Consider the following 86,493-nt stretch of genomic DNA (forward strand, 5'->3'; position numbering starts at 1 on the left):
AAGCGCTGAAATCACCTCGTTCTATTTCGAGCCTGCGGACAAAGGCCCGATTCTCGCGGCTGAACCGGGTCAGTACATCGGCATGAAGCTGATCCTCGACGGCGAAGAAATCCGCCGCAACTATTCGTTGTCGGCGCTGGCGAACAACGGTCAATACCGGATCAGCGTCAAGCGCGAGCCGGGTGGTCGCGCATCGAATTACTTGCATGATCAACTGCACGTTGGAGACAACATCCAACTGTTCCCGCCATCGGGCGAATTCACCTTGGCGGCGAGTGACAAACCGCTGGTGCTGATCAGCGGTGGCGTCGGCATCACTCCGACTCTGGCGATGCTCGAAGCGGCGCTGGCAACCGAGCGCCCTGTGCACTTTATCCACTGCGCGCGTAACGGCAGCGTTCACGCGTTCCGTGATTGGGTCGACGGCCTGGCGGCGCGTCATCCACAGCTCAAGCGCTTTTATTGCTACGCCGAAGAGGATGGCGTCAGCCCGGCGGCGGACAAGGTCGGCCTGCTCAGCGAAGCCTTGCTCGGCGAGTGGCTGCCGGCGCAGCGTGATGTCGATGCGTACTTCCTTGGGCCGAAAGGGTTCATGGGCGCGATCAAGCGGCACCTGAAAGCGCTGGGCGTGCCGGAACAGCAAAGCCGTTACGAGTTCTTTGGGCCGGCTGCTGCTTTGGAGTGATCTGACACCGAGTTGTCTCGTTCGCGAGCAGGCTCGCTCCCACAGGATTTGTGTTCGACACAATCCAGTGTGGGAGCGAGCCTGCTCGCGAATCGTTTGTGCGACGCAAACTCATGCCTCCCGTTGGAGGTTAATCATTCCTTAACCGCTCTATCGTTTATTGCCCCGGTGTAGACTTGCGACAATTTCAGCCGCCGGCCGGCTGGACCATGGACTTACAAGGGAAAGGCGATGAGCGAGGAAACGATTCGATTGGGCCGTGAGCGGCGTTATCTGGTGTTGCTGGGGATCATTTGCCTCGCGCTGATCGGTGGCGCGCTGTACATGCAGATCGTGCTTGGCGAAGCGCCGTGCCCGCTGTGCATTCTGCAGCGTTATGCGTTGCTGCTGATCGCCGTGTTCGCGTTCATCGGCGCGGCGATGCGCAGCCGTCGCAGCATCACCGTGTTCGAAACGCTGGTGGTGATCTGCGCGATTGCCGGGGCCGGCGTCGCCGGGCATCACGTGTACACCCAGTTCTATCCGGCGGTCAGTTGCGGCATCGATGTGTTGCAGCCGATTGTTGATGATCTGCCGCTGGCGAAAGTCTTCCCGCTGGGTTTTCAGGTTGACGGTTTCTGCTCGACGCCGTACCCGCCGATCCTCGGCCTGTCGCTGGCGCAATGGGCGCTGGTAGCGTTTGTGCTGGTGGTGATTCTGGTGCCGCTGCTGACCTCGCGTAATCGAAAAGCGCTGCGCTGAGTCAACTTTTCAGCACGGGTGCCGATAAACAAAACGCCCCGATTCTCCGCGAGGAAAATCGAGGCGTTTTGCATTTCAGAGCGCTGGTGAAAACGCCGTGACGAACGGCAATGAAGTGTGCGGCAAGTGTGCGACATGTTGTCACACGCGAGCTGTCGCAGGGGCTGGCGAAGCGCTCGATTGCTCGCCTGTTACATAAAAACATTGGCCAGTTTCGACGTTTTCGGGCTTTAGGACGCATGTCCCGGATCAGGCAGTTTTAACAGCCTCGGGCAACAGGCCAAAACCCTTGGATCATCGGGCTTTGCGCCGATCATGCAGACGTAGCAGGGTTGCGGAGCTGTCTGATTTGAGGCGCTTACACCTACAAATTTTGACGTTTTTGTTGAGAAACGATTTCGATAACATGGGCGACTTTTGCAAAAATGACGAGGGATTGTTGCTCTGAGTGATAAAAATTATTTCGGGATAAGACATGGTGTATAGGGCGCTACCTATCTACAATCGCCCGCACTGAATTCCCGGCACTGTTCAGCCTTTATTAAGGAACTGATCAGGAGGTCGGGTGTCGAGCGAGCCGCGAGGCTTTCGAGGCACCCAGGTGTCGGTGCCTTCCAACTTTCCGCACCAAATGGAATTGGTCTGTAACAAGGCCTTTGACCACGAATTCGAATAAGAACTGAACGCTGTCCCAAGGTTTTGTCGAGCGTGTGACGCGCGACGGGCGGCCCTTATTCAATCCAAAGAAAATGCCAACCCTTGGCAGGGTGAAGTGTTGGCGATCAAAACCCAACTGCATTGCGCAAGCTGCTTTAGAGGTCGTGAGATGAGTAAAAACAGGTACCCCAGATTACTAGGCCTAGTGCCGCTGCTCGGCACGTTGCTGCTGGGAGGCTGCAACATGACCTTGCTCAATCCAACGGGCCAGGTCGGCCTGGAACAGCGCAACCTGATCATCACCGCCACGCTGCTGATGCTGTTGGTCGTCGTGCCGGTCATCGTCATGACCTTCCTGTTTGCCTGGAAGTACCGCGCTTCGAACAAGAACGCTGTCTACACGCCGAAGTGGTCGCACTCGACCAAAATCGAAGTGGCGGTATGGACCATCCCGGTGCTGATCATCATCGCCCTGGGTTACATCACTTACATCTCGACTCACGAGCTGGACCCGTATCGTCCGATCGAGTCTGACGTCAAGCCTGTGACCATCGAAGTTGTCGCGCTGGACTGGAAGTGGCTGTTCATCTACCCGGAACAAGGCATTGCCACGGTCAACAAGATCGTGTTCCCGGCGCACACGCCAATCAACTTCAAGATCACCTCTGACGCTGTGATGAACTCGTTCTTCATCCCGGGTCTGGGCGGCCAGATCTACGCGATGGCGGGCATGCAGACCAAGCTGCACCTGATCGCCGACCGCAACGCTGAAATGGACGGTATCTCCGCCAACTACAGCGGCGCCGGTTTCACCGGTATGAAATTCAAGGCTATCTCCACCACTCAGGAAGATTTCGACGCCTGGGTAAGTGAAGTCAAGAAGTCACCTAAACAGCTTGATCAAGCTGAATACGCGGCCCTTGCCAAACCGAGCCAGAACAACCCAGTCGAGCTCTACTCGTCGGTCACGCCGAACCAGTTCCAGATCATCGTCGACAAGTACGAAGGTATGAAGCCGGGCAAGCCGCTGAAGCACGAGAAGAAAGAGAAAGAAGTGGCGGCCACGGATATTGACGCGGGTTCGCATTCAGCTGCCGGGGCAGAGGAGTAAACGATGTTTGGTAAATTAAGTTGGGAAGCAGTCCCATTCCACGAGCCGATCGTGATGGTGACCATCGCCATGATCGCCCTCGGCGGTCTGGCGCTGTTCGCTGCGATCACTTATTTCAAGAAGTGGACGTACCTGTGGACCGAGTGGCTGACTTCGGTCGACCACAAGAAAATCGGCGTGATGTACATCATCGTCGCCATGGTCATGCTGCTGCGCGGCTTTGCCGACGCGATCATGATGCGTACCCAGTTGGCCATGGCCACCGAGGGTTCGCCTGGCTACCTGCCACCTGAACACTATGACCAGATCTTCACCGCTCACGGTGTGATCATGATCATCTTCATGGCGATGCCATTCTTCACCGGCCTGATGAACCTTGCAGTGCCGCTGCAGATCGGCGCGCGTGACGTTGCGTTCCCGTTCCTGAACTCCCTGAGCTTCTGGCTGCTGGTGTCCGGCGTTGTGCTGATCAACCTGTCCCTGGGCGTCGGCGAATTCGCCAAGACCGGTTGGGTTGCCTATCCGCCGCTGTCGGGTCTGCAATACAGCCCTGGCGTGGGCATGGACTACTACATCTGGGCGCTACAGCTATCCGGGTTGGGTACAACGCTGACGGGGGTCAACTTCCTCGCCACCGTGCTGAAAATGCGTACCCCTGGCATGAAGCTGATGGACATGCCGATCTTCACCTGGACCTGCACCTGGGCCAACGTTCTGATCGTGGCTTCGTTCCCGATCCTGACCGCGACCCTGGCACTGCTGACCCTTGACCGTTACATGGATTTCCACATTTTCACCAATGAACTTGGTGGCAATCCGATGATGTACGTCAACCTGTTCTGGGCGTGGGGCCACCCTGAGGTTTACATCCTGATCCTGCCGGCCTTCGGCATCTTCTCGGAAGTGATCTCGGCGTTCACCGGCAAGAAACTGTTCGGCCACCACTCGATGATCTACGCCTCGGGCGCAATCTCGGTGCTGGGCTTCATGGTATGGCTGCACCACTTCTTCACCATGGGTTCGGGTGCAAGCGTCAACGCCTTCTTCGGTCTGGCGACGATGCTGATTTCCATCCCGACGGGTGTGAAACTGTTCAACTGGCTCTTCACCATCTACCAGGGCCGTCTGCGTTTCACCAGCCAGGTGCTGTGGACCCTGGGCTTCATGGTGACCTTCGCCATCGGCGGCATGACCGGCGTACTGCTGGCCATCCCGGGTGCTGACTTCGTGCTGCACAACAGCCTGTTCGTGATCGCACACTTCCACAACGTGATCATCGGCGGTGCGGTATTCGGTTACATCGCAGGCTTTGCGTTCTACTTCCCGAAAGCGTTCGGCTTCAAGCTGCACGAAGGCTGGGGCAAAGCAGCGTTCTGGTTCTGGATCTCGGGCTTCTTCGTCGCGTTCATGCCGCTCTATGCACTGGGCTTCATGGGCATGACCCGTCGTCTGAACGCCACCACCAACCCTGAGTGGGTACCGTACCTGTACGTTGCCATGTTCGGTGCGGTGATGATCGCTGTCGGTATCGCCTGCCAACTGATCCAGCTGTACGTCAGTGTGCGTGACCGCAACAAGCCAGAGAACATGTGCGAACACGGCGACCCGTGGAATGCACACACCCTGGAATGGTCGACCTCGTCGCCACCACCGTTCTACAACTTCGCTGTGCTGCCTAAGGCCGACTGCATCGACCCGTTCACCGAAGCCAAGGAAAACGGTACCGCGTACCAGCGTCCGGCCAAGTACGAGCCGATCCACATGCCGAACAACACCGCCACAGGCGTGGTGATGGGCGCGCTGTTGACCGTCTTCGGTTTCGCGATGATCTGGCACATCTGGTGGCTGGCGATCGCGAGCCTGGTGGGCACCGTCGTTTACTTCGTGATCCACGCTGCACGTGACGACCAGGGCTATATGGTTCCGGTTGAAACGATCGAGCGTATCGAAGCCGAGCAGCACAAGCGTCTGGTCGCGGCAGGGAAAATCCCGGCCAATGCCACCCGTGTTGAAACCTCGTTGGAACAGGCTTAAACCATGTCGAACTTAGTGACCAATGTTGGACACGCCCATGGTGACCATGGGCACGATGACCATCACCACGACTCGGGCGAGATGACCGTATACGGTTTCTGGCTCTACCTGATGACCGACTGCATTCTGTTTGCGTCGATTTTCGCGGTGTACGCAGTACTGGTAAACAACGTTGCCGGTGGCCCGTCGGGCCACGACATCTTCGAACTGCCTTACGTGCTGGGCGAAACCGCTCTGCTGTTGTTCAGTTCGATCACCTACGGCTTCGCCATGCTGGCGTTGTACAAAGGCAAGAAGCAGGCGGTCCTGGGCTGGTTGTTCATGACCTTCCTGCTCGGCGCGGGCTTCATCGCCATGGAGATCAACGAGTTCCACCTGCTGATCTCCGAGGGCTTCGGTCCTAGCCGTTCGGGCTTCCTGTCGGCGTTCTTCACCCTGGTCGGTACTCACGGTCTGCACGTTTCGGCCGGTCTGATCTGGATGGGCGTCATGATGTACCAGGTCAACAAGCATGGCCTGACGGCGACCAACAAGACCCGTCTGAGCTGCCTGAGCCTGTTCTGGCACTTCCTGGACGTGGTGTGGATCTGCGTATTCACCGTTGTTTACCTGATGGGGACCCTGTAATGGCTAATGCACACTCCCATGACAGCCACGATGCTGGCCACGGCAGCGTAAAGTCGTACGCCATCGGCTTCATCCTGTCGGTGATCCTGACTGTGATCCCGTTCGGCCTGGTGATGTACCCGACCCTGCCGAAGTCCACCACGTTGGCGATCGTTCTGCTGTTCGCAGTGATCCAGGTGATCGTTCACCTGTATTACTTCCTGCACCTGGACCGTTCCATTGCTCAGCGTAACAACGTGATCGCGTTCGTCTTCACGGCGATTGTGATCGTGCTGCTGGTTGGCCTGTCGCTGTGGATCATGTTCAGCATCCACACGTACATGATGGCGAAGTGAGGTAGACCCGATGTCGCTCAAGCACTTTATCCAAATCACCAAACCGGGGATCATTTTCGGTAACGTGCTTTCTGTGGCAGGCGGGTTCTTCCTGGCCTCGAAAGGGCATGTCGATCTGGCGGTGTTTCTGGCCGCTATGATCGGTACTTCCCTGGTCGTGGCCTCCGGTTGCGTGTTCAACAACTGCATCGACCGCGACATCGACCTGAAGATGGAACGCACCAAGAACCGTGTGCTGGTCCAGGGCCTGATCTCCCTGAAACTGGCACTGGTTTACGCGACCATTCTGGGTGTTCTCGGCGTTGCGTTGTTGTACAAGGTGGCCAACCCGTTGGCCGCGCTGTTCGCAATCATCGGCTTCGTGATCTACGTCGGCTTCTACAGCCTGTACCTCAAGCGCAAGTCGGTTCACGGCACGCTGGTGGGCAGTCTGTCGGGCGCCATGCCGCCAGTGATCGGTTACGTCGCCGTGACCAACAGCTTCGACATGGCTGCACTGACGCTGCTGGTGATGTTCAGCCTGTGGCAGATGCCGCATTCCTACGCCATCGCGATTTTCCGCTTCAACGATTACCTGGCCGCATCGATTCCGGTGTTGCCAGTGAAGCGCGGCATTCAAGTGGCCAAGAAGCACATCCTGCTCTACATCCTGGCGTTCCTCGTGGCGACCTTGATGCTGACCTTCAGCGGCTACGCCGGCATGAGCTACCTCGCCGTCGCCGCGGCCATGGGCATGTACTGGCTGTACATGGCCTGGACCGGCTACAAGGCAGTGGATGACACAGTCTGGGCACGCAAGCTGTTCGTGTTCTCGATCTTCACCATCACTGCGTTGAGCGTCATGATGTCACTGGACTTCAAGGTGCCGGGCGAGCTGCTGCTGACGTACGCGCCGTAAGGTTGCAGGCTTCATGAAAAACCCCGCACATTGAGAGATGTGCGGGGTTTTTTGTTGGCTGGCTTTAGGACGTGCCGATTTGCTTGCTTCTTGGTCCAACAGCTTGTCGCGGTGGCTTGATGGGTGTGTAAGCTAATCCCACATTTATGCAGGTGGTGAGACAGTCACCCGCCTCATGAACTCATCAAACAGCGGAACGGTGAATGCTATGAGTGAATATTCCGGACTGTAGATCATGCCCTTTTTGATCAGGCTATCGCGTACCGGGCCCAGGCTCGTAGCGTTTCGCCCCAGCGCTTTAGCTACATCGGCAGAGCGTTGTGGTCCTTCTCCCAACTCGGCAAGACAACGCATGTATTCCCTTTCAGCCGGCGTGGTGCGATCAAAGCGGACCCTGAAAAAAGACTCGTCAAGTTTACGGATGCTTTCCTCTGTCGCTGCCTGCGCATCTGCCTCGGTTATGGACTGTTCTTTGGCAATGTTCCAAGCGGTATAGCCCCACTCCTGCAAAAAATAGGGATAGCCGTGGGTTTTTTCAAAAATCTCGCGCAATGCGCCGTCAGAGATGCTCGCGCCTTCTTCTTCAACAGGATCACGTAAGGCTTTCCAGGCATCTATCTCTAATAGAGCGCCCAGACGAGGAAACTCGAATAGTCGCTCAGCATAACTTTTGGCATCGCCCGCTTGCCCCGCAAGCTGCGGGAGACCCGCACCAAAAAGGATCAGAGGCAGAGCAGCCTGATTAACTGCGTGGATGCCGCGGATAAGCGCGCCCAGCTCGTCTTTGGAAAGATACTGTAATTCATCAATCAAAATGGCGACGGGTGTCCCTGCGTCCCTTGCCGCCTCCGCTGTTGCTATCAGGACGTCACGCAGATCATCTTCCAGATTGCCACTGTCGGCATAGCCAGCTTCGGAGTCTCCGCCAAGCGTAACTTCGGCCCCACCCGCTGCAATAGTGATATTGCCGATAAAGCTACGAAGTATGCGTATCCCTCTTTTGACCGCCTCGACCGTGCTCTGCACTCGGTCCAAACGCAATAGCACGCGGCGTAATACCGGAATCAGAAGCTGTTTCAACTCAGCTCCATCGTGAGCCTCCTGCATTTCGGCGAGATAACCCAATGCTAAAGCCCGGTCTTTGATCTGATTCAGGAGTACCGTTTTTCCGACACCGCGTAAGCCTAATATCATCAAGGATTTGGCGTGCTTGCCGCGCTTCGTGCGCGCCAATGCAGTATCTGCCGTTTCCAGTACTTCCGATCGCCCCGCTAACTCCGGTGGGGAAACACCTGCTCCGGGGTTGAAGGGGTTGGTATTCTTGTCCACAGCTTGATCTCATATGGAAATATTCATACTTATAGTGATAAATCGCTATAACTGCAAATAAGTAGCTAAAGTACTTAGCACCAAGGCTGATTGCTTGGTTCGTTTCCCTATGACACTAGGTTTGCTGTCGGATGGAGACAATCGTAGCGATGTGCCCGCTCGACTGGCTTTAGTGTGGCGGGAGAGCCGAAGTGTTTTAAAACCGGCCTCTGTATAGGCTGGTTGCTCAGTGCAGGTAAAAGACCTAAATTTGGATCCAGATATGTCATCTGCACGTCCGCGATCCTGATGCGGGCTACAACTGGCTAAACAATTGGCTTAACTCAAAAGGCTGGGCGCAATGACCGAACGGATGACCTGCGATGAGCGCTTTATCGCCCTGGCCGAAGAACTGAGCTACGACATCTATGGCGAGAACACCGTCGGTGGCAATTACGCGCCGCTGATTCGTCATCACGATGAGCTTTACATCAGCGGCATGGTGCCGCGGGTCAATGGCAAGATTCTGTACCCAGGCCGGGTAGGGCTAGAGTTGAGTCTCAAGGATGCGCAAGCCGCCGCAAGCATCAGCGCAATGCGTTGCCTGGCGCTTATCGTTGATGCGGTGGGTTCTCTGGACAAGATCCGTGCGTTGTTGCGGGTCACGGTGTATGTAAAGTCCACGGCTGATTTCGTTGACCTGAGCGAAGTGGCCAATGGTGCATCTGATGTGTTCAGCCATGTACTGGGGGACGCCGGGCGGCATACGCGCACGACCATTGGTGTGTATCAGTTGCCGAAGAATGCGGCGATTGAAGTGGACATGATTGCGGCGTTGCATCCATCGGCTTGAGGTCGTAGCGGCTCAAACAAAAAGCCCCGCCTGATCATTCAGTGCGGGGCTTTTCGTTAAGCGCTCGCCAGATTACTGCGCCGCGATGCTGTACCCCTCAAACGCGGTCTGCTGTTGCAGCGCGGTGATGATGTTCTTGCGGTTCACAGCCTGTTCCGTGCCGGCGTTATCGACGAAGGTTTCGCTTTCCAGCTCGGCTTCATCGCCTTCGCCCACGAAGGTGAAGCCCAGAAATTCCAGCGCCTCACGGTCGACGTTCAGACGCGAACGCGGGGTGCGCATTGGCAGGGTTACGCTGGCGCCGTCCTTGCTGATAGTGAAGATTTCGACTTCTTTCTTCTTTGCAGCCTTGCTCTTGCCGCCGCTCGGATTGCTGATCGCCTGATGGGTCTGATTCAGCACTTTCAGCGCCAGGCCATAAACGATTTCCTGAAACGCCGGATCGTCCTTGAAGCTGGACAGAATGCGCCCGATCGAGAATTTGCTGCTCAGATCCTCCAGCGCGGCGATGTCCGCTGCCTCTGCGTCTTTCAGACGCTTGAGTTCGCCCATCAGCTCGTACGCCTTATCGTCATCAAAGCTGTCATGCGCCTGACGGATCGCCGCACGCAACTCGCGGATCTGGTCGCTTTCGCGGGTCGACTGGAACGCGTCCAGGACCATCTCGCTGATGATTTTGGCTTGTGGCAGGTGTTGTGAAAGATTGATGGAGTTTTCGTATTCCGCTTTGGACGACTGGGTGACTACGGATTCAGCGGTGTTGAAATCGGACATTGAAATTTCACTACTTTTTAACTTGGGTTGAGACGAGAAAGCACGAGGTCTTTTTCAGGCCGACTAATTTAGGGGAGCGGGGCGGCGTTGTCACGGAGCAACGGTCTGGTGGTCGGGTTTTTTCAATGGCCCGGTCATTTCCCGTTCATGGCATCTTGCGGCTTGCCCCAAGTGCGCATCGCAAATTCGACAAACCGTCTCAGCTTCGGCAGTCGATAGCGATCCTGCGCATACAACAGGTGCATCGGCCGGCTCGGTGGCTGGTAATCGGCCATGACCTTGACCAGTTTGCCGTCGCGCAGATCCTGTTCCACCAGCGCATCGGGCAACATCATGATCCCCATGCCATTGCGCGCTGCCTGGTGCAAGCCGGCAGAGCTGTTGATCAGCATCGGCCCGCTCACGTCGACGAGCACTTCGCCTTCCGGGCCGCTGAGGCGCCAGCGTTTTTCCACCGATTGCCAATCGTCGCCGGCAGGGTAGGCGAAGGACAGGCAATCGTGTTGCTGCAGGTCCTGTGGCGTGTGCGGCATGCCGCGTCGCGCTATGTATTGCGGGGAGGCGCAGACCGTCAGGGTGTAGTCGATCAAGGGCCGGGCGATCAGGTTGGATTGGTCGAAATTGCCCAACCGGAACGCGACATCGAGGCCGTTCTCCAGCAGATCCGGGCGGCGGTTGGTCAACACCACGTCCAGTTTCACTTGCGGATACAGCAAGGCATATTCGCTGAGGGCCGGGGTCAGTCGTTCGACGCCAAAGGTCAGTGGCGCGGCAATACGCAGCAAGCCGCGCGGCTCGTCCAGCGCTTGTTCGGCAAGGCGTTCGGAGTCGGCCACCAAGCCAAGCACTTCCAGACAACGTTGATAATAGACGCTGCCGAATTCGGTCAGCCGCTGGCGGCGGGTGGTGCGTTGCAACAGTTGTACGCCGAGCCGTTGCTCCAGCGCGCGCAGGTGATTTCCGACCATCGTTGTCGACATTTCGCACTCCGAGGCGGCTGCCGTCATGCTCCCGGTTTCGACCACTTTGACGTAGACGCCCATCGACTGGAACAAATCCATTATCAAGCTCAGCTTTTAAATGATTGAAGTTTTCATGAGTTTATCCAGCTCAGGTGGCTAACCATACTGCAAACACACCGACCTGCACTGGAGTTTCGCGTCATGACCGCCGCCCTGATGAACACCTACCAACCCCTGGCCCTGAGTTTCACCAAAGGCCTGGGCACGCGCCTGTGGGATCAGGCGGGGCGTGAATATCTGGATGCGGTGGCCGGTGTTGCCGTGACCAACGTCGGCCACTCGCATCCGCGGATTGTTTCGGCGATCAGCGAGCAGGCGGGATTGCTGCTGCACACCTCCAATCTGTACAGCATCGACTGGCAGCAACAACTGGCCAAACGGCTGGCAGCGTTGTCGGGTATGCAGCGGGCGTTCTTCAACAACTCCGGCGCCGAAGCCAACGAGACAGCACTGAAACTGGCGCGACTGTACGGCTGGCGCAAAGGCATCGAGCAGCCGCTGGTGGTGGTCATGGCCAACGCTTTTCATGGCCGCACCCTCGGCACTTTATCCGCCAGCGATGGCCCGGCGGTGCGCCTGGGTTTCAACGAACTGCCGGGGGATTTCGTCAAAGTGCCGTTCGGCGATCTCGCTGCGCTGGAGCAAGTACAGCGCAAACACGGGGCGCGCATCGTGGCGATTCTGGTCGAACCGATCCAGGGCGAAAGCGGCGTACAAATCGCACCGCCCGGCTACCTCAAAGCCTTGCGTGAACTGTGCAATCGCCACGCGTGGCTGCTGATGCTCGACGAAATTCAGACCGGCATTGGCCGCACCGGGCGGTGGTTTGCCTTTCAACACGAAGGCATCATTCCCGATGTCATGACCCTGGCCAAAGGCCTGGGCAACGGCGTGCCGATCGGCGCCTGTCTGGCACGCGGCCACGCGGCGGATCTGTTCACTCCGGGCAGCCACGGCAGCACTTTCGGCGGTAATCCACTGGCTTGCCGGGTCGGCTGCACGGTGCTGGATATCATTGAAGAACAAGGTCTGCTGGAGAATGCGCGGGGGCAGGGCGAGCGGCTGTTGGAACGCCTGCGCGCGGAACTGGCGGACAATCCGAATGTGCTGGCGATTCGTGGGCAGGGATTGATGATCGGCGTCGAGCTGAAACAACCGGTGCGCGACCTGACGCTGATTGCGGCGCGGGATCATGGCTTGTTGATCAACGTGACTCGGGGCAAGACGATACGGTTGCTGCCACCGTTGACGATTGATGAGCGGGAGGTGGGGATGATTGTCAGAGGGGTTAGGCGTGCTCTGACGGCGCATTGATTGGTCTGCGCAAAACCCTGTGGGAGCGAGCCTGCTCGCGAAAGGGGTCTATATTCAAAGTAGGCATCGACTGAAATTGCGCCTTCGCGAGCAGGCTCGCTCCCACAGGTCAGTGCGTGGCATTAGTCTGGCGCATCCTTGGACTCCGGCGCCAACATCCTCGTCTTTATCGCCCCATTCGAGTTGTGCTGAACAATCTCGCTCGGCTGCCCCTGTTCATTGAAAAACACCTGTCCGATCCCCGCCGAATTCCACAGCCGTTCCCCGGCCTCGGCGTGTTCCGGGGTGTACGGCACGATGCGCATCAGCCGGCGCTTGGTGAACCAGTTCAACGGTGAACGCGGTGAGTAGAGCCAGCGGTTGAGGCGGTCGAACCATTCCAGCAGCGTCGGTGGAAACTCGTTCTTGATGCCGCTGCTGGTGATCTGCCAGATTCGCGGGCCGGCCTTGCGGTGTCGGATCAGTACCTCGTAGACGAAGGAATAATGCACATCGCCTGACAGCACCACGTAGTTCCCCGGGGTGCGCGAGTGTCGGAAAATGTTCAGGATCACCTGCGCGGCGCCGCGGTGGGCCATCCAGTTTTCCGCGTCGACCAGCAGTGGATAACCGCACCAGCTGAACACCTTTTGCACGGTTTCAATCAGCTTCACACCAAAGATCGGCGCCGGCGAAACGATGATCGCCGAAGGGTGATCAAGCAATTCCTGCTGCAATTCGCTCAAGGCTTCCCAGTCGAGCAGGCCCGACGGTTGCTTGAGGGCCATTTCGCTGCGCCAGCGCCGGGTGCGCGTGTCAATCACCACCAATGCCGGACTGCTCGGCAGCACGAAATGCCACTGCTGAAAACGCAGCAACTGATCAATCAGATCGTCCTGCACTGGCATGTCCAGATAGCAGTCGTCACCGCTGGCGCTCAGCTGCGCGGTCTGCGCCAATACATCCTTGAAAGCATCCGGGTTATTGCCCCAGCCCTGACACAACATATAAGCAATCAGCGCATTGCCGATGATGCGCTTGGAGAACGGATGGCCGTAGGCCGTTTCTTCCCACTGCGCGGATAGATTCCAGTCATCGGTGATGTCGTGATCGTCGAAAATCATCAGGCTCGGCAGATGTGCCAGCGCCCGCGCAACGTTGCCAAGGCCAGCCTTGAAAACATCGATGCGCGTCTGTTCAAGGGTGTAACGCTTGAGGCGTTCGGGTGTCAGCGCCGGCGCGGTCGGGTTGATTAGCGTCCAGGGTGTCGGCGACCAGACCAGCATGTACATCGCCATGACTTCGGCGAACGTCACCAAGTGGTTGTCGGCGCTGCTGCTGGTGAAAATTGGCTTACGCGCGCCGCCGAAAAATCGCTCGCGCAAAGTCTCGTTGCTTTCCAGCGCCGGTAACAAATCCGCACGGTGGTAGTAACTGGCCGGGTGTTCGTAGAGCTTGGCGCTGTCGCTGACCACGGCACCCTCGAGGTGCTCGTCGAACAGACCGAGCCGTTCGATCAGCGCATGAATTGCCCGCAACATCGGCCCGGCGACATCGTCGGCGTAGACCTGATCGCCGCTCATCATCAGCAGCGCCGGACGTTGTTGCGCGTCGGTTTCGTCGGCCAACAGTTGATCGACGCAGAGCAAACCATCGGTGGCCGGGTGATGCGGCTTGCGGCAGGAACCGTGCAGCAGTTGATCGATCCGCGAACGCACCACAAGGTTGGCTGAGGTGGCGCCGGCGTAAAGCAGATGCGGCGCCCATTCCGCGATGCCGTTGCTGCCGTCGATCAGCAGGTCGTAGTCGATAAGAGTGTCGCAGGGCAGGGCGCTTTCCAGTTGAACGTCAATCAGATGCACAAAGGCATGACGGCCTACGGGAATGACCGTGCATTTCCCCGCATTGAGGGGAATGTCTCCTACACCTTGCAGGCGCAAGGTCAGCGACAATTCACGCGTGCCCACCAGCCACAGCACCACGCGCGTCGGCTCCAGTCGCCGCAGCAGCGGGCCGGCGACAATGGCGGGCAATGGGGTCAAGTCATCAAGTGTTCGGGACATCCGCTTCAAGCTCTGGGCGCACAGCCGGCGATGATAACGCAGCCGGCGCCCGGAACGCTTAAGCGAGGCTTAAGTCGAGGTTTTCTGCAGATTCAACGCCAACAATCGCCACTCGCCTGACGACGCTTGCTCCTGCACCGAGCAGTCGAAACGGTAGGTGACATCGTCGCCATTCATGTTGCGCGCGGTCACGCTGTTGCTGAAGCTGTAGACCTGATCCTTGAAGCGCCTGGTAGTCAGCAACTGGCTGTCAGCGAAACGCGCCGAGGCCGGGAAGCGCAAAGTGCTGGTCACCAACGGGCTGCACATGACATAGGCGAGCATCGACTTGTCGCTGTCCGCATCGTGGCCGAGCTTTTTACTCAGTGCGGTAAGCGCTTTGCGACCCTCGGCATCACTTTGCTCCAGCACGGTTTGCTCCGCGATCGACTTCGGCGTACGGCTGGCGTAATTCGGTAGCAGGGCTGACTCGGGAGGCGACGGTTGATTACCAGGCTCGATAGGCGAAAAAGTCGGCGCGGCAGCAAGTTGAGCGGCGCTCGATTCGCTTTCAGGCAGCAGAGAAGTCGGCTCGACGTTTTGCGCCATAACGCGCTCGGGCAGCTCGTCTTTATAGGTGGAGGGAAACAGCGACAGCGTGATCGACAGCACCACCAGACCCACAATGAAACCACCTGCCGCGCCAACGATATTGCCGTAGAAAATATTCCAGCTACCGCGGTTCTTCACCACCCAGCGCCACATGAAACCCCAGACAGCGACGAACGCCAGAAAACGCAGAAACTCCATTTGATCCTTTCCTTACCTTTCAACAATCCAGGCGCGATGCTAGACGAACAATGAGCGCCGACGATGCGCGGCAAGATAGCAAAACGGACGCGTCGTCCGGTTACGGTTGCGGAAAATAATTCGCTGCCAGAAACATCAACGTGACCATGCCGGCGGCAAAACCAGAGGTCCCCGCGAGCAGTTGCCGGGCAACCGGATGCTCCGGCTGACGACGCTTGGCGATCCACAACCACACACCCGCCAGGACGCCCGCGCTGGTCATGAAGACCACCAGGCTGTTATGCAGTCCGGGCGCGGCCATCGTGGTACCGAACAGCCCGTCATAAATCAGCGTGAAAACGATGCCCATCACCACAGCGCTGCCAGCCCCGGCAACGTTGGCCAACGGCAGATTCCATTGCCCGCGCTGTCGCACCACCCAGAACCACATTGCAGCCATCGCCGCTAAACACAACACAGCATCCATCGGATTTCTTTCCTTGCCACAAGACAGAGGCGACAACTTGAGCGCCTGCAGAGAGTGGACGGCAAGATAGCAAAATAGTAGCGTCGCGCCATGCCTTCCCTGTAATGGACTACCCATGTTTTCCACAACCCGTTTGCTGCAACTGCTCGGCGCATTCACGCTTGTCGCCGTCACCACCCCGGCCTTCAGCTTCCCGAAAGAACATCCTCAAGTCAGCTGGGATTACTACCTCGCCAATTGCCAGCGGATGCAGGAAAAAATCGCCGACGTACAGAGCGGTCGCGTCTCCGCTGCCTATGAAGTGACGTCGGATCTGCAAAACAGCCTCGCCACCCAGAACGAACACCGCCCCAATCTGCTACCGCAACACCTCGGCTCCAGCGAGTACGCCCATTGCGAAAACGTTGCGGCCCATGCCGAGGCAACCCTCGCCCAAGGCGAAGCCGAGTACGCCGCGAAAAGGCAGCGCGACGCGCAAGAAGGCCGCGCCGCCCACGAAAACTCACCCGCCTACCGACGCGCCCGGTCCCTCGGTTACAGCGACGCCGGCGAGATCTCTTTTCTCAAACTTCACGAAGACACCGAAGGCGAAGCCCGCCTGAAAGCCATGCTGATCACCGTCGACGAAATCTGCGGCCAATACTTCCGCGCGACGCAGTATGTGAAGCCATACGTGATCTACGCCGTGCGACCATCGGATGGCGGCTGTGGCGAAGTGAAGCGTGTCGCGGTAGTTGGCGGCGGGTCGGTGGAGAAGGGCGACTACATTGATCAGAAGGGCGAGTTTCAATACCTGGGCTGGAAAAAACTGGTTGGCGCTGACGGCTTCCCAACAGATATTCGAGTGCTGAAAGCGCGTCGCTGATCAGAAAAAATACCGGGATGTTTTCTCAAGCAAGAGGATGGACAGATGATCGACTTCAACAACAAAGGCTTCTTCAAACTCAAGCAGAACGATGAGTACGCCGAGCGTGTAACCGCACTGCTACTGGAAGGAGAGCAAGTCATCGACGCCTACAAAGCCATGCGCGATGGCGTGGTGTTCACCAACAAACGCATCATCGCCGTCAACGTCCAGGGCATCACCGGCAGCAAGAAAGATTTCACCTCGCTGCCCTACAAGAACATCGTCGCCTACTCGGTAGAAACCTCAGGCACGTTCGATCTGGATTCGGAACTGGAAATCTACTTTTCGTCGCTGGGGAAAGTGAAATTCGAATTCACCGGCAAGACCTCAATGGTGGAAATCTCGAAGTACATTTCCAGCTATCTACTCTAAGAACCCACCGCGCGGCACTCAAAGAATGTCGCGCAAATACCCCTTCAGCGCGAGGATCGGCTGACCCAGTTGCTCCAGCGAGCGCGCCTGAGCAAACTCCGCCGACAACTTGTGCAGCTCCCGCCCCAACGGCTTCTCGACCCCGCCCAGCGCATCCAGCGCCAGGTTCAGGCATTCGTTCAGCTTGAACTGGATGGTCTGGACATCGCCGCGTTTGACCAACAACTCGAACACGTCCTTCTGGTAGTCGCCCATGGCCATGTCATCGCGCAGGATCGGGCTCAGCCCCTCTTCTTCATAGGCGAGTTTGAGCGAGAAAAGGGCGACGGTTTCCAGTGAGGTTTCCATGGGTGTCTTGTCGTATGAAGTGGAGGACTTGGAACCAATGCACTTACGGAAGACCGGTGGAGGTCTGCCGTGCGAGCGCGATTATACGGGCGGTGAATGCATTCAGGGCAACGAGCAATCGGTCAGCTTGCGTGGTTGTGGGATCCGCACTCACAGTCGCTGGCGCAGCATTGACATCCCCTTTGATACGGCGCTTTGATGACAAAGGCCTGAACATAAGTGGAGACCGCCATGGAATACGACAGGAAATTAATTGACGACACCGTCCTTGCCCTCTTGGCAGCTTGCAGCTCCGCCAGCGGCAATGCCTGGAAAGGGTATGACTTCGAAATCATGAACCGTTTGCACGAGCAGGGCTTGATCAGTGATCCGGTTAACAGGAACAAGTCGATCTGGCTGACGGAAGAAGGGCTGGAGCGGGGGCGGGAGATAGCTGAGCGGATGTTTGGAGCTAAGGCTGAGGTTGGGCATGTGTCCGATTCTGAGAGTTGAGTTCGTGTCGGGCTAACGAACGCGAGCGCGGCACGAACCACTTTCTTCCGGAGTCGCGAAGAAGGCAGGTTCGTTAATCGAGCGTATGCGTTGAATGGCCGAGAGCAGCTATCCAAGCCGAATATCGTGATAGGTTTGCCTTTCAAGGATTTTTTTGACAGGAGTCATCCATGGCTAATCCAGCCGCTCGTAAGAGCGATCCCTCCAGCTGTCCTGTTCCTGGGCACGGAACGAACCCCATCGCGACAGGCTCCCCTGACGTGTTTTTTGATGGTTTGTCCGCAGCTCGCCAAGGTGATACATGCACCTGCGGCAGTGCGCTCTCCTCGGGACTTTCCTCAACCGTTTTCATAAATGGCAAAAATGCTGCCACCCTCAATACGGGCGGTACGCACGGCAGCATCGTAATAGGTGGGTCGAACACAATCATCATTGGTGATACGCACATCCCTTGCGACTTTGTCCCGCCGGAACCTCTAATCGGACAAGCGAGATGGATTGGCTTCAAGATTCCCGCTGAGGAAAGCTATGAGGGATTGTCTTGTGTTGCGCACTTTGATGATGGTTCGTCACTAGCGGGCGTTTTCAACAAGGACAATGCGGTCAAATTTGCAAATCCAACCGGCAAGACGTGCTTGATGCTCAGGTTTGAAGAAGAACAGACGGCAGAAGGCTCATCTCTCACCGAAAGCCTTCTGAGCAAAATATTGGGATAAGGATTGTCCTATGACCGAGCCGTACATTGTGACAGGCAGCTACGTAGTCCAGCGCGAGCACGCCCTGCAAGACTCGCCACTCGACAGGGCGTTAGAGCTGATGGAGGGTTCTGCGCTTAGATTTTCACTGGATGCGATCTCTGATGAAAAGATCAGGGCGAGCTATACCAAGAACATCAAGCGTATGTCTCAGCAGGTCAGAGACGACGTGAAAGCGGGGAGGATTACGGCGCAAGAAGGTGTGAAGTTTAGTCATGAGATGCGAAACAAAATCATGATGGAACATCGTAAATTCACGTCAGCGCAGGGCTTGGCGATCGCTCAGAGGAAGAAGAAAGATGGGAAGGGACTGAAAACACTGTTGGATATCTACTCTGAAAACTTGTTTCAGAAGGGGTACGACAGTCTTTCAGACGTAGAGAAAAACAAAGTTCACTACGCCATCCTGGAGTCTTCCGGGCGTGATAATGCGAGATTTACGGCCGGCACCAAAAAAATGCTGGTCATGGGCAAACTTGGTGTTCTCGTTACGGCAGCCCTGGCAACCTATCAAATTTTGAAGGCTGACAACAAACCCAAAGAAGCCGCTCGCCAGGGCATCATTGTTGGTACGGGCGCGGTCGGCGGTGTTCTTGCCGGGATGGGCGTAAGCGCACTCTGCGGCCCAGGCGCGCCCATTTGTGCAATAGCGGTTGTCTTGGCAGGAACAATCGCCGGTGGTGTTGCAGGCGAAGCGGTAGCGAGTTCATTGGACGAAGAGTTAGAGGAGCTCACTCATTGGGACATCTTCTGACTGAGCCACTACTGACAAAAGTCAGAGCCGCGCTTTCCGAGCCATTCAATGATTTCCCCGTTGAATATGATTATTTGGCGAATAAGGTGAGAGGCGTCGACCCTGAAATCCTTTACTCAATTCTTTATTCAGAGGTCGCGCCGGTGTGCTTTACCAATCTCGTTGCAGCTGTGCCTCCGATATGGACGGGTTTCGACCCCGACATACTCAGAGAATCGATTGAGGAAAGGCTGGCAGCTAGAGAGCGAAACTGGTTTCGTCGCCAGTTCGATAAAGTGCTGGTTCGTTGGCTGAAGTACGAATACGCGTACATCTGGAAGGAAATCGCAAGCAGGCTTTGAACTCGAACTGTTATGGGAACGGGCGATGGTGACAGGGAGTTGGCCGTGGGAAAACCTGAGGCACGTAACGATCCGGCCAGTTCCCCAGCGTCAGGACATGGAGTCAAAGCCATTGCTCCTGGTTGACTGAGGTGTTTTTTGATGGGCTTCTTGCCCCTGGACGGTTGGGCATTTTGCTATCCGGTGGCCGCTGGCTCCGGCGCCGGAAGAGTGAGAAGCTGATTGCCCTGATTGTTTTGGAACAAAGGCAACGAACAGCCCTTCACTTTCCCCCAGACGAAAAAAAAGGCCCTGCTTTCGCAAGACCTTTTTCTCTGTGTTGGTGCCCGAGGGAGACTGTCGGGTTCCATGTATTACGTGGCTTGCAGGGGGATTATGCATTTAGGGATACAAGTGGGGATACAGCGTTATCAAGGCTGGTACCTTTGCTCCGATACGTTTCCATCGGGTTGCGTAAGTCTAGCGGTGCTCCCCGGCAGTTAGCTGATGATTGGGTCCAAAGTGCAGCACATGATCACAGCATTACCATCCGTGCCGTTGATAATGATGCTCAAGAGCTTCGCGACTGGGGCGGAGAGTGGGATCGCTCGGTAAGTGTGCTTTCTTTCCATGCCGGCTAGCTGTCATGTTTTTGTCGGCTGTTGAGTAGTGGCCGTCTGTCATATCTGGGTCGCAATATCGAATTAAACCGTCATGAGTGACAGTTATGAATCCGCAATCGAAAAGCCGATGATGCGATGTGCATAGCAGCATCCCATTCTGTGGATCGAGGCGTTGGCTTGGGGTCGCTAGGCTCCAAGGGATGATGTGTGCGGCATCGAGTGCTTGGTAGAAACTCAACCGACACATCGCGCACTGTTGTCCATACGCTAGTACTAATGCTCGCTTGAAGATTGTCTGCGCTATCCCACGAACTTTGACCTTCGCATAGATCTCCTCGCGTTTTTCGGGTTGCTCAATGAGAGATTGAGCTAATGAGTCCGGAGTATCGGAAACACCAAAGGCTTCATAAGGATTGGGAACTTGGCTCCAATCGTAGTCAAAAACAAGCTGGTGCGCCGTATCGATATCATCCAGTCCCCACCCTATGAATCCGGTACCAGGAAGGCCTGATTTTGCTCCCACAACGATGGATGAGAGCGGAGGTAGATCCGATTCGATGCAGTATCTCTGTATCGGGTCGAGTGCCCAACGCATTGATAGCGGATTGGTCTGCACCGAAGGCGACAGCTGTCCGTATGTGGGTGTCTCCCTTCTGGATGCGGCTTCAACAAGTAGAGGCCACAGAATGCCCGCAGCATGGAACCAGTTTCTTCCTTCCACATTTCTCTCCTATGAATATGAAGCTGTACGGTTGAACCGGCCGGCCAAGTTGTAAATGCAATTGATCCTATCAGCGTTTAGGTCAGCGAAAGAGGATAACCGGAATCACCACGCACCTACGTGCCTTGCTATCACGGGCTTGAGCAAACGTTGGCAAAGGTAGAATTTCGAGGCACGTGAGCTATTGCGTAAGACTCTGTGGAGAAAATCTGCTGGGGACCCTGGGCGATTCCATACGGTACGGGGTCGGAAACCCGCGGGATCTTGTTAGTAGGAGGTACTCCAGCTTACTGAAATTTCAACGTTGAAATTGAAAGGATCTTGAAGAAAAAAGGACATCGTTACCGTATTGGTAAAGGTGATCACAGACCGTTCATTTCGTAGGGCAAATGCACGGGTGAACAGGCAGTTGACTAAGCTGGTAGCTCTCCCGCTAACAAAGTCTGGCGGGTTGCCGACACCGTACTAGTGGTAAATCCGTAGGACCGACTCATCCTCATCCCCCTCGACCTGGCGGGGCTAAGTGGACTTCAGGTGATGTCTGTGCAGGTCTCGCGATCATGCATGATCCGCCGCTGATGGCTACCATGCTCATGGGTCTTAGGGGCGCATGATGCTTACCATGTCTAGCTATATGTAGGTGTTACTGGTGTTACGCGTGTGACAATTTTCTGTAACTATCTGATTTAATTGATTTTTAGTCGCGTTACATCTCGACGAAAGGTCAGGATGCTAGGGTGTTACTGCTGGAGTCTGTGTTACATCGAATGCCCATTTGGAGCTGCACCGTGGATTCTTACACACATAAGCGAACGTTGAGCTCCTCCGAAAAGAAGGCGTTCTTGGAAAGTGTATGGATTTAGGCGAGCTCCCCCCCCCATGTCCGGATGCTAACAGCGTGCTCGTGTGTGATAATCCGCTACCCTAAATGTTGGGGATAACCTCCCAAGGCAGCCCACTGAAGGTTCTGAAATTTCCTCTTTATGTCTACCAATACCCACGCAGCCCAAGACATCGGCGCCAAACTCTGGTCGCTCTGCCATGTTTTACGCGACGATGGTGTCACTTATCACCAATACCTAGGTGAGCTGACCTATCTCCTTTTCTTGAAAATGATGAAGGAGACTGGGCAAGAAGGGCAGCTCAGGGTTTGGAAGCGCCCGAAGAGAGGCGCTCCTATTGAGGAGATCGCTGGCGCCCGATGGGATGACCTCATTAGTGCCCTGCCGTCCGAACGCTTGGATATCTACAAAGAAATTTTGCTGGACTACAGCCTGCACGGGCGCGGCTCTGTGCAAAAAATCTACGCGAATGCTAATACTGTTATTACTAAGCCATCGACCCTAAGCAAGTTGGTGTTAGATATTGACGCACTGGACTGGTACAGCGTTCAGCGAGATGACTTAGGCGATTTATATGAGGATTTGTTAGAGCGGAATGCTACAGAAAAGAAAAGTGGCGCAGGTCAGTATTTTACTCCGCGTTGTCTAATTGACAGTATTGTGGCGGTAATGAAGCCTCAGCTCAACGACGTCATCCAGGATCCAGCCGCGGGAACATGTGGTTTTTTAATTGCCGCAAATAATTATTTACGGCAGAATTTCGATTTCGAGAGTTTGCACTCGGATGTGTTGCAGCGATATAGCAAAGAAACTTTCTATGGTATGGAGCTAGTGCAAGATACTCATCGTCTCGCCTTAATGAATATGCTTTTGCATGGCATTGATGGCGGAGTTGTATATGGCGATACACTTAGTGATGACTATATGCAGCTTCCACCGGCCACCCTGATTTTTTCTAATCCTCCCTTTGGCACGAAAAAGGGTGGGGGATTTCCAACAAGAAAGGATCTTGTCTATCCTACTAGTAATAAGCAGCTAGCATTTTTACAACATATTTATACCAATCTTAGGCCTGGTGGGCGAGCCGCAGTAGTATTGCCTGACAATGTGCTCTTTGAAAGTAATGTAGGTACGGATGTCCGTCGTGATTTGATGGATAAATGTAATCTGCACACCATACTGCGCCTGCCTACTGGTATTTTCTATGCGCATGGTGTAAAGACTAATGTGTTATTTTTTACGAAGGGGGAGAGCGAGAAAGGGAACACAAAGGAACTGTGGGTGTACGATATGCGTGCCAATATGCCGCAGTTTGGTAAGCGCACACCCCTTACTCGTGATTATTTTAGAACTCCCTATACGGCTGCCCCTGAAATAGTTCGTGATAAGTTTGAAGACGTATTCGGAGATGATCCTTATGGGCGCCCTCCTGCACTGGCTAAACGCGTAGATACTGGTGAGATGGGGTGCTGGCGTCGATTTACTCGGGAGCAGATTTCGCAACGTGAAGATAACCTTGACATAAGCTGGCTCAAAGACGAGACCGGCGAGGGTAATGGCAATATAAATGACGATCCCGCTTTAGTGGCTCGATTGGTTTTGATTAAGCTGAACAATGCACTTGCGGAAATGCAGGGGTTGCTAGTAGATCTCGGAGAAGATCCTGATTTGCCGCTTGATGAGATCTTTTTGGAATCTGAAGCTGACTTGTCAGAGCGTTTGCGTTCAGAGAAAGATATATGATGTCGCTGGTGTTGATGGCTATAAGTTGGGCGGGCAATGTAAGGGGATTGCTTTTCGATGCATTTGAATGCTGCAAAGAACTTTGCTCTAGCGATCATGACGATTTGTTAAACAGCGCGCTGTTGGCTAATCGGGTGAACTTTCAATGGGCTAAGCTATGATTGATCTTCCTATTGGGTGGGGTGAGGCTCCTTTGGGGGATGTTACGTTGCCGCCTGAACAAAGGGTGCCTGCCGATGATGAAGAATTCACCTACATCGATATTAGTAGTATCGATCGCATACGAAAGGTAATTGCCTCTCCAACAAACATGTTAGGCGTTAATGCTCCGAGTCGCGCCCGGAAGATCGTTAAAAGCGGCGATACTCTAGTGTCGATGACTAGACCTAATCTCAACGCAGTAGCGTTAGTGCCGGATCATCTTGACGATGCGATTGCATCGACTGGGTTTGATGTGCTAAGACCATGTCACGGTATAGATCCTCGATGGATTTCTTATTTAGCGAGAACCGAGGAATTTATAGGGTCTTTGTCGTCTCTAGTTCAGGGTGCATTATATCCTGCGGTGCGCTCTAAAGATGTGAGAGGATTCCTTGCTCCTATTGCTCCATCAGTTGAACAAGTTAAGATTTCTGACCATCTTGATCTTTTAATGGCAAGAGTAGAGTCGTGTAACGCGCAGTTTGCGGCGATCCCCTCCCTAATCAAGCGGTTTAGGCAATCAGTCCTAGATGCCGCGTATTCGGGAAAGCTTATCGAAAAGGCGGGGGATGATATTGATAGATGGGAGAAAGTAGCGCTGGAGAGTGTTGCAAGCAACTTTTCCTACGGTTCCGCCGCTAAGTCAGCAAAAGTTGGTTTGATACCTGTATTGCGCATGGGTAATATTCAGTCAGGTCGCTTGGATTGGTCTGGGTTGGTTTTTACATCCGATGAGCAAGAGATAAAAAAATATGAGCTAAAAAAAGGGGATGTACTGTTCAATAGAACCAACAGTCCTGAACTTGTCGGAAAGACTGCGGTTTATCAGGGAGAGCGCCCAGCTATTTATGCCGGATACCTGATCCGAGTTCGCTGCTCTTCGTTATTGCTTCCAGAGTTTTTGAATTATTGCCTCGGTAGTACCGCAGGTCGCGATTACTGTTGGCAGGTTAAATCGGACGGGGTTAGTCAGTCCAATATCAATGCGAAAAAGCTTGCAGCCTTTTGCTTCCCGCTACCCTCGATAGAGGAGCAACGCGAAATCGTGGAGCGCGCTGAATCTCTTCTACGTATGGCTGATCGTTTAGAAGTCGAATGTTCCGCTGCTCGAGATCAAGCGCAGCGTCTATCATCATTGGTTCTGGCAAAAGCCTTTCGAGGCGAGCTCCTTGCTCCAGAGCCTGATGTACAGCCTGCTAGCGTGCTACTAGATAATATAAAAGCTCATCGTAGTCGCTCATTGGCGACGCCAAAGATCCGCGTACCACGCAGCACTCGTGCTCCACGAGCTTTAAAGGATACTTCCGTCATGACCAAAACACGCCAAGATGATGACGTGAAAGGCTTACCTTATCTTGCCAATCTTCTGCGTGGCTTAGCTCAACCTGTGACTGTGGGTGTGCTATTTAAAAGTGCTGAACTATCAGTTGCTGACTTCTACAAGCAGCTTGCTTGGGAAGTCTCGCAGGGATACGTAAAGGATAATGACACATCGCTGGAGGCGGGTCATGCGGCTGGATAAGGTATATATAGATGGGTTTAAGAATCTGAAAGAGTTAGAGGTAGACTTTGATGAGAAAAGTCTCACTACTGTACTCATAGGGCAAAATGGTGCAGGTAAATCAAACTTGATTGAGGCGATAACTCAAGTTTTTCGATGGATAGATTTGCGGCGCCAAGAACCAAGGTTTTTATATCGTGTAGATTACCGTATTCAGTTGCCTAAAGCGTCGGCAACCGAACCGGCGAAAGTTACTTTAAGTAACTTGCCGGGCGAACCTTCCCTATGCGTCGATGGGAGAGAGGTTAAACGTACTGAGTTTGAGAAACGGAAAGAAGAATGGTTTCCGGATTTGATATTTGGTTATTATTCCGGCGGGAGTCGACGATTGGAGTCACTGTTTGATAGTCATCAACGCAGATACTATGATTCGATTAAGCTGGAAGATAGTTTAGAGGTGTTCGAAGCAGCGCAGCAAGCTCGACGATTGTTTTATTGTCGCCCTATACATGGCGTATTAGCTTTAATGGCTTTGTTTGCTTTTCCTGATCCAAAGCTCAAATTAGAGTTGTCATCTAAGCTCGGAATTGCTGGTTTTCATTCTCTTTTGGCGCATTTTCGTGAGCCTTGGTTTGCGAAGTCAAAAAAAAACGCCGATCGTCTTCCGGAGAATTTTTGGGGTGCGGCCGGCCCAGCAGGACGTACAGCACATCAATTCAAAGATGTTGCTTTTCATCCCCTGGCGCTAGAAGGCAACGCTATCGATGACTATCGGGATAAGCTACAAACGGAGTCGCAATTTGCGACTTTTTTACCTTCATTCGATCATCTGTTACGTTTTGCAAGTACATTCAAAAGTGAGCGGGATATGTTCTACGCTTTGGAGGCGATGGATATATCGGATCTGATTCGCGAAATGTTGGTCTGGGTCAAACGTGATGGTGACGAGAGCGGTGATGTAGGTTTTGCTGACTTGTCGGACGGTGAGCGTCAGCTGCTTATGGTTCTAGGGTTGATTCGTGTTTCTAGAGGTAAGCGTGCTTTATTTTTACTAGATGAGCCGGATACTCATCTAAATCCACATTGGCAATACAGTTATTTAAAATTAGTTGAAGATTGGACAGGTATAGCTGCTGATGTTGATAAGTGTCACATTATTCTGACATCGCATAATCCATTAACGATATCCGCACTCACGCGAGATGAAGTGCGGGTTATTAGCCTTGGTGAGGATGGCAAAGTATCAGCTACTGCACCTTATGCTGACCCGAAAGGTATGGGGTTCACGTCAACGCTAACGGAAATATTTGGCCTACCGTCTAGTCTGGATGTGGAAACTCAGCGTCTGGTGGATGAGCGAAATGCTTTAACGCATCTAATGGCAAAATCTGTTGAGCAAGAACTGGAATTGATCGCTATAAATGACAAGTTAGCGCGCCTTGGCTTTCTATTCGAGGACAGAGAACCCTTGTATCAAGCATTTCTACGGGCGTGGCACGATGTCAGATATGCTGACAGGCCACCGTTAACTCCGACTCAAATTGAAGCGCGGCATAACGCGATGAAAGATTTGATCCAACGCTTGTCTGGTGCCGAAGAGGGGCGGGCATGATATATGTAAGGCGTGATCCTGGCCTAATTCCTGAAAAGGTTCTTAAAGTTGCTGAGCGTGCTCAGATGGAGCTTGAGGCATTAGAACCGCTAGAGAGAAAAGAATTTATCGAGAAGAAAGCGCATGTGTGGCGCGCGTTCAGTCGGCATTTGGCAAAAATGTCTTATGGCAAATGTTGGTACTCGGAGAGCAATGATCCGCAGTCTTTTTTTGCAGTTGATCATTTTAGGCCAAAAAAACAAGCACGAAGAAATGATAAAGACAAGGATGAGGGTTATCCTTGGCTTGCTTTCTCATGGGAAAATTTTTGTTATACGGCCGGGCGCTCAAATAGTGTAAATAAGGATGAGTTTACTGATGAGTCAGTGGGCAAGGGAAGTTGGTTTCCGCTTCTCGATGGGAGCAAAGTAGCCAGTTGGGAGGATCGTTGTGTTGCGGATGAGATGCCGGTTTTACTTGATCCCACTAAGCCGGTGGATGTAGATCTAGTTGAAATTAATCCAGAAGATGGTCGAGCAGTGCCCAGTGCTGTATGTGTTGGAGCGATAAAAAACTTACGTGTGAGCAGGACCATTGAATTGTATGGTTTGAATTTGGGGAATCTAATCACAGCCCGAAAGCGCGTAATGCGTGAGGTCGAAGATAGCTATCTTAATCTTTTAGAGCTCATTGAGGGTAATAATGACCTTGCCGCCATTGATCGTTTACAAGAGCAGCTAAAGCGTGCGACTCGATCAGATGCTGTTTATGCGCGCGCTGCGCGTGCAAAGCTGTTATCGATGCCAATAGGTGCACACCTTTGCGCCAAGCCAGAAGATAGGCCTCACGTTATATGAGTTTAGTAATTTTATTTTGATGGGTTTCTTTATAAGTTGAAATTAGATTGGTGTTGCGATGAAATATTCAGTTTAGAGCGTTAGAAAGGACCTCCGGAGAGGCCCTTTTCATCGAGCCTAATTCTATTTACTCAGCCATCCTTCGACTTCATCCCCACCGTGCTTGGTCTTCCATTCTTTCAGCATTTTGTGATTGCCACCTTTTGTTTCAACCACTTCACCGGTGTGCGGGTTCTTGTATACCTTCAGCGCACGAGGTTTGCGGGTGCCAGTGGTTGCAACCTGCTTTTGACCATGCTTCGTGCTCTCTGGGTCAAGCAGATTCACGATGTGCTTTAGGCTAAAACCATATTGGTCCAGCAGCGCGCGCAGCTTCTTTTCGAACTCAATTTCTTTCTTCAGGCCAGAATCGCCCTTCAGTGCTTCCAGTGCCTGGAGCTGTTCGGCCAAGTGTTTTTCGAGCTGGCGGTATTCGGCAAGTTTGGACATTGGGTCTTCCTTTTGTGTGTGTTGTGATATCCATCTGAATAGTATGACAGCTGACAAGTTCAGCGTTATGACCGGCCTTTCAATTTACTTTCCACATAGCTCATTTCATTCTTGATCAGATTGATGGTGAGTGCCTGGACCGTTGTGGTATTTCCGGATTTGATGTCGACAATATTTAGCAAAGCGGTCAAGTGCTCCTTGCGCGCTTTCAAGGTGTCGCTCCAGCTCGCGCTGCTTCGGATTTGTTTGATCATGGTCTTCGTCCCGATGGAGTTATAAACAACCCGCGTGCGCAGGCTGTTTCAGTGGCTCAGTGCCTTACAGCGAGAAGATGTCTTCTACGGTGAACTTGTACGAGCGGTCAGCGAGTTCACGACTGCCCCATGTGTCGAAGCCTTCACCTTCTTTAGGCAGCACCAATCTTCTAAGGCTGAGTTGATCGTCACCTAGCAAACGTTGGGTAGCCCACAGTTTGGCGCCCATATCCATCAGTCCTTGAGCTTTTTCGTTCCACTGCTCTTCCAGTACCTTTTCGGCCAGCAACAATGCCGCTCTCTGGATGGCAAGGTGTTCTCTTTGCGCCTCGGCAATGTGCTGGTCGACGATGACCAACTCCTGCTCCAGCGCGTTGATGATTAGGTGCTGGCGACGATTGTGCTCGATGGCAGTCGCAAGGTTTTTCGCAGCTTTTTGCGCGTCTGTATTGGCGTTCTTTTCGCCCTCAGTGTCGCCCCAGGCCACTGACTGTGCGTAGGCGGTGGCTGCATCGGTTTCGGCTTGCCGGGCCTTGGCCAAGTCTTCCACTGCTTGCTGCTGGATCTGCTCCAAACGGGTGCTGAGGCTCTCGCGTTTTTCGTTGAGCTCTTGCTCGTCGGCTTTCCAGTTCGCCATCGATTCGGTGTAACCGGCCATCAAGGTTTCGTGATTGAGCAGTTGCTCGCGTCGAGTGATCTGAGTATCCAAGATCCAGGCATGGTGCTTATTGGAGTCGTATGGGAGTTTCAGCGTGTTGTACTCACTGCGGACTTCACGCAGACGATTCGTGTCTAATTCTTCGTCGCCCTCCAGTAATGCTTCCAACGGTGCCATCTCGGCGTATTGCTCTTCAGCCGCCCTCAGGTATTTATCACGGCGGGTGGTCAGTTGGTCGATCTCATCGATCAACCGTTGCTTCTTCTCGCAGTTAGCGGCCGCGTGAGTGCTATCCGAATTCGGCAGTGAAAGTAAGATGGTCTCGCTGCAACCCAGTTCGCTGGCCAGCAGTTCATGTTGTTCGGTAGAAGCTTGGAATTCGTTCATCTCTCTGGTTCCTTCAAATTGGGTTTGGGTTGAATGACGGCTGGCGAGGCCGGGAATAAGCCGGCGCTACCTCGATCAGCAGAGATGCCCTCAGGCAGCGCGAGCCTCGCGGTCATCCGTTCCCGGAATCGTCTTCACGATGTAGCAGCGTTGCGGGCCGAGGCCGGGCAACCGGACCAAGCTCGATGCTTTGCCGTCGCTGGCCGGTTCCAGCACTCCGCGCTGCAGCAGTTCCTTGTTCACGGCGTTGATGTTCATGCCCCGGAAGATCTCGGAGCGCCACGCCTCGGGCAGCACGTAATAGGTGTTGGTGGTGTGCATGGTGTCGCCCATGCCGTGCTCCAGCGTCTTGCGAAAGCCGAGACGGTCGATGGTGCGCGGGCCGTGTTCGTCAATCTTGGCCGCCGCCGATTCCCAGCGGGTGAAGCGGCTTTCGCCGAAGCGTTCGATGACCTGGCGCAGGCGCGCCAAGATCGCATCACCCTCGAAGTTACCGGCGCCGCCTCGTTCGTTTAGCCAAGCATTCAGGCATACGCGAGCAGCAGTGGTAGCGGTTCCGTCCGGCCAGCCGGTGATGCCCATTGCTGTGGCCAGCTCGCCTGCTGCGGCGGCGAGGCCGAAGCGAGCAGCGGCACGGTGTGCCTGTCCACTCGCGGACGCTGGGAGCGACTTGGCAATAAAACCTTCCAGCGTGCAGCGCAGGATCGCTGCCCAGCCGTGACGCTTGCCCGGCTCGCACAGTGCGGTGAGGAAAGCGGTGAGCGGCGTGCCGTAGTAGTTCGCCACTCGCGCCTTCAACGCGTCGGACAGGGCGGCGGCGTCCTCAAAGCCGTTGAGCGTGTCGAACATGCCGAGACCCTTGCTGGCATCCGCGGGAACGGCGAGCATCCGTACCTCCATGCCGGCTTTCAGCTCCTTGTTGGCTTCGGCCATGTGTTGCGCCAAGGTCTTCTCGCCTGTGGACAGAAACAGCAAACGCCACTCCTGTACCTGGCGGCCGGCTTGGCCTCGATCATTGGCGCGAGCTTTACCGGTGCCATTGCCGAGCATGTAAACCGTCTCGCCGATGATGCGCGGATCGCACATGCCGATTTCATCGAGTACCAGAAGGCCGTCCGAATGTGCTGCTGCGATAGATTCCAGCGCGTTATCGGTCGATCGCCATGAGCGTACCAAGCGTGGACCGCCATAGATCGAGGCGGCGACTTGCAGGTGAGTGGTCTTGCCGCCGGAGCTGTCGCCGTACAGATGAAAGCCACCCGACTCATGTCCGAGCATGTGCAGTAGCGGACCGGCGAAAGCTACACCGATGACAAACGCCAAGCGGTGGTTACCGATGCACAGTGCGCCGATCTGCTGCTGCCATTGTTCCAGTGTGCCTGCTTCGCTGATCGGCGGAAGCTGCGCACCCGCTTCGTAGAAATGCAGGTGCTCGCTGTGCGTGCCGACCTGCTGCTCGGGCAGGAGAAAGGCGCTGTCATGCCAGCCTAAACGAGTGACCAGACGCGCACGTTGTGTACTGTCGAAACCGCCGAGGTAACTCTGCAGGTCGTTGCGTGCGTTGCGTCCCGAACGACTGCCGGAGAGGCGCAAACCCATGTCTACCAATGGCCCGAGCACGTCCTTGCCGAAGTCACCGGTCATGGTGCGCGCCGGGATGTTCAAGCGCTTCTTGGTGCCATCGGGATCATCGAATTCGACCAGCAAGCCCCAGTTGTGTCCCTTCTCGTCACGTGTACGGGCGAGTATCGCCAGAGGCGAACACACTGGGCGTGCTTCGCCATCGTCACCGGCATAGATCACACCTTCGGATGTCAGGCGAAAGCCTCCCGGCATTAGGTCGTTTTTCGATTTGGTAGGGCGCTTGGTTGCTGCTTTAGGCTTCGGTTCCGGCTCAGGTTTTACCGGAGTAGCAACCTGCATTTGCTCGATCACGCCGAACAGCTCACCGCTGCTTTCCAGCTCTGCGAAGTGGCTGGAGGTCCAGCCTTTCGCGAGCGCATCGGCGGCATCGTCGCCGTCGTCCCATTGACCACCGTTGGCAAAGGTGGCGCGGTCGTTCTTCAACGTCGGCTTGCGTTTGAACGCCTCCAGCGTAATGACCCGAACCGAGGCGGCGCCGATCTCGCGCAGCATCTCTGCGACGGTTTCCATGCAGATCTTGCCGCTGTCGTCGTTGTCCGGCCACAACAGGACGTCGCGACCCTTGAGCGGCGTTAGGTCGGCTTTGTGCCAGGAGTTGGAGCCGTTCGGCCAGCAGGTGGCCACGTAGTCCGGCAGCAGTTCGGCGGCGGCATCAGCGGCTTTCTCGCCTTCGCACAGAACCACCGGTGCGTCACCGCGCTGGGCCAGTTCATCAAGGCGCAGCAACGGGCGCGGATCCGGCAAGCCCTGCCAACGCCATTGTTTGGTTTGGCTATCGGCGCGCTGACACCACGTAAGTGGGGCAAAGACCTTTTTCGGCTTGCCGTCTTCATCCGGGCTGAGGTCGAAGCGGTAGAGCGCCATGAGGGGCTGACCCAGGGTGTCACGGTAGATCCACACCTTGGACGGCACGCCGTGATCGCGATGCTTGGCCGGGCACTTGTTCATGGCCTCGGCCGGGATTGGCTGAATGGCGTTCCATGTCGGCGTCTTCGGCTTACACGGTGCGGCCGGCGTTTTTGAGGCGCCGGGCGCAACGTTCAGCCATTCAGCCAGCTTGTTACACGCCTCGACGTCGGTGCCGCCGTCCAGATAGCGCACCAGATCTATCAGGTCGCCGCCCTTGTCGCCGGTGGCGAAGTCGGCCCAGGTGCCCTTGCTCAAATTGACCTTGAGCGAGCCGGCGCGTTTGTCGCTGCGGGTCGGGTTCGGAGCGGTGTATTCCTTGCCGCCGTCCACGCGTTTGCCGTTAGGTAGCCAGTGCGACAAGACACGATCAATGTCTTTCAGCGCGGCGGCTTTCACGTCGGCGAAGCTCGGGCGTTTAGTGGTGCTGTTTTGTCGTTGGCTCATGCGTCAGCCCTCGGCAGAAACAGTGCATCGTTGATGTCATCGATCAGCGCTTTGGCCATCTCGCCCAGGTACAGGGCTGGCCAACTGAAACGCTCGCCATGGTCGCTCATAGCGGCGTCGAGGTTGAGTTGGTTCGCGTGGTGCTGAAGCAACGAAACCATCTCCAGCGCGTCCTCAACTGGCACACCGGCATTTACTCGAAACAGCTTCAGGTCGGTGGCGTTGACGCGAGAAAAAGTGGCGTGGCCCGGTGTGGTGGAAGTGCTCATAGCGCACCGCCTTTTTGCACAGCAGGTGTGGAGGTGTTATCGCCGTGCATGGCCAGCGTTTTGATCAGGCCGAGAGTGCCGCGCACGTCCCAAAGGACGGCAGCGATGACGTGATTGGCGAGGCGCGAGGATTCGTTTTCGAAGTGATCCTCAAGCAGCGTCAGCACTGAGTCGGCACGATCGATGGCGCAGGTAATGGCGTCGATGGGTACCCCGGCTTCTGCTTTTGGATTCACGCAAAGCAGGTCTTCAGGCAGGGCACAACTCAGAGTGTTGTTCATTGGGCACCGCCTGCGGTTTCGAGTGCGCGGGCTTTGGCCATGTGAGCGTTGTAACGGGAGAGACGTGTAGCAAGGCTGGAGTTGGCGTGTAAAGCGGCGAGAGCCATTGCACGGTGTGCAGCGGCGCGAATTTTGGACGGATTGAGGGCGTGTTGCATTTGTGAAGGCTCCTTGTACTGAGGAACCGCCACCGTCTGCCGCCAAGCAGATTAGGGTGACGGATTGCGCAGGATTGGCGGACCGGCGTACAAGGAGACCGGCGCACCCGAGGGTGCTCCTACGCAACCCGCCATAACACGGGAATGCGGGCACAAAAAAAGCGCCTGCAATCGTAATGGGGGCGCTGTTGCGCCTTGTACTGTATGGGCCGCCAAGCCCAATCGCTGAATTTGCAGCGATGCCCAGAGAGTAACGTCCGTTTTTCCAAAGTGCAACTGCGCTGATGGCTTGCGGTTTTTTCAGGTGCGGCATAAATTGTTCGTGCATGTAGATTTACCTCAACGCCTCCGGATCGCCCCCGGAGGCGTTTTCGTTTCAGGCATGGGCTTCCCAGCGCAGGGAGAGAAGGGGAAGAAATCCGCCGCTGAGCATGGAGCGGGCGTCTTCGTAAGCGTCGACCTGCTGGCCTTCGTCGACGACAACGGCCCCGGTCTTTTCGCAGTGAAGGGAGAGGGCGCACCAGGTGCCGTCGGCCCAGCTGAGCACGCTGACAACGCGACCTTGCCTGTCCTGCTGGCTGCGGTAGCGTTCAAGACGCTGCATGACGCGAGACGAGAAACCGATCCGACGCAACACGGAAAAGGGGTGCATCAAAGCGTTGTTTGCAGTCTTGTGGCTCATGCAGCCACCTGATCACGTGCCTCGATGCGGCTGCGCGCCCACGCTTGAACTTCGGAAAGGACCCAGGCGACAGGGGCGCCGCGTGCGTTGCTGTTGCTCAGTTTGACGGGCTGCGGAAAGCCGCAGTCGGTGCGCTGCATCAGTTTGTAGATGGTCGAACGCTTCATCCCCACGATGCTTTCCACTTCCCGCATGCGGATTAAGGTTGAAGCGGCATCAAAAAGTGAGGCGGCGTTGGCGGGAGTATTGCGGGGAAAATCGGCGACAGAGGTGTTCATAGGTATTGCTCTCGATTGATTTGGACAACGAGAGCAATGGTCTAGAAATTGGTCGGCGGTGAGCAGTTCACTTCCATTTGAAATGAAATTGAAATATCGGTCACACCACAAAATTGCGCTTGAGGATTCCCTCCACGCTTTTGCGGGTTAGCGCTTTTTCTGTTTCCATTGTCACCCACTCAGCGCGCTGTTTGAGTGGTTTGGACACCTCCCGTTCCAGCCAGGCGTGAACCGCCGTGGTCACGTTTCGCCGTGACATTCCGCTAGACACGTAGTGTCGACCTTGCCTAATGATTGCTGTATCCCGTGCGCCTATTTCTTCGTTACGCTCCATTCCGCTGATGATGCCCCCCTTAGTGCGGATAGCGTTCTCGATTGCCCTGTAAGCGATTGGGGTCAGCTCGTCACTGATCAAGCAGGGTAGGGATGTTATGGGCTCCAAAAACAGCACGTACTGGTCCAATGCCTCAATACGTTCGTTAGGATCGACCTGTCTTTCCACGACATGACAATAAAGGTCCCACGGCCAATCCGTCGGAGGCTCGGCAACATGCGACCAAGCCTCTTGTTCGGTGGAGCGCATCCAATCAGCTAAGGCGCTCAGCGCTTTTACTGCGCAGGCCATGACGTAGGCTGCATATGCCTCGCGTTCCGAGGCTGAATGACACTTGCTGTATTGGCGAACCCAATGAGCGAGACGGTTTTTTTTGTCGGTTGAGGCGTACTGAAAAATAGCCTCCTCATGCATCGTTGTCTGGATGCACATGCTGCTCATGTCGCTGCTAATGTCGCCGGTCTGGATGCGAATGCAGCACTGATTGATCAGCTCGCACACGTCAGTGATCTGTTCATTGCAGAACTCGTAGAGTGGCTGCTCTGAGAAATATTGGACCAGGCCAGCGGTTAGCGCCCAGTGCAAGATCGGGTGGGTATCAATCATGCGAATGGCTCTCGACGTGCAACGCGCTGTCCCGCGCCCTGCGGGTTGGAAGCGTAGCCAGCGAGCTTTGCGCCATGGGCAAGTGTGAGGGAGTGTCTGCCCGCAGCAGGCAAGGGGCCTGATGTAGCGTTACACAATCGGCGTGCGTTACATCGAGTGTACGGAATGGCGTGCTGGAGTGTAACGGGATTGAAAGCCAATGAATCCGGGTGTTTGGCCGGCATCGTTACACGAGTAACACTTGTTACACGGATTTTGAAGGTGGTATGGATAAGTGCATTCATACCGATCTTCCAAATTGTCCCTTGATCACCTTTTCGCTTGCCAACGCATCAAGGTGATCTGCATACCACTGCATCATCTTCACCCGGTGCTCAAGGTATTGAGCCTTGTTGTATACCCCGGATATTCCCTCTTCTTTGTGAGCAAGCTGCGCTTCGACATGCTCTTTCGGCCAGCCGTGTTCCCTGAGCAGAGTGCTGGCGGTGTGACGAGTACCATGACCAACCAAGCGACCTTTGTAACCAACCGTTGCGAAGACTTTGTTGATGGTGTTTTCGCTAATCGTTGGATTCTTAGCGCCCACACCAGGGAATAGCCAGCGACTACGACCTGTGAGGCAATGAAGTTCTTTGAGAGCGGAAAGCGCTTGCTTAGGGAGTGGACACACAAAGTCTCTTCGCATCTTCATCTTGGCGGCAGGTGTCGTCCATAGCGCTTTATCAAGGTCGAACTCTTTCCATTCAGCTAACCGAACCATGCCCGGTCTAGATGCGGTCCAGATACAGAGCCATGCTGCAGTCCGGGCCGTCAGCCTGCTGGGAGTGTTTTTGAGTGCTTGAAGGAATTCTGCCAACTCAGGCTCAAGCAAATGAGGATGCTGCTGTGTCTTCGGGGCTTGGGCTGCAATATCTCGTAGGCGACTGCCCGGATCGTTCTCCGTGAGGCCCAAACCGATGGCTCGCCCGAATATCTGATTGATCCAAGTGCGACACTTTTCCGCCACGTTGTGTGCGTCCCGGGCTTCGATGGATGCTTGGAGTTCCGCGCAATCGGTACGGGTGATTTCGTCTAGAGGCTTATCTCCCAGTGCCGGGAGTATGTCTTTGTCGAGGTAGGTGCGGATTTTGTTGAGAGTGGAGGGTGCGAGACCCTTTTCCTCTTTTGCCTTCAGCCAGGCATCAGCGGCAGCTCGAAAGGTTCGGGTCTTGGCCGCATCGAAAGCAGCTTTCGCGGATCGCTTTTGTTCAAGGGGATCGGCACCGCTACTCACTACTTTGCGTAGATCGGCAGCTTTGTCCCTTGCCAACGCGCCACTAACTTCCGGGTAGCCCCCGAGCCCCATCCAAGCCCAATTGCCCGCCGGACGTTTGTAGCGGAGCTGCCAGGATTTCCCACCATCAGGTTTAACCCTGAAGTAGAGGCCGTTTCCGTCCAGCTCCCGGTATTCCTTTGATTCCGGCTCCAATCCCGCAAGTGTCGTGTCAGCGAGAGGGCGGCGCTTGATGTCTGCGCGCTTCATCCTTGTATCCCAAAGTTCGGTATTTTTCTCAGGATACAAGCAGGGATACAGGGATACAACGGATAAGAGGAGACAGGGGTAGACAGGCAGGCACAAAAAAACCGGCCAAGTGGCCGGTTTCTTTGGGTCTGAGAGGCTGGTAGAGACTCTCAGATACTGCTATATGGTGCCCCGAGGGAGACTCGAACTCCCACTCCTTTCGAAAACGGATTTTGAATCCGCCGCGTCTACCAATTCCGCCATCAGGGCTCAATGGCGGCGAAGTATAGAGAGGTGATTACCGTTGGTCAATCACGTTTCATGGTCAATTTTCGATATTTCCGCTAGACTTTCCGGCCCTGCTAGACGAACCCCATCATGCGCGTTGCTGACTTTACTTTCGAGCTTCCTGATTCGCTGATCGCCCGCCACCCGTTGGCCGAGCGTCGCGGTAGTCGCCTGCTGACCCTCGATGGGCCGAGCGGCGCCCTGGCACACCGTCAATTCACTGATTTGCTTGAGCATTTGCGCCCGGGCGATTTGATGGTGTTCAACAATACCCGGGTGATTCCGGCGCGGCTGTTCGGGCAGAAAGCGTCCGGCGGCAAGCTGGAAATTCTCGTCGAACGCGTGCTTGATGCGCATCGCGTGCTGGCTCATGTGCGTTCCAGCAAGTCGCCGAAGCCGGGCTCGAAGATCCTTATCGACGGCGGTGGCGAAGCCGAGATGCTCGCGCGTCACGATGCGTTGTTCGAGCTGGGTTTTGCCGAGGAAGTGTTGCCGCTGCTCGACCGCGTCGGGCACATGCCGTTGCCTCCTTATATAGACCGCCCGGATGAAGGCGCGGATCGCGAGCGTTATCAGACCGTGTACGCCCAGCGTCTGGGGGCGGTGGCGGCGCCGACGGCGGGGCTGCATTTCGATGAGCCGTTGATGCAGGCGATTGCCGCCAAGGGTGTCGAGACGGCGTTCGTTACGCTGCACGTGGGCGCGGGGACGTTCCAGCCGGTGCGCGTCGAGAAGATCGAAGATCACCACATGCACAGCGAGTGGCTGGAAGTCGGCCAGGACGTGGTCGATGCCGTGGCCGCGTGCCGTGCGCGCGGCGGTCGGGTGATTGCTGTAGGCACGACCAGTGTGCGTTCGCTGGAGAGTGCGGCGCGCGATGGTGTGCTCAAGCCGTTCAGTGGCGACACCGACATCTTTATCTACCCAGGCCGGCCGTTTCATGTGGTCGATGCCCTGGTGACCAATTTCCATTTGCCGGAATCCACGCTGTTGATGCTGGTTTCCGCGTTTGCCGGTTATCCCGAAACCATGGCCGCCTACAAGGCCGCCGTCGATAACGGTTACCGCTTTTTCAGCTACGGTGATGCGATGTTCATCACCCGCAATCCCGCTCCAACTGCCCCTGAACAATCAGGCCCAGAGGAAACACAATGAGTCGCGAATGTCGAATGTCCTTTGAGCTCCTGGCCACCGATGGCAAGGCCCGCCGTGGTCGCCTGACGTTCCCCCGTGGCACCGTCGAGACCCCGGCGTTCATGCCGGTCGGCACCTACGGCACGGTCAAGGGCATGTTGCCGCGTGACATCGTCGCCACTGGCGCGGAGATCATTCTGGGCAACACCTTCCACCTGTGGCTGCGTCCTGGCACTCAGGTGATCAAGGAGCACGGCGACCTGCACGATTTCATGCAGTGGAAAGGCCCGATTCTTACCGACTCCGGCGGCTTCCAGGTGTTCAGCCTCGGCGCGATGCGCAAGATCAAGGAGGAGGGCGTGACCTTCGCTTCTCCGGTCGATGGCGCGAAAGTGTTCATGGGGCCGGAAGAGTCGATGCAGGTGCAGCGCGATTTAGGCTCCGACATCGTGATGATCTTCGACGAGTGCACGCCGTACCCGGCTGACGAAGACGTCGCGCGCGTGTCGATGGAGCTGTCGTTGCGCTGGGCCCAGCGTTCGAAGAACGCCCATGGCGACAACACCGCGGCGCTGTTCGGCATCGTTCAGGGCGGCATGCATGAAAATCTGCGCATGCGCTCGCTCGAAGGCCTCGACAAAATCGGCTTCGACGGCTTGGCCATCGGCGGTCTGTCGGTGGGCGAACCGAAGCATGAAATGATCAAGGTGCTGGATTATCTGCCGGGCCAGATGCCGGCTGACAAACCTCGTTACCTTATGGGCGTTGGCAAACCGGAAGATCTGGTTGAGGGTGTGCGCCGCGGGGTGGACATGTTCGATTGCGTGATGCCAACCCGTAATGCCCGCAATGGGCATCTGTTCATCGATACCGGTGTGCTGAAGATCCGTAACGCGTTTCATCGCCATGATGAATCGCCGCTGGATCCGACCTGCGATTGCTATACCTGCCAGAACTTCTCGCGTGCTTATCTGCATCACCTGGACAAGTGCGGCGAAATGCTCGGCAGCATGCTCAATACCATCCATAACTTGCGCCATTATCAGGTGCTGATGGCTGGTTTGCGCGAGGCTATTCAACAGGGTACATTGGCCGCCTTTGTCGATGCCTTTTACGCCAAACGCGGACTTCCCGTCCCGCCTTTGGACTGAGTTTTCTGACCCCAAGATTCAACATTTGCAACTGGAGTGCTAAATGAGCTTTTTTATCTCTAACGCCATGGCTGACGCAGCTGCACCGGCTGCTGCAAGCCCAATGGGCGGCGGCTTCGAGTGGATTTTCCTGGTCGGCTTCCTGGTCATCTTCTACCTGATGATCTGGCGTCCACAGGCCAAGCGCGCCAAAGAGCAGAAGAACCTGCTGAGCAGCCTGCAAAAGGGTGACGAAGTTGTGACCACTGGCGGCATCGCCGGCAAGATCACCAAAGTTGCCGATGACTTCGTGGTGCTGGAAGTGTCCGACACCGTTGAAATGAAGTTCCAGAAAGGCGCCATCGCCGCCACGCTGCCAAAAGGCACGCTGAAAGCGATCTAAGAGCAACAACTTCTACTCAATCGACGGGGCGCGCAAGGCGCCCCGCGTTCATAACGGGCGGCGTGATGCTGAACAAATACCCTCTGTGGAAATACATTCTGATCCTGGCGGTGCTGGCGGTCGGTCTGATTTATTCCGCTCCCAATCTTTATCCTGATGACCCGGCCATCCAGGTCAGCGGTGCAAGCACTGCGCTGCAAGTCAATCAGGCTGATCTGGATCGTGTGAGCGCGGCGCTCAAGGAATCCGGCATCAACGTCAAGGCTGCGACGCTGGCGGCCAACGGCAAGGGCGGGCTGATCCGTCTGACCAAGGCTGAAGACCAACTGCCGGCCAAGGATGTTGTGCGCAAGGCATTGGGTGATGACTACGTCGTCGCGCTGAACCTGGCACAGACCACTCCGCAATGGCTGCGCAATCTGGGCGCGCACCCGATGAAGCTGGGTCTGGACTTGTCCGGTGGTGTGCACTTCCTGCTTGAAGTGGACATGGACAAAGCCCTCGATGCTCGCCTGAAAGTCTACGAAGGCGACGTCAAGAGTCTGCTGCGCAAAGAGAAGCTGCGCTATCGCAGCCTGCCGCAACTGGGCGGCGCCATTCAGTTGGGCTTCAGCGATGAAGATTCCCGCGAACAGGCCCGTGCGCTGATCCGCAAGAACTTCAACGATTTCGACATTGTTCCGGCCGACCTTAACGGTCAACCGGTGCTGCGTCTGGCGATGACCCCGGCCAAGCTGGCGGAAATCCGTGAATACTCCATCAAGCAGAACTTGACCACGGTGCGTAACCGCGTCAACGAGCTGGGTGTTGCCGAACCGATCGTTCAGCGTCAGGGCGCCAACCGCATTGTGGTTGAGCTGCCGGGCGTGCAGGACACGGCCGAAGCCAAGCGTATCCTCGGCAAGACGGCCAACCTCGAGTTCCGACTGGCTGCAGAGCCGGGCGCTTCGAAAGCCACTTCCGAATCGTTCGAGTTCCGTGAAGGCAACCGTCCTCCGGCGCAGATCGAACGTGGTCTGATCATTACCGGTGACCAGGTTACCGACGCCAAGGCCGGTTTCGGCGAGCACGGCACGCCTGAAGTGAACATCCGTCTGGATGGTCACGGTGGCGAACTGATGAGTCGCGCGACCCGTTCCAATGTCGGTCGCAGCATGGCGGTGATCTTCATCGAGCAGCGTCCGGTCACCACTTACACCAAACAAATGGTCAACGGCGTCGAGAAAGACGTCGCGGTGCAGACGTTCAAGGAAGAGAAGAAAATCATCAGCCTGGCGACCATTCAGTCGCCGCTGGGTGCGCAATTCCGCATCACCGGCCTGAACGGCCAGGGCGAGTCGTCTGAACTGGCGCTGCTGCTGCGTGCCGGTGGTCTGGCCGCACCGATGTACTTCGCTGAAGAGCGCACCATCGGCCCGAGCCTGGGTGCTGACAACATCACCAAAGGTATCGATGCGTCGCTGTGGGGCATGCTGTTCGTGTCGCTGTTCATCATCGCCATCTACCGCTTCTTCGGCGTCATCGCCACCGTCGCGCTGGCGGTGAACATGGTGTTGCTGCTGGCCTTGATGTCGCTGCTCGGCGCCACGCTGACCCTGCCGGGTATCGCCGGTATCGTGTTGACCATGGGTATGGCGGTCGACGCCAACGTACTGATCTTCTCGCGGATCCGTGAAGAGATCGCCGCTGGCATGACGGTGCAGCGGGCAATCAACGAAGGCTTCGGCCGGGCATTCACTGCGATTCTCGACGCCAACCTGACCACACTGTTGGTCGGCGGCATTCTCTTCGCCATGGGCACCGGCCCGGTGAAGGGCTTCGCAGTGACCATGTCCCTCGGGATCTTTACCTCGATGTTCACGGCCATCATGGTGACCCGCGCAATGGTCAACCTGATCTTTGGCGGACGTGACTTCAAGAAGTTGTGGATTTAAGGGGCTGCCATGTTACGTACAATCAACTTCATGGGCGTTCGCAACTTCGCGTTCGGCGTCACGGTTTTTCTGACATTGCTGGCCTTGTTCAGCGTCGCCACCAAGGGCATGAACTGGGGTCTGGACTTCACCGGCGGTACGCTCATCGAGCTGACCTACGAGCGTCCGGCGGATGTCACCAAGGTGCGCGAGCAACTGGCGACTTCCGGCTACCACGACGCCGTCGTGCAGAACTTCGGTGCGACCACCGATCTGCTGGTGCGTATGCCGGGCGAAGATCCGCAGTTGGGTCATCAGGTAGCGGAGGCGCTGCTGAAAGTCGGCGGCGACAACCCGGCGACCGTCAAGCGCGTCGAGTTTGTCGGCCCGCAGGTTGGCGAAGAGCTGCGCGACCAGGGCGGCCTCGGCATGTTGCTGGCGCTCGGCGGCATCCTGATCTACCTGGCCTTCCGCTTTCAGTGGAAATTTGCGGTCGGCGCCATTGTTTCGCTGATTCACGACGTGATCGTGACCATCGGTATTCTGTCGTTCTTCCAGATCACCTTCGACCTGACGGTGCTGGCGGCGGTCCTGGCGATCATCGGTTACTCGCTGAACGACACCATCGTCGTGTTCGACCGGGTGCGTGAGAACTTCCGTGTCCTGCGCAAGGCTACGCTGATCGAGAACATCAACATCTCGACCACGCAAACGCTGCTGCGCACCATGGCCACGTCGATCTCCACATTACTGGCGATTGCGGCGCTGCTGTTCTTCGGCGGTGACAACCTGTTCGGCTTCTCCATCGCGCTGTTCATTGGTGTATTGGCGGGTACCTACTCGTCGATCTACATCGCCAACGTGGTGCTGATCTGGTTGAACCTGACCACCGAGGATCTGATTCCTCCGGTCAACACCGAAAAGGAAGTCGACGACCGTCCATAACGGCGATCGTTTTTCCGGCTGTCAGCCCAAGAAAGGCGCGAGTTGAACTCGCGCCTTTTTTTATGCTCCAAGGCTGGGAGAAGCGCGGGCTTGTCCCGTATGTGATGGTCAGGAGGTTCATGTGAACAAGTCGATGCTGGTTGGTGCGGTATTGGGTGCTGTCGGTGTGACTGCCGGGGGTGCTGTTGCCACCTACAGCCTGGTTAAAAGCGGCCCTGATTATGCGCAGGTACTGGCCGTGGAACCGGTCAAGACACAGATCAAGACTCCACGTGAAGTGTGCAAGGACGTGACGGTCACTCGTCAGGCGCCTGTGAAGGATCAGCATCAGATCGCCGGTACGGTGGTCGGTGCACTGGCAGGTGGTCTGCTGGGCAATCAGATCGGCGGCGGCACCGGCAAGAAAATTGCCACGGTAGCTGGTGCGGTCGGTGGCGGTTATGCCGGTAACAAGGTGCAGGAGGGCATGCAGGAACGTGACACCTACACCACCACGCAAACCCGCTGCAACACGGTCAATGACATCAGCGACAAGGTGGTCGGTTACGACGTGCGCTACTCGCTCGATGGCAAGGAAGGCAAAGTGCGGATGGATCGCGATCCGGGCAACCAGATTCCGGTCGACAAGGAAGGCAAGCTGATCCTGTCGCAGAATGAGCCGGGTCAGTAACGACCGACTGTTTACAAGAAGCACCCTGCGGGGTGCTTTTTTGTGCTCGCGATTCAAGCAACACCGCAATCCCCTTGTAGGAGTGAGCCTGCTCGCGATAGCTATTTATCATTCAAAACAAGTGGTGGCTGAAACACCGCTATCGCGAGCAGGCTCGCTCCTACATTGGGTTTGTGGTGTGTCAGGCAAATTGCGGGCATAAAAAAAGCACCCCGAAAGGTGCTTTTGTGGTTCCGCGAAAAGCTTAGCGCTTCAGCGAAGCCGGCAGGTGCGGCTGGATCGCCGTCAGGACTGCCTTGAAGCATTTGGTGTTGCCGGCAACGATGTGGCCTTTTTCCAGGAAGTCGTGGCCGCCGGTGAAGTCGCTCACCAAGCCGCCGGCTTCCTGAATCAGCAGAGCGCCTGCCGCCATGTCCCACTCGGACAGGCCCGATTCCCAGAACGCATCGAAACGACCGGCAGCTACATAAGCCAGGTCCAGGCTCGCCGAACCGGCGCGGCGGATGCCGGCAGTCTGGCCAACCAGGGCGCGGAACATGCCCAGGTAGTTGTCGAGGTTGTCCATCTGGTCGTCACGGAACGGGAAGCCAGTGCCGAGCAGGGCGCCGTCGAGGCTGGTGCGACCGCTGACGCGCAGGCGACGACCGTTCAGTTGAGCGCCGCGACCACGGCTGGCGGTGAATTCTTCCTGGCGAACCGGATCCAGAACCACAGCGTGTTCCAGGCGACCACGGTATTTGCAGGCGATGCTGACGGCGAAGTGAGGAATGCCGCGCAGGAAGTTGGTGGTGCCATCCAGTGGATCGATGATCCACAGGTACTCTTCGCCTTCGATGCCGGTGCCGGCGTGCAGGCCGGTCTCTTCACCCTGGATCGAGTGATTCGGGTAAGCCTTGCGCAGGGCATCGATGATTTTCTGTTCAGCGGCGCGATCGACCTCGGATACATAATCCTTGGCGTCTTTTTCGTCGACCTTGATGGTATCCAGGCGCTCGATGGAGCGGAAGATCAGTTCACTGGCGCTGCGGGCGGCGCGCAGCGCGATATTCAGCATGGGCTGCATGGATGTGTCACCTAAGGTTGTTAAAGAAAGCCGAGCATTCTATCAGAACTTTTCTTCAGGTGAAGGACGCTGTTCGCTTTCATAGCTTAACGGTAGGCTGTTCTGTAAGATTTGCCCCCCTTTCCTGTGTCCGAGAGCGCCTCCCTTGCTGCAGAACATTCGTGTCGTCCTGGTCAACACCAGCCACCCCGGCAACATCGGCGGGGCCGCGCGCGCCATGAAAAACATGGGTCTGTCGCGACTGGTGCTGGTCGAACCGCGGCTCTTCCCGCACCACGAGGCTGATGCCCGCGCCTCCGGTGCCGGTGACATCCTTGAAAACGCGCAAGTCGTCGCCACCTTGGAAGATGCCCTGGTCGGCTGCAATCTGGTGCTTGGCACCAGCGCCCGTGACCGGCGTATTCCCTGGCCGCTGCTCGATCCGCGCGAATGCGGCAGCAAAGTGGTCGAGGAAGCCGGGCAGGGCGCAGAAATTGCCCTGGTGTTCGGCCGTGAAGACTCCGGCCTGACCAACGAAGAGCTGCAGCGATGTCACTTTCACGTACACATCCCATCTGACCCGACGTTCAGTTCGCTGAACCTTGGGGCGGCGGTGCAGGTGTTGAGTTATGAAGTGCGCATGGCCTGGCTGGCGGCACAGGGTCAGCCGAGCAAGATCGAGAAAGAAGAAGTGGCTTCGGTGAAAAGTGCCGAGCTGGCGACCATGGATGAGCTGGAGCGATTCTATGAGCATCTGGAGCAGACGCTGGTCGCCATCGAATTCCTCGATCCGGAGAAACCGCGACACTTGATGGCGCGCTTGCGCCGGTTGTACGGACGCAGCTCGGTGAGCCGGGCGGAAATGAATATTTTGCGTGGCATCCTCACGGAAACCCAAAAAGCGGCCCGTGGCGAGCTTCTGAAGCGGAAGGACTAAATGATGTTTGAGCGTTTGCGTGAAGATATCCAGAGCGTATTCCATCGAGACCCGGCGGCGCGTAACGCTTTTGAAGTCCTGACCTGCTATCCCGGCATGCATGCAATCTGGATTCATCGTCTGGCCGGCATGCTCTGGCGCAACGAGCTGAAATGGTTGGCGCGACTGGTGTCGAACTTCGGTCGCTGGCTGACCGGGATCGAGATCCATCCCGGTGCGAAAGTCGGGCGGCGTTTCTTCATCGACCACGGCATGGGCATCGTGATTGGCGAGACCGCCGAGATCGGCGACGACGTGACTATCTATCAAGGCGTGACCCTGGGTGGCACCAGTTGGAACAAAGGCAAGCGCCATCCGACGCTGGGTGATGGCGTGGTAGTCGGTGCTGGTGCCAAAGTGTTGGGGCCATTCACTGTGGGTGCCGGCGCCAAGGTCGGCTCCAACGCCGTGGTGACCAAAGAAGTGCCGCCGGGTGCCACCGTAGTGGGGATTCCGGGGCGGATCATCGTCAAGACCGATGAAGAGCAGGACGCCAAGCGCAAGGCCATGGCGGAGAAGATCGGTTTCGATGCCTACGGCGTCAGTGAAGACATGCCCGATCCGGTGGCCCGGGCCATCGGCCAGTTGCTCGATCACCTGCAAGCAGTGGACGGCCGGTTGGAAGGGATGTGCGGCGCGCTGAAAGATCTGGGCAGCAATTACTGTGCGAAAGATCTGCCTGAGTTGCGCGAAGAAGACTTCGCCAGTGTGAAGGGCAAGGATCAGAGTCAGGCCAGTTAAACCGAGCCGCTGCTATCGCGAGCAGGCTCACTCCTACATTTGGAATGCGCTCCCCTGTAGGAGTGAGCCTGCTCGCGATGAACGATGGCTCGGTATCACTGGCTGTCCACAACCCGTCTTTGCTATAGTGCGCGCGCTCTTTTGCGGGTAAACCCGACTAAAGCACTAGGTCTTATAGTTGACTTAAATGCTCGGGAATTGCATACTCCCGCCCATTCCGAACTCCGTGGTAACTGTCCATGCGACTGACTACAAAAGGCCGATACGCCGTGACCGCCATGCTTGACCTGGCGTTGCACGCGCAGCACGGGCCGGTGTCTCTGGCCGATATCTCCGAGCGCCAAGGCATCTCCCTGTCCTACCTCGAACAGCTGTTCGCCAAGCTGCGCCGCAGCAACCTGGTTTCCAGCGTTCGCGGTCCGGGTGGTGGCTACCAATTGTCCCGCGAGATGCAGGGCATCCAGGTCGCCCAGGTGATCGATGCGGTGAACGAATCGGTCGATGCGACCAAGTGCCAGGGCCAGGGCGATTGCCATTCCGGTGACACCTGCCTGACCCATCATCTGTGGTGCGACTTGAGCCTGCAGATTCACGAATTTCTGAGCGGTATCAGCTTGGCCGACCTTGTGACTCGCCGTGAGGTACAAGAAGTGGCCCAGCGTCAGGACCAGCGCCGTTGCAGCAGCAAGGCGCCACGCCTGGACAAGATTGAAGCGTCCGCCGTCGAATGACAGCCGAAGAGCTACCCGCGGCACGCCAGCCCTGATTTAGGAGATAGTCCATGAAATTGCCGATTTACCTTGATTACTCTGCAACCACCCCGGTTGATCCGCGTGTTGCGCAGAAAATGAGTGAATGCCTGCTGGTCGACGGAAACTTCGGTAACCCGGCGTCCCGTTCCCACGTGTTCGGCTGGAAGGCTGAAGAGTCCGTCGAAAACGCTCGCCGTCAGGTGGCCGATCTGGTCAATGCCGACCCGCGTGAAATCGTCTGGACCTCCGGTGCGACCGAGTCCGACAACCTGGCTATCAAGGGCGCGGCACATTTCTATGCCTCCAAGGGCAAGCACCTGATCACCAGCAAGATTGAGCACAAGGCTGTCCTCGACACCATGCGCCAGCTGGAGCGTGAAGGTTTCGAAGTGACCTACCTCGAGCCTACCGAAGACGGTCTGATCACCCCTGCAATGATCGACGCGGCACTGCGCGAAGACACCATTCTGGTGTCGGTGATGCACGTCAACAACGAAATCGGCACCGTCAACGACATCGCCGCCATCGGCGAGATGCTACGCGCCAAAGGCGTGCTGTTCCATGTCGACGCCGCTCAGTCCACTGGCAAGGTCGAGATCGATCTGCAGAAACTGAAAGTCGACATGATGTCGTTTTCCGCCCACAAGACTTATGGCCCTAAAGGCATCGGCGCGCTGTACGTGAGCCGTAAACCGCGTGTGCGCATCGAAGCGACCATGCACGGCGGCGGTCACGAGCGCGGCATGCGTTCCGGTACCCTGGCGACCCACCAGATTGTCGGCATGGGCGAAGCATTTCGCGTGGCCAAAGAAGACATGGCCGCCGAGAACGTGCGCATCAAAGCCTTAAGCGACCGTTTCTACAAGCAGGTCGAGCACCTGGAAGAGCTGTACGTCAACGGCAGCCTGACCGCCCGCGTTCCGCACAATCTGAACCTGAGCTTCAACTACGTTGAAGGCGAGTCGCTGATCATGGCGCTCAAGGATCTGGCGGTATCGTCCGGTTCGGCCTGCACTTCGGCGTCGCTGGAGCCTTCGTACGTACTGCGCGCCCTGGGCCGCAACGACGAACTGGCACACAGCTCGATCCGCTTCACCTTCGGCCGTTTCACCACCGAAGAAGAAATCGACTACGCCGCGCAGAAAGTCTGCGAGGCCGTTACCAAGCTGCGCGCTTTGTCGCCGCTGTGGGACATGTACAAAGACGGCGTCGATATCTCGAAAATCGAGTGGGCGGCACACTAACTATAGAAGCCGCCGGATACAGACCCTGTAGCGACGCGGCGATTTACGCAGCGCAGTTGCAGGGCCTCAAGAGCGGCCCTGATGAGTGAGGATTGAGAATCATGGCTTACAGCGAAAAGGTCATCGACCACTACGAAAACCCGCGCAACGTCGGCAAGATGAACGCGGAAGATCCTGATGTCGGCACCGGCATGGTCGGCGCGCCGGCGTGCGGCGACGTGATGCGTCTGCAGATCAAGGTCAACGATCAGGGCGTTATCGAAGACGCCAAGTTCAAGACCTACGGTTGCGGTTCGGCAATCGCCTCCAGCTCCCTCGCCACCGAGTGGATGAAGGGCAAGACCCTGGACGAAGCCGAAACCATCAAGAACACTCAGCTGGCCGAAGAACTGGCCCTGCCGCCAGTGAAAATCCACTGCTCGGTACTCGCTGAAGACGCTATCAAGGCGGCTGTTCGCGATTACAAGCAGAAGAAAGGCTTGATCTGATCCGCGTTAGGTAAGGAGTTTCCATGGCTATCCAGATGACAGAAGCGGCTGCTCAGCATATTCAGCGTTCTTTAGCAGGGCGCGGTAAGGGCGAGGGTATCCGCCTGGGTGTTCGCACCACGGGCTGTTCCGGTCTCGCCTATGTACTGGAATTCGTCGACGAAGTGGGTGAAGAGGATCAGGTGTTTGAAAGTCATGGTCAGAAAGTGATCATCGACCCGAAAAGCCTGGCCTACCTGGACGGCACCGAGCTCGATTTCGTCAAGGAAGGGTTGAACGAAGGCTTCAAGTTCAACAACCCCAACGTGCGCGGTGAATGTGGCTGCGGCGAAAGCTTCAACATCTGAGGCTGGTCGTGGGTATTCCTTGTCATTTCGCTTTATTCGAGCTGCAACCGAGCTTCCGCCTGGATCTCGAGCAGTTGGCCACGCGCTATCGTGAGTTGGCGCGCGGCGTTCATCCTGACCGCTTTGCCGACGCTTCCGAGCGTGAGCAGCGCTCGGCGCTCGAGCAATCGGCGCGGCTTAACGACGCCTATCAGACGCTCAAGAGCCCGGCCCAGCGTGCGCGCTATCTGCTGAAAATCAGCGGACATGAAGTGCCGATGGAAGTCACGGTCCACGATCCCGAGTTTCTTTTGCAGCAGATGCAATGGCGCGAAGAACTCGAAGATCTGCAGGACAGTGCCGACCTCGACGGTGTCGCGGTGTTCAAGCGTCGCTTGAAAGCAGCTCAGGAACAACTCAACGAAAGCTTCGCAGCCTGTTGGGATGATGCGGCACAACGCGAGCAGGCCGAACGCCTGATGCGGCGCATGCAGTTCCTCGACAAGCTCACCTACGAAGTGCGCCAGCTAGAAGAGCGCCTCGACGATTAACCCAGTGCTGCCCTGATTGCACGCCTGACAGACAGATAAGACCTGATCACCATGGCTCTACTGCAGATCGCCGAACCCGGCCAAAGTCCTCAACCGCACCAGCGCCGTCTGGCTGTGGGGATCGACTTGGGTACTACCAATTCGCTGGTCGCTGCGCTGCGCAGTGGTCTGTCCGAGCCGCTGGCCGACGCCAACGGGCAGGTCATCCTGCCGTCCGCCGTGCGTTATCACGCCGACCGCGTTGAAGTCGGCGAGTCGGCCAAGCTGGCCGCAGCCTCCGACCCTCTGAACACCGTGCTGTCGGTCAAGCGCTTGATGGGTCGTGGTCTGTCCGACGTCAAGCAACTGGGCGAACAATTGCCGTATCGCTTCGTCGGTGGCGAGTCGCACATGCCGTTCATCGACACTGTGCAAGGCCCGAAAAGCCCGGTCGAAGTCTCCGCCGATATCCTCAAGGTCCTGCGTCAGCGTGCTGAAGCGACTTTGGGTGGCGAACTGGTTGGCGCGGTAATCACCGTTCCTGCCTATTTTGACGATGCTCAGCGCCAGGCCACCAAAGACGCGGCCAAACTCGCCGGTTTGAACGTATTGCGTCTGCTCAACGAGCCGACCGCCGCAGCCGTGGCTTACGGTCTGGATCAGCACGCCGAAGGTCTGGTGGCGATTTACGACTTGGGCGGCGGCACCTTCGATATTTCGATTCTGCGTCTGACCGGCGGCGTGTTCGAAGTACTCGCCACCGGCGGCGACAGTGCGCTGGGCGGCGATGACTTCGACCACGCGATTGCCGGCTGGATCATCGAGGGCGCCGGCCTGTCCGCTGATCTCGACCCGGGTGCACAACGCAATTTGTTGCAAACAGCCTGCGCGGCCAAAGAAGCCCTGACCGATGCGGCCAGCGTTGAAGTGGCTTACGGCGACTGGAAAGCGCAACTGACCCGTGAAGCCTTCGATGCGCTGATCGAGCCGATGGTCGCGCGCAGCCTGAAAGCCTGCCGCCGCGCCGTGCGTGATTCCGGCATCGAGCTGGAAGACGTCCACGCCGTGGTCATGGTCGGTGGTTCGACCCGTGTGCCACGCGTTCGCGAAGCGGTTGCCGAAGCCTTCGGTCGCCAGCCATTGACGGAAATCGACCCGGATCAAGTGGTGGCCATTGGGGCCGCGATCCAGGCTGATACCCTGGCCGGCAACAAGCGCGACGGCGGCGAATTGCTGCTGCTCGACGTGATCCCGCTGTCCCTGGGGCTGGAAACCATGGGCGGCCTGATGGAGAAGGTGATTCCGCGCAACACCACCATCCCCGTCGCTCGCGCCCAGGACTTCACCACCTATAAAGACGGCCAGTCGGCCATGGCCATCCACGTCTTGCAGGGCGAGCGCGAGCTGATCAGCGACTGCCGCTCCCTGGCACGCTTCGAATTGCGCGGCATCCCGGCGATGGTGGCCGGTGCAGCGAAAATCCGCGTGACCTTCCAGGTTGATGCCGACGGTCTGCTCAGCGTGTCTGCCCGTGAGTTGGGCTCGGGCGTTGAAGCGAGCATTCAGGTCAAACCGTCCTACGGCCTGACCGACGGCGAAATCGCCAAAATGCTCAAGGATTCGTTCCAGCACGCCAATGACGACAAGGTCGCCCGCGTATTGCGCGAGCAGCAAGTCGATGCCCAGCGCCTGCTCGAAGCCGTGCAGGGTGCTCTGGATGCCGATGGCGAGCGTTTGCTCGACGCCGAAGAGCGCATGGTCATTGAACTGCAAATGCAGGAACTGGCCGAACTGATGAAAGGTACCGATGGTTACGCCATCGAGCAGCAGACCAAGCGTCTGTCGCAAGTGACCGATGCTTTTGCCGCCCGCCGCATGGATTTGACGGTGAAAGCCGCTCTGTCGGGGCGCAACCTGAATGAAATCGAGGATATCTGATGCCGCAGGTCATTTTTCTGCCCCACGAGAAGTTCTGCCCTGAAGGCATGGTGGTCGAGGCTGCGCCCGGCACATCGATTCTCGAACTGGCCCACGAACACCACATCGAGATGGAAAGTGCCTGCGGCGGCGTCTGCGCCTGCACCACCTGCCACTGCATCATCCGCGAGGGTTTCGACTCGCTGGAAGAAGCTGACGAGCTGGAAGAGGACTTCCTTGATCGGGCCTGGGGCCTTGAGGCGCAATCGCGTCTGGCCTGTCAGGCCATCGTCGGTGAAGAAGACCTCACCGTCGAGATTCCGAAATATTCGCTTAACCATGCGGCCGAAGCGCCGCACTGACTGGTAAGACTGTCATGAGCTACGGTTGGAATGATGTTCAACGCATTGCCGAAGAGCTGGCCGAGGCCCACGAGGGCGTCGATCCGTACTCGGTAGGTTTCGTCCGTCTGCAGCAGATGATTCTTGAACTGCCAGACTTCGACAGCACTTCTGGCCGTGTCGGCGAGAAGGTGCTCGAAGCGGTTCAGGAGCTTTGGGCCGCAGAATTGGACTGATCGTCTCGCAGGTTAGGCAATACCCAAGAACCCGCGTATAATTCGCGGGTTTAATTTTTCGCAAATTACCGTTTCTGGAGTTACACCATGGCTGTTCAACGTACTTTCTCCATCATCAAGCCTGACGCCGTTGCTAAAAACGTGATCGGCAAGATCACCACTCGCTTCGAAGACGCTGGCCTGCGCGTTGTAGCTTCGAAACTGAAGCAACTGTCCAAAGCCGAAGCCGAAGGCTTCTACGCTGAGCACAGCGAGCGCGGTTTCTTCGGTGACCTGGTTGCGTTCATGACTTCCGGCCCGGTTGTCGTTCAGGTTCTGGAAGGCGAAAACGCTATCGCTCGCAACCGTGAGCTGATGGGCGCTACCAACCCTAAAGAAGCAGCTCCAGGCACCATCCGCGCTGACTTCGCTGAATCGATCGACGCCAACGCCGTTCACGGTTCGGACTCCGAAGCTGCTGCCGCTCGCGAAATCGCTTACTTCTTCGCAGCTACTGAAGTAACCACTCGCTAAGCATTGCTTGAAGAGTGAAGGTGAATCCATGACGACATCGACTGTTAAAACAAACCTGCTGGGTCTGACCCAGCCGGAAATGGAAAAATTCTTCGACTCAATCGGGGAGAAGCGTTTCCGTGCCGGTCAGGTAATGAAATGGATTCACCACTTTGGCGTCGATGATTTCGACGCCATGACGAACGTCAGCAAGGCCTTGCGCGACAAGCTCAAGGCTATTGCTGAAGTGCGTGGTCCGGAAGTGGTCAGCGAGGACATCTCCAGCGACGGCACCCGTAAATGGGTGGTGCGCGTGGCGTCCGGCAGCTGCGTCGAGACCGTGTACATTCCCCAGGGCAAACGCGGCACGTTGTGCGTTTCGTCCCAGGCAGGCTGTGCCCTGGATTGCAGTTTCTGCTCCACCGGCAAGCAAGGCTTCAATAGCAACCTCACCGCCGCCGAAGTCATCGGTCAGGTGTGGATTGCCAACAAATCTTTCGGCAGCGTCCCGGCCACCGTCGACCGCGCCATCACCAACGTGGTGATGATGGGCATGGGCGAGCCGTTGCTGAACTTCGACAACGTCGTCGCCGCCATGCATCTGATGATGGATGACCTCGGCTACGGGATTTCCAAGCGCCGCGTGACCCTGTCCACCTCGGGCGTGGTGCCGATGATCGATGAGCTGGCCAAGCACATCGACGTATCCCTGGCGTTGTCCCTGCACGCACCGAATGACGCATTGCGTAACCAATTGGTGCCGATCAACAAGAAATATCCGCTTAAGATGCTGCTCGAGTCGTGCCAGCGCTACATGTCCGCCCTTGGCGAAAAACGTGTGCTGACCATCGAGTACACCTTGCTCAAGGACATCAACGACAAGGTTGAACACGCCGTTGAAATGATCGAGCTGCTGAAGAACATTCCATGCAAGATCAACCTGATTCCGTTCAACCCGTTCCCGCATTCCGGGTACGAGCGGCCAAGCAACAACGCGATCCGTCGTTTCCAGGATCAGTTGCATCAGGCCGGTTTCAACGTCACTGTCCGCACCACCCGTGGTGAAGACATCGACGCCGCATGTGGTCAATTGGTAGGGCAGGTGCTGGATCGCACCCGTCGCAGCGAACGTTATATCGCCGTGCGCGAGTTGAGCGCCGACAGCGATCTGGCACAGAACGCCGCGAACACTAACTAAGAGAGGATCTCTATGTCCCTGCGCTTTGCGCTGCTGTTGCTGTTGGCCAGCCTGTGTGCTGGTTGTGTCCTGTCGGGTGATTACAACCCGATGAAGACCAGCAAGGGCCGCGATGAAGCGCGGGCTGCCTACGTGCGACTGGGGCTGGGATACCTGCAGCAGGGCATGACCGAACGTGCCAAGGTGCCGTTGAAGAAAGCGCTCGATCTGGACAGTTCGGACCCGGACGCCAATGCAGCCCTGGGCCTGGTGTTTCAGGCCGAAATGGAGCCTGCACTGGCCGACGAGCACTTTCGCAAGGCCTTGTCCTCACGTCCCGCCGATGCGCGCATCCTCAACAACTACGGCAGTTTTCTCTACGAACAGCAGCGCTACAAGGAAGCCTACGAGCGTTTTGAACAAGCGGCCGCCGATACCCTGTATCCTGAGCGTTCACGGGTGTTCGAAAACCTCGGCATGACCGCCGCCAAGCTTGGCCAGCGTGATCTGGCGCAGCAACAGCTGGAAAAAGCCCTGCGTCTTAATCGCCAACAACCGCGCGCATTGCTGGAAATGGCTGAGTTGTCGTTCGAAGACAGGCATTATGTGCCCGCGCGTGACTATTACGACCGTTTCAGCCAGCTGACCGAACAAAATGCACGTAGCCTGTTGCTCGGCGTTCGGCTGGCAAAAGTGTTTGAAGATCGCGACAAGGCCGCCAGTTACGGCCTGCAATTAAAACGACTCTATCCCGGTACGCCGGAATATCAGCAATACCTGTCGGAGCAATGATGAAAGCGGCGCATCCCGAAGTTGTAGCAGCGAATCGCGTTAACCCCGGTGAGACTCTGCGCCAGGCCCGCGAAAGCAATGGCTGGTCGCTGGCCGAAGTGGCCCTCAAGCTCAACCTCACCGTGACCTCCCTGAGCAATCTTGAAGCCGGCGCGTTCGACAAGCTGCCGGGGCATACCTTCGCTCGCGGTTACATTCGCGCCTATGCCAAATTGCTCGGCATGGACCAGACCGTTCTGGTTCAGCAATTCGACCAGTCCACCGGCACCGATTCCCAGGGCAGCAACGTTCACGCCCTCGGCCGCATCGAAGAGCCGGTGCGGGTTTCCCACACCATTTTGCGCATTGTCAGCCTTCTGCTGCTGGTGGCGGTCATCGGCGGCGGTTTCGTCTGGTGGCAGGATCAGACGTCGCTGAGAAGCAAGGACCTGACCACGCTGGCGCCTGAACACGTCGAAGTCGAAGGCGCGGACGGCACCACCCAGATCCATCCGATTGACGAGCCGGAAGACCAGGCCGTCGCCGAGAATCAGGCCGACGGCTCCACCGCTCTCGCGCTGCCGCAGTCGGAAACCAGCGCCGAATCGACGGGCGCCGAGCCTGCCGCACCGGCAACCGGCGCCGCGACGCCTGCACCGACCGCACCGGCTGCTCCAGCCGCAACCCCAGCCGCTCCTGTTGTCGCCGCACCTGCGACGCCTGCCGCCCCGGCGCCTGCGGTGCCGAACGCGCCTGCGCCGGCCGTGACCGCCCCGGTGGCTCCCGCTCCAGCCGCGCCTGCGGCGGCGCCGGTCGCCGGCCAAGGCCAGGTTGCGGTGCAATTTGTCGCCGACTGCTGGACGCAAGTCACCGATGGCAGCGGCAAAGTCCTGTTCAGTGGTCTCAAGCGTAAAGGCGACAGCCTGTCCGTTGCCGGCAAGCCGCCTTTCGCCGTTCGCCTGGGCTATGCCCGTGGCGCACAGGTCAGCTACAACGGCCAGGCGGTCGATGTCGCTCCGTTCACCAGTGGCGAGACTGCTCGCCTGAAGTTGGGTCAATAAGTCATGCACGGCGAATCTCCAATCAAACGTCGCGAATCGCGCAAGATCTGGGTCGGTAACGTACCGGTGGGCGGCGATGCGCCGATCGCTGTGCAGAGCATGACCAACAGCGACACCAATGACGTGGCCGCCACCGTTGCGCAGATCAACCGTCTGGAAGCCGCCGGCGTCGACATCGTGCGTGTCTCGGTGCCGGACATGGACGCCGCCGAGGCGTTCGGCAAGATCAAGCAACTGGTCAAGGTGCCGCTGGTTGCCGACATCCACTTCGATTACCGGATCGCCCTGCGTGTCGCCGAACTCGGTGTGGATTGCCTGCGCATCAACCCGGGCAACATCGGGCGTGAAGACCGCGTGCGTGCCGTGGTCGATGCCGCCCGCGACCGTGGCATCCCGATCCGCATCGGCGTCAACGCCGGCTCGCTGGAAAAAGACCTGCAAAAAAAATACGGCGAGCCAACCCCGGCCGCGCTGGTCGAATCCGCCTTGCGTCACGTCGAACACCTCGAACGCCTGAATTTTCAGGACTTCAAGGTCAGCGTGAAGGCCTCCGACGTGTTCATGGCCGTCGAAGCCTACCGCCTGCTGGCCAAGGAAATCGTCCAGCCGCTGCACCTGGGTATCACCGAAGCCGGTGGTTTGCGTTCGGGCACAGTGAAATCCGCCGTGGGCCTAGGTATGCTGCTCGCCGAAGGGATTGGCGATACTATCCGCATCTCGCTGGCGGCCGACCCGGTCGAGGAAGTGAAAGTCGGTTACGACATTCTCAAGTCTTTGCATCTGCGTTCCCGTGGCATCAACTTCATCGCCTGCCCGAGCTGCTCGCGGCAGAACTTTGATGTGGTGAAAACCATGAACGAGCTGGAAGGGCGCCTTGAAGACCTGCTGGTGCCGCTGGATGTCGCGGTGATCGGTTGCGTGGTCAACGGCCCCGGCGAGGCCAAGGAAGCCCATATCGGCTTGACCGGCGGCACGCCAAACCTGATTTACATCGACGGCAAGCCGTCGCAGAAACTGACGAATGACAATCTGGTGGACGAGCTGGAAAGGCTGATCCGCCAGAAAGCGGCCGAAAAGGTCGAAGCTGACGCTGCGGTTATCGCGCGTGGCTGATCGAACGAATTAAGGAATCTTTGTGAGCAAGTCTCTGCAAGCCATTCGTGGCATGAACGACATCCTGCCCGAACAGACCCCGCTGTGGCGTTATTTCGAGAGCACTGTCGCGCGTCTGCTGGATAACTACGGTTACAAGCAGATCCGCATGCCGATCGTCGAGTTCACCGAGCTGTTCAAGCGCTCGATCGGTGAAGTGACCGATATCGTCGAAAAAGAGATGTACACGTTCGAAGACCGCAACGGTGACTCCCTGACCCTGCGTCCGGAAGGCACCGCGGCGTGCGTGCGTGCCGTGCTTGAACACGGTATTACCGGTGGTGGCCAGGTGCAGAAACTCTGGTACATCGGCCCGATGTTCCGCCACGAGCGTCCGCAGAAAGGCCGTTATCGCCAGTTTCACCAGATCGGTCTGGAAGTGTTCAACCTCGACGGTCCGGACATCGACGCCGAGTTGATCATCATGACCTGGCGCCTGTGGGGCGAGCTGGGTATCCGTGATGCGGTCAAGCTCGAACTCAACAGCCTCGGCACCAGCGAGTCCCGCGGCCGTTATCGTGAAGCGCTGGTCGAGTACCTCTCGGCGCACCACGACAAGCTCGACGAAGACAGCCAGCGTCGCCTGAAGACCAACCCGCTGCGTGTGCTCGACACGAAAAATGCCGACACCCAGGCCGTGCTGGTCGATGCGCCGAAAATGGCCGACTACCTGGACGACGAGTCCCGCGCGCACTTCGAAGGCCTGAAGGCGCGCCTGGATGCCGTTGGCATTCCTTACGTGCTCAACCCGAAACTGGTGCGCGGCCTCGATTACTACAGCAAAACCGTATTCGAATGGGTCACCGACAAGCTCGGTGCACAGGGCACCGTCTGCGCGGGCGGCCGTTACGACGGTCTGGTCGAGCAGATGGGCGGCAAGCCGACCCCGGGCGTGGGTTTCGCCATGGGCATCGAACGTCTGGTCTTGATGCTCGAAACTCTGGAGCAGATCCCTGCGGAAATTTCCCGTCAGGTCGACGTTTACCTCTGCGCCTTCGGTGAAGAGGCCGAACTGGCCGGCCTGGCGCTGGCCGAACGGGTTCGCGATCAACTTCCAAACCTGCGCCTGCAAGTCAATGCCGGCGCTGGCAGCTTCAAGAGCCAGTTCAAGAAGGCCGACAAGAGCGGTGCGCTGTACGCGCTGATCCTCGGTGACGACGAAATGGCCGGGCAAGTGGTAGGTTTCAAACCCCTGCGTGGCCAGGGCGAACAACAAAGCATTGCCTGGGATGCGCTCGCCGCTCACCTGGCCACCTGCGTCGTGCAGGGTTGAAGCTGTCTTAACAGCCGATTTAGCGATTAAGGAGTATTGGGGTGTCGAGTACCGAAGACGAACAGTTGGCGGATTTGAAGGACTGGTGGACACGCAACGGCAAACCTCTGGTCACCGGCGGCCTGTTGGCGCTGGTCATCGTGTTCGGCTGGCAGGCTTATCACAAATATCAGGGCAACCAGTCGCAAGGCGCTTCGGTGCTCTATCAGCAACTGCTGGAAACCACACTGACGCCTGACGGCAAGCCTGATGCCGCCCGCGTTGCGGATCTGGCCGGCAAGCTCAACAGCGAATTCGGCGGCACTGCCTACGCGCAGTACGGCAGCCTGTTCGTCGCGAAAGTGGCGGTCGACAGCGGCAAGCTGGACGACGCGGCGACCGAACTCAAAGCCATCGTCGACAAACCGGCCAACCCGGCGCTGGGCGAAATTGCCCGTCAGCGTCTGGCGCAGGTGCTCGGCGCGCAGGACAAGGCCGAAGACGCCTTGAAACTGCTCGATGGCGACGCCGACCAGGCGTTCCTCGCCACTCGCGAAGAACTCAAGGGCGACCTGCTGGTGCGCTTGGGCCGGACCGATGACGCGAACAAGGCGTATCAAAAAGCCAAGGCAGCGCTGTCGGATGAAGCGGCGGTCGGTGGCCTTCAAATCAAGCTCGACGACCTGGCCAAAGGGGATGCGTGACGTGATCCGTTGGAAGCATGCAGCATTGCTGGCTCTGGCCCTTCTGGCCGCGGGTTGCAGCAGCAACAGCAAGAAAGAATTGCCACCGGCCGAATTGACCGACTTCAAAGAAGAAGTCGTTCTGCAGAAGCAGTGGAGTCGTTCGATCGGTGACGGTCAGGGCGAAACCTACAACATGCTGGTGCCGGCGATCGACGGTGACACCATCTACGCGGCCGATGTGACGGGCGTGGTGATGGCCATGGATCGCAGCAACGGCGACGTGAAGTGGGACCAGGATCTGGAACTGCCTGTCTCCGGCGCCGTCGGCGTGGGTTACGGTCTGGTACTGATCGGTACGCTGCGTGGCGAAGTCGTCGCTCTGGACACCAGCAACGGTGAAGAGAAGTGGCGTGCCCGCGTCAACAGTGAAGTCCTCGCGCCGCCAGCCAACAACGGCGACGTGGTGGTGGTGCAGACCCAGGACGATCGTCTGATCGGTCTGGATGCGGCCACCGGCAACCAACGCTGGGTGTATGACAGCACCCCGGCGGTACTGACCCTGCGTGGCACCAGTGCGCCGCTGGTCACCAACCGCCTTGCGCTGGCCGGCCTGTCGACCGGTAAAGTGGTCGCGCTGGACATCTCCAACGGTGTGCCGGTGTGGGAACAACGCATCGCCATTCCGCAGGGCCGTTCGGAACTGGAGCGCGTGGTCGACATCGACGGCGGCCTGCTGCTGTCCGGCGGCACTCTGTACGTCGCTAGCTATCAGGGCCGCGTCGCTGCGCTGGATGTGGAAAGCGGTCGTCAACTCTGGCAGCGCGATGCCTCGAGCTACGCCGGTATTGCTCAGGGTTTCGGCAGCGTCTACGTGAGCCTGTCCTCGGGCACCGTTGAAGGCGTTGACGAGCGTTCCACTACCGCGCTGTGGAGCAACGATGCGTTGGCTCGCCGTCAACTGTCGGCTCCGGAAGTGTTCTCCAGCTACGTAGCTGTGGGTGACCTGGAAGGTTATCTGCACCTGCTGAGTCAGGTCGACGGTCGTTTCGTCGGCCGCGAGCGCATCGACAGCGACGGCCTGCGTGCCCGTCCGCTGGTGGTGGGCGACACGATTTATGTGTATGGCAACAGCGGCAAACTGGAAGCCCTGACCATCAAGTAACAACTATGCTTGGGGTTGATCCCCAAGCGGCCCTGCATCAGCAGGGTTTGCAGCGCCCCCGGGTGTTGCCCCGAGCACCAGCCGCTGCCTCGCAGCGGCTTTTGTATTTTCTGAAATAACGCAGTGGAGAGCCGCATGGTTCCCGTAATCGCCCTGGTGGGCCGACCGAACGTCGGCAAGTCCACCTTGTTCAACCGCCTGACCAGGACTCGCGACGCCATCGTCGGCGACTTGTCCGGTCTGACCCGTGATCGCCAGTACGGTGAGGCCAAGTGGCAAGGGCGTTCTTACATTCTGATCGACACCGGCGGTATCTCCGGTGACGAGCATGGTATGGACGAAAAAATGGCCGAGCAGTCGCTGCTGGCCATCGAAGAAGCCGATGTGGTGCTGTTTCTGGTAGATGCCAAGGCCGGTTTTACCGCTGCCGACCAGATGATCGCCGAGCATTTGCGCAAACGTAACAAGCGTTCCCACGTGGTTGCCAACAAGGTCGACAACATCGACCCGGAAATGGCCCGCGCCGAATTCGCCCCGCTGGGCATGGGTCACGCGATCCCGATCGCCGGTGCCCATGGCCGTGGCATCACGCAATTGCTGGAAGCCGCCCTTGGCGATTTCCCGCGCGATGATGACGAGCTGGCTGAAGGTGAAGAGGAAGAGGTCGTTGCCGAAGGCGAGGAAGCCAAGCGCATTCCTGGCCCGAGTGAAAAAGACGGGATCAAGATCGCCATCATCGGCCGTCCGAACGTTGGCAAGTCGACCCTGGTCAACCGCATGCTCGGTGAAGATCGGGTCATCGTCTACGACCAGCCGGGCACTACCCGCGACAGTATTTACATCCCGTTCGAACGCAACGAAGAAAAGTACACGCTGATCGACACCGCCGGTGTGCGCAAGCGCGGCAAGATCCACGAAGAAGTCGAAAAGTTCTCCGTGGTCAAAACCCTGCAGGCGATCAAAGACGCCAACGTGGTGATCTTCGTCATGGACGCCCGCGAAGGCGTGGTCGATCACGACCTCAACCTCCTGGGCTTCGCGATCGAATCCGGTCGTGCACTGGTTATCGCCATCAACAAGTGGGACGGCATGACGCCGAGCGAGCGCGACTTCGTCAAGGTCGAGCTGCAACGTCGCCTGTTCTTCGTTGACTACGCTGACATCCACTTTATCTCGGCACTGCACGGTACGGGCGTGGGCAACCTCTACGCCTCGGTGCAGAACTCCTTCAAGTCGGCGGTCACCCGCTGGCCGACCAACCGCCTGACCCAGATCCTGGAAGATGCGGTGGGCGAGCACGCGCCACCGATGGTCAACAACCGCCGGATCAAGCTGCGTTACGCTCACCTGGGTGGGGCTAACCCGCCGATTATCGTGATCCACGGTAACCAGATCGAGAAAGTGCCGAAGTCGTATGTGCGCTATCTGGAGAACACTTACCGTCGTGTGCTGAAGCTGGTCGGTACGCCGATCCGCATCGAGTTCAAGGGCGGCGAGAACCCGTACGAAGGCAACAAGAACACGCTGACCGACCGCCAGGTCAACAAGAAGCGTCGCTTGATGTCGCACAACAAGAAAGCCAGCAAGAAACGCCGCGACAAGAAGTGATCCGAGGCCCTGCACAATTTTGTGTGGGGCTTTTGTGGCGAGGGGATTTATCCCCGATGGGCTGCGCAGCAGCCCCAAAACCTGTGTCCGCGGTGTATCAGTCAAACCGCATTCAACGGGTTTGCGACTGCTTCGCAGCCGGAACGGGGATAAATCCCCTCGCCACAGGATTGGGTCTGTTCAATGAGAGAAGGGTGCCGTCTGGCGCCCTTTTTTTATGGGCGCCGGATGGGCTATCCTCGGGCTCTCCCGCGCCGTCGTCAGAGCCGGGTGTTGAGCAGAGAACCCCCGATGATCACCAGCAAGCTGCCGAATGTCGGCATCACTATTTTCACGCAGATGTCTCAGCTCGCGGCGCAGACCGGCGCGATCAACCTGTCCCAGGGTTTTCCTGATTTCGATGGCCCGCAATCGTTGCGCGACGCGGTGGGTCGGCACATCGCCAGCGGCCACAACCAGTATTCGCCGATGACCGGCTTGCCGGCGTTGCGTCAGCAGATCGCCGCCAAGATCGCGCGCAGCTATGGCGTGAATGTCGATGCCGACCATGAAGTGACGGTGACGCCGGGCGCGACCCAGGCGATTTTTTGTGCGATTCAGGCGGTTATCCACAGCGGTGACGAAGTCATCGTCTTCGATCCGGCCTATGACAGCTACGAACCCGCAGTGGAATTGGCCGGTGGCCGTTGTGTGCATGTGCAACTGGGGCTGCAGGATTTCTCTATCGATTTCGATCAACTCCGCGCTGCGCTCACCCCGCGCACGCGGATGATCATCCTCAACACCCCGCACAACCCGAGCGGTGCGCTGATCAGCCGCGCCGAGCTGGATCAACTGGCGGCGTTGATCCGTGATCGCGACATCTATGTGATCAGCGACGAAGTTTACGAACACCTGGTTTTCGACGGCGTGGCGCATGTCAGCGTGCTGGCCCATGAAGAGCTGTATCAGCGCGCGTTCGTGGTCAGCTCGTTCGGCAAGACTTACCACGTCACCGGCTGGAAAACCGGCTACGTCGTCGCACCGCCAGCGCTGACCGCCGAGTTACGCAAAGTGCACCAGTACGTGAGTTTCTGTGGCGTCACTCCGCTGCAATATGCGCTGGCCGATTACATGGCCGAGCACCCGGAGCATGTCGAAGAACTGCCGGATTTCTATCAGGCCAAGCGCGATCTGTTCTGTGATCTGCTGGCGCCTTCGCGCTTCAGCTTCACCCGCGTCACCGGCACCTATTTCCAGTTGGTCGATTATTCGCGGATCCGTCCTGATCTGAATGATGTCGACATGGCCATGTGGATGACCCGCGAGCACGGCGTGGCGAGCATTCCGGTGTCGGTGTTCTACCAGAATCCACCGCAAGGCCAGCGCCTGGTGCGGCTGTGCTTTGCCAAACGCGAGGAGACGCTGCGTGAAGCGGCGGCGAAACTATGCGTGATCTGAGTGCGTTGCCCGATCTGACCCTGGCGCTGATCCAGACCAGCCTGGCCTGGCATGACCGCCAGGCCAACCTTGAGCATTTCGAGCTGTTGCTGGAGCAGGCCCGTGGCGCCGACCTGATTGTTCTGCCAGAGATGTTCACCACCGGCTTTTCCATGGAATCGGAAACCCTCGCCGAAGCCGAAAACGGTCCGACCAGCAAATGGCTGCGGGCGCAGGCGGCGAAGTTCGATGCGGTGATCACCGGCAGCGTGATCATTCAGGCGGCCGACGGTAGCCATCGCAACCGCTTGCTGTGGGCGCGGCCGGACGGTGAAGTGCTGCACTACGACAAGCGTCACCTGTTCCGCATGGCCGGCGAACACAACCACTACACCCCCGGCGAGCGTCAGGTGCAGTTCGAACTCAAGGGCTGGCGGATTCGTCCGTTGATCTGCTACGACCTGCGCTTCCCGGTGTGGAGCCGCGATGCGCAGGACACCGATCTGCTGCTGTACACCGCCAACTGGCCGGGCGCACGGCGCTTGCACTGGAATCGTCTGTTGCCGGCGCGAGCGATTGAAAATCTCTGCTACGTGGCGGCGGTAAATCGCATTGGCAGCGATGGCAAGGGTTTCGCTTACACCGGTGACAGCCAGGTCCTGGACTTTCAGGGCGAGACCTTGCTGGCGGCGGGGGAGGCGGATGGCGTGTTCAAGGTGGTGCTGGAGGCGGCGCCGTTGGCGGCTTACCGTGAGCGCTTTCCGGCGAATCTGGATGCTGATACCTTCAAGTTCACCTAATAGTTGCATCGTCTGAGTGGGCCCCTTCGCGGGCAAGCCCGCTCCCACAATGACCGAGGCGTACACAAATTCTGGGTACGCCCAAACCATGTGGGAGCGGGCTTGCTCGCGAAGGGGCCATCAGCTTCACCGCAAAACCTTCACGCAAAAAGAAAGGCCCCGGAGCTCACACTCCGGGGCCTTTCGCATTTCTGCGGTCGATTACGCCGCTTTCGCCTCAGGCTGGCTCAGCGAGCGGTTCAATGCGCTGAACAGGGCCTTGAAGCTCGCCGTGGTGATGTTTTCATCAATGCCCACGCCGTGCACCGCACGTTCACCATTCACACGCAATTCGATGTAAGCCGCGGCTTTGGCGTTGGTGCCTGCGCCGATCGCATGTTCGTTGTAGTCCATGATCTCCACTGGAATCGGCAGGCCGGCGACCAGCGCTTCCAGCGCGCCGTTGCCTTTGCCGCGCCAGTGCAGGTTGGTTTCGCCCTGACCTTGGCTGGCCACTTCCACTTCGACGGCGCTGTTGCCGTTCTCTTCCTGCAGGCGATGGCTGACCAGCGCGTACGGGGTGTTGGCTTGCAGATATTCACTGATCAACAGCGAGTGAATCTGCTTGGCGGTCATCTCCAGGCCCAGGCGGTCGGTTTCACGCTGCACGACCTGGCTGAACTCTATCTGCATGCGACGCGGCAAGCTGATGCCGTATTCCTGCTCCAACAAATAAGCGATGCCGCCCTTGCCCGACTGGCTGTTGACGCGGATCACTGCCTCGTAGCTGCGGCCGATGTCGGCCGGGTCGATCGGCAGGTACGGCACTTCCCACAGGGTGTCCGGTTTCTGCTGGGCGAAACCTTTGCGGATCGCGTCCTGGTGCGAGCCGGAGAACGCGGTGTGCACCAGATCGCCAACGTACGGGTGACGCGGATGCACCTGAATCTGGTTGCACTCTTCGACGACTTTGCGCACGCCATCGATGTCGGAGAAGTCCAGCTCAGGGTCGACGCCCTGGGTGTACATGTTCAGCGCGACGGTGACGAGGTCGACGTTACCGGTACGCTCGCCGTTGCCGAACAGGCAGCCTTCGACACGGTCGGCGCCGGCCATCAGGCCCAGCTCGGTGGCGGCCACGCCAGTGCCACGGTCGTTGTGGGTGTGCAGGCTGATGATCACGCTGTCACGGCGGTTGATGTTACGACCGAACCACTCGATCTGGTCGGCGTAAACGTTCGGTGTTGCGCATTCAACGGTGGCCGGCAGGTTGAGGATCATCTTGTGTTCAGGTGTCGGGTTCCACACCTCGATCACGGCGTCACAGACTTCCTTGGCGAATTCCAGCTCGGTGGCGCTGAAGGTTTCCGGCGAGTATTCGAAGGTCCACTCGGTTTCTGGCTGCATGGCTGCGTACTTGACGAACAGCTTGGCCGCATTGACCGCGATGGCCTTGATGCCGTCCTTGTCCTGGTTGAAGACGATGCGACGGAAAGAAGGCGAGGTGGCGTTGTACAGGTGCACGATGGCTTTCTTCGCCCCGCGCAGGGATTCGAAGGTGCGCTCGATCAAATCTTCGCGGCCCTGGGTCAGCACCTGAATGGTGGTGTCGTCCGGGATGTGGCCTTCTTCGATCAGGGTACGCACGAAGTCAAAATCGGTTTGCGAAGCGGCCGGGAACGACGCCTCGATTTCTTTCACGCCCACCTGCACCAGGGTTTTCCAGAAGCGCAGCTTCTTCGCCGCGTCCATCGGCTCGATCAGCGACTGGTTGCCGTCACGCAGGTCGGAGCTGCACCAGATCGGCGCGGCGTCGATGGTTTTCGACGGCCAGGTGCGGTCCGGCAGGTTGATGACGGGAAACGCGCGGTATTTCGAAGACGGGTCTTTGAGCATGCTCATCGGGAAATTCCTTGTTGTCTGGGCCGAAAAGAGGCGGCCTGCCGGTTGAACGTATGTTCTTGGAAAAGCGTGGGACGAGGCGCAGCGATTCAGCCTGGCAGTCGTGCACTGACGAGGCACAGGCTGCGGTGCTGGCGAAGCTGAATGAGGGTGTGAGAGGTTTTCATGGCTTCAACCCTAACCTTGAGGGGGAAGGATGGCAAGCAGTCGAAAAAAATTGAGAGGAATACCCGAAAAGCGGTTTTTTGCGCGATTTTATTGTGCTTGATGGCGGGGATTGTCGTTATTTTTGCGTGGGGTTTGATTGGGGCGCAATCGAGCAGGCGGTGTGTCATGGGGCCTTGTGGTGTTGGTGAGGACGCCTTCGCGGGCAAGCCCGCTCCCACAGGTTATCCGGGTGTACATAAAATTTGTGTACGACACGGACACTGTGGGAGCGGGCTTGCCCGCGAAGAGGCCAGCAGTCTCGACACAACGATTACGGTTGAAACGCGCCGATAAAAATCGCCGGATCCACCCGCGCATCATTCAGGCTGACGTTCCAGTGCATATGCGGCCCGGTCGCCCGGCCTGTGGCGCCAACCTTGCCCACCACCGCGCCCCGGGCCAGTTGCTGGCCGTTCTTCACGTCGATCTTCGACATATGGCAGAACATGCTGATAAAGCCTTGGCCATGGTCAACAAACACAGTGTTGCCATTGAAGAAGTAGTTGCCGATCAGAATCACCTTGCCCGCCGCCGGCGTCTTGATTGGTGTCCCGGCCGGTACCGCGAAATCAAGCCCGGCATGGGGATTGCGCTCTTCGCCATTGAAGAAACGACGCACACCAAACTTGCTCGACAGCGGGCCATTGACCGGTTTGTCCAGCAGCAGGTTGCTCGGCGTGTTCGGGCTGAAACTGCGGTAAGCCTTGATCTGCTCGGCCAGTTCACCCTCGATGCGCTTGAGGTTGTTGGCGTCTGGATTGACCTGTTGTTTGTTCTTCAGGGTGATGTGCTGTTCCGGGTATTTCTTGCTGCCGACGGTGAACGGCAGCGTGCGGCCAGCGCTATTGATTTGCTGGGCGCCCGGTTTGACCGTCAATGGCACGCCGACGATCGCCAGCCAGTTGTTCTGCTCTTTCACCACCAGTACCGGTCTGCCCTGATAAGTCGCCTTCGGGGCCTGCGCGGCCGCGCCCAGATCGACCACCGCAACGCCGCCGGGCACCGGCTTGTTCAGCAGTCGGGTGATGTAACTGTCGGCGTGGGCGTTGAAAGACAAACAGAGCAAAAGCAGTGGTGCGAGAAAACGCGGCATGGATCAGTCCAGTAAAGAGAGGGTAACGGGCGTCAGGTGATTGTCCTCGACGCGCACTTGCAGTTCGCCTTCGCCCAGTTTGGCTTTCAGGCGCTGGCCGGTGTGGGTCTGGGCAGCGTTGCGGATCGCGTGGCCGCGCTCGTCGAGCAAGATGCTGTAACCACGACCGAGAGTCGCCAGCGGGCTGACTACGTGCAGCGTCTGCATGTGGCTGTGCAATTGCTGACGACGGTTTTTCAGACCTTCGCGCATGGCTCGGGGCAAGCGGTCGGCGAGGCTTTCGAGGCGCTGGCGGAGCATCGCCAGTTGCCGCCCCGGGTGTTGCCCGGCCAGGCGGGTTTCCAGACGGATCAAGCGTTCGCGACGGGTGTTGAGGCTGCGCTCGAAAGCCCGGCGTATGCGCATGTCCAGATCATCCAGACGTTGCGCTTGCTGGCGCAGACGTTCGCCGGGATGCCGCAGGCGCCGCGCCATGCCTTCCAGACGCAGGCGATCGCGCATCAAGCGATCACGCATGCGCATGACCAGGCGGCGATGCAGGCTTTCAACCTGACGGATCAGGTGGCTGGAATCCGGGGCAAGCAATTCGGCCGCCGCCGAGGGCGTCGGTGCCCGCACGTCGGCGACAAAGTCGCTGATCGATACGTCGGTTTCATGGCCGACCGCGCTGACAATCGGCGTCACACAGGCATCGACCGCGCGGGCCACGGCTTCTTCGTTGAAGCACCAGAGGTCTTCCAGCGAGCCGCCGCCACGGGCGAGGATCAACGCATCGAAGCCGCGGGCGTCAGCGATTTTCAAGGCGCGGACGATTTGCGCGATGGCTTCGCGGCCCTGCACGGCGGTCGGAATCAACGTCAGTTGCACCTGCGGCGCGCGGCGGCGGAATACGCTGATGATGTCGCGAATCACAGCGCCGGTCGGCGAACTGATGATGCCGATGCGTTGCGGATGGGCCGGCAGCGGCACTTTGCGTTCGGCACTGAACAGGCCCTCGGCGCTGAGCTTTTCCTTCAGCGCATCGAAGGCCAGACGCAGCGCACCGTCACCGGCCGGCTCCACGGTGTCGAGAATCAGCTGATAGTCGCCGCGGCCTTCGAACAGCGAAACCTTGCCGCGCACCTTGACCGCCAGACCGTCCTTCAACGCCTGGCGCACCCGCGCGGCGTTCTGCCGGAACAGCGCGCAACGCACCTGCGCGCCGCTGTCCTTGAGGGTGAAGTAAATGTGGCCGGACGCCGGGCGGGCGAGGTTGGAGATTTCGCCTTCGACCCAGATGTTGCTGAACACGTCTTCGAGCAACACCCGCGCGCGGCCGTTGAGCTGGCTGACGGTCAGGACTTCACGGTCCAGGCCAAGTCTTGCAAAGGGATCTTTAATCATGGGGCGCAGTTTAAAGGCATTTGCCGTCGGATCACCACCGATCCCCCGTAGGAGTGAGCTTGCTCGCGATAGCGGTGGGTCAGCAAACATTGATGTGTCTGACCCACCGCTATCGCGAGCAGGCGAAGGCCTACAGGGGGATGTTACAGTCAGCCCAGTCTTAAAGGATGCGGACAGATGAGTGTGACGGAGCTGTTGGGGGCGTGGTCGTGGGGGGCCGGCGGCTGGGCAGTGGTCGGATTGGCTATCGCAATGGCCTACATCGTCTTCGGTATCGCCGGTTTCGGCACGGCGCTGGTCGCGGGGCCGATTCTGATTCTATTCATGCCGTTATCGAAAATCGTGCCGCTGCTGGTACTGCTGGATTTCGTTGCGGCGTTCGGCAATCTGTTGCCATCACGGCGAGACGTCGCCAAGCCCGAATTGCTCCGGCTATTGCCGTGCATGGCGGTCGGCTGCACGTTGGGGGTGATCTTTCTGCTCAATCTGAAATCCGATCTGCTGCTGTTGTTAATGGGGCTGTTTATCAGCGCCTATGCGGTTTACAGCCTGTGGGTCAAAGTGCGGCCGGCGCAGTTGTCGGCGGCTTGGGCAGTGCCGATGGGCACCGTGGGCGGTTTGTTCGGCGCGTTGTTTGGCAGTGGCGGCTTTCTTTATGCGATCTATCTGAACAGCCGTCTGCCGAAGGAAGCGGCGCGGGCCACGCAAAGTGCCTTGATCAGTTGCAGCACGGTGGTGCGATTGAGCCTGTTCGTCATTGCCGGCGTCTACGCCGAGCTACCCTTGTTGATGTTGGCGCTGTGTCTGTTGCCGGCCATGGCGCTGGGCTTGTGGATTGGTCGTCGGTTGACCATGAAATTGTCGCGCGAGGCGTTTGTGCGGCTGGTGACGTGGCTGGTGCTGGCCAGCGGGATTGCGTTGATCGTGCGCTATTTCAGTACTTGACCGGATTTTGACAGGGATTAAGCTGCCGGCCTTTGAGGCGCCTTCGCGAGCAGGCTCGCTCCCACAGGGGACTGCATTCCAATGTGGGAGCGAGCCTGCTCGCGAAGGCGTCAGAAGCCATACCGCAGGACTTTCCATGAACACGCAAAGCATCATCGTCCCGAAAATCTCCACCCTGCCGGTCCACGAACCCCGGGCGCGGGCGATCGTGCGCTGGCTGGTGCGCAAGAACATCATCGAAGAGCAACTGACCACCTGCGGTCGCACCGGTAACCGCATGGCCCATGCGATCGCCGATGGCGCCCGTGCCGTGGTCCTGCATCCCGAAGCGCTGCCGTTCGGCGAGCCGATCAATGGCCTGGAGATTGTCACCAAGCGCTGCATCTATACCCCGGCGAAGGGTTTTCTCGAAGAGGCGGGTTGCGCCGAGTGTCGTCGTGAAGTCGGCGAAGCCTTGTTTGAAAGTCTCGAAGAGTGGATGCCGGGGCGCACCGATAATTTCACCTGCCCGGAATGCGGGCATGAAGACGACATCAACGGTTTCCTGTTCTTGCAGGAATGCGCGTTTTCCAACCTCGGCTTTATCTTCAATAATTGGCTGGAAGCGGGGTTCAAGCAGAGCTTTATCGATGAGTTCGCCGACTGGCTCGATCAACCTGTCTCGTGGGTCAAGGTGGAGCTGTAGGGCCGGGCTTTTCCGTACATCAATTAAGCTGAGTTTTACATTGAACAGCAGGGGGTGTCTGACTATAATGGCGCGCTTCCATTTTCCCGCTCGGGAGCCCCCGCGATGCTGCGTATCAGCCAAGAAGCTCTGACATTCGACGACATTCTCCTAGTGCCCGGTTATTCCGAGGTGCTTCCTAACGAAGTCAGTCTCAAGACCCGTCTTACCCGTGGCATCGAACTGAATATTCCTCTGGTTTCTGCTGCAATGGACACCGTGACTGAAGCCCGTCTGGCAATCGCCATGGCTCAGGAAGGTGGCATCGGCATTATCCACAAGAACATGACCATCGAGCAGCAAGCTGCCGAAGTGCGCAAGGTCAAGAAGTTCGAAGCCGGTGTGGTCAAGGATCCCATCACCATCGAGGCCGATGCCACGGTGCGTGATCTGTTCGAACTGACCCGTCTGCACAATATTTCCGGCGTTCCGGTGCTGCACGATGGCGACCTGGTCGGCATCGTCACTTCCCGCGACGTACGTTTCGAAAACCGTCTGGAAGCCACTGTCCGCGAAGTGATGACGCCTAAAGAGCGTCTGGTCACGGTCAAGGAAGGCGCCGACAAGAACGACGTGCGCGAACTGCTGCACAAGCACCGCATCGAACGCGTGCTGATTGTCGACGACAAATTCGCCCTCAAGGGCATGATGACCGTCAACGACATCGAAAAAGCCAAAGCCTACCCGCTGGCCAGCAAGGACGATCAAGGTCGTCTGCGCGTCGGCGCTGCGGTCGGCACCGGTAAAGATACCGGCGACCGCGTGACCGCACTGGTCAATGCCGGCGTGGACGTGGTGGTGGTCGACACCGCGCACGGTCACTCCAAAGGCGTGATCGACCGCGTACGCTGGGTCAAAGAAAACTTCCCTGAAGTGCAAGTGATCGGCGGCAACATCGCCACCGGCGCTGCCGCCAAGGCTCTGGCCGAAGCGGGCGCCGACGCAGTCAAGGTCGGTATCGGCCCGGGCTCGATCTGCACCACCCGTATCGTCGCCGGTGTCGGCGTGCCGCAAATCAGTGCCATCGCCAACGTCGCCGCCGCCCTTGAAGGCACCGGCGTGCCGTTGATCGCCGACGGCGGTATCCGTTTCTCCGGTGACCTGTCCAAGGCCATCGTGGCCGGTGCGTCCTGCGTGATGATGGGCTCGATGTTCGCCGGTACCGAAGAAGCGCCGGGTGAGATCGAGCTGTTCCAGGGCCGTTCGTACAAGGCGTATCGCGGCATGGGTTCGCTGGGCGCCATGTCCCAGGCCCAGGGCTCGTCCGACCGTTACTTCCAGGACTCCTCGGCCGGTGCCGAGAAACTGGTTCCGGAAGGCATCGAAGGCCGCGTGCCATACAAAGGCACCCTGAGCGCGATCATTCACCAGTTGATGGGCGGTCTGCGTTCCTCGATGGGTTACACCGGCAGCGCCGACATCGAAGAAATGCGCACCAAGCCTGAGTTCGTGCGGATCACCGGCGCCGGCATGGCCGAATCCCACGTACACGACGTGCAGATCACCAAGGAAGCGCCAAACTACCGCGTAGGTTGAGGCTTCCAGCAAAACGTTTAATCACCGGGGCTGTTCATTCAGCCCCGAGTTGTTTCTGATTCACTACATGAGAATGAGTCATGGCCCTCGACATTCACGCTCACCGCATCCTGATCCTCGACTTCGGCTCGCAATACACCCAACTGATTGCCCGCCGCGTGCGCGAGATCGGCGTGTACTGCGAACTGCACCCGTTCGACATGGACGAAGATGCGATCCGCGAATTCGCCCCTAAAGGCGTCATCCTCGCCGGTGGCCCGGAGTCCGTGCACGAAGCCAACAGCCCGCGCTGCCCGCAAGCGGTATTCGACCTGGGCGTTCCGGTCTTTGGTATCTGCTACGGCATGCAGACCATGGCCGAGCAACTGGGCGGCAAGGTTGAAGGTTCCGAACTGCGTGAGTTCGGCTACGCCCGCGTTGACGTGGTCGGCAAGAGCCGCCTGCTCGACGGCATTGAAGACCACATCGACGCCGACGGCCTGTTCGGTCTCGACGTATGGATGAGCCACGGTGACAAAGTCACCAAAATGCCGGAAGACTTCCATATCCTCGCCAGCACCCCGAGCTGCCCGATCGCCGGTATGTTCAACGATGAACGTGCTTACTACGGCGTGCAGTTCCACCCGGAAGTGACCCACACCAAGCAGGGCGGTCGCATCCTGTCGCGCTTCGTTCTCGACATCTGTGGCTGTGAAGCTCTGTGGACGCCGTCGAAGATCGCTGAAGACGCCATCGCCAACATCCGTGCCCAGGTTGGCACCGACAACGTCCTGCTGGGTCTGTCCGGCGGCGTTGACTCCTCCGTTGTGGCGGCCCTGCTGCACAAAGCCATCGGCGACCAACTGACCTGCGTCTTCGTCGACAACGGCCTGCTGCGTCTGCACGAAGGCGAGCAAGTGATGGCGATGTTTGCCGAGAACATGGGCGTCAAGGTGATCCGCGCCAACGCTGAAGAGCAGTTTCTCAACAACCTGGCCGGCGAAGCCGATCCGGAGAAGAAGCGCAAGATCATCGGCCGCACCTTCATCGACGTATTCGATGCCCAGTCCAACAAACTGGAAAACATCAAGTACCTGGCGCAAGGCACCATCTACCCGGACGTGATCGAGTCGGCTGGCGCGAAAAGCGGCAAGGCCCACGTGATCAAGTCGCACCACAACGTGGGCGGCCTGCCGGAAGAAATGAACCTGAAACTGGTCGAGCCACTGCGCGAACTGTTCAAGGACGAAGTCCGTCGTCTGGGCCTGGAACTGGGCCTGCCGTACGACATGGTCTACCGTCACCCGTTCCCGGGTCCGGGCCTGGGCGTGCGCATCCTCGGTGAAGTGAAAAAGGAATACGCCGACCTGCTGCGTCGTGCCGACCACATCTTCATCGAAGAACTGCGCAAGGCCGACTGGTACCACAAGGTCAGCCAGGCGTTCGTGGTGTTCCAGCCAGTCAAATCGGTGGGCGTGGTCGGTGATGGCCGTCGTTACGCCTGGGTTGTGGCCCTGCGTGCCGTAGAGACTATCGATTTCATGACCGCACGTTGGGCGCACCTGCCTTACGAACTGCTGGAAACCGTGTCCGGCCGCATCATCAACGAAATCGAAGGCATCTCGCGCGTTACCTACGACGTGTCGAGCAAGCCGCCGGCGACGATTGAGTGGGAATGATCCCGCACACGTCCTGATGCCGTGAATACAGGCAGACAAAGGCCGCGTGAAACTCTGTTTCACGCGGCTTTTTTTGTTGCGATTTGGCTCAGTCAGGAAGCCGGCTCTGCAGCGTCAGCCCGGTCTCGGACAAACGGTTAGACAAATCCTTCAGGCTGCTAAAGACGATGTTATTTACCCGTGGCCAGGACGGTCGGTGAAGAGACACTCGGCCGCCGCTCAATTGCGTCACCGGGGTGCGCTGGATCATGCCTTGCTTGCTGCGGTGCACAAGGGTGTAGCTGTCGCCGGTTTTCTTGAACAGGTACATGCCGCGTCGGTGCAGCAGGTTTTCCAGCGACTGCTCGGTCCAGTTCACCTGATGTGCGGGTACCCGCAGACGCAAATCGGCACGTAGCAGGTCCGGACCGCCCTGACGGACTGTGCCACCGGTAGAGGTGCCTTGAGGTACTTCGATGCCCGGGTCGGCCTCGATACCCAAATCCTCACCAAGTCCCGCTTCCTCGATTCGCAGGCCGATCCCTCGTTTGATTTCGCTGAGTCCCGGCACACCCCGGAACGCATTGGTGTTTTGTGCATCGGTCAGTACGATCCATTTTTGCGGCGCATTGAGCAGGGCGTCGCCGGTCATGATGTCGCTGGCCAGGTAGGTGCCGATGATTTGCTCATCGGTCGGGGGCAGGGGCGTCTTCATTTTGTAACTGGCTGCGCAATCGATGGCCTGCACCCTGATCCCGTTCGCCTTGGCGGTTCTGACCAGCTCCAATGGCGTGAAACGTCCTTCAGGATCGGTGCCCAGGCTGCGCAGGTACTCCTCAAGGTCTTCGGACATTTCGCCACTGGTGAAATAGCGATTCAGTTCCACCTGCGCGAAGTCGCTGAGCAAGCCGCGCATGTAAAGCGTTTTTGCGTGCCGCGCGAGTGACGGCATGCTTTCGATCAGCCAGCGCAGGCTCGCGATACGATCGGGGGTTTGCCCGATCACCAGCCCTGAGGCGGCCTCATAGACCTGATCGACAAGCTCGGCATTTGACATCAACCGGCTGAAATCCGGTAGGGCCGGGCGCTCCGGTTCGATCGTTCTGGGCATGTTCTGGAAAAACTTTATGGCCGAGGTTTGCAGTAGCTGACGCTTATCAGCCGCATAGGACTCGAACGGGTCTTCCATATCCATACCGCCAGCGCCGTCGGGCTGCATGACAACATGGGTTTGCTCCAGATTCATCGCCCAGGCTTTGAGTGCTCGGCGCACCGTTGGATCGATGTCGTAGGAAGACCGCACGACCCGTGGGGGGCGTAGTTGCGAAGATTGCGGCGACTCCACCGCAGGGGCTTCGACTTCGGGCGGGACGAGCTCAAGGGTGTCGAGTTCGATGTCTGGCGTGCACGGCTTGCCGACGCATTGACCGCCGCCCTTGAGGCCCAGTGCAGGCATGCGCTCCCACAAACCTTCGCCATTAAGGCGAACCGGCAATGCGTGAACGAGTTGGTTGGGCCTTGCCGGGTCGACGATGGCCCAGTCACCAGCGCCGCTTGAATCGGCGAACCAGCGCACGTAATACGGTGTGTCATGCATCAGGATGGCATAGGGCGGATCGCTGTCGAGACGGTAGATGCCGGCGAATTTTCCGGCCTCTTCACCGGGGGCCGTGCCATCAAGCAGCTCGTTGCATTGATAGCGTTCGGGCACAGGCGCCGGTGTGCCGCTCGCTGCCGGTGCGGGCAGGGTTTGTTCGACGATCGGCAGGGGGGTGTCGAGATCTTCCGACGTGCGAATTTGTGCCTGCTCAACCGTGGTGCCGGACGTATTCAGCGCGTCGCTCATCTCGGCCATTTCCGCGGCTTCGGCTGCTTCAACCTGCGCCCCCACTTCCAGCATCGGGCCAGTTCCAGCGAGCAACGGAAGGTTGAACAGCAGGTTGATACCACTCACCACCGCGCCCAGCACGCCGGACTTGCGCTCCGCCTCGCTCTTGCCATTTTCTGCCTGGTCGATATTCAGGCCCATGCTGGCAACCGTCGCGCCAATCACCGGCAGCGCCACCGGCCAGCCAACGACTGCCATCGGACCAAAAACCTTGAGACCTGCGCTCAGGTAACCGATCCAGAGTTTCCTGCGCAGATCGGCATTGGACGTCAGGGTCAGGTCGGCTTCAGCGAACATCGCGAGGCGGGTGCTATCGCGCAGCCAGGTGAACGCATCGCCGGCAAGCACAAGGTTTTTCCGATTGATCAGATGATGGTCGGCACGCCCCCAGGTGCTGACCAGCCGATTCATCAGATCGGTCAGGTTCTCGGTCAGTTGTTGACGATCGGCGAGGGAGAAATGGTTCAGGAAGGATGCTCGGCGGGTTGCGTCGTTCATCTGTTCGAGCACCCACCAGTGCAACGCTGAAGGCGTCGCCTTGACGACGAACGCTTCGGTGGCGCCTGGCACATACAGGATCTGCCGGCCGTCGGGGGCGACGATGCGTAGCACTTGAGTTGCCACAGAGCCGTCAACATCGAAGGCACGGACGTCGCCGTTCGTCGTGTGGGAGGCCTGCAACATGTTCAGGGTGACGGGCCAGCTCAGATCGCCGATCACAGAGCCGGTCAGCCATTGAAAGTCGCTGTGACTGATGTGTTCACGTTCCAGCGCCTGTACTGCCTGGATGAGGAAATTGCACTTCGCCAAGGTGCGGAAGTCGTTGGCGTGGCTGTCCCAGAAAGAACTCAGTTCATCGCGGTAATGAGCGCTGAAATCGAGGCTCCAGAATGCCTTTAATACTTCACTGCCATGCAGGCGCACCTCGTTGCGCTCACTGAAGTTTTCGGCGTCCGGCCCTTCGCTGTAGAAACCGCCATACAAGTCCAGAAGGTCGGCGTTGTCCTGGTCGGTGGCACGAAAGCGATGAATCACCAGTTGCGTGAGGGTCGTCGATTCGTAGGGCTTTTCAAGGCTGTGTTCCCAGCCGGTAAACGACCGGGTGCTGCTTTGGGCAGTCTTGAAACGGTGAAAGTAAACACGGTCCGGGTCGTGCTCGGGCAAGCCTTGGTCTTGCAGTAACTGGCGGGCGACTTGCTGCGCTGCATCGTGCAGGCCCGGGCAGGCCTGCACGAGCGAAGCAGCGATTGCCTCGAGGGCGGCTTTGTCGGTTGCGTTGGGCAAGGGGCGCGGTGGGGTGATGTTCATGCTTTCTCCATCCTTGAGAAATGAAGCGTGAGCATGTCCGATTCACTCACCGAGGGTGCATTAACTATGTACCGCAGATGGCCGGTCGAAATGTGCGGGGGTCAGCGCCGCGCCACATCCGAAAAATAAAATTTATCCAGCGTATGCCGCGATTCGGTGTACTCGAATTGCCGACCGTCCTGCAGAAACGTCTGGTTGCTGACCACGATGACATGGCTCTGCCCGTCGAGGTCCAGATGCTGCTGGTCGTCCTTGCTGCACGGCACCGCTTCGATGGTGCGCTGGGCGTAGGCGATCTGCAGTTGCAGGGTTTGTTCGATGTGGGCGTAGATCGAGTGTGCGGCGATGTCTGCAGTCAGGTCGGGTATCACGGCGCTGACGAAGTGGTTGATGTCGAGGATGACCCGTTTGCCATCGATGCGCCGCACGCGCTTGATTCGGGTGATCGGGCTGCCGGGTTCGGCATGGATGTGCTCGAGCAGCGCACCGTCCAGCGGGACCTGGCACATCTCGACCACTTCGGTGCTGACATCGTTGCCCAGGCGCGGGTAGGTCTCCTGGAAGCTGACGATGCCGCCGAGCTGGAATTCGATCGGATTGGTCGACAGCACGAACGCGCCTTTGCCGTGAATCTTCTGGGCGAAACCGCGCTCTTGCAGCAGCTCGATGGCTTTGCGCACTGTGCCACGGCTGGCCTGATAAGTGCCCATCAGTTCGGTTTCCGAAGGCAGCCGTGCGCCGCGTTCCAGGCGTTCAGTGGTGATGCTGGCAAGCAAATCGCTGTAGATCTGGTTGTATTTGCTCATTGGGAGGGCTCTGTGCTGGCGCTACTCAAACGTCGAACCTTAAGGGCAGGGTAGGGGTTTGTCCATGTGAATGACGGAAATCATCTTAGGTCAAAGTAGGAAAAATCGTCGCTGATCCGACGTTTATCGGCAAACACAAACTCTTACAGACGAGTTGTTGCATAAACTCGTACAGACGAGTATTTTTCGCTTCGGCGTGCTGCCAATAACAACAATCCACGACGGAAGAACGAGCATGAGCCACGACTACCCCAACATTGCCCGGGAGCTGCTGAAAAGCCTCGGTGGCAGCGACAACCTCGAACAGGCTGCCCATTGCGTGACGCGGTTGCGCCTGGCGCTGAAGAACCCCGCGCTGGTCGACGCTGCCGCGCTCAACGTGATCGATCTGGTCAAGGGCTCGTTCTTCACCGGCGGTCTGTATCAGGTGGTGATCGGGCCGGGGGAAGTGGAAAAGGTCTACGCCGAATTGCGTAAACAGACCGGTCTGGCCGCTTCGACCATTGCGGACGTTAAACAGAAAAGCGCCGAGAAGATAAACGCCATGCAGCGTCTGGTGCGGGTGTTCTCCGACGTGTTCATGCCGATCCTGCCGGCGCTGATCATCGCCGGCCTGTTGATGGGCATTAACAACCTGCTCGGCGCCAAGGGCATGTTCATCGAAGGGCAAACCCTGCTCGATGCCTACCCGAATCTCGACGGGCTGTGGAGCCTGATCAATCTGATGGCCAACACCTCGTTCGTGTTTCTGCCGGCGCTGGTGGGCTGGTCGGCGGCCAAGCGTTTCGGCGGCAGCGAAATCCTCGGCATCGTCCTCGGCCTGATGCTGGTGCACCCGGACCTGCTCAACGCCTGGAACTACGGCAAGGCTGTGGCCGGTCTCGACGGGCAGCAACTGCCGTACTTCGACATCCTCGGCCTGTTCCAGGTAGAAAAGGTCGGTTATCAGGGGCAGATACTGCCGATCCTGCTGGCGGCCTACGTGATGAGCGTGATCGAAAAATGGCTGCGGGCGCGAGTGCCCAATGCGGTGCAATTGCTGGTGGTGCCGATCACTACCATCGTTGTTACCGGCGTGCTGGCGCTGGCGATCATCGGCCCGGTAACCCGGCATATCGGTATCTTCATCACTGAAGGGCTGGTGATGCTATTCGATCTGGCACCCCTGGTAGGCGGGGCGATTTTCGGCCTGCTGTATGCGCCACTGGTGATCACCGGCATGCACCACATGTTCCTCGCGGTCGATCTGCAACTGATCTCGACCCAGGGTGGAACCTTCATCTGGCCGATGATCGTCATGTCCAACCTCGCCCAGGGCAGTGCCGCGCTGGCGGTGTTCTGGATGACGCGCAACGCGCGAGATAAAAGCATGGCGTCTACCTCGGCGATTTCCGCGTATTTCGGCATCACCGAGCCGGCGATGTTCGGCGTCAACCTGCGCTACAAATTTCCGTTCTACGCCGCGCTGGCTGGCTCGGCGCTGGGCTGCATGTTCCTGTCGCTGAACAAGATCCAAGCCTCGGCCATCGGCGTTGGCGGCCTGCCCGGATTTATCTCGATCATTCCGCAGTTCATTCCGATGTTTGTCATCGGGATGCTGATCGCCATGCTGGTTCCGTTTGCCCTGACCTGCGTGCTGAGCATGAAGATTGTCCGGCCGGGCTACCGGGTCGCCTGAAATCCAACCAAGGAATTGCGTCATGCAAGACTGGCAACGTTCGGTGATCTACCAGATCTACCCGAAAAGCTTCCACAGCCACGCCGGCAACGCGACCGGCGATCTGCTCGGCATCGTCGCCAAGCTCGATTACCTGCAATGGCTGGGAGTCGATTACTTGTGGATCACGCCGTTTCTGCGTTCGCCGCAACGGGACAACGGTTACGACATCAGCGACTACTACGCCGTCGATCCGAGCTACGGCAGCATGGCCGATTGTGAATTGCTGATTGCCGAAGCGGGCAAGCGCGGCATCAAGCTGATGCTCGATATCGTGGTCAACCACACTTCGATCGAACACGTCTGGTTCCAGCAGGCGCGCAGCAGCCTCGATAACCCTTACCGTGACTTCTATATCTGGCGCGATCAGCCGAACAACTGGGAATCCAAGTTCGGCGGTTCGGCCTGGGAGTACGAAGCGCAGACCGGGCAATATTATCTGCACCTGTTCGACCACACCCAGGCTGACCTCAATTGGGACAACCCGAAGGTCAGGGACGAGGTGTTCAAGATGATGCGCTTCTGGCGCGACAAGGGTGTCGGTGGCTTTCGTCTGGATGTGATCAACCTGATCTCCAAACCTGCCGACTTCCCTGAGGACGACAGCGACGGTCGGCGTTTCTACACCGACGGGCCGAATGTGCATGCCTATCTTCAGCAGATGCACCGCGAGGTCTTCGAAGGTCATGACCTGATCAACGTCGGCGAGATGTCCTCGACGCGTCTCGAGCACTGTATCCGCTACTCGAACCCGCAATCGAAAGAGCTGTCGATGACTTTCAATTTTCATCATTTGAAGGTCGATTACCCCAACTTGCAGAAGTGGGTCCGCGCTGACTTCGATTTCCTTCAGCTCAAGCAGATCCTCTCGGACTGGCAAACTGGCATGCAGGCGGGGGGCGGCTGGAATGCGTTGTTCTGGTGTAACCACGATCAGCCGCGGGTGGTCTCGCGATTCGGCCATGACGGCGAATACCGCGAGCTGTCGGCGAAGATGCTTGGCACCGCGTTGCACTTTTTGCAGGGCACGCCGTTCGTGTATCAGGGCGAAGAACTGGGCATGACCAATCCGGGGTTCGAGAGCATCGAGCAGTACCGCGACGTCGAGACCCTGAATATCTTTCGTCTCAAGCGCGAAGCCGGCATCAGCGACCTCGACAACATGGCGGCGATCATGCAGAAGTCCCGCGACAACGGGCGCACGCCGATGCACTGGCACGCCGGCCACAACGCCGGTTTCTCGCGCGGCGAACCGTGGATCGGCGTGCCGGCCAATGCCGCGCAGATCAATGTCGCGCATCAGCTGCACGACCCGGACTCGGTACTGCATCACTATCGACGGCTGATCGCCTTGCGCCGCAGCGAAGCGCTGATCTGCGACGGCGTCTATCGCCAGTTGCTGCCCGAGCATCCACACGTCTGGGCATACCTGCGCGAGGGGGAGGGTGAGCGCCTGTTGGTGGTGAACAACTTTTATGGCGGCCCGTGTGACGTCGAGTTACCGCCGGGGATCGACGAAACGCAGGCGCAGCGACTGTTGATCAGCAACTACCCGGACTGTCCGCTGCGCACGCGACATCTGCGCTTGCGACCTTATGAATCGTTCGTGGTGCACCTGACCGATCCCTGATCGATAACTGAAAAAACAATCTTTTTAAAAACACGCAGAACACTGCGCGGGGGACTTTTGCGCGCCGAATTCCTGCAACCACACAATAAAAACAATGGGTGGCATATGAAAACAACAATAAATCACAGCCTGGTCGTTGCCGGTTTTTGTCTGGCAATACCCACTTCTTCGCACGCACTGGAGTTCGGCGGCTACTTGCGCAGCGGGGTCGGTACGTCGCTCAACAGCAGCGGCCAATCGTGTTTCCAGCTACCCGGTGCGCAAACCAAATACCGCTTGGGCAACGAATGCGAGCAGTACGGCGAACTGGAGCTGCGCCAGGACCTGTACACCCTCGACGATGGCTCGGTGTTGAGCGTCGACGGCATGGCGTCGCTGTATAACCGCTACGACCGCAGCCTGACGTTCAAGGAGGACAACGGCTCGATTCGCTTACCGCAGGCTTACGCGCAATGGTCGGCCATGCCCGCGCTCAACGGCGGCTCGCTGTGGGCCGGGCGCCGCTACTACAAACGTAACGACATCCATATTTCCGATTTCTACTACTGGAACCAGAGCGCTACCGGCGGCGGTATCGAAGACGTGCTGATCGACGGCCTGAAATACAGTTACGCCTTCTCGCGCAAGGACAACCTTTATCAGAAGGATTACATCAACCGGCATGACTTCAACGTCGGCGGGTTCAACAGTAACCCGGGCGGCGAACTGGAGTTCGGCCTGAGTTACATCGACAAGCCCGACCGCCGCGATGCGCACCGCGGCTGGGCCATTACCACGCAACATGTGCAGCAGGATTTTCTCGGCGGCAAGAACAAACTGGCTTTGCAATACGGTGAAGGCCCCGGCACCGGACTGGGCTACACCGGCGATGTGATGCTCGACGATCGCAACAAGAGTTACCGCATCGTTGAGTTCTTCGACTGGCAGGTGACGCCGCGTTTTGGTGGACAGGTCGCGGCGGTGTATCAGAAAGACATTCGTCCGCACGGCGCCGACCAGAACTGGCTATCGCTGGGCGTGCGCCCGACCTATGCGCTGACCGAGCAGTTCAAACTGGTGAGCGAACTGGGCCATGATCAGGTCGACGCGCCGGGAGGCACGCGCAAACTGAGCAAGTTCACGTTCGCCCCGACCTGGTCACCCAAAGGCCCGGAATTCTGGGCCCGCCCCGAGGTGCGGCTGTATTACACCTATGCGAGCTGGAACGAAGCCGCCAAGCGTGCGGCCAATCAACTGGCCAAAGGCTCGGCGTTGTCCGACACCGGTGCCTTCGGTCGCGCGCGGCACGGCTCCAACATCGGCTTGCAGGTCGAATACTGGTGGAAGTAAGCGATGCCGACGGTGTTTCGCGCGCCGTCGGCCCTTCAAAAGAACGAACAAGCAGGTGATGTCATGGCCGTACCCCAACAATTGCAACTGCTGGCGCCGTTGTCCGGCGTGCTGATGGCGCTGGATCAGGTGCCCGATCCGGTGTTCGCCGGTCGGGTGATCGGCGATGGGCTGTGCATCGATCCGACCTCGTCGACGCTGTGTGCGCCGCTGGCCGGCGTGGTGAGCGACATACAGGCCAGCGGGCACGCCGTTACCGTGACCAGTGATGAAGGTGTGCAGGTGTTGATGCACATCGGCCTGGACACGGTGAACCTCGCCGGCGCGGGTTTCACTCCGCGCGTCGAAGCGGGCCAGCGGGTCGAGGCCGGGCAGGTCCTGATCGACTTCGATGCCGATTACATTGCCCTGCATGCGCGCAGTCTGCTGACCCTGATGCTGGTGGTCAGCGGTGAACCGTTTACTTCGCTGGTCGGGACGACAGGGCTAGTGCAAAGCGGCCAGCCAGTGCTGAGTGTCGGCAGCGCCGGAACGGCCAGCGTGACGCCGGACATGCCAAAAGGTGAGGCGCTGTTCTCCCCACCGATCAGCCTGCCCAACCCCAATGGACTGCATGCGCGACCGGCGGCGGTGTTCGCCCAGGCGGCCAAGCGCTTTACGGCGACGATCCATCTGCACCGGTTGCAGGCGCAAGCCAATGCCAAGTCGCTGGTGGCGATCATGGCGTTGCAGACAGGCCCCGGCGACAGCGTGCAGGTGAGCGCGCAGGGGGAGGATGCCGAAGCCGCCCTCGACACGCTGACCCGGCTGCTGGCCGAAGGCTGCGGCGAAAACGTGCCGGTGCCGGTCGCAACCAGCGAGCCGGAACTGCCCAACGTGCTGCGTGGGGTGTGTGCTTCGCCCGGTTCGGCGTTGGGGCAGGTGGTGCAGATCGTGGAGCCGACGCTCACCGTCAACGAGTTCGGTGCCGAGCCCGCCGTTGAACGGGCGGCGCTGACCGATGCTCTGGTGGAGGCCGACATGGCCTTGCAGCACCTGTGCGACACGGCCAGCGGTGAGGCGCAGGCCGAAATCTTCAAGGCGCATCAGGAGTTATTGGCGGACCCCAGCCTTCTGGACCAAGCCCAGGCCCTGATCGATGAGGGCAAAAGCGCGGCGTTTGCCTGGAACACCAGCACCGAAGCGACAGCGGCGATGTTCCGGTCGCTGGGCAGTGCTTTGTTGGCCGAGCGGGCGGCGGATCTGATCGACGTCGGCCAGCGAGTCTTGAAATTGCTTCTGGGCGTGCGCGAGCAGGCGCTGGTGTTGCCGGACGACGCCATCCTGATTGCCGATCAATTGACCCCTTCACAGACTGCCGGGCTGAACACCGACAAAGTGCTGGGATTTGCCACGGTCGGCGGCGGTGCCACCAGCCACGTGGCGATTCTGGCGCGGGCCTGTGGCTTGCCGGCAATCTGCGCGATGCCGGTGCAGATGCTCGCACTGGCCGACAGTACCCAGGTGCTGCTGGACGCAGACAAGGGCGAATTGCAGCTGAACCCGAACGCTGAGTCCATCGATCAGTTGCGCGCCCGGCATGAACGGCAACGGCAACGCCATCAGCATGAACTGGCGCAGGCAACGCTCGCCGCGTGCACTCGCGACGGGCAGCACATCGAGGTGACCGCCAACGTGGCGTCACTGAGCGAAACCGCCCAGGCCATGGACCTCGGCGCGGGCGGCGTCGGGCTGTTGCGTTCGGAGTTTCTCTACCTGGACCGCCATCAGGCGCCCAGCCATGACGAGCAAGTGTCCACCTACAGTGCCATCGCTCGCAGCGTCGGTCCGTCGCACAATCTGGTGGTGCGCACCCTCGACGTCGGCGGCGACAAGCCATTGGCCTATGTGCCGATGGACGCAGAGACCAATCCCTTCCTCGGCTTGCGCGGCATACGTCTGTGCCTGGAGCGCCCGCAACTGTTGCGTGAGCAATTGCGTGCGGTGCTGGTCTGCAGTCAGCTGACGCGCTTGCACATCATGCTGCCGATGGTCACGCAGCTGTCGGAGTTGCGGCTGGCGCGGCAGATGCTCGAGCAAGAAGCGCAGGCGCTGGGCCTGGCTGAAATACCGAAACTGGGGGTCATGATCGAAGTGCCCGCGGCGGCGCTGATGGCCGATCGGTTTGCCCCCCATGTCGACTTTTTCTCCATCGGCACCAACGATCTGACGCAATACATCTTGGCCATGGATCGCGATCATCCGCGCCTGGCCAGTCAGGCGGACAGCTACCATCCCGCGGTGCTGCGCCTGATTGCCACGACCGTGCAGGCGGCGCATGCCCACGGCAAATGGGTCGGGGTCTGCGGCGCCATGGCTTCCGAGCGTCTGGCGGTGCCGCTGCTGTTGGGCTTGGGCGTGGATGAACTGTCGGTGAGCGTGCCGTTGATTCCAGCGATCAAATCAACCGTGCGCGAGCTGAATCTGTCCGAGTGTCAAACCATCGCCCGGCAGGTGCTCGACCTGGAAAGTGCCGAGCAAGTGCGTGAGGCGTTACGCCTGCACAGCGAAGCGATTGCCGACACCACACGGATTCTGGAGAACTGATGATGTTCGATAAGTTGCAGCAGGCATTCTGGAAAGCGCTGACGCCGGATCTGGTGGCAGACGAGCCGAAAACGCCGACCGAGCCGGCCGTCGGCTTGAGCGCTGAAATCGTCGCGGCATTGGGCGGCGCGGATAACCTAAAGTCGCAGCAGGCGGTGGCGCTGACGCGGGTACGGGTGGAGCTGGCAGACGTCGCCTGCGTTGATCGTGAGGCATTGAGCCTTGCCGGTGTCGCCGGGGTCATGGCGCTTGCGGGCGGCGTTTTGCACCTGATTACCGGCCTGCGGGAATAGGCCAAAGCAGGCGTGCGGCCCCAGGTCGCCCTTACTGTTTCTCAACTGCGGGTGTATCGTATTCGCCTTTTACGGGCCCCCCGGGGCCTGTCGCTGATACGTGAGGTAGTTGAGTTCATGTCCTTTACCCGTCGCCAAATCCTCGGTGGCCTGGCCGGTCTTGTTGTCGTTGGCGTTGGCGCGGGGGGCGCATCGCGGTACTGGCTGGGCAAAATGGCCGACGCCGAGGCCGGTCACGACTATGAGCTGATCGCCGCGCCGCTGGATGTGGAGCTGGTGCCGGGCCACAAGACCCAAGCCTGGGCGTTCGGTCCGTCGGCGCCGGGCACCGAGCTGCGCGTACGTCAGGGCGAATGGCTGCGGGTGCGTTTCATCAATCACCTGCCGGTGGCGACGACGATTCACTGGCACGGCATCCGCCTGCCGCTGGAAATGGACGGCGTGCCCTACGTCTCGCAACTGCCGGTGCTGCCGGGCGAGTATTTCGATTACAAGTTTCGCGTGCCGGATGCCGGCAGCTACTGGTATCACCCGCACGTCAGCAGCAGCGAGGAACTCGGCCGTGGCCTGGTCGGGCCGCTGATCATCGAGGAGCGCGAGCCGACCGGTTTCAAGTACGAGAAGACCCTGAGCCTGAAGAACTGGCACGTCGATGAGCAAGGTCAGTTCGTAGAATTCAGCATCCCGCGCGAAGCGGCCCGTGGCGGTACTGCCGGACGTCTGTCGACAATCAATGGCGTGCCGTTGCCGGTGATCGATCTGCCGGCCGGGCAGATCACTCGGGTGCGTTTGCTCAATCTCGATAACACGCTGACCTACCGCATCAACATTCCCGGCGTCGAAGCGCAGATCTACGCGCTGGACGGCAACCCGGTCGAGCCGCGCCCGCTGGGTAAGGAATACTGGCTCGGCCCCGGCATGCGTATTTGTCTGGCGATCAAGGCACCGGCGGCCGGTGAAGAACTGTCGCTGCGCAACGGTCCGGTGCGTCTGGGCACGCTGCGTTCGGTGGCCAATACGGACGCGCCGACCGACTGGCCAAAAGCCCTGCCGGCCAACCCGGTGGCCGAGCCGGATCTGGCCAATGCGGAGAAACTCAACTTCAATTTCGAATGGGTCGGCTCGGTGTCGGTGAACACCGAAAACGGCAAGCCGCCGAGTCTGTGGCAGATCAACGGCAAGGCTTGGGACATCACCGACAAGACCTGCGCCGATCGACCGATCGCCAGCCTCAAGCTCGGCCAGAGTTACATTTTCGAACTGAAGAACATGACGCAGTACCAGCACCCGATCCACCTGCACGGCATGAGCTTCAAGGTGATTGCGTCGAACCGGCACAAGGTCGTTCCGTACTTCACCGACACCTATCTGCTGGGCAAGAACGAGCGCGCGCAAGTGGCGCTGGTGGCGGATAACCCGGGGGTATGGATGTTCCACTGCCATGTCATCGACCACATGGAAACCGGCCTGATGGCCGCGATCGAGGTGAAGTGATGCGCCAGATTCGCCCGGCGGCGATCATCGACCGCAGCCGCGACCGCGACTTCATGCGCGAAGCCCTGATCCTCGCCGAACAGGGCGCTGCGCTTGGCGAAGTGCCGGTGGGCGCGGTGCTGGTGCAAGACGGCGCCATCATTGGTCGCGGTTTTAACTGCCCGATCAGCACCAGCGACCCGAGTGCCCACGCCGAAATGGTCGCGATCCGCGCCGCCGCGCAGGCAGTGGATAACTATCGCCTGCCGGGCAGCACCCTGTATGTGACGCTGGAACCGTGCAGCATGTGCGCCGGACTGATCGTGCATTCGCGGGTGGCGCGGGTGGTGTATGGCGCGCTGGAGCCGAAGGCCGGGATTGTGCAGAGTCAGGGTCAGTTTTTTACCCAGGGCTTTTTGAATCACCGGGTGCTGTATGAGGGCGGGGTATTGGCTGAAGAATGTGGCGCGGTGTTGACCGAGTTCTTCCGCGCCCGCCGAGCGAAACCCGCTGAATAAACACCGCCCCCGGTAGGAGTGAGCCTGCTCGCGAAAGCGTCAGCAATTACAACATCGAGGGTGTCTGACACACCGCTATCGCGAGCAGGCTCACTCCTACACGGGGCCGCATTTCAACGGCAGTAATGCAGTCAAATTGTGGGAGCGGGCTTGCTCGCGAAAGCGTCGGTACATTCAGAATGAATGGTGACTGACACACCGCCTTCGCGAGCAGGCTCACTCCTACACAGGGCCGCATTTCAACGGCAGTAATGCAGTCAAATTGTGGGAGCGGGCTTGCTCGCGAAAGCGTCGGTACATTCAGAA

Annotated in this window: 81 protein-coding genes and 1 tRNA gene (1 of these 82 only partly in view); 57 read left to right on the forward strand and 25 right to left on the reverse strand. The window is 58.2% G+C overall.

Features of this window, described 5'->3' with window-relative positions:
• The 7 genes from hmpA to cyoE all read left to right on the forward strand — a co-directional run.
• On the forward strand, positions 1–685 hold the 3' portion of the coding sequence (hmpA, locus tag HU755_RS19945) for an NO-inducible flavohemoprotein (RefSeq protein WP_186635764.1). It extends 497 nt beyond the left edge of the window; the window shows 685 of its 1,182 coding nt (coding positions 498–1,182); its start codon lies off the left edge, out of view; it ends in the stop codon at positions 683–685.
• A gap of 231 nt (positions 686–916) precedes the next feature.
• A complete protein-coding gene (locus HU755_RS19950; RefSeq protein ID WP_186635767.1) occupies positions 917–1,426 on the forward strand; it encodes a disulfide bond formation protein B in 510 nt (169 codons plus the stop codon).
• An 826-nt stretch (positions 1,427–2,252) separates the two neighbouring features.
• A complete protein-coding gene (cyoA, locus tag HU755_RS19955; protein ID WP_024014231.1) occupies positions 2,253–3,194 on the forward strand; it encodes a ubiquinol oxidase subunit II in 942 nt (313 codons plus the stop codon).
• 3 nt (positions 3,195–3,197) lie between these two features.
• A complete protein-coding gene (cyoB, locus tag HU755_RS19960) occupies positions 3,198–5,228 on the forward strand; it encodes a cytochrome o ubiquinol oxidase subunit I (protein ID WP_186549050.1) in 2,031 nt (676 codons plus the stop codon).
• 3 nt (positions 5,229–5,231) lie between these two features.
• Entirely contained in the window at positions 5,232–5,855 is a 624-nt protein-coding gene (gene cyoC / locus HU755_RS19965) for a cytochrome o ubiquinol oxidase subunit III (RefSeq protein WP_090286077.1), read from the forward strand.
• Positions 5,855–6,190: a cytochrome o ubiquinol oxidase subunit IV gene (gene cyoD / locus HU755_RS19970; RefSeq protein ID WP_011335842.1), complete on the forward strand. Its 336-nt coding sequence runs from the start codon at positions 5,855–5,857 to the stop codon at positions 6,188–6,190. Before cyoC ends, cyoD begins: the two co-directional genes overlap by 1 nt.
• A 10-nt stretch (positions 6,191–6,200) precedes the next feature.
• Positions 6,201–7,088, forward strand: coding sequence for a heme o synthase (gene cyoE / locus HU755_RS19975; protein ID WP_186530385.1), 888 nt, complete (start codon positions 6,201–6,203; stop codon positions 7,086–7,088).
• 144 nt (positions 7,089–7,232) lie between these two features.
• Here the strand turns inward: cyoE and HU755_RS19980 are convergent, their stop codons facing one another.
• A complete protein-coding gene (locus HU755_RS19980; RefSeq protein WP_186635770.1) occupies positions 7,233–8,417 on the reverse strand; it encodes an AAA family ATPase in 1,185 nt (394 codons plus the stop codon).
• Positions 8,418–8,757: 340 nt separating this feature from the next.
• Between HU755_RS19980 and HU755_RS19985 the strand changes: the two genes are divergently transcribed.
• Positions 8,758–9,249: a RidA family protein gene (locus HU755_RS19985; RefSeq protein ID WP_186619828.1), complete on the forward strand. Its 492-nt coding sequence runs from the start codon at positions 8,758–8,760 to the stop codon at positions 9,247–9,249.
• Between the two features lie 72 nt (positions 9,250–9,321).
• On the opposite strand, the gene HU755_RS19990 is transcribed toward HU755_RS19985, so the two are convergent.
• Both HU755_RS19990 and HU755_RS19995 read right to left on the reverse strand, forming a co-directional pair.
• Entirely contained in the window at positions 9,322–10,023 is a 702-nt protein-coding gene (locus HU755_RS19990; protein ID WP_186635774.1) for a hypothetical protein, read from the reverse strand.
• Positions 10,024–10,157: 134 nt separating this feature from the next.
• On the reverse strand, positions 10,158–11,084 hold the full coding sequence (locus tag HU755_RS19995; protein ID WP_186549057.1) for a LysR family transcriptional regulator: 927 nt from the start codon (positions 11,082–11,084) through the stop codon (positions 10,158–10,160).
• A 102-nt stretch (positions 11,085–11,186) separates the two neighbouring features.
• Here HU755_RS19995 and HU755_RS20000 point away from each other — a divergent pair, with 102 nt between their 5' ends.
• On the forward strand, positions 11,187–12,359 hold the full coding sequence (locus HU755_RS20000; RefSeq protein WP_186635776.1) for an aspartate aminotransferase family protein: 1,173 nt from the start codon (positions 11,187–11,189) through the stop codon (positions 12,357–12,359).
• 122 nt (positions 12,360–12,481) lie between these two features.
• On the opposite strand, the gene HU755_RS20005 is transcribed toward HU755_RS20000, so the two are convergent.
• The 3 genes from HU755_RS20005 to HU755_RS20015 all read right to left on the reverse strand — a co-directional run bounded on the left by HU755_RS20005 (position 12,482) and on the right by HU755_RS20015 (position 15,656).
• Positions 12,482–14,401, reverse strand: coding sequence for an alkaline phosphatase D family protein (locus HU755_RS20005; protein WP_186635779.1), 1,920 nt, complete (start codon positions 14,399–14,401; stop codon positions 12,482–12,484).
• 69 nt (positions 14,402–14,470) lie between these two features.
• Positions 14,471–15,190 carry a hypothetical protein gene (locus HU755_RS20010; RefSeq protein WP_186635782.1) on the reverse strand — a complete coding sequence of 240 codons (720 nt, stop codon included), beginning with the start codon at positions 15,188–15,190 and terminating at the stop codon, positions 14,471–14,473.
• 100 nt (positions 15,191–15,290) lie between these two features.
• Entirely contained in the window at positions 15,291–15,656 is a 366-nt protein-coding gene (locus tag HU755_RS20015) for a hypothetical protein (RefSeq protein ID WP_186635785.1), read from the reverse strand.
• Positions 15,657–15,771: 115 nt separating this feature from the next.
• Here HU755_RS20015 and HU755_RS20020 point away from each other — a divergent pair, with 115 nt between their 5' ends.
• Together HU755_RS20020 and HU755_RS20025 are read left to right on the forward strand one after the other, a co-directional pair.
• Positions 15,772–16,521, forward strand: coding sequence for a hypothetical protein (locus tag HU755_RS20020; protein ID WP_186635787.1), 750 nt, complete (start codon positions 15,772–15,774; stop codon positions 16,519–16,521).
• A gap of 45 nt (positions 16,522–16,566) precedes the next feature.
• Positions 16,567–16,935 (forward strand): PH domain-containing protein, encoded by a 369-nt coding sequence (locus HU755_RS20025; RefSeq protein ID WP_090286060.1) that lies wholly within the window; start codon positions 16,567–16,569, stop codon positions 16,933–16,935.
• A gap of 18 nt (positions 16,936–16,953) precedes the next feature.
• On the opposite strand, the gene HU755_RS20030 is transcribed toward HU755_RS20025, so the two are convergent.
• Complete coding sequence (locus HU755_RS20030; RefSeq protein ID WP_186635790.1) at positions 16,954–17,283, reverse strand: hypothetical protein; 330 nt, start codon at positions 17,281–17,283, stop codon at positions 16,954–16,956.
• A 231-nt stretch (positions 17,284–17,514) separates the two neighbouring features.
• On the opposite strand from HU755_RS20030, the gene HU755_RS20035 reads away from it, so the two are divergent.
• From HU755_RS20035 to HU755_RS20050, 4 genes are all read left to right on the forward strand, one after another.
• Entirely contained in the window at positions 17,515–17,775 is a 261-nt protein-coding gene (locus HU755_RS20035) for a DUF6429 family protein (protein WP_186635793.1), read from the forward strand.
• 170 nt (positions 17,776–17,945) lie between these two features.
• A complete protein-coding gene (locus HU755_RS20040; protein WP_186635796.1) occupies positions 17,946–18,491 on the forward strand; it encodes a PAAR domain-containing protein in 546 nt (181 codons plus the stop codon).
• A gap of 10 nt (positions 18,492–18,501) precedes the next feature.
• Entirely contained in the window at positions 18,502–19,284 is a 783-nt protein-coding gene (locus HU755_RS20045; RefSeq protein WP_186635799.1) for a hypothetical protein, read from the forward strand.
• On the forward strand, positions 19,269–19,625 hold the full coding sequence (locus tag HU755_RS20050; protein ID WP_186635802.1) for a hypothetical protein: 357 nt from the start codon (positions 19,269–19,271) through the stop codon (positions 19,623–19,625). Before HU755_RS20045 ends, HU755_RS20050 begins: the two co-directional genes overlap by 16 nt.
• Positions 19,626–20,147: 522 nt before the next feature.
• Here the strand turns inward: HU755_RS20050 and HU755_RS20055 are convergent.
• Positions 20,148–20,948 (reverse strand): HNH endonuclease signature motif containing protein, encoded by an 801-nt coding sequence (locus HU755_RS20055; protein WP_346655440.1) that lies wholly within the window; start codon positions 20,946–20,948, stop codon positions 20,148–20,150.
• Between the two features lie 983 nt (positions 20,949–21,931).
• On the opposite strand from HU755_RS20055, the gene HU755_RS20060 reads away from it, so the two are divergent.
• The 4 genes from HU755_RS20060 to HU755_RS20075 all read left to right on the forward strand — a co-directional run bounded on the left by HU755_RS20060 (position 21,932) and on the right by HU755_RS20075 (position 27,683).
• Positions 21,932–23,533 (forward strand): N-6 DNA methylase, encoded by a 1,602-nt coding sequence (locus HU755_RS20060; protein WP_186635805.1) that lies wholly within the window; start codon positions 21,932–21,934, stop codon positions 23,531–23,533.
• A 157-nt stretch (positions 23,534–23,690) separates the two neighbouring features.
• Positions 23,691–25,256: a restriction endonuclease subunit S gene (locus HU755_RS20065; protein ID WP_202885364.1), complete on the forward strand. Its 1,566-nt coding sequence runs from the start codon at positions 23,691–23,693 to the stop codon at positions 25,254–25,256.
• Positions 25,243–26,847 (forward strand): AAA family ATPase, encoded by a 1,605-nt coding sequence (locus HU755_RS20070; protein ID WP_186635808.1) that lies wholly within the window; start codon positions 25,243–25,245, stop codon positions 26,845–26,847. The genes HU755_RS20065 and HU755_RS20070 overlap by 14 nt, the downstream gene beginning before the upstream one ends.
• Entirely contained in the window at positions 26,844–27,683 is an 840-nt protein-coding gene (locus HU755_RS20075) for a hypothetical protein (RefSeq protein WP_186635811.1), read from the forward strand. Before HU755_RS20070 ends, HU755_RS20075 begins: the two co-directional genes overlap by 4 nt.
• Before the next feature lie 123 nt (positions 27,684–27,806).
• Here HU755_RS20075 and HU755_RS20080 read toward each other — a convergent pair whose 3' ends face one another.
• From HU755_RS20080 to HU755_RS20130, 11 genes are all read right to left on the reverse strand, one after another.
• The gene (locus HU755_RS20080; protein ID WP_186635814.1) at positions 27,807–28,172 is read right to left on the reverse strand and encodes a histone-like nucleoid-structuring protein, MvaT/MvaU family; all 366 of its coding nucleotides are present in this window, start codon (positions 28,170–28,172) and stop codon (positions 27,807–27,809) included.
• A gap of 65 nt (positions 28,173–28,237) precedes the next feature.
• Complete coding sequence (locus HU755_RS20085; protein ID WP_186635817.1) at positions 28,238–28,426, reverse strand: hypothetical protein; 189 nt, start codon at positions 28,424–28,426, stop codon at positions 28,238–28,240.
• A 64-nt stretch (positions 28,427–28,490) separates the two neighbouring features.
• Positions 28,491–29,471 (reverse strand): chromosome segregation protein SMC, encoded by a 981-nt coding sequence (locus HU755_RS20090; RefSeq protein ID WP_238350014.1) that lies wholly within the window; start codon positions 29,469–29,471, stop codon positions 28,491–28,493.
• A gap of 90 nt (positions 29,472–29,561) precedes the next feature.
• Positions 29,562–32,468, reverse strand: coding sequence for a DUF927 domain-containing protein (locus HU755_RS20095; RefSeq protein ID WP_186635820.1), 2,907 nt, complete (start codon positions 32,466–32,468; stop codon positions 29,562–29,564).
• Positions 32,465–32,737 carry a DUF3077 domain-containing protein gene (locus HU755_RS20100; RefSeq protein WP_127929668.1) on the reverse strand — a complete coding sequence of 91 codons (273 nt, stop codon included), beginning with the start codon at positions 32,735–32,737 and terminating at the stop codon, positions 32,465–32,467. Before HU755_RS20100 ends, HU755_RS20095 begins: the two co-directional genes overlap by 4 nt.
• Complete coding sequence (locus HU755_RS20105) at positions 32,734–33,018, reverse strand: hypothetical protein (protein WP_186635823.1); 285 nt, start codon at positions 33,016–33,018, stop codon at positions 32,734–32,736. The genes HU755_RS20100 and HU755_RS20105 overlap by 4 nt, the downstream gene beginning before the upstream one ends.
• Positions 33,019–33,552: 534 nt before the next feature.
• Positions 33,553–33,858, reverse strand: a complete 306-nt coding sequence (locus tag HU755_RS20110; RefSeq protein ID WP_122711310.1) for a hypothetical protein — start codon at positions 33,856–33,858, stop codon at positions 33,553–33,555.
• Positions 33,855–34,136 (reverse strand): AlpA family transcriptional regulator, encoded by a 282-nt coding sequence (locus HU755_RS20115; RefSeq protein WP_186635825.1) that lies wholly within the window; start codon positions 34,134–34,136, stop codon positions 33,855–33,857. The genes HU755_RS20110 and HU755_RS20115 overlap by 4 nt, the downstream gene beginning before the upstream one ends.
• A gap of 100 nt (positions 34,137–34,236) precedes the next feature.
• Positions 34,237–35,076: a hypothetical protein gene (locus tag HU755_RS27545; protein ID WP_238350015.1), complete on the reverse strand. Its 840-nt coding sequence runs from the start codon at positions 35,074–35,076 to the stop codon at positions 34,237–34,239.
• Between the two features lie 280 nt (positions 35,077–35,356).
• Complete coding sequence (locus HU755_RS20125; RefSeq protein ID WP_186635828.1) at positions 35,357–36,598, reverse strand: tyrosine-type recombinase/integrase; 1,242 nt, start codon at positions 36,596–36,598, stop codon at positions 35,357–35,359.
• Positions 36,599–36,762: 164 nt separating this feature from the next.
• A tRNA-Leu gene (locus HU755_RS20130) sits at positions 36,763–36,847 on the reverse strand.
• Positions 36,848–36,955: 108 nt separating this feature from the next.
• Between HU755_RS20130 and queA the strand changes: the two genes are divergently transcribed.
• From queA to HU755_RS20160, 6 genes are all read left to right on the forward strand, one after another.
• The gene (queA, locus tag HU755_RS20135; protein WP_186549087.1) at positions 36,956–38,020 is read left to right on the forward strand and encodes a tRNA preQ1(34) S-adenosylmethionine ribosyltransferase-isomerase QueA; all 1,065 of its coding nucleotides are present in this window, start codon (positions 36,956–36,958) and stop codon (positions 38,018–38,020) included.
• 14 nt (positions 38,021–38,034) lie between these two features.
• The gene (tgt, locus tag HU755_RS20140; RefSeq protein WP_160768392.1) at positions 38,035–39,150 is read left to right on the forward strand and encodes a tRNA guanosine(34) transglycosylase Tgt; all 1,116 of its coding nucleotides are present in this window, start codon (positions 38,035–38,037) and stop codon (positions 39,148–39,150) included.
• 43 nt (positions 39,151–39,193) lie between these two features.
• Complete coding sequence (yajC, locus tag HU755_RS20145) at positions 39,194–39,532, forward strand: preprotein translocase subunit YajC (RefSeq protein ID WP_016773317.1); 339 nt, start codon at positions 39,194–39,196, stop codon at positions 39,530–39,532.
• 65 nt (positions 39,533–39,597) lie between these two features.
• Positions 39,598–41,466 carry a protein translocase subunit SecD gene (gene secD / locus HU755_RS20150; protein WP_186635831.1) on the forward strand — a complete coding sequence of 623 codons (1,869 nt, stop codon included), beginning with the start codon at positions 39,598–39,600 and terminating at the stop codon, positions 41,464–41,466.
• A gap of 9 nt (positions 41,467–41,475) precedes the next feature.
• On the forward strand, positions 41,476–42,390 hold the full coding sequence (gene secF / locus HU755_RS20155) for a protein translocase subunit SecF (protein WP_186635834.1): 915 nt from the start codon (positions 41,476–41,478) through the stop codon (positions 42,388–42,390).
• A 121-nt stretch (positions 42,391–42,511) separates the two neighbouring features.
• Positions 42,512–43,060: a glycine zipper 2TM domain-containing protein gene (locus HU755_RS20160; protein ID WP_186635837.1), complete on the forward strand. Its 549-nt coding sequence runs from the start codon at positions 42,512–42,514 to the stop codon at positions 43,058–43,060.
• A gap of 244 nt (positions 43,061–43,304) precedes the next feature.
• On the opposite strand, the gene suhB is transcribed toward HU755_RS20160, so the two are convergent.
• Complete coding sequence (gene suhB, locus HU755_RS20165; RefSeq protein WP_016773320.1) at positions 43,305–44,123, reverse strand: inositol-phosphate phosphatase; 819 nt, start codon at positions 44,121–44,123, stop codon at positions 43,305–43,307.
• A gap of 145 nt (positions 44,124–44,268) precedes the next feature.
• Here suhB and trmJ point away from each other — a divergent pair, with 145 nt between their 5' ends.
• From trmJ to HU755_RS20270, 21 genes are all read left to right on the forward strand, one after another.
• Complete coding sequence (gene trmJ / locus HU755_RS20170; RefSeq protein WP_126366138.1) at positions 44,269–45,039, forward strand: tRNA (cytosine(32)/uridine(32)-2'-O)-methyltransferase TrmJ; 771 nt, start codon at positions 44,269–44,271, stop codon at positions 45,037–45,039.
• A gap of 3 nt (positions 45,040–45,042) precedes the next feature.
• On the forward strand, positions 45,043–45,819 hold the full coding sequence (gene cysE / locus HU755_RS20175; protein WP_186549095.1) for a serine O-acetyltransferase: 777 nt from the start codon (positions 45,043–45,045) through the stop codon (positions 45,817–45,819).
• 239 nt (positions 45,820–46,058) lie between these two features.
• Positions 46,059–46,550: a Fe-S cluster assembly transcriptional regulator IscR gene (gene iscR, locus HU755_RS20180; protein WP_186530338.1), complete on the forward strand. Its 492-nt coding sequence runs from the start codon at positions 46,059–46,061 to the stop codon at positions 46,548–46,550.
• Positions 46,551–46,600: 50 nt separating this feature from the next.
• On the forward strand, positions 46,601–47,815 hold the full coding sequence (locus HU755_RS20185; RefSeq protein WP_186549097.1) for an IscS subfamily cysteine desulfurase: 1,215 nt from the start codon (positions 46,601–46,603) through the stop codon (positions 47,813–47,815).
• A 101-nt stretch (positions 47,816–47,916) separates the two neighbouring features.
• On the forward strand, positions 47,917–48,303 hold the full coding sequence (gene iscU, locus HU755_RS20190; RefSeq protein ID WP_003227907.1) for a Fe-S cluster assembly scaffold IscU: 387 nt from the start codon (positions 47,917–47,919) through the stop codon (positions 48,301–48,303).
• Between the two features lie 23 nt (positions 48,304–48,326).
• On the forward strand, positions 48,327–48,650 hold the full coding sequence (gene iscA, locus HU755_RS20195) for an iron-sulfur cluster assembly protein IscA (RefSeq protein WP_186549099.1): 324 nt from the start codon (positions 48,327–48,329) through the stop codon (positions 48,648–48,650).
• A gap of 8 nt (positions 48,651–48,658) precedes the next feature.
• Positions 48,659–49,180 (forward strand): co-chaperone HscB, encoded by a 522-nt coding sequence (hscB, locus tag HU755_RS20200; RefSeq protein ID WP_016773325.1) that lies wholly within the window; start codon positions 48,659–48,661, stop codon positions 49,178–49,180.
• Between the two features lie 51 nt (positions 49,181–49,231).
• The gene (gene hscA / locus HU755_RS20205; protein ID WP_186635840.1) at positions 49,232–51,097 is read left to right on the forward strand and encodes a Fe-S protein assembly chaperone HscA; all 1,866 of its coding nucleotides are present in this window, start codon (positions 49,232–49,234) and stop codon (positions 51,095–51,097) included.
• Complete coding sequence (gene fdx, locus HU755_RS20210) at positions 51,097–51,438, forward strand: ISC system 2Fe-2S type ferredoxin (RefSeq protein WP_016773327.1); 342 nt, start codon at positions 51,097–51,099, stop codon at positions 51,436–51,438. The genes hscA and fdx overlap by 1 nt, the downstream gene beginning before the upstream one ends.
• A gap of 14 nt (positions 51,439–51,452) precedes the next feature.
• Complete coding sequence (gene iscX, locus HU755_RS20215; protein ID WP_186619866.1) at positions 51,453–51,653, forward strand: Fe-S cluster assembly protein IscX; 201 nt, start codon at positions 51,453–51,455, stop codon at positions 51,651–51,653.
• Between the two features lie 87 nt (positions 51,654–51,740).
• Positions 51,741–52,166, forward strand: a complete 426-nt coding sequence (gene ndk / locus HU755_RS20220; protein WP_016773329.1) for a nucleoside-diphosphate kinase — start codon at positions 51,741–51,743, stop codon at positions 52,164–52,166.
• Between the two features lie 28 nt (positions 52,167–52,194).
• Entirely contained in the window at positions 52,195–53,343 is a 1,149-nt protein-coding gene (gene rlmN, locus HU755_RS20225; protein ID WP_186549103.1) for a 23S rRNA (adenine(2503)-C(2))-methyltransferase RlmN, read from the forward strand.
• 12 nt (positions 53,344–53,355) lie between these two features.
• Positions 53,356–54,114, forward strand: a complete 759-nt coding sequence (gene pilW, locus HU755_RS20230; RefSeq protein WP_186635843.1) for a type IV pilus biogenesis/stability protein PilW — start codon at positions 53,356–53,358, stop codon at positions 54,112–54,114.
• Positions 54,114–55,154, forward strand: coding sequence for a RodZ family helix-turn-helix domain-containing protein (locus tag HU755_RS20235; protein WP_186635846.1), 1,041 nt, complete (start codon positions 54,114–54,116; stop codon positions 55,152–55,154). Before pilW ends, HU755_RS20235 begins: the two co-directional genes overlap by 1 nt.
• A 3-nt stretch (positions 55,155–55,157) precedes the next feature.
• The gene (gene ispG, locus HU755_RS20240; protein WP_003185136.1) at positions 55,158–56,267 is read left to right on the forward strand and encodes a flavodoxin-dependent (E)-4-hydroxy-3-methylbut-2-enyl-diphosphate synthase; all 1,110 of its coding nucleotides are present in this window, start codon (positions 55,158–55,160) and stop codon (positions 56,265–56,267) included.
• Between the two features lie 22 nt (positions 56,268–56,289).
• Complete coding sequence (hisS, locus tag HU755_RS20245; protein ID WP_186549110.1) at positions 56,290–57,579, forward strand: histidine--tRNA ligase; 1,290 nt, start codon at positions 56,290–56,292, stop codon at positions 57,577–57,579.
• A 41-nt stretch (positions 57,580–57,620) separates the two neighbouring features.
• On the forward strand, positions 57,621–58,262 hold the full coding sequence (locus HU755_RS20250) for a tetratricopeptide repeat protein (RefSeq protein WP_186549112.1): 642 nt from the start codon (positions 57,621–57,623) through the stop codon (positions 58,260–58,262).
• Positions 58,255–59,406 (forward strand): outer membrane protein assembly factor BamB, encoded by a 1,152-nt coding sequence (gene bamB / locus HU755_RS20255; protein ID WP_186549114.1) that lies wholly within the window; start codon positions 58,255–58,257, stop codon positions 59,404–59,406. Before HU755_RS20250 ends, bamB begins: the two co-directional genes overlap by 8 nt.
• A gap of 135 nt (positions 59,407–59,541) precedes the next feature.
• Positions 59,542–61,014: a ribosome biogenesis GTPase Der gene (gene der, locus HU755_RS20260; protein WP_186619871.1), complete on the forward strand. Its 1,473-nt coding sequence runs from the start codon at positions 59,542–59,544 to the stop codon at positions 61,012–61,014.
• A 291-nt stretch (positions 61,015–61,305) separates the two neighbouring features.
• Entirely contained in the window at positions 61,306–62,454 is a 1,149-nt protein-coding gene (locus tag HU755_RS20265) for a pyridoxal phosphate-dependent aminotransferase (protein ID WP_186635849.1), read from the forward strand.
• Positions 62,442–63,233 carry an amidohydrolase gene (locus tag HU755_RS20270; protein ID WP_186635851.1) on the forward strand — a complete coding sequence of 264 codons (792 nt, stop codon included), beginning with the start codon at positions 62,442–62,444 and terminating at the stop codon, positions 63,231–63,233. Before HU755_RS20265 ends, HU755_RS20270 begins: the two co-directional genes overlap by 13 nt.
• 201 nt (positions 63,234–63,434) lie before the next feature.
• Here the strand turns inward: HU755_RS20270 and leuA are convergent, their stop codons facing one another.
• The 3 genes from leuA to xseA all read right to left on the reverse strand — a co-directional run bounded on the left by leuA (position 63,435) and on the right by xseA (position 67,797).
• A complete protein-coding gene (gene leuA / locus HU755_RS20275; RefSeq protein ID WP_186549123.1) occupies positions 63,435–65,114 on the reverse strand; it encodes a 2-isopropylmalate synthase in 1,680 nt (559 codons plus the stop codon).
• Positions 65,115–65,592: 478 nt separating this feature from the next.
• Positions 65,593–66,414: a peptidoglycan DD-metalloendopeptidase family protein gene (locus tag HU755_RS20280; RefSeq protein WP_186619876.1), complete on the reverse strand. Its 822-nt coding sequence runs from the start codon at positions 66,412–66,414 to the stop codon at positions 65,593–65,595.
• A 3-nt stretch (positions 66,415–66,417) separates the two neighbouring features.
• Complete coding sequence (gene xseA, locus HU755_RS20285; protein WP_186635854.1) at positions 66,418–67,797, reverse strand: exodeoxyribonuclease VII large subunit; 1,380 nt, start codon at positions 67,795–67,797, stop codon at positions 66,418–66,420.
• Between the two features lie 177 nt (positions 67,798–67,974).
• On the opposite strand from xseA, the gene HU755_RS20290 reads away from it, so the two are divergent.
• The 4 genes from HU755_RS20290 (at position 67,975) to guaA (ending at position 72,660) form a co-directional block, all read left to right on the forward strand.
• A complete protein-coding gene (locus tag HU755_RS20290; RefSeq protein WP_186635857.1) occupies positions 67,975–68,742 on the forward strand; it encodes a sulfite exporter TauE/SafE family protein in 768 nt (255 codons plus the stop codon).
• Between the two features lie 136 nt (positions 68,743–68,878).
• Complete coding sequence (locus HU755_RS20295; protein ID WP_186619880.1) at positions 68,879–69,427, forward strand: sugar ABC transporter ATPase; 549 nt, start codon at positions 68,879–68,881, stop codon at positions 69,425–69,427.
• Positions 69,428–69,532: 105 nt separating this feature from the next.
• On the forward strand, positions 69,533–71,002 hold the full coding sequence (gene guaB / locus HU755_RS20300) for an IMP dehydrogenase (protein WP_186530299.1): 1,470 nt from the start codon (positions 69,533–69,535) through the stop codon (positions 71,000–71,002).
• 80 nt (positions 71,003–71,082) lie between these two features.
• On the forward strand, positions 71,083–72,660 hold the full coding sequence (gene guaA, locus HU755_RS20305) for a glutamine-hydrolyzing GMP synthase (protein WP_123530493.1): 1,578 nt from the start codon (positions 71,083–71,085) through the stop codon (positions 72,658–72,660).
• Between the two features lie 88 nt (positions 72,661–72,748).
• Here the strand turns inward: guaA and HU755_RS20310 are convergent, their stop codons facing one another.
• Entirely contained in the window at positions 72,749–75,835 is a 3,087-nt protein-coding gene (locus tag HU755_RS20310) for a membrane-targeted effector domain-containing toxin (RefSeq protein WP_186635860.1), read from the reverse strand.
• A 101-nt stretch (positions 75,836–75,936) separates the two neighbouring features.
• Positions 75,937–76,641 carry a trehalose operon repressor gene (gene treR / locus HU755_RS20315; RefSeq protein ID WP_186635863.1) on the reverse strand — a complete coding sequence of 235 codons (705 nt, stop codon included), beginning with the start codon at positions 76,639–76,641 and terminating at the stop codon, positions 75,937–75,939.
• Positions 76,642–76,876: 235 nt separating this feature from the next.
• On the opposite strand from treR, the gene treP reads away from it, so the two are divergent.
• The 7 genes from treP to tadA all read left to right on the forward strand — a co-directional run bounded on the left by treP (position 76,877) and on the right by tadA (position 86,187).
• Positions 76,877–78,319, forward strand: a complete 1,443-nt coding sequence (gene treP, locus HU755_RS20320) for a PTS system trehalose-specific EIIBC component (protein WP_186635866.1) — start codon at positions 76,877–76,879, stop codon at positions 78,317–78,319.
• Between the two features lie 22 nt (positions 78,320–78,341).
• Positions 78,342–79,988, forward strand: coding sequence for an alpha,alpha-phosphotrehalase (gene treC, locus HU755_RS20325; protein ID WP_186635869.1), 1,647 nt, complete (start codon positions 78,342–78,344; stop codon positions 79,986–79,988).
• A gap of 105 nt (positions 79,989–80,093) precedes the next feature.
• Complete coding sequence (locus HU755_RS20330) at positions 80,094–81,317, forward strand: carbohydrate porin (protein WP_186635872.1); 1,224 nt, start codon at positions 80,094–80,096, stop codon at positions 81,315–81,317.
• A 63-nt stretch (positions 81,318–81,380) separates the two neighbouring features.
• Entirely contained in the window at positions 81,381–83,903 is a 2,523-nt protein-coding gene (gene ptsP / locus HU755_RS20335) for a phosphoenolpyruvate--protein phosphotransferase (protein WP_186635874.1), read from the forward strand.
• A gap of 2 nt (positions 83,904–83,905) precedes the next feature.
• A complete protein-coding gene (locus tag HU755_RS20340; protein WP_186549164.1) occupies positions 83,906–84,196 on the forward strand; it encodes a PTS transporter subunit EIIB in 291 nt (96 codons plus the stop codon).
• A gap of 117 nt (positions 84,197–84,313) precedes the next feature.
• Positions 84,314–85,690, forward strand: coding sequence for a multicopper oxidase family protein (locus HU755_RS20345; RefSeq protein WP_186635877.1), 1,377 nt, complete (start codon positions 84,314–84,316; stop codon positions 85,688–85,690).
• Positions 85,690–86,187, forward strand: a complete 498-nt coding sequence (gene tadA, locus HU755_RS20350; protein ID WP_186549148.1) for a tRNA adenosine(34) deaminase TadA — start codon at positions 85,690–85,692, stop codon at positions 86,185–86,187. Before HU755_RS20345 ends, tadA begins: the two co-directional genes overlap by 1 nt.
• Positions 86,188–86,493: the final 306 nt, after the last annotated feature.

It is taken from the genome of Pseudomonas sp. SWRI111 (assembly GCF_014268555.1).
Classification (GTDB): domain Bacteria; phylum Pseudomonadota; class Gammaproteobacteria; order Pseudomonadales; family Pseudomonadaceae; genus Aquipseudomonas; species Aquipseudomonas hamedanensis.

Bases quoted from the DNA above. Each gene is read 5' to 3' on its own strand.
- HU755_RS20310 (WP_186635860.1), bottom strand. From the start codon at position 75,835: ATGAACATCACCCCACCGCGCCCCTTGCCCAACGCAACCGACAAAGCC.
- treP (WP_186635866.1), top strand. From the start codon at position 76,877: ATGAGCCACGACTACCCCAACATTGCCCGGGAGCTGCTGAAAAGCCTC.
- HU755_RS20110 (WP_122711310.1), bottom strand. From the start codon at position 33,858: ATGAGCCACAAGACTGCAAACAACGCTTTGATGCACCCCTTTTCCGTG.
- ispG (WP_003185136.1), top strand. From the start codon at position 55,158: ATGCACGGCGAATCTCCAATCAAACGTCGCGAATCGCGCAAGATCTGG.
- HU755_RS20090 (WP_238350014.1), bottom strand. From the start codon at position 29,471: ATGAACGAATTCCAAGCTTCTACCGAACAACATGAACTGCTGGCCAGC.
- HU755_RS20185 (WP_186549097.1), top strand. From the start codon at position 46,601: ATGAAATTGCCGATTTACCTTGATTACTCTGCAACCACCCCGGTTGAT.
- HU755_RS20235 (WP_186635846.1), top strand. From the start codon at position 54,114: ATGAAAGCGGCGCATCCCGAAGTTGTAGCAGCGAATCGCGTTAACCCC.
- suhB (WP_016773320.1), bottom strand. From the start codon at position 44,123: ATGCAGCCCATGCTGAATATCGCGCTGCGCGCCGCCCGCAGCGCCAGT.
- cysE (WP_186549095.1), top strand. From the start codon at position 45,043: ATGTTTGAGCGTTTGCGTGAAGATATCCAGAGCGTATTCCATCGAGAC.
- HU755_RS20020 (WP_186635787.1), top strand. From the start codon at position 15,772: ATGTTTTCCACAACCCGTTTGCTGCAACTGCTCGGCGCATTCACGCTT.
- treC (WP_186635869.1), top strand. From the start codon at position 78,342: ATGCAAGACTGGCAACGTTCGGTGATCTACCAGATCTACCCGAAAAGC.
- HU755_RS19950 (WP_186635767.1), top strand. From the start codon at position 917: ATGAGCGAGGAAACGATTCGATTGGGCCGTGAGCGGCGTTATCTGGTG.
- pilW (WP_186635843.1), top strand. From the start codon at position 53,356: ATGTCCCTGCGCTTTGCGCTGCTGTTGCTGTTGGCCAGCCTGTGTGCT.
- HU755_RS20010 (WP_186635782.1), bottom strand. From the start codon at position 15,190: ATGGAGTTTCTGCGTTTTCTGGCGTTCGTCGCTGTCTGGGGTTTCATG.
- guaB (WP_186530299.1), top strand. From the start codon at position 69,533: ATGCTGCGTATCAGCCAAGAAGCTCTGACATTCGACGACATTCTCCTA.
- HU755_RS20080 (WP_186635814.1), bottom strand. From the start codon at position 28,172: ATGTCCAAACTTGCCGAATACCGCCAGCTCGAAAAACACTTGGCCGAA.
- HU755_RS20035 (WP_186635793.1), top strand. From the start codon at position 17,515: ATGGAATACGACAGGAAATTAATTGACGACACCGTCCTTGCCCTCTTG.
- HU755_RS20345 (WP_186635877.1), top strand. From the start codon at position 84,314: ATGTCCTTTACCCGTCGCCAAATCCTCGGTGGCCTGGCCGGTCTTGTT.
- ndk (WP_016773329.1), top strand. From the start codon at position 51,741: ATGGCTGTTCAACGTACTTTCTCCATCATCAAGCCTGACGCCGTTGCT.
- cyoB (WP_186549050.1), top strand. From the start codon at position 3,198: ATGTTTGGTAAATTAAGTTGGGAAGCAGTCCCATTCCACGAGCCGATC.
- HU755_RS20100 (WP_127929668.1), bottom strand. From the start codon at position 32,737: ATGAGCACTTCCACCACACCGGGCCACGCCACTTTTTCTCGCGTCAAC.
- tadA (WP_186549148.1), top strand. From the start codon at position 85,690: ATGCGCCAGATTCGCCCGGCGGCGATCATCGACCGCAGCCGCGACCGC.
- bamB (WP_186549114.1), top strand. From the start codon at position 58,255: ATGCGTGACGTGATCCGTTGGAAGCATGCAGCATTGCTGGCTCTGGCC.
- HU755_RS20340 (WP_186549164.1), top strand. From the start codon at position 83,906: ATGTTCGATAAGTTGCAGCAGGCATTCTGGAAAGCGCTGACGCCGGAT.
- HU755_RS20295 (WP_186619880.1), top strand. From the start codon at position 68,879: ATGAACACGCAAAGCATCATCGTCCCGAAAATCTCCACCCTGCCGGTC.
- iscR (WP_186530338.1), top strand. From the start codon at position 46,059: ATGCGACTGACTACAAAAGGCCGATACGCCGTGACCGCCATGCTTGAC.
- yajC (WP_016773317.1), top strand. From the start codon at position 39,194: ATGAGCTTTTTTATCTCTAACGCCATGGCTGACGCAGCTGCACCGGCT.
- HU755_RS20115 (WP_186635825.1), bottom strand. From the start codon at position 34,136: ATGAACACCTCTGTCGCCGATTTTCCCCGCAATACTCCCGCCAACGCC.
- HU755_RS20085 (WP_186635817.1), bottom strand. From the start codon at position 28,426: ATGATCAAACAAATCCGAAGCAGCGCGAGCTGGAGCGACACCTTGAAA.
- iscX (WP_186619866.1), top strand. From the start codon at position 51,453: ATGAGCTACGGTTGGAATGATGTTCAACGCATTGCCGAAGAGCTGGCC.
- cyoD (WP_011335842.1), top strand. From the start codon at position 5,855: ATGGCTAATGCACACTCCCATGACAGCCACGATGCTGGCCACGGCAGC.
- HU755_RS20290 (WP_186635857.1), top strand. From the start codon at position 67,975: ATGAGTGTGACGGAGCTGTTGGGGGCGTGGTCGTGGGGGGCCGGCGGC.
- HU755_RS20040 (WP_186635796.1), top strand. From the start codon at position 17,946: ATGGCTAATCCAGCCGCTCGTAAGAGCGATCCCTCCAGCTGTCCTGTT.
- HU755_RS20005 (WP_186635779.1), bottom strand. From the start codon at position 14,401: ATGTCCCGAACACTTGATGACTTGACCCCATTGCCCGCCATTGTCGCC.
- HU755_RS20105 (WP_186635823.1), bottom strand. From the start codon at position 33,018: ATGAACAACACTCTGAGTTGTGCCCTGCCTGAAGACCTGCTTTGCGTG.
- treR (WP_186635863.1), bottom strand. From the start codon at position 76,641: ATGAGCAAATACAACCAGATCTACAGCGATTTGCTTGCCAGCATCACC.
- HU755_RS20075 (WP_186635811.1), top strand. From the start codon at position 26,844: ATGATATATGTAAGGCGTGATCCTGGCCTAATTCCTGAAAAGGTTCTT.
- HU755_RS20060 (WP_186635805.1), top strand. From the start codon at position 21,932: ATGTCTACCAATACCCACGCAGCCCAAGACATCGGCGCCAAACTCTGG.
- HU755_RS20330 (WP_186635872.1), top strand. From the start codon at position 80,094: ATGAAAACAACAATAAATCACAGCCTGGTCGTTGCCGGTTTTTGTCTG.
- cyoA (WP_024014231.1), top strand. From the start codon at position 2,253: ATGAGTAAAAACAGGTACCCCAGATTACTAGGCCTAGTGCCGCTGCTC.
- HU755_RS20065 (WP_202885364.1), top strand. From the start codon at position 23,691: ATGATTGATCTTCCTATTGGGTGGGGTGAGGCTCCTTTGGGGGATGTT.
- HU755_RS20095 (WP_186635820.1), bottom strand. From the start codon at position 32,468: ATGAGCCAACGACAAAACAGCACCACTAAACGCCCGAGCTTCGCCGAC.
- xseA (WP_186635854.1), bottom strand. From the start codon at position 67,797: ATGATTAAAGATCCCTTTGCAAGACTTGGCCTGGACCGTGAAGTCCTG.
- HU755_RS20015 (WP_186635785.1), bottom strand. From the start codon at position 15,656: ATGGATGCTGTGTTGTGTTTAGCGGCGATGGCTGCAATGTGGTTCTGG.
- iscA (WP_186549099.1), top strand. From the start codon at position 48,327: ATGGCTATCCAGATGACAGAAGCGGCTGCTCAGCATATTCAGCGTTCT.
- HU755_RS27545 (WP_238350015.1), bottom strand. From the start codon at position 35,076: ATGATTGATACCCACCCGATCTTGCACTGGGCGCTAACCGCTGGCCTG.
- guaA (WP_123530493.1), top strand. From the start codon at position 71,083: ATGGCCCTCGACATTCACGCTCACCGCATCCTGATCCTCGACTTCGGC.
- hscA (WP_186635840.1), top strand. From the start codon at position 49,232: ATGGCTCTACTGCAGATCGCCGAACCCGGCCAAAGTCCTCAACCGCAC.
- HU755_RS19990 (WP_186635774.1), bottom strand. From the start codon at position 10,023: ATGTCCGATTTCAACACCGCTGAATCCGTAGTCACCCAGTCGTCCAAA.
- HU755_RS20000 (WP_186635776.1), top strand. From the start codon at position 11,187: ATGACCGCCGCCCTGATGAACACCTACCAACCCCTGGCCCTGAGTTTC.
- iscU (WP_003227907.1), top strand. From the start codon at position 47,917: ATGGCTTACAGCGAAAAGGTCATCGACCACTACGAAAACCCGCGCAAC.
- HU755_RS20045 (WP_186635799.1), top strand. From the start codon at position 18,502: ATGACCGAGCCGTACATTGTGACAGGCAGCTACGTAGTCCAGCGCGAG.
- HU755_RS20265 (WP_186635849.1), top strand. From the start codon at position 61,306: ATGATCACCAGCAAGCTGCCGAATGTCGGCATCACTATTTTCACGCAG.
- HU755_RS19985 (WP_186619828.1), top strand. From the start codon at position 8,758: ATGACCGAACGGATGACCTGCGATGAGCGCTTTATCGCCCTGGCCGAA.
- der (WP_186619871.1), top strand. From the start codon at position 59,542: ATGGTTCCCGTAATCGCCCTGGTGGGCCGACCGAACGTCGGCAAGTCC.
- HU755_RS20030 (WP_186635790.1), bottom strand. From the start codon at position 17,283: ATGGAAACCTCACTGGAAACCGTCGCCCTTTTCTCGCTCAAACTCGCC.
- fdx (WP_016773327.1), top strand. From the start codon at position 51,097: ATGCCGCAGGTCATTTTTCTGCCCCACGAGAAGTTCTGCCCTGAAGGC.
- tgt (WP_160768392.1), top strand. From the start codon at position 38,035: ATGTCCTTTGAGCTCCTGGCCACCGATGGCAAGGCCCGCCGTGGTCGC.
- secF (WP_186635834.1), top strand. From the start codon at position 41,476: ATGTTACGTACAATCAACTTCATGGGCGTTCGCAACTTCGCGTTCGGC.
- HU755_RS20125 (WP_186635828.1), bottom strand. From the start codon at position 36,598: ATGAAGCGCGCAGACATCAAGCGCCGCCCTCTCGCTGACACGACACTT.
- HU755_RS20280 (WP_186619876.1), bottom strand. From the start codon at position 66,414: ATGCCGCGTTTTCTCGCACCACTGCTTTTGCTCTGTTTGTCTTTCAAC.
- HU755_RS19995 (WP_186549057.1), bottom strand. From the start codon at position 11,084: ATGGATTTGTTCCAGTCGATGGGCGTCTACGTCAAAGTGGTCGAAACC.
- HU755_RS20025 (WP_090286060.1), top strand. From the start codon at position 16,567: ATGATCGACTTCAACAACAAAGGCTTCTTCAAACTCAAGCAGAACGAT.
- leuA (WP_186549123.1), bottom strand. From the start codon at position 65,114: ATGAGCATGCTCAAAGACCCGTCTTCGAAATACCGCGCGTTTCCCGTC.
- cyoE (WP_186530385.1), top strand. From the start codon at position 6,201: ATGTCGCTCAAGCACTTTATCCAAATCACCAAACCGGGGATCATTTTC.
- cyoC (WP_090286077.1), top strand. From the start codon at position 5,232: ATGTCGAACTTAGTGACCAATGTTGGACACGCCCATGGTGACCATGGG.
- HU755_RS20070 (WP_186635808.1), top strand. From the start codon at position 25,243: ATGCGGCTGGATAAGGTATATATAGATGGGTTTAAGAATCTGAAAGAG.
- queA (WP_186549087.1), top strand. From the start codon at position 36,956: ATGCGCGTTGCTGACTTTACTTTCGAGCTTCCTGATTCGCTGATCGCC.
- ptsP (WP_186635874.1), top strand. From the start codon at position 81,381: ATGGCCGTACCCCAACAATTGCAACTGCTGGCGCCGTTGTCCGGCGTG.
- HU755_RS20270 (WP_186635851.1), top strand. From the start codon at position 62,442: ATGCGTGATCTGAGTGCGTTGCCCGATCTGACCCTGGCGCTGATCCAG.
- secD (WP_186635831.1), top strand. From the start codon at position 39,598: ATGCTGAACAAATACCCTCTGTGGAAATACATTCTGATCCTGGCGGTG.
- rlmN (WP_186549103.1), top strand. From the start codon at position 52,195: ATGACGACATCGACTGTTAAAACAAACCTGCTGGGTCTGACCCAGCCG.